Genomic DNA, 115,343 nt, shown 5'->3' with positions numbered 1-115,343 from the left:
CAAGGTCCTCCATCCGCCGGTCGGCCCAGTGCTGATACCGCCGGAAGGCAGGATCGTTGAGATCCGCGTTCGGAATCTCGCCGCCGACTTCCTTCCGATAGTCCGCCCGGCAGTGCTGGCAGTAGCAGACACCGCCATAGTGGAGGCCATCAAAGCTGAAGGCGTCGACGTCCGGGAATTTTCGCAGGATCTCCGCCAGCACCTCAATGAAGAAGTCACCGTACGGCCCGAGCAGACAGAGCATGCCGCCGTGGGGGAATTTGACCAGATCGATCACGGGGATCTCGGTGGTGTTCGTCGAAATCCGCCGCCACTCCGGATGAGTCTCCCAGACCTCCGCCTGCAGGCAGGGCGGATAGACTCCCAGGATCCGCACTCCCAGTTTCTTGTACTCCGCGATGTCCTTGGCGAGCCGTTCGGGCGGCACATGGGGACTACGGCGTTTCAGGAGCTGGCTGTCGTAGTACGCATAGAAGGGATCGACGAACCCCATCTCGCTGAGCGTCACCCCATGCGCAGCCGCGGCGGCGCGGGCTTCAGTCCCCATCACGGACAGCGTATACCCGCAGCCGATGGTCTCCTGCACCCACTCCGGAATCCGGATCTCGCGGAACGGTTCCTTGTCGAAGGGTTGCGACAGGATTTCGCGGCCCCAGATGCCGCGAACCGGTGACTGAGCAAGTACCGGCCGGATGTCGGTCAAGGCCATCGCCAGGCACACGCCGATCGAGCAGAGTCGCGACATGGTTATCTCTCGCGCGAAGAATTCCGAAGAGAAGAAACGTTACCGCGGAGACGCAGAGAAATGCAGGAGAAGAGCCCGGAGAGTGAAAAGTGAGTAGTGATGAGTGAGTAGTGCAAGACAGGATGAAACACCGATTGACCGCGAATCACTTTTCTGTCACTTTGCACTCATCACTATTCAATACTCACTTTTCACTCTCCTGATGGCTTCTCCGCGTCCTCCGCGTCTCCGCGGTGAATCCTTCTTCTCTTACTTCGCAGGCGCAACCAGCAGGCCCAGAATCGCCTGCGCATACAGCCGGTGGCCACAGTCGTTCGGGTGGTTGAGACCGTTGCCGGTCAGGTCGAGATGCAGCTTCGAATGGTCGAGCAGCATCCAGAGCGAAGTCAGGTCCGCCAGCGCCACCCCGGGGCCGGTCAGCGATTTCAGCGCGTCGCGGTACTTGGGAAACATCTCGTTCGGGACGTGAATCCACTCTCGATTCCCCGTCATCGAAGCCACCAGAATTACCTCAATCGCGGGGTCGGCTTCGCGAGCGCGTTTCAGAAACTCCGCAACCTGACTGCGGAACCATTCCGGGTCCCGCCGGCCGACGTCGTTCATCCCGTACGCCAGAATGATCAGGTGCGGCTTCTCGGCCAGCAGGTTGTCGAGATCCTTCAGTCCGTGGGCGATGCTCCAGCCAGCGATAGCCCGGTTCTTGAGCGTGATCGGCGAGCCGTACGTCGCCTGCAACTGGGCTGCCACCAGGTCGGGATAGGGCGCCATGTGAGGCTCGCCGTCCGTGAAGCCGGTGGCGTTATAGCCCTGAGTAATACTGTCTCCGCTGACGCCGATCGTCACCGGCTCCTTCGCCCGCAGGCGGGCCAGCGTCTTCGGCAGCGCCTCCGCCGCGAACTTCGGCGCCTCGATCGGCCACCCGGTCGACTTCCGCCGGTACGTGATTTCCACCTGCCGGTCATGAAACCAGTGCCCCTGCCAGAACAGCATGTTCTGCTCAGGATGCCCCACCCGGTGCTTGTAGCTGTTTGGCGCGCCGGCGGGGGGATAGAGATCGTCGCTCGTCAGAAACGGAACCTTCGACTCGGACGTGAAGACCAGCGTTTTGCCGTCCCCGGCAAGCGTGACATCCTTGCCGAGCTCGTACGTCCGCGCACCGTTGGCGTCTTTGATCGAGAGAATCTCCGTCGCCGGAAACGCCAGCCGCCCCGTGATCGGGCCGTCCTTCTCCGCCTGCATCGGCAGCGTGCTGTCGCCGTAAATGACCGGCGACGACCACCACGGTTCGAGCAGGTGCAGGCTCGGGAGGCTCCGGATCACCGCTTCGCGGGGCGGAATCGTACTCGCGTCATCGGCGACCGCCGCCCCCGCAAACGCAACCGCCGCCACCCCCCAGAACACCGCCAGCCGTTGTCGCATCGCCATCCCCGTCTCCGCCCCTGTAGTGACTCACGTTCTCAGCCAGCCGCCCCGGCCGGGAACATGCTCGCCGAAACTGGGCGGGGACGCCACCCCCGCATCGGACAGCGAGAATTGCCCGACACTCCGGCGCTTGAAATCACGGGTGGCTTGAGGGCCACCCGTGCCACCCAGACATCACCGATAGTGAGTCGGGCTGGTCGGGCGGTGGTTCCAGGATCTACAATTCTCCGGCGAGGAAACGTGTCCCGGTTCACTCACGTTTCGGAGAGCAACAGACATGCGGATCTGGCGTTTCGCGCGAAGGTTGTCTCAGATCCTGACGACCGTAGCGGCGGCCTCGTTCTGTTCGCTCGGGGTCGGCGAAGAACCACGGGCCGGCGAATCGGCTGCCGAAGTTGTCCCCGCTCCTCCCGCCGGTAAGACGGATGTCCTGACCATGAAGACCCTTGGCGGCCGGCTGTTCTGGGGAGACGTGGAGTTCTTCCGCGGGTGGCGGATTCAGCAGAACGTCTTCAGCAAACACTTCCGCCTGCTGGACGAAGCCGATCATCGGCACGCCTCCGGAACGCTCGAAGAGTGCCAGGCCCGACTGGCGGAGATCCGCAAGGAACGGAATCTCCCCCCCATGCAGGGCCGGGGGGTGATTCTGATCCACGGCATCACCCGCTCGTCGAAGTCCATGAAGGCCCTCGCGAAGGCGATCGAGGCCGAGGGCCTGACCGCTATCCCCTTCGACTACCCCAGCACGCAGGTCCCCGTCCCCGAATCGGCGGAGTACCTGCATCGAGTGATCTCCAGTCTCGAAGGCCTCGAACGGATCGACTTCGTCGTCCACAGCATGGGGGGCCTGATCGTCCGCTCGTACCTGACGGCGCATGATGATCCGCGCCTCGGTCGGCTGACGATGCTCGGCGTCCCGAATCGCGGCGCGGAGATGGCCGACCTCCTGCAACGGAACTTCCTGTTCCGCGCCGTCCTGGGGCCCGCCGGCCAGCAACTCGTCAGCCATCCGGAAGGACTGATTTCCAGTCTCCCGATTCCCCGGCTGGAGTTCGCCGTGATCGCCGGCGCCCGCGGCACCCCCGACGGTTGGAACCCCTTGATCCCGGGCGATGACGACGGAACGGTGACCGTCGCCAGCACTCGGCTCCCTGGCGCCGCCGATTTCCTGACAGTCCCGGCCCTGCACACGTTCATGCTCTCGAACCCGGCGGCCGTTGAGGCCAGCGTCCGGTTTCTGACCACCGGCCGACTCCGAGCTGACCAACCGGCTCAACCAATCGTTGCCGCCGAACCCGAGGCCGCCGCCGCGACGAAGCCGTAACTCTCCCGATCGGCGTGCATGCTTCGCACGTCTTCTGTAACCTGCTCGGAGAGTTCTTCAGGCCTCTTCGCCAGGAACAGGTGGTCGGCATGCTCGGGCTGGTGGCGTGGTTCTCGTTCTGCGCTCTGATCATCGTCGTCGCCGGTACGTTTATGGCGCGGAGCGCCGATCGCATTGCCGAAGTGACGGGCATCGGTCGTACCCTCGTCGGTCTCGTCTTGCTCGCGGCCGGAACGAGCCTCCCCGAACTGATGGTCGGCTGGACCGCGGTCCGGATGGGGTCGCCCGATCTGACGCTGGGCGATCTGCTCGGCAGCTCGCTGATGAATCTGCTCATCCTCGCCGTGCTCGACCTCTTTACGAGATCGCAGGCCCGGATGCTCTCCTCGCGCGCCGCCGTGCATGCCTTGTCCGCCGGCGGAACCATCGTCCTCAAAACGATCGTCCTGCTGGCCATCCTGCTCGGCAGTCAGTCCACGTTTCTCCGCCTGGGTCCCGGCGCCTGGGCCATCGGAATCACCTACCTCCTTTGCTTCCGCCTGATTGTTCTCGACCAGCAGGTCGGGCGGAACGAAGCCGCGGTTGCGGCCGAAGCGGAAGACACTCCCCCCGGCATGACGCTCGGACAGGCGGTGCTCGTCTATCTGGCCTGCGCCGGAGCGATCGTCTTCGCGGCGCCACAGCTCGCTCACACCGCAGATCACCTCACCGAACTGACCGGTCTGGGGAAGACGTTTTTCGGGGCGGTGTTCATCGCGGGGGTGACGTCGCTGCCGGAAGCCACGGCCACATTGGCCGCCCTCCGCCTCGGCGCTCCCGATCTCGCGATCGGCAATATCCTGGGGAGCAACTCGTTCAACATGCTGATTCTGGCGTTCATCGATTTCGCCGATCCCGGCGCATTGCTCGGCTCGGTGGGGCCAATCCACGCCATCACCGCAACGGCGGGAATTCTGGTGACGGCCGTAGTCATGCTGGGTCTGCTCAGCCGGGCCGAGAAGCGCTACTGGCTGATCGAGCCGGACGCCGTGACGGTGATCCTGCTGATCGTCGGCTCGCTGTACCTGGTCTACCTGAAGGGACTGGCCTGACGGTCAGAGTTGCGTTGCGTCCGCATCTGGCGTCTGATGGCGGCACGCTCAGGAGCCACCGCCATGCCCCCATCGCCGCTGCAGGTTCAGTCCATCGACCACGTCACGATCGTCGTCCGCGATCTCGCCGCCACCCGCCGATTCTACGTCGACCTGCTCGGGATGCGGGAAGTCCCGCGTCCCCCCTTCAGCTTTGCCGGGCAATGGTTTCAGGCCGGGGCAACGCAGATCCATACAATCCTGGAGTTCTCCGGCTCCGGTCCGGCCGGGACAGGCGCAGGCCAGAACACCCGCGGACATCACTTCGCCTTCCTGGTGCCGGACGCGGCAGAGGCTGCCCGACTGCTGGTCGAGCGCGGGGTCGAGCTGGTTTCTCTGCCAAAATTTCGCCCGGATGGTGCGGTGCAGATGTTCGTTCACGACCCCGACGGGCACCTGGTCGAACTCTCGTCCCCTCCCGGCACGTCCGTTGAATCCGGTCCGGCCTGACCGCCCGGCCAAAACTTTCCCGTTCCCCGCCGGAAGCCGACTGGCACGGGGGCGGGAACGTCCCGTATACTTCCGGACGTCAAACGGCTGTTCTGCGTCCCCTCTGTTCCGCGAGATCTTTCAGCATGGCCTCGTCGTCGCTGCCGAAAAACCTGGTCATGGGCTCGTTCGCAGTTGCCGGTCTCGTCGCTGTTGCGGCGATTCTGGATATGCTCATCCAGATTCCGTTCGCCGGGCAGATGACGTTCGACATCCTGTTCCTGGTCGCCGCCGGCATCGTCGGCTACCTGGCGTACGACGCGTACAAAGATATGGCCTGAGACATCGTTGAGCGATGAGGGTTGAGCGTCGATGAAGATGCTCCCCGATCCAGGTGGCACCGACATTCCTGTCTGTGTTCGTCGCTGAGTCCGACTACACGTCCAGGTCGTCCACCAGCGTCGCTTCGCTCATGATAATCCGGTAGCGCTCGCTGGCATCCTTCCCCAGCAACTGCTGAAACGTCTGGTCGGCTTCCACCAGACTCTCGACATCGACCCGCAGCAGCGTCCGCGTCTTCGGATCGAGCGTCGTTTCCTTGAGCTGCTCGGCGTTCATCTCGCCCAGTCCTTTGAACCGGCTGATCTCGTACTTCCGATTCGCCGCCAGTTCCGCCAGGACCTCTTCTTTCTCCGCATCGTCCTGCGCGTAGACAGTCTTCGTTCCGATCTGAATCCGGTACAGCGGCGGCTGCGCCAGGTACAGCTTGCCACCCGTGATCAGGTCGCGCATATGTCGGAAGAAGAACGTGAGCAGCAGCGTGCTGATGTGGTAACCGTCGCTGTCGGCGTCCATCAGCAGAATGATCCGGTCGTACCGCAGTCGGTGAATGTCGAAATTCGGCCCGATGCCGGTCCCGAGCGTCTCCGCCAGATCCTTGACTTCCTGGTTCTCCAGGATCTTCCCCGTCGACAGCGACTCCGTATTCAGAATCTTGCCGCGCAGCGGCAACACGGCCTGAATGCGGCTGTCGCGCCCCATCGCCGCAGTTCCGCCGGCGGAGAGCCCTTCGACGATGAACAGCTCCGACTCTGCGGGGTCGCTCGAACGGCAGTCGAGGAGCTTGCCCGGCAGGTTGTTTTTCCGCTGCGTCGGCGACTTCCGGCGGACGTCTTTAGCGGCCTCCCGACTCGCTTCCCGCGCCCGCGCCGCCAGCACGATTCGCCCGACGACGGCGTCGGCGATCGAGGGATTCGAGTTCAGCCAGGTCTCCAGAGCCGGCCGGACCAGTCCTTCGACCGCGCTGGTCATCTCCGGGTTGTTGAGCTTCTCTTTCGTCTGCCCCTGGAACATCGGATCGCTGAGGAAGATGGAGAGGATCCCGGTGACACCCTCGCGGATGTCGTCGTTCTGGATCGTCACCCCCTTGATCTTGATGTCGTGGACGTCGATGTAATTCCGCACCGCCTTGCCGATCGCCGCCCGGAAGCCTGACTCGTGAGTGCCGCCGCCGTGCGTCCGGATGCCGTTGACGTAGCTGCGAAGCTGCTCGTCAGTCGATTCGGTCCAGCGGAGCACGACTTCAATCTTGGCGGCTCCGTCGTCGCGCGAGATCGAAAACGCCTGGTCGTGAATGGGCTTTTTCTCGCCCTCCTTGATCACTTTTTCGAGGTACGCCGCAATCCCCTCCGGATGGCAATACTCGACCGTCTCCTTCCGCGCCTCATCCACAAAGCTGATCTTCAGCCCGCCGTGGATATACGAAATATCCTCCAGGTGCTGACGGATCGTGTCGGGATGAAACTGCGTCTTGCTGAAAATCTCGTCGTCGGGGCGGAAGAAGATCGTCGTTCCGTGACCGCGGAACGGTTTCACTTTCTTGAGGGGCGTCGTCGCCTTGCCGCGCTTGTACCGCTGGCTCCATTCGTGGCCGTCGCGATGAATGGTCGCTTCGAGTTCGATCGACAATGCGTTGACGACCGAGGAGCCGACGCCGTGCAGTCCGCCGCTGCGCGCGTAGACCTTGTTCGAAAACTTTCCGCCCGAGTGGAGCGTGGTGAGGATCGTCTCCAGCGCCGGCTTTTTCGACTTGGAATGGATGTCGACGGGAATGCCTCGGCCGTCGTCGCTGACCGTCATCGACTTTCCGTCGCGATGCAGGACGACTTTGATTTCCTTCGCGGCCCCGGCGAGGAACTCGTCGACGCAGTTGTCGACGATCTCCCATAGCAGGTGATGCAGCCCGCGGACATCGGTTCCGCCGATGTACATCGAAGGCCGCTTCCGGACGGCCTCCAGGCCCTCCATGATCTCAATTTCGTCGGCGGTATAACGGGCGGGAGTGGCGGTTGACATATCTGTTTGCGACCTGTTCATTCGCGAGAATCATGCGTGCATCAGCCCCTCCGGGGCTGAAGACCACTGCCGATTCCCTATTCCTTCTGCGCCTCAATCGCCGCCCAGTCCACCAGCGGAATCGGATCCCGGACGATCTCGGTCACCGCGCTGCGCGTGACCGCCCGATCCCCCTTCCCTCCCCGGCTGACCGGAGCATACTTCTGCTGACCGCAGACCAGGACTTTGTCTCCGTCGGTCTTGATCCGCAGGCAGTCGCTCGGCCGCGTGACCAGTTGCTGTCCCAGAACTTCGTCCTGAGCGTCGAGCTTGATTCCCCGCACGCCCCGGCCTGCACCGGACAGCACCGGGACTTCTTCCAGTAGGTAGTGAATCACCCGTCCCATCCGCGTCGCCAGAAAGACGCTCGTCGCCTCGCGGACCAGTTCGATCCCCACGACCCGGTCGCCGTCGCCCAGCCGACAGAACTTCCGACCGCTCTTCGTCGACGCCGTGCGATACGGCCCCAGCGGGATCTGCGTCGTCTGCCCCTGCGCCGTAACGATCGACAGGTACGGCGTGGCGGGCGCCTCGCCGGAGGCCTCTCCGTCTTCGGGCGTGAACCGCGGGTCGGTCGAAACCGCGGCGATGATGCTGACTCCGTCCGCCAGCTTGACGTGCTTCGAGAGCGGCTCGCCATAGCCCGACGAAACGGGAATCTGATCGATGCCGAGCGTGTAGGCCACCCCGTCGCTGGCGAAGAAGACGACCGAGTCCACCGTGCTGCCCGGGAGTACGTCCAGGACGGCGTCACCTTCGCGGACGCGCGTCGTCTCGACGCTCTGCAGCCGTCCCACGCGCTTGACCCACCCGTCGCGCGTCAGCACCACATTGGTGTTCTCGCGGACGATGTAGGCGGAAGCGTCGAACTCGGCAACCTCTTCCGACGACCCCAGCGAGGTCCGTCGTTTATCGCCGAACTGGGCGGCGACCTCTTCCAGTTCGGTCTGCACGACGCCCCAGAGCTTCTTCTCCGAGGCCAGAATCTTGCGGATTTTGTCCGCCTCCTTCCGCTTCTCCGCCAGCTCTTCCAGGATCGTGTTGATCTCAAGCTGCGAGATCCGGTAGAGCTGCAGTTCCAGGATCGCCATCGTCTGCTCTTCGTCGAGCGGGAAGGCCTTCATGAGCTTGTCGGCGGCGTCCCGTTTGCCGGTGCTGTTGCGGATGATCTTCAGCGCCTTGTCGAGGTCGTTGAAGATGATCGCGAAGCCTTCGAGGATGTGAATCCTCCGTTCGAGCTGCCGCAACTGAAACTCGAACCGCCGACGGACCGTCGCCAGGCGGAACGTCAGGAAGTGCTGCAGCATCTCGACCAGGTTCAGCCGGGCCGGGACCAGTTGGCCCGAGTCGCTGGGCACCAGACTCGTCGCGTTGTAATTGAAATTCAGCTCCAGCGACGTGTGCTTGAAGAGATAGGCCATCACGACTTCGGGATCGGATCCGGGCTTCAACTCCAGCACGATCCTCAAGCCATGCTTGTCGTCCGTCTCGTCGGCGACGTTCAGGAGCTGCGGCAGCTTGCGGTTGGCCACAACGGCCCCGATCTCCTGCACGAGCGGTCCCGATTCGACCGTGTAGGGGATCGAGTAGATCACCAGCCGGTCTTCCGCCGTTCCCTTGCGGTCCCGGTCCGGCTTCCATTCTCCGCGGACCTTGATCGCCCCCCGCCCTTCCTCGTAGATCCCGCGCAGTTCCTTGCGATCGGTGATGATCCGCCCGCCCAGGGGAAAGTCGGGCCCCTTGATGAACTTCAGCAAGTCCTTCGTCTCGACGCCGTCGTTGTTGATCAGGTGGACGCAGGCGGCGACGACTTCCCCCAGGTTGTGGGGCGGCATATTGGTGGCCATCCCCACCGCGATGCCGGTCGTCCCATTGACCAGCAGGTGCGGCACGCGCGTCGGCAGGACCGTCGGTTCCGTCCGGCTACCGTCATAGGTCGGGCGATAGTCGACCGTCTCCATCCGCAGCTCCTGCAGGAGCTGCTCGGAGAACGCGGTCAGTTTGGCTTCGGTATACCGATAAGCCGCCGCCGGGAGCCCCATGATCGAACCGAAGTTCCCTTGCCCGTCCACTAGCGGATAGCGGAACGTAAAGTCCTGCGCCATGCGGACGAGCGTGTCGTAGATCGCGGAATCGCCGTGCGGGTGGAACGCACCCATCGTGTCGCCCACGATCTTGGCGCACTTGCGGGGTTTCGCGTCGGCGAGAAGACGGTCCTCGTACATCGAGAACAAAATTCGCCGCTGGACGGGCTTCAGGCCGTCGCGCACGTCGGGGAGCGCCCGCGATGTGATGACCGACATCGCGTAGTTGAGATACCGCCGTCGGGTTTCCTGACTCAGCGGCACATAGTCGATGCGGTCGCCGCCGTCCGCGTTCGTCGATCCGGAATTCCCGGGAGAAGAGATCCGTCTGGCCAAAGGACTGGCTCCGGCGTCCGTGAAAAATGGGAAGAGTATTCCGACCCCGCCGACCTTTCGGACAGCGGGTGCGGAGAATTTGACGTCTGTTCACCCGGATCGACCCGCCGCGCGGCAAACCGCGTCGAGTTTGACGCCTGGCAAGGTCTTTCCGTGCGTATCAGATACACCGGTTACGGAGATTTTGCAATCGCACCTAAGCCGTTACATTCCAATTACTTGTAAAAAGCCGATCATGTGGACTGTCGGTCGTGAAATGACTCATCGGAAGCCAGCACAACAACCGAATCTCTGAGTACCAAATCGTCGGGCCAGAATCACGGCGGATCAGGCCCCGCGAACCAGCGCGATGAATCGCGGAATCCCGGCGTCAGAGAACCGGCGGACCATGGAGGGCAGGACATGTCTCGGGCATTGAATTGGACCAGGTCGTTGGCCGTGTTGCTGCCAACCATCATGCTGCACGCGGTGCACGCGCAGGACGACTACGCTTCCCAGTTCCAGGGAGGCGTCGAATCCGCTTACGCCAGCGCCCCTGCGGAACCGGATTACGGCGACTATCGCGCCATTCCGGCCCGCCGGGCTGCGATGACGGGAGCTCCCGCGGCCGCACCGGCGACGCAGGCCCCTGCAGCCGGTCCCGCGATGCCAGTCGCCCAGGACGGTTACGTCTACCTGGGAGCCCCCCTCTATCCGTCGCCCAAGCCGACGACGCCCTACTGGACCGGCGGGGCCATGATCACCAACCAGGCTTTCGCCCCGCACGAAATGCTCTATCCGCACACCTACCGGGCCATCTATCCCCCCTACTACCACCGGGTGAAGGGGAGTTGGCTCTGGACTCCATTCGGCGTCCGGTCGCACGAACGCTGGGAACTGCAGGGGACGCAGGTGCAGGTCAAGTACCGCTCCAAGCATCCCGCCTTCCCGCCGTTCTTCCCCGGCGTCAGCCACTGATCCCAGACCCCGGCCAACCGGTTGCGACCCCTGACGAATCGTTTGCTCAAACTGCATCAAACTGAAACTCCGCCGTCAGAATCGGCGACTCGCTCATAAGGACAGGAATCATGACGACCTGGGCCGGAACACTGAAGGGACTGGCGTGCGCCGCCGGGCTGACGCTGCTGGTAGTCGGTCAGTCGGCGATGGCGGACGAAGCGGAAGGCGTTGTGCGGGTGCGGAAGCCCGCGAGCAGCGCCGTGCAGCCGGCGAGTTTCGCCGACGCCGTTGAAGAAACGGTCGAAGTCGCCCGCGACCGCATGGAACAGGGGACCCGTCGCGTCGACGCCCGCCTCGCCAGCATGCACGGCGAACCCGTGCCATCCTCCGGCGAGTACGTGGTCTACGAAGACGGCTACAACTGCCGGCCCGAGTTCGGCAACGGCGGTTTCCGCGCCCATTGCGCCGACAAGTGCTACAACTTCAAGCAGTACATGCGCTGCAAGTTCGGCTACTTCTACCCGACCGGCAATGGCGGCACCGGCATTCCGATCGCCGGCCACTACGCCCGCGTCTATCCGGAAAACGTCAACTACTTCGATGGCCGCGACGGACAGGTCTACGGCGCCGAAGGCTACGGCACTCCGATCGGCGTCCCCCTGGCCCCCGTCGTCGGACACACCTACAACTACGGCTGGGGCGTCCCTTCCAGCCGCCTGACGCCGGTCTCCCGCCCGATGGCGCCGACCAGCGGACCGTACGGCTACGACGTGCCCTACCGCTACTAGGCGTCAGACATCGTCAGGCAGGCTCCATCCTCTCACGTCTCACACCCGGCCGCGACGGCCGAACCCACAAGGAAGCGGGACATGTTCCATCAACGCAATTGGCTGGGTGCGCTTTCCCTGGCCGGACTGATCTCCGCCGGCGCTCCGCTGGCGGCTCAGAGCCCGACAGAAGGCATCGCCCGGGTCTCGGACAAAGCCCCGGCCGCAACGGCTTCCACATCGAGCGACGGCGGCTACATCGAGGGAGACTGCCCGACCTGCCGGACGCACGGACGCCACGGCTGCAAACACGGGCTGTTCTGCGATCACTACTGCTCGCACTCGCCCGACCACGGATACTCGATTCCGCAGAAGTATCCCATTCACCGTCGCGGCGTGCAGTACCAGACCATGTTTCCGAACCAGTGGTACGGCATGCCCGGCTCGGGGTTCCAGGCCGCGCCGATGGTCTATATGCCGACCGACACGACGCAGTTGGGCTACTACTACCAGCACGCCCCGTCCTGGCAGCCCGATCCCAGCCGCCTGCCGGCCAAACCGATTCCCGCGCAGTGGCACTACCTCGCCGGCACGGCCTACGCCTCACAGTGGCGCGACGGCCCGGCGACCTGCCTGCACGGCCTCCGCGGCAACTGCCCGCACTGCATGTACGGCGGCGAAGTGATCACCACCCCGGCTCCGACGAACGGCGCCCCCAGCCCGACGCCGCTGCCGTCGAATGAAACCCCGCCGTCGCCGGTTCCGCCGAGCGATTCGGTCCGAAGCGACACGATCCGCCGTGCGGGTTTCTAACCCGGTCCGCCGAAGCAAAACACGCAGACGCCCGGTCGAGCAATCGCTTGACCGGGCGTCTCTTTCGTACTTGGTCAGTTGTCAGTTGGAAAAACCCCCGAGAACAATCTCTCCTTCTCTTTGCAACCCACTACCCACTACCCACTTCTTCAATCCCCATGCTTCTGTCGCAGGCGGGCGGACGTGCGGAGCATGAGCTGGATTCGCTCGAACTGATCCAGCCACTCCTGCACGACGATTCCGAAGTCTGCCTGCTCGGGCAGCACCAGCCCCGTCGGGCACGCCGCCCCCTGCTGCTCAGCGGCGATCTGCCGGTAACGGGACAGCGTCCGGTCGCCGAACCTCCCGCAGGGCGCTCCATCCTCGGCGAGAAACAGCACCGCTGGCACCCGCCGACCGCCGCACGTTTGCAGTTCGTCCGACAAATCCGGATGATCGTCCCGGTCGAAGTACCGGATCTGAATCCGGTCCGTTGCCGCCGCGAAGTGGTCCAGAATCGGGCACTGATTGATGCAGTCCCCGCACCAGGCGCCGGCCGAGACCAGCACCAGTATCTCCCGTCGGAACGACTCCAGCACCAGCCGCTGCTCGACCGTCAGTTGCACCAGGTCATGCACCAGATCCCACCGCCGATGATGCTCGGGCGAAGCATACTTGTGCAGGAAGTCGCGGTAGCCCAGGCCGTGAGGCCATTTGTCGAGGAAGATCAAAAGAGAAAGCCTTTCGTCGATGGTTGATGGTTGATCGTCGATGGTTCAAAGAATCGTTGTTCCGTTGCCTTGCCATCAACGATCAACGATCGACCATCAACAGCACTACTATTTCAACCCCTCCAGATACTTCAGCAGATCCCGAAACTCCTCCCCCGTCATCCGCTTGTGGAGCCCTTCGGGCATGACGGAGACTTTCGAGGGGAGCCGTTCTTCAATCTCGGCGCCTTTAACCAGCGTGACTTCGCCGCGGGCGTTGCCGATTTCCAGGTCGCCGTTGCCGGCTTCCTTGACGATAATTCCGTTGACCGTCTTGCCGTCCTCGGTCACGACCACCCAGGTGATGAACTGCGGCGAGATTTCCCGCGACGGCTCGAAGATCGATTCGGCGAGCTTCTTCCGATCCATAGTCCGGGCGATGACCGACAGATCCGGTCCGACGTTTCCGCCCCGACCTTCGACGGTATGACACCGCGCGCAGAGCGGGCCGTTGTGGTGGAAGAAGACCCGCCGTCCGCGCTCGGCGTCGCCCGCTTCCGCCAGGACGTCCGCCAGAACTGGCTCCTTCCCCGGCTGTCCGAGGGCGACGTCGAGAGAGGCGGCCAGTTCGCCGGACTGAGTCTTGCGAATGGCCGCCAGGGATTCGCCGATCTTCGACCCCGCCGTCCCGCGTCCGCGCAGGCCGCGAATCGCTTCTTCCTGCAAGGCCCGCACTGCGGCAGATCTGGCGGCAGCCTCGGGGACGGCCTCGTCTGAAATCGGAATATCGCCGCTCGCGTATTGCAGCAGCAGCGATTCGATGTCCGCCGGCAGCGGTTCCTCATGGGGGACGCCACAGAGGCCGCCGACGGCTTCGGCCCGCAGGTTGACGTCGGCGTTGGGATCGGCCGCGACGCGCAGCACCTCCAGCAGCAACCCCGTCCGCGGGGCAAGCTGCAGCGTCCGCACCGCTTCCCGCTTCAGGTTCGCGTCGCCGCTCTGCAGAAACTCTTTCAAGAGGCCGTCGCTCAGTTCCGGCTCCCCGGCGGGCAGCATCGCCAGCGCCCGGGCCCGCAACCCCGGCGACCGCCGGCCGTCGTTGACAATCTCCAGCATGTACTTCGTAGGAGGCGTCTTCTCGAACTCGCTCGCCGGCTTGCCGTCGAGGAGCTGCAGCGTGGCGAGGCAGGCGAGGAAGAGGTCCTTGGTCATGGGTTCAGAGGCGAGGTTCGCCTCGACAAGCCAGCGGAACTCGCTGAGCTTCTCTTCACCGACCCATTGGACGGCCGCCCGACGTAGCATCGGGGAGGGATCCGTGAGCCCCAGCCGTATCATCGTGGGACTCTGCCTGGGAGACCCAAGTCTTGCTGCCAAAAGCGATGTTACCCGCTCCACGTCCGTGTTCAGCTTTCCTCCGCTCACATGCAGATACATAGGGGACACATTACTTGCCCATGTCAATTTCAAGAACTGGGCCAGTTGGTTCCAGTCCCCGTCTTCAATTCCCGTAGCGGCGTATGTGATTCTAGCCGACATCTCAAAAGAATCGTCCTTGACGGGATCTTCCTTGGATTTTCCACTCGTCGATCGGTGGTCAAAAGCCTTAGACGCGAACCGGAAGAGAACAGTCCGAGCGTGCCGGTCTTTCTGCAGATAGCTGGCAACGTCGAACAGCCAATACGTCGAATTCGTTAGACTCTGGATCGATCCGGAGTCGATCCAGCGAGTTCTTTCTAGCTCAGTTTCATCTTTCTCTGATGTCTCCGGTGTTGGAAACTGCGGAAGTCCCAGCACAGAACACGCGGCGATAATCATCTCATCAAACTTGCCACCCAGTGGCGCAGCCGCTGGTTCCTTGACGACTCCCAGTTTGAAATCGCGAGTTTCTACTGGCGTCCTCGCAATCGCCCACAAAGTTTCTACGCGAGAGCGGGCCGACGCGTTCGCGTCCTTCAGAATGCTCTTCAGAAAATCCATCTGGTCATCGCGAGCCGCCAGCTCACTCGCCGCCTTCCGCCGATCGACGAGCCGCCGCGAACTCAATTGAGCGCGTAAATCGTCCGGCGCAACTGAGGCTGCGACCTCCCGTTTCGGCTCCTCCTTCGCACTCAATCGCCAGACCCGTCCCTTGCCGTGGAGCTTGTAGTCCCGCAGGACCCAGTCGGTGAAATACAGGGCGCCGTCCGGTCCCACGGCCAGGCCGACCGGCCGGAAGTTTTCGCCACCCACCACGACCGGTTCAAGCTGCGACGTGAACGAGGCTCCCTTCGGCTTCAGTCGGAACAGGTCGATCCGGTGGTCCCCCCAGCTTCCGACCAGCAGTGTCCCCTGGTAGTCCTCAGGAAAACCGTCCGACTCGTAGCAGACGATGCCCGACGGCGCTTCACCGGTTCCCGCGACCATCGGCAGCGTGCCGGGGATCTCGCCGTTCCAGGCGGTGAAAGGATGTGTCCCCTTGCGACCGTTGCGGAAGCGATAGCCGTAGTCCCCCCCCTGGATGATGTGCAGCAATCGGCAGGGGGGGCGGCTGTCGGGGTCGTTGTCAACGGAAAACAGTCGGCCGAAGGCGTCGAAACAGCTCGCGTGCGGATTCCAGAACCCCGTCGCCCACTGCTCCAGCTTCGTTCCATCCGGCCGGCAGCGGTAGATGTTCCCCCCTTCCCCGCCGCCCGACAGCGTCGTCCCGTCGCTGCCGATGATCTTGTAATCGGCCCCGAGGTTCTCCCCGAAGCCGAAGTACATCCAGCCCAGCGCATCGAACGCAAACCCCGCCAGCCCGTTGTGCGGGTAGTTGCCGGCCGTCTCCAGACGCACCAGCCGCGTCTGCGAATCACACTTCAGGTCGCCGTCGGTATCGGTGCAGAGGAAGATTTCCCGGCGGGTGGCGAGGAAGATCGTTGAGGGTTGAGCGTTGAGAGTCGAGAGACCGGAGGCGGAGGCGGAGGCATTCGTATCTCGCTTGCCTCCCTTCTGACTCTCAACTCTCAACTCTCCCCTCTCAACTCCCACCCACCCCGGCTTGACCGCCACGCTCATCGTGTGCGTCAAGCCGTCGAGGAACGTGGTGACCTTGTCCGCCTTGTGATCGCCGTCGGTATCTTCCAGGACGAGGACGCGGTCGGTGGAGTGGCCTTTGTAGCCCTCGGGCGGAAAGTGCGTGTTGCTCTCAATCGCCCAGACCCGCCCGGCGGCGTCGACGTCGATCCCGGTCGGCGTGACGATCTGCGGCTGCTCGGCGAACAGTTCCAGCTTGAGCCGGTCGTCGAGGACGCGCGGGGGCATCTCCTGCGCCAGCGCGACGACGCTCCAGCTTCCCATCAGTCCGCAGCACAGCATCCAGCGCATCACAGTTGGCTCCCGGAGTAGGTGAGCAGGCATTGTCGGGCGGAGCTGCCTCTGCTGCAACCGGATGAGTGATTGGAGAAGATTTCACGCCAAGGCGCAAAGCAGAGAAATGACGAATGTCGAACTGGACGCGGTTAGCCAGCAAAGTGCCTGATGCTTTCTGTCTTCTTGGCGAATTTGCGGTCCTATTTGCGACTCTGCGTGAAACCTTCTCGGCAATTCCGGTCAACTTGACCGACTCGCCTCCAGTTCCCATCCTGTGATCCGGCACATTGGGTCTCTTACAGGAATGCGAAACGATGACGGCGACGACGAATCCCCGACTGGCGGTGGCCTGGATCGGCGAACTGGACGGTTACCTGCAGCTCCTCGATCAGACGCGGCTCCCGACCGAAGTGGTCGATCTTCCCTGCCAGACCGTCGAAGTCGTCTGGGAAGCGATTCGCAAGCTGAGCGTTCGCGGCGCACCCGCGATCGGCGTCGCCGCGGCGTATGGCACGGTCGTCGGTTGCCAGACGGCGGTGAACGAATCGCGAGAAGCTTTCAATTGCCGGTTCGGTGAAGTCGTCGAATATCTCGCCGGCAGCCGGCCGACGGCGGTGAATCTGTTCTGGGCCCTGGACCGAATGAAGGGGGTCGCCGCCAGCCATCCGTCGCTCGGTTCGCAAGACATGCTGCAGCGGCTGCTCGACGAAGCCCGGCTGATCGAGACTGAAGACCGCGAAATGTGCGCCGCCATCGGCCGGCACGGTGCGCCGCTCCTGGCGAATTGCACCGGCGTCCTGACCCACTGCAACACCGGCGGTCTGGCGACGGCGGGTGACGGGACCGCGCTCGCGGTGATTTTCGCCGCGGCGGCCGCCAACCCCGAGCTGCAGGTCTACGCCGACGAAACCCGGCCTCTGCTTCAGGGAGCGCGGCTGACGGCCTGGGAGCTGCTCCAGCGTGGAGTCAACACCAGGCTGATCTGCGACTCGATGGCCGGCTGGGTGATGAAGGAAGGCCGGGTACAGGCGGTGATCGTGGGAGCCGACCGCATTGCGGCCAATGGCGACTCCGCCAACAAGATCGGAACGTATTCGCTGTCGGTGCTGGCGAAGGCGCATGGCATTCCGTTCTACATCGCCGCTCCGTCGAGCACGTTCGATTTCGCCATCCGAAGCGGGGCCGAGATCCCGATTGAGCAGCGGTCGGCGGAGGAGATCACCAACGCCTTCGGCCGTCGGACGGCTCCGGAGAACTGCCCGGTCTACAACCCCGCCTTCGACGTCGCCCCGGCGGAGAACATCACGGGACTCGTGACGGAAAAAGGGGTGATTTCGCCGGTGACGGAGGCGGAGATCCGCAGGGTGCTGGGGAAGTAAGCCACGACCAGCGCCCCTCTACGCTGTTAACCCTTTGGGAGAAATCGAAAGCAGTCTCAATGCAACTTGGAGTTTCGACCGTCTTGCGTTGAACAGACAAAACGAGGCGCATCCAACTGATGCGCGCTGACTGCCCCCCAACCACAAACGCTCTTAAACGGCCGATGGCCCTGATTTCCCGGCTTGGACGCCACGTTCCGTCCAAAACACGTCCCACAAAGTCCGTGGAAGAGGCCCCATTCAGCTCTGCGAGTCAATCTGCGACCGGGCCGTCATGCGGTATCGTCACGAGCGGCCTGATCGAGAGTCTGCAGCGCGCCTTCGCGCACTCCGAGGCCATTCGACCGAAAGTCCACAACCAGGAGATACGCGCTGACCAGCAGGACCCATACGGGGAAGAGCAGTGCAATCCACGCGAAAGTCGTGATGAACAGCAGCAGGACCAGGCCGATCGCAAAGCCGATGACGGAGACCGGGCGGGAGAGGGCCGCCGTGCGGAGGCCGATGGACGAAGTGACGAACATGAACACGGCGGCCATCCGCGTGCCATAGGTCGTCGTCAGGGAGTAGGCCAGCTCGCGTCCGATCCGAAAGGTCTCGCTCTGTCGGGGGAGGAGGGCTTCATCAGCGAACGTCGCCACCAGTCCCCGGGCGACCGCGGCGGCGACGAACAGCATGGCGACGAACAGCAGTCCGCTACCCAGAAACACGGTGGCGAAGAAGCGATCCTCGTGCTGCCCGATGCGGTTGCGGAGCGCTCCCATGAACCACAGAAACGTGATCCCGGCAAAGGGGACGAGATTCAGGGCCAGGCCGATCGAGTTCCGCATCGCGGGGTTTCTGAGCCAGTCGCCGGGGTCCGCCGGATCGACGGGAATGGCGAGCCGGATCAGAGCCAGGCTGACGAAATCGAGGACGGCGAAGAGGAGGCCGCTGATGGCGACGCCGCGCGGCGCGGCCGGGGGCTGCGAAGAATCCCTCGGCACAGTGTTCATCGCATTCTCGGAAAGCGTGTTGCTCATCGTCAGGTCAGCGTCGCCGAACGGTCGAATGGTCCTCCGCTGTCGAGGCTGTGTCAATCAGAATTGAGCCATCTTTATCCAGTGTCCTGTGCCATTCCGGTGGCGCTTCAGCCATCTGCCGAGTGGAAAGTCGCGATCCGAACACAGATGCCGATCGTGGCAAAAGTGCCACAAACTGGCCCTGAATGCTCCTTTGCCGGAATGAAGTTCGCTCGTCGGCGTCAGCGAGGTGTCTCGGCTTTGTGCGGGGACTCGAATTCGAACTCTGCGACGACTTGATCCACGGACTGCAAGCATCCGAGATGGCCGACCAATCCTTCCAGGCCCTCGGCGCGCAGCAGGTCGCGGTTTCGCGCGTGGGCCTCGACGATTCGCAACTGCACGCCGCGAGCGGCGAGATCCCGCTGCAGGGCCGACAGCAGGCGCGCGCCGACAACGTCGACGAACGGCGAATTCGACAGATCGCAGACGACGAGCCGCAACTGCGGCAAGGCGGCAATCTTGCCCCATACGACCTGACGAACGTCGTCGGTATCCCGACTGTCGGATCGCGAAGGCAAGGTCCCCGGTCTGGACTCCTTCCAGGCGGGCGCCACTGAGTCCCGGTAAAGGTTGCGGCTTTCGGCGCTTTCGGGGGCCGGAAGCAGGCCCGCCCGCAACCAGGCGGTGCCGACGGCGTTGGCTTCCTGAATCACCAGTTCCTTGCGGCTTTCAAAACGTGACGCCGCGAAGCCGAAGATGAACGCGAGCAGAAACGCCAGGAGGCCGAGCGTCGCGGCCACCACCTCGCCGACAGGCGTTTCCTTCTCGGAGTCCGAACGCCGGCGGCGAAAGACACCCAGCCGATACCCGGCTTCCAGCGACGCCAGCACGATCGCGACAGTCGCCGTCAGCAGCATCCACGAGTTGAGTCGATCGATGAAGCTGAGTTCCGGCATCAACGAATTCCTGCCGTCGTGGATGAGGATCGGAACAAACTCGGTGGAAGAGGAGATCGATACAAGCCCGGGACGGAGGCAACTCCCCGAACCGTTCCCGCCCGCCTGTTCGGATTGTGATCGTTCCGATTCGTGAGAACCTTAAAGACCCCTATTGCGGGCGCCGGCGAGGATTGGCAGGATAGCTCCCGGCGCTCGGAAATACTGGTCAATTCGTCGTCGGCTCATTGCCGATCCGGTTTTCCATTGGCGGGCCGCGGCGACGGCGTCAATCTCCGGAAAGAAGCGTCCATGTCCCCGGAAATGGGCGACAAGCGCGGGCGGCGCCGTTCTGCAGCAAGGCTGCAGACGCACGGCGGCATTGGAACGCACGCCCCGGAGCGGTTCCTCGCTGGGCCGGTCGCACGGCGCTTGCTTGCCGCGCCGCATGGGAACGTGTTCGGCGAATGCCTGAAACGCGGAAACAAAGATCTCGCTCAGTCCGCCGCGATTGGCGCGGAGGGCCTGGCGGGCTGGAGGTTCCGCGTTCGAGAGGACCGTTGGCGTCGATGCGCCGGGGGAATCCGGCAGATCACGTCGAGCGTCCCCGGAGGGAGCGTTGCAAAATGACGATGACTGCTCGAAAACGATTACTCGCATTGTTTGTCGACCATTCCACTCATCAGTGGATCGTGCAGGATCGAGAAGGACGGCTCTGGGTGGTCTCTGCCGGGAAGGATCAATGGCAGAATCGCGAGCCCTTTCAGCCGGATGAGCAGACCGATCTCGAACCAGTTCCGAAGCATTATTCGTATCTGCTCGATTTGAAAATCTGATCCGTCGAATCCGTGTGAAGTTACATCTGGAGCGTGTCATGAATTCCGAGCAGGGCCGACTCGACGAGGCGCGCGAACAGGGGATTGCCTGGAAAAAGTGGGGCCCCTACCTGAGCGAACGGCAATGGGGAACCGTCCGCGAAGACTACAGCGAGAGCGGCGACGCGTGGAGCTACTTCAGCCACGATCAGTCCCGGTCGCGCGCCTATCGCTGGGGCGAAGACGGTCTGGCGGGTTTCTCCGACGATAAGCAGCGGCTCTGCTTTGCGCTGGCGCTCTGGAACGGCCAGGATCCGATCCTCAAGGAACGGCTGTTCGGTCTGACGAACAGCGAGGGAAACCACGGCGAGGATGTCAAGGAGTACTATTTCTACCTCGATAGCACGCCAACTCATTCCTACATGAAATACCTTTACAAGTATCCGCAGCGAGAATATCCCTACGCGGATCTGATCGAAACGAGCCGCACCCGCGGACGGGAGGAGATGGAATACGAGCTGATCGATACGGGAGTCTTCGCGGAAGATCGCTACTTCGACGTCTTCGTGGAGTACGCCAAGGCGTCCCCCGAGGACGTTCTGATTCAGATCAGCGTCTGGAATCGCGGTCCGGAGCCGGCGGAGCTGCAAGTGCTGCCGACGCTCTGGTTCCGGAATCAGTGGTCGTGGAACGACACCACCGAACGACCGGAACTGTCGCAAGTGTCCGGCGGAGCGTCGACGACGACCGTCCGGGCTCTCGATGCAAAGTTGGGAGCCCGCTATCTGTATTGCGAAGAGGCCGCGCCGCTGCTGTTTACGGAGAACGAGACGAACACGCAGCGGATTTTCGGGATGCCGAACCTGAGCCCCTACGTGAAGGACAGCATCAATGATTCCGTCGTGCACGGGCAGAGCGGCGTTCTCAACCCGGAACACAAAGGGACGAAAGTCGCCGCACAGCATCGCGTGACCGTGCCGCCGGGCGAGTGCCGGGTGATCAGGCTCCGGCTGACCGATGTCAGTCCGGAGGCCTTCTCGCGGGAAAAGGCCGACGTCTCGTCGCCCTTCGGAAGCCGGTTTGCGGCGGTGCTTGAGGCCCGGCGGCAGGAGGCGGACGAGTTTTATTCGGCAGTCATTCCGAAGTCCCTGTCTGCCGACGAAGGCCTGGTCATGCGGCAGGCTTTGGCCGGGATGCTGTGGAGCAAGCAGTTTTACCATTACGACGTCGACCAGTGGCTCGACGAGCGGGGCTGCGATCCGTTCAAAGCGACGCGCAAAACGGCGCCCCGCAACGATAACTGGCATCACATGTATAACGGCGACGTGATCTCGATGCCGGATAAGTGGGAGTATCCGTGGTATGCGGCGTGGGATCTGGCGTTCCACGTGATCTCGCTGAGTCTGGTTGATCCCGACTTCGCCAAGCAGCAGCTCAAGCTGATGCTCCGCGAGCGTTACATGCACCCGAACGGCCAGATTCCGGCGTACGAGTGGAACTTCGGCGACGTCAATCCGCCGGTCCATGCCTGGGCGACCATATTCACCTACCGCCTGGAAAAGGCGCAGAAGGGCGAAGGCGACCGCGAGTGGCTCAAGAGCTGCTTCCAGAAGCTCCTGCTGAACTTCACCTGGTGGGTCAACCGCAAGGACCGGTCCGGGCGGAACGTGTTCGAAGGGGGCTTTCTGGGGCTGGACAACATCGGCGTGTTCGATCGGAGCGCTCCCCTGCCGACCGGCGGCTATCTGGAACAGGCCGACGGGACCGCCTGGATGGCGCTCTACTGCGAAAACATGCTCGAGATCGCCGCCGAGCTGGCCATGACCGATCCGGATTACGCGGATATGGCCCTGAAGTTCACGGAACACTACCTCTGGATCGCCTCTGCGATGTCGCATCTGGGCGGGCAGACCGGGATGTGGGACGAGGAGGATGGATTCTTCTATGACGTCCTCCGCCGTCCGGACGGACAGTCGGAGCGGCTGAAAGTCCGGTCGATGGTGGGGCTGCTGCCGCTGTGCGCAGCCACGGTTTTCGAGGGACAGCTCCTGGCGAAATACCCCGACCTCGCCGAGCGGCTGCAGTGGTTTCTCGAATCACGCCCCGAGCTCAGTGCAGCGATTCACGACCCGCGCAAGACCGGCGCGGGCGGGCGGCGGCTGGCTTCAATCCTGGACGAAACGAAGCTCCGCCGCGTGCTGGCGAAGATGCTCGATGAAAACGAATTCCTCAGCCCGCACGGACTCCGCTCGCTGTCCCGGTTCCATGACGAACATCCGTACGTCTTTCGAGCCGGAGGTCAGGAGTATCGCGTGGCCTACCTGCCGGCGGAGTCTGACACCGGGATGTTCGGCGGCAACTCGAACTGGCGGGGACCGATCTGGATGCCGGTCAACATCCTGATTATCCGCGCCCTGCTGAACTACCACGCCTACTATGGCGACGAGTTCCAGGTGGAGTGTCCCACCGGCTCGGGGCAGTTGATGACGCTCTTTGAGGTGGCCGAGGAACTCGGACGGCGGCTGGAAACCCTCTTCCTGCGCGGTCCGGACGGCCGGCGTCCCGTCTACGGCGGGACCGAGAAGTTTCAGACGGACGGAAACTGGAGAGATCTGATCCTGTTCTACGAGTACTTCCACGGCGACAACGGCGCCGGCCTGGGGGCCAGCCACCAGACCGGGTGGACCGGGGTCATCGCCCGCACCATGCATTTGTTTGCGACGCTCTCGCAATCGCAAGCCGGCATTCGCGGCAAGGGGGCGTATTTCGCGGCGACCGCCGAACTGACAAACGGTCATCCGACGCCAGCACCAGCCACAGCCACCACGCGGTAAACCCTCATGAGGCAGCTTGCCACCTCGGGCCACAGCAGCCCGCTTGGCACAAGTGTCGTGGACGGCGGCGTCAACTACGGCCTGTTCTCCCGCACGGCGGCGGGCGTTGAACTGTTGTTCTTGGACCGGAACGACGACGCCGGGCCGTCGCCCGGCTCGCCGCGGACATCGACTACGACAACGTCAAGAACGAAGTCGCCCGGCATCAGGGGAATGTCAGGACCAGCCTGTCCGGGGAAGTCTGGCATGTCTCGAACCGGCTGCAGACCGGCCGGGAGAACTGACGGTGAATTTCCTCAGCCCCATCCCCCTCACGACGCCACATATTTCCCGCCCTTGATCGTCCGCGTTTTCCCAATCGCCGCAAGCATCTCCAGCAGCCGGACTACGTCGTCCGTGTTCGCCCGCATGAAGACCTGACCGACGTCCGCAGGCGTGACCGGCTTCTTCGCGGCCTGCAGCGCCTGCGCCACCGCGGCGGCCTGTTCGGCGAGCTTCTTCGGCCACGGCTGCTTTTTCGCCGCGGCGGCCTTCGACGGTTTCTTCTTTGCCGGCTTGGCGGCCTCTTCGTCCTCTTCGACGTCCAGTTGCTTCTGGACGGCCCCCTTGCCGCCGGCCGGGTTCTGGAACTCCGGCCGCAGCCAGCGGATCAGCCCCCGCTCTTCTTCTTCGGCGGCCCGCTCGGCATTCAGGGCCACCAGCCGTTCCAGGATCTCTTCATCGGTCAGCGTGACCGGCCAGCCGTACGCCTCGAACACCGCGGCGTCCAGATCGTCGTGAAGCTGTTTCAGAACGGAGACCAGCCCCTGTTCATGGGTCGTCTTTTCCTTGGCGGTCAGCGGCTCGCCGCTCCGCAGCTTCTCCAGGACGTTGTACATTCCGGTCAGCGTCAGGTCGGAGTGGGCCGCCTGCTGCGTGCAGAAACGTGCGTTTCTGTTCAACGAACCGCGCTCCCAGTCAGCGGTTGCGTCGATCTCCGTCAAAGTTCCCAGAACCCTCCTTGCTTCATTCGCCGCGAACCCGATAATCTGTCCACGTCAGCCCCTTGTCGCTCTGGCCGTCCTCGGCATGGATGTTGAATCAAATGGCTCGTGTAAATCGAATGACTTCGCCATATCGCGTCGCCGAATTCTTCGCCGGCATCGGATTGGTGCGCCTGGCGCTCGATCAGTGCGGCTTCGAAACGGTGTTCGCGAACGATATTGACGAGCAGAAGCTGGAGATGTATCGGGCGAACTTCCCGATCGACGAATTTCTTCTTGGTGACATTCACCAGATTTCGGCCGATGCGATTCCGGACTGCGACCTATTTACCGCGTCGTTCCCGTGCAACGACCTTTCCATAGCAGGAGCGATGGCGGGGCTCAGCGGCGAACAGTCAAGTGCTTTTTGGGGACTGGTCCGTCTTCTTAAGGAGAAAGCGGTCGCGGGCTCGCTGCCTAAAGTCGTGCTGCTGGAGAATGTCCCCGGATTCTTGATGGCTAATGAGGGACGTGACTTTGAGGCGGCTCTGCTGGCACTCAATGCCCTTGGTTATGTCTGCGACGCAATCATCGTTGATGCCGTGCGATTCGTTCCGCAGAGCCGGGCTCGATTATTCGTGATCGCTCAACTTGGTATCGAAGCCGAAATTCCTTTTGGGGTTGGACCGTCGGACGTTCGCTCGCCCCAGTTGCTGAAATTCATTCATGGCACGCCGCACATCGCGTGGAAGATCCGCAAACTTCCGCCACTTCCGCCTGCGGGACCGCGATTGCCGTCGATCGTTGAAAGCCTTCCTCCTGATGATCCGGCGTGGTGGAGCGAGGAGCGAGCCGCATATTTCATGAACCAATTGAGTGAACGACACGCCAAAATCGCTGCAGAAATGATTTCGGGAGCAGACTACACCTACGCAACAGCATTTCGGCGTGTGCGACATGGCCGATCGATGGCTGAGCTTCGTACCGATGGCATTGCTGGATGTCTGAGGACGCCAAGAGGCGGAAGCGGCCGGCAAATCTTGTTTGAAGCTGGTCGCGGTGAGCGCCGAGTACGGCTCCTGACTGCACGGGAATGCGCTCGTCTTCAAGGCGTTCCCGACGACTACCGCATCGAAGTCCGATTGAATCAGGCGCTCTTTGGATTTGGCGACGCTGTTTGCGTTCCGGTCGTGGCGTGGATTGGAGAGAACTATTTGAAACCGGCTTGCGAGACTCTCCGTGGTTCAATTCGAACGGTGCGTACGCGACGAATCACGGTGGCCAAGCGATGAATCGCAAAACGGCCGTCTCTGCCATTGAGGCCTGGTTCTCTCGCCTCCCGATTCATACCGACGGACTGCCGGCCCGCGGTTCGGTCGCAGCAGGACTAGTCATTCTTGAACGGCTCAAGACGGAGTTCACTCTCAAGGTTGACGATCATCGAGCGAAAGGCGGCGCCCAGATTAAGGGCCTGACCGCGTCGGCAGTCCGATCAATTCTAACTCGATATGGAGAAAACCGGCCATTCGTGAAAGAAGGCGGGAGAACAAACCGCGGCACACCTTGGGTTGCTGAGTCGCTGATGGACGCGATTGCTCCTTTGCGACTTGGATCTCTCACGGAAAGGGAGCGAGTCCAAGTTCTGGACGCTTGCCAGGCCTGGTTGGCCGAAAAGGTTCAGGATTATTTCAATCGAAAGCGGGTTGAATTCGTCTTCGATCCCCGTCTGACGACGTGCGCGAATATCCGCAGAATCCTCAGGGCTGCAAAGGACGTCGGAAAACTTCCATCCGTCGCGCAGTACCTCGTCGGAGCGAAGCTCCAACTCCGTTTTCCTCACCTGGAGGTCGCAAACGAACTCGCCAGCTCTTCAGACGATTCCACCGGAAGGGAAGGGGATTTCGAAATCGGAGACACGGCATTCCATATCACGATCGCCCCCGGCATCGCGGTCGTCGAGAAGTGTCAGGTCAATCTGTCTCGCGGACTCCGAGCCTTTCTGCTTGTTCCTGAGGTTGCCGTGCTGGCCGCAAGGGACCTCGTTCTCTACGCATGCGAGGATCAAGTGGCAGTAATGTCCATCGAATCGTTTGTTTCGGCTAATATCGAAGAACTGTCGGAGTTCAGCCAGGAAAAGCGTAAATCAGAATTCCGCCAGTTGCTCGAACTCTACAACGATCGTGTAGTCGGGATCGAAACTGATCTGTCCCTTTTGATCGAGATCCCCCCCAATCTTTGACGCCGCATCCGAAGGGGCATCCCGTGACCGACGTGTTCACCCCGTCGCAGCGGTCGGCGGTCATGCGCAGCGTGCGTGGCGCGGATACAAAGCCCGAACTGGTCGTCCGTCGGGAACTGCACCGCCGCGGCTATCGCTTCCGCCTGCATCGTCTGGACCTTCCCGGTTGCCCCGATCTCGTCTTTCCCAAGCTGCACGCCATCATCTTCGTGCATGGCTGCTTCTGGCACCGGCATGCCTGCCCGGCCGGTCGCTCAATGCCGGCGTCTCGGGTTGACTATTGGAAGGCAAAATTCGAGCGAAATCAGCAGCGGGATCGTGTCGTCCGTCGAGCGCTCCACAAGGCCGGATGGAGAGTGCTAGTCGTCTGGGAATGTCAGCTTACCAAGTCTCGACGACTGCGAACGATTGATCGGATCGCGCAGTTCCTGGACTCATCGGAAGACTGACATCCCCCGGCAGCGCCCGCGCGTACTGTTCCGCCTTCCCGCGAACGCCCGCAGCAGTGGCATCGGGCACGGCGCGGCTTCCTCAGGGTGAACGGGAAACCGAGTGTGCAGGTTTGCCGCACTCACGTGTAGGGCCGGGCGCGACTGGCCGTCTTCGTGCGAGCGAAGGCCATCTGGGACAATCCCAGCAGGTCGAGGAAACCGACGATCGACCGGCGCAGTCGAGGCTGCCCGTAGCTATCGAGATAAACGCTCTGCGTTGCAGCCACAGTCTTCCTCGTCGACTCACCGAAAGCGCGGCACGATCCCGGTCGCGAGCGCTGGCGACCGGGGCTGACCTGATCGTCGACCCTGAAAGTCTATTTCGCCGGCGCTTCCGGCATCGGGTCCGGCAGTCGTACGAGCAGCCACTGCTGGGTCGTTCCGTCGGCAAAGTGCATCAGCGCGGGGGCCGAGTCCTGCGTCAGGTTCGAGATGCCGCACTCGACAATCGGCCGTTCTTTCCCGGTAATCCCCCAGGCTGCCCGCTGACTCTTGGCGTCCACCATTCCTTCCAGGGTCTGCGACTCGCCGGTGAGCGTGTTGTTGAGCGTCCCCTGGATCACCCCCTGCTTGCTGATGACCAGTTGCATGTAGAGCGTTGGCGGCGGACCGGAGGCCTGTCCATCCTGGGTCAGTGCAAATACCCCCAGCGACATCCATTCCATCTGGTCGGGGGGCGTTTCGGGCGCGCTCGCGGCGATATCCGCGGCCTGCTGCGCGTACTCTTCTTCCGTCGCGATCTGCTGGTCGCCGCTGTAGACGGCGCCGTCCTGGTAATAGACGCTGTCCCCATAGTTGTAGCTGACCGCTGCCGACTCTCCGTAGCCGCACCAGCCGCCGAGAGCGACCCAGGTGGCCCAGCGGTAGGGACGCGTGATCGCCCAGGCGCCCCACACAGGGTGGTCGTTCCAGAAGGCGCGGACGGGGTACTGATCGTGAATCTGGTCGTGAATCTGATCGACCCGGTCGCCGCGATTCTGCGTCCACTGCTCGCGGTTCTCGATTCGCCCGGCCTGATTGTCCTGCAGATTCTGTCGCCGGCTGCCATCCGCACCTGCACCCGGACGATCGGCGACTGGACGATCGGCGCCAGGGCGAACAGCACCAGGACGACCTGTGCCTGGCAAACCGGCGCCGGGTCGGGCTGCCGCAGCGGCGCCGAGAGCGCCACCCGCGCCGGCTGCCGCGCCGAGGCCCGGCAACGTTGCAGCGCCCGGACGGGCCGGCGTCTGAGCGGGACGATTCCCCTGCTGCAGAAAATCTCCGGCAGCGCCGCCGGGACGCGCCCCGCCGGCCCCTACGGCCCCGGTTGAGGCGCGCGGGACGTCGAGGAAGTTATTCAACTGTCCGGCGCTCGGCCGCCCTCCCGCGACACCTGGAGCCGCTCCACCGGGACGTGCACCGCCGACCGCGCCCGTTGCGGGACGTGCCGCGCCTCCGGCTCCACCGGCTGCCGGTCGGGCGCCGGCCGCTGGCGGTCGGGCGCCCGCGGCGCCTCCTGTCGCCGGGCGGCTGGCTCCCGGGCTGGGGCTTGGACGTGCTGCCGGGGCCGCAGGACGACTCATGGAAGGAGATCGGCCCGCGGCCGGAGCCGACGGACGAGCCATGCCACCACCGCCACCGCCGGCTCTCGCCCCTCCTCCGCCGCCACCACCACCACGGCCGCCGCCGCGGGCGAGCAAGTCGTCATTCGCCAGGAGCAGTATCGCGGCCAGGACCATCATCGACCATGCGCTACGTTTCATGTTGTCACCTGTCTGGTGTCTGAATGCAGAATCGAAAGGGACACGGGGGACACGCCGGCGTCTACTTACGCACGACTTCCACTTCGTTGATGTTGGGCAGCAGTTCGCCGCCCACCGTCCGTTCGATGGTCTGCCAGGAGAAGGAGTTGTCGTCGAGCTTCCGCATCACGTTGACCATCGACGCCTTGCGGCCGTCGCTGAGGACGCCCGTATTGCGGATGAACCACCGATCGTCCTGCTGCGTCCACGTCGCCTCTGCGAATCCGCCGTCCGAGTCGAACGTCCACGAGCGGATCTTCTTCACCGCGGGATCCCAGCCGATGACCTGCATCCCCGATGTATCGATTGCGCCTCCCGCGGAAACCGCGAACGACCGCACCAGGAAATTCTGATTCTTCGCCCAGTGGCAACTGGTTTCGATGCTGACCTGCTCGTCCTGGTCGACCCAGTCCCCGATGAGCCACTCCAGCGACTTGAGCCGCCCGTAATTCGACGGCGGCGAGTCCGTGTCGCCGTCCGTCACGCGGTCGAGCAGCCACTTGCCGTCCTGCCGGACGTAGAGGGCCGTGTAGCTGACCTCTTCCGGCTCCGTCTTCGGGGACAACAGTTTCGCGACCCCCTGTTCGACGGCGGCATTCGGCGACAACAATCGGATCGACTCGACGTTGATCTCCATCTTCAGGTCGGGGAGTTCTTTGAACTGCTTCGTGAACTGCTCGGCGATCGCCGCCCGCCCTGTGACTTCTTCACCCGTCAGCCGGTTCTCATACACGGCCTCGGGCGACCACTGCGCGGCCAGCGCCGTCGCGTCGCGGTCGTTGAAAGCCTTCACGTAGGTTTCGACTCCCTGGCGGATCAGCGTCTCCGCAGCGGGCGGCTGCGCGGACTCCTGTCCCGGAAGACTGGCGGGAGCCAGCGTCAACGTGCTCAGGCAAATCAGCAGCATGCGTCTCATGGAACGAGCCTCCTGTCAGAGGGATGGGCCGCCCCCGTCGATGCCTCAGCGATACGCCTCGCTCAGAGATCGGCCTTGGCGGATCCATGTCTTGGATGTCATGCATCAGGACAAATACGTCCCGGTGAAAGCCTGCGGCGCGATGAGGTGAGCGAGAGATCATCGCGTCCGGCAAAGAACTCAACGGCAAATCGGACCTGCCAGCCGCGGGCGGGCAAGTCGTCAGGGATGCGAGTCTGCGTCAGCCGTCGGCGCGACTGGCTGGACGCGAGGCGTGGTGAACCAGCGAATCACGTAGAAGAACACCGGCGTGAACAGCACGCCGAAAATCGTGACGCCCAGCATACCGCTGAAAACTGCAATCCCGAGCGTGCTGCGCATTTCGGCGCCGGCGCCGCTGGCGCGGACGAGCGGCACCACGCCGAGAATAAACGCGAACGACGTCATCAGAATCGGACGCAGGCGCAACTTGCAGGCGTCGACCGTGGCTTCGAACAGCGGCTTTCCCTCGTCCTGGAGCTGCTTCGCAAATTCGACGATCAGAATGGCGTTTTTGGCGGCCAGTCCCACCAGCACGACCAGGCCGATCTGCACGAAGATGTTGTTATCCAGGCGGTTCAGCAGGACGCCGACCATTGCCGCCAGGATGCACATCGGCACGATCAGAATGATCGACATCGGCAGCGTCCAGCTCTCGTACTGAGCCGCCAGGACGAGGAACACGAAGACGACCGCCAGCGGAAAGACCAGCTTGGTGAGCAGGTCCTCGCCCGCCAGAATCTGCTGGTACGTCAGTTCGGTCCATTCGAAGCCCATCGTGGACGGCAGCGACCGGCCGGCCAGTTCGTTCATGATCTGGACCGCCTGACCGGAACTGGTGCCGGGAGCCGTGTTGCCGTTGACTTCGGCGGATGGAAACAGCTTGTACCGGTTGACGATCGCCGGGCCGCTGGTCTCGCGAAGCTGGATCAGGGTCCGCAGCGGCACGCGGACGCCCGCCGCCGTCCGCACTTCGAGCTTTCCGACGTCTTCGACGCGTGTCCGGTATCGGGGATCGGCCTGCACGTTGACCTGCCAGCTCCGATTCTGGAACGTGAAGTCGTTCACATACGCCGCCCCCAGATACGACTGCAGCGCGGTGTGGATCTCCGGCAGCGCGACGCCGATCGCCTTGGCCTTTTCCCGGTCGATGTCGATATACAATTGAGGCTGCGAGACGCTGAAGGTCGAAATCAGGCCGGCGAGCCGCGGATCCTGAGCGCCTTCTTCGCGCAGATTCTGCACTGCTCCCTGCAACGCGCGAAGCCCCGCGCCCCGGCGATCTTCGATCTGGAGTTTGAAACCGCCCGTGCTTCCCAATCCGTCGACGGGGGGCGCCCCGAACACGGCGATCTGCGCTTCCCGGAACTCGCTGAAGACCTTTCGCAGCTCGCGGGCGACGGCGGGAGCGGCGAGCGCCGCCACGCCGGCCCGCTCTTCAAACGGGGCCAGAATCACGAACATCCCGCCCGCGTTGCTCAGGTTGGTGCTGAGAATTGTCGAGTAGCCCGACAGGTCGATCGTATGGGCCACACCGGGGACTGCGCGGGCTTTTTCGCTGAGTTTCCGGATCAACTGGTCGGTCCGCTCCAGGCTGGCCCCGTCGGGCAACTGCGCATTGATGACCAGATAGCCCTTGTCCTGCTCCGGGATGAATCCGATCGGGACGCTGGTCAGCGTGACGAACGTCAGCCCCATCAGTCCGCCATAGACCACCAGCAGGATTACCGCCAGCCGCAGGAACAGGCCGACGATGGCGCCGTAGCCCTTGATCGCGACGTCGAACGACCAGTTGAACGCCTTGAATCCGGCGTCCAGCACGCGATTGACGATAAAACTCAAGAACCAGCCGGCCACGAATCCGCCGACAAACAGGCTGATCCGGAGCCAGGCCGGCCCAGTCGGTCCGCCGTGGCCGCCGCCTTCGTGGTCGCCGGCGTCCAGCCCCAGCAGACCGATCGCCGGTCCGAGCAGGAACACGTAAGCCGCCAGACCGCCCAGCAGGGCGATCCCCAGCTTCGGCAGGGCTTCCTGCCGGGCGTGGCCGTGCACGTGGGGTTTCAGCAGGACGGCGCAGAGGGCCGGGCTGAGCGTGAGCGAGTTAAATGCGGAGATCACCGTCGAGGCGGCAATCGTCAGGGCGAACTGCTTATAGAATTGTCCGCTGATTCCCGCCATGAACGCGGTCGGGATGAAGACGGCGCAGAGCACGAGCGAGATAGCGATGACCGGGCCGGTGACTTCTTCCATCGCCCGCCGGCTGGCGTCTCGGGGAGACATCCCCTGCGCCATCCAGCGTTCGACGTTTTCGACAACCACGATCGCGTCGTCGACGACGATGCCGATCGCCAGCACCAGCCCGAACAGCGAGAGGTTGTTCAGGGAGAATCCGAGGCCCGACATGATCGCGAATGTTCCCACCAGCGACACGGGAACGGCGACCATCGGAATCAGGGTTGCGCGCCAGTTCTGCAGAAACACCAGCACCACGACGAACACCAGCACGAAGGCTTCGATCAGCGTGTGATAGACGCTGGTGATCGACTCCTCGACGAACACGGTCGTGTCGTACTCGATCCGGTAGTCGACTCCTGCGGGGAAGTCCTGCTTGAGGACTTCCATCCGGGTCCGGATCATGTCGGCCGTTTCCAGCGCGTTCGATCCGGGCAACTGGAAAACCGCCAGCGTCACGCTCGGCTGACCGTCGAGGTAGCTGTTGACGTCGTAATTCTTTGCCCCCAGCTCGACCCCTTTCTGCAGCGGCCGGCCCTGCGCATCGAACGTCGCATCCCGCACCACGTCGCGCAGATAGACCAGTTGACCGTTGTCGCCGGTCTTCAGGATGATCTCCGCGAACTGCGCTTCGGTCGTCAGCCGTCCCTGCGCGTTGATCGGAATCTGAAACGGCACGCTCAGGTCGGCGGGGGTCGGCGGCTGCCCCAGGCGCCCCGCGGCGACCTGCACGTTCTGCTCCTGAACCGCCCGCACCACGTCGCCGGCCGTCATCTGCCGCGCGGCGAGTTTCGTCGGGTCGAGCCAGATCCGCATGCTGTAATCGCGCGGCCCGAGAAAGGCGACGTCGCCGACACCCTTCACGCGGGCCAGATCGTCCTTGACGTTGAGCGCCGCGTAGTTGCTGAGATAGAGCTGGTTGTATCGCTGATCGGGAGAGATCAGGTTGACGCACATCAGGATGCTGGGCGACTTCTTCTTCGTCGTCACCCCGATCTTCTTCACTTCCTCCGGCAGCTTGGCCTGGGCGACGCTCACGCGGTTCTGCACCAGCACCTGCGCCATGTCGAGGTTGGTGCCCAGCTCGAACGTCACGTCCAGGTTCATCTGGCCGTCGTTGGTGCACTTCGACGCCATGTAGAGCATCCGCTCGACGCCGTTGATCTCCAGTTCGATCGGCGTCGCCACGGTCTCCGCGACGGTGACGGCGTTGGCCCCGGGATAGGTCGCCGTCACCTGCACGACGGGGGGCGCGACCTCGGGATACTGCGCAATCGGCAACTGCGTCGCCGAGACCGTGCCGACAATCACGATCACCACCGACAGCACGGTGGCGAAGATCGGCCGATCGATGAAGAAGTGGGAGATCATGGGCAATCCGTCGAGCCAGGGGCGTTGTGAAACCGGGACCAAAGACCTGGGCCGCGCTGCGGCCGACCGCTGTCGCCTGAATTCACTTTGCGGCGTCAGCCGTCGCCGTCACGGCGACAGCCTCCCCGTCCTTATCCCTGGGCTCGACCGGGTAGTTGATCCGCGCCCGCTGGAGGCCATCGACGATGACCCAGTCGTCCGCCGTCACCGGCTCCTCGTCCGCCGGCCCCGGCAGGATGACCCGCATCCCGTCCGCCATCAGCCGGCCCAGCGTGATGTTGCGGCGAATGACTTCCGACTTGTCATTCAAGCAGAGCAGATACCGCTGATCCTGGTCGCTGAGCACCGCCAGATCGGGCACGAGCGTCGCCGGGTAGGGCTTGTTCGTCAGCGGCACGCGGACACGGACGCGGCTCCCCGGCAGGATCACCTCGTCGGCGTTGTCCGCCGTTCCGCGAACGATGATCGTCCCCGTCGAGGCATCGATCTTGTTCTCCCGGAAGTCAATCTTGCCTTTGCGCGGATAACCGACGTCGGTTTCCAGGCCAAATTCGATCGGGATCTCCGGTGGCTTCTCGGGAGAACTCCCTTTGATCTCCGGATGCAACCGGCGAAACTCCAGCACTCCCCGTTCATCGACGTTGAAATAGACATAGATGGGATTCACCGACACGATGGTCGTGAGGAGCGGATCGCTTCCGCCGGCTCCCACAAGATTGCCCGCGACCAGTTTGGCCTGACCGATCTTGCCCGGCATCGGCGCCGCAATCGTCGCGTAGTCGCGATCCAGCTTCTTCCGCTCGGCTTCCGCCTTCGCCGCCGCCACGTTGGCTTCCCAGGACCTCCGCGTCGCGATGACCCTGTCCAGCTCAGACTGCGTCACGACGTTCTTTGCGAACAGCTCTTTCTGACGCTTTTCTTCCTCGATCTCAAACGCGAGCTGAGCTTCCGCGACGCCGACTTTGCTGGTCGCGACAAGATACTCGGCCTCGAACGGCTCCCGATCGAGTTCGAAGAGCTTGTCGCCGGCATTGACGAACTGGCCGTCTTTGAACAGGACTTCTTTGATATGGCCGCGGACCCGCGAGCGGACCTCCACGGTCGCCGAAGCGTCGGCCCAGCCGTTGTACTCGTTGTAGTTGAGTTCGTCGCGCTGCAGCGGGTGCTGCACCGTCACGCGCGGGGGAGGGATGGGGAGAGGTTCGGGCGGCTTTGCGCAGCCGACCAGCACGAGGCCCGCCAGCAGACACAATGCCGTCCGAGCGGGAGAGATCAGCGGAGTGACCATAGTGCGCCTGTTGCGACGAACCAGAAAATCAGCCTGCGCGAATGCCCACTGCGACTGACTCTAATGAACACACGGACTCGGCCGTCCCGATTTGCGACGCCGGAACCCTGCAGCCACAGTCGGTTGATTCGCGACAGCGACCATGCTGCCATGATTTGTGTGGAGCGTCAAAGGCCGCGAAGACAACTCGCGAAAATCCTCACAACTGCGAACGGAATGGCGTTCGTTGGCGACGTTGTGGCGCGGTTTTTCCGGATACGCGGGTCTTCCTTGAGGTCCAACGCGTCGCCGCGGCCGTGGCCGACAGGGGGCTGCGCGACCATCGCCGGCTGCGGTCCGGGACTGACGCAGGCCGGCGTCGAACAGGCCGGTCGCACTCTGCCAGAGGCCGGAAGCGCTCATGGCCCCTCCATCGTGAGGGAGCGAATGAAGGGCCGTTTGCCGGTCTCGCGGGCGGCCTGGGCCTTCCAGCGTTGGTACTGCTGCTGCAGGTCGGCGTAGCTGACCGTCTGACCGCCGAACGTGACGGTCTGGACGCCGACGTTCACACGCAGCAGCGTTTCGAGCTGGGCCACCATCTCTTCGGCGAACGTGGGCATCGCGACCTTCCTGCAGGCAGGGGACGCGATTCAGGTTCGTGCTGGTAGCGGGGGCTGGGAAGGGCTTTCTAGGGCCGGAAACGGAGGAATTAACTGGGATGCGGATATTTCAATTCACAGAGAGGCTCTGGCTACGTGTACCTTTCGGTGTAACGTGGTGGCATGGTAACTTGCGCAGAGTTGGCCTCACTCGCCGGAACTGATCTGGAACACGTTGGAATCGAGAGAGCATCGCTATGCTGCCGACGGACCTCGACGCGATCACCGAACTTGACCTCCAAAGGCTTGTCGAAGTCGCACTCCCGGAGAAGCGAACGATCGAATACAAACGCGAGTTCTATCGACTTACTCTCAAGGACCCTCACGTTCCCGCCAAAGACCAAGCCCATCAGCGTGCCCAGTGCGTGGAACTCTTGAAGGACATCTCGTCTTTCGCGAACTCGCTCGGAGGTCACTTGCTGATCGGTGTCGAAGCCACGAACGGCATCCCGAAGGAAGTCCGTGGAGTCGAACACGAGAATATCGACGGCCTACAGTTGCAGATATCGGAGCTCGCGGCCCGTTGGATTGAACCGCGGATCCAATTCAACGTGCACGCAGTGCCAGTTGCGAACACAAGGCACGTCATCATCATCCGGGTGCATCAAAGCATGGTCGCACCGCATCGCGTAATCTACGGAAAAGAGCCTGGGCAGTTCTACGCCCGGAATACAGCAGGAGTCTACTCAATGGACACTTCGGAGCTTCGCCAAGCTTTTGGTTTGTCGCAGACTATCAGCGAGACAATCCGAACTTTCCGAAGCCACCGACTTAACGAGGTCAGTAGCGGGCGAGGTCCACTCATGTTACGAGGCATCCCTTCGATGATGGTTCACATCGTGCCACTGGCTAGCTTTGTTTCAAGGATGAACTTCGACGCAGCAAAACTTCGGTCTGTGCAGCAAAAGCTAGCACCCATTTCCCCTACCGTCGGATCTTCACCACGATTCAATCTCGATGGGATATGCGTTGTAGACCCATCGCATGGTAGATCTCGCAGCTATGTTCAGATCTTCCGCAACGGAGTTATTGAAGCGACCGCTGGTGGCGTCGCAGCGGCTCGGCCTGGCGCAAACATGCCAGATGACGAGTACTTTTCAACTCAATTCGTCCGATATTTGCTCGATCGACTGCCGGGCTATTGTGAAGCCATCCGCAAACTTGAGATTCCAGGACCGGCTTGGATCCTGCTCAGTTTCTTTGGAATGCAGAAGGTGTGGATTCATGGCCATGACTCGGACTGGGGCTGCTGTAACCAAGACGAATTGATCCTGCCGGATGTTCAGATCGAAGACATAGAACTCGATTCTGCAGATGAACTGATGCGTCCAGCACTCGACATACTGTGGAACTCTGCGGGCTTCGAACGATGTTTCCGATACAATTCGAGTGGCAAATTTACTCTGTGAGTCGAAGTGAGCAAGCAAATCAGCGCCCGCATGGCGATCGGGTGGCTGAGAAAAGGTCAATTGCGGGCCGTTGCGAGACGATTCTCTCGCACCACGTCAATCCGCATCTGCCCACAACCCACACGCCGCACCCTCCGGCGGACGATGTGCGTGAACGGCTTTCCCTGCGAGTCGATGCCGCCGAAGTCCAGCTCGGTCTTGCCGAGACACGGCCCGCGCTCCATCGAACCGCAGGCGTTGCAGCGGGACGGAACGGCAACCGCGGTCTCGCGGACGTTCGGGCTCCCTCCGCCCGGAGTCGATGACGGCCGGCTCCATGACGCCCATGTGCTGCGACACGATGGCCCGGCGGGGGTGCAGCGGGCGATTCTGCGCGCTCAGCAGCGGTTGCTGAGCGAGGTGGTGGAGACGTGGGTGGGGCGGGCTGTGTGGTTTTGAAGAGGGCGCTCGTGCGTGCCGGAATGGAGATGGACGGCACAAACCGGCAGGCGGGAGCCTGCCCTACACGGAGGACGCGGAGCGTCTGGAAGAGGCATTCCCAGGCGGAGCCTGGGAACGAGGGAATCGCACAGTTCGGCCGGGCGCGCCCGGCCCTACCGGCGGACGAGGACGTCCACCGTACGTACCGCGATCGGCTCCGGCGGGTCGGCTTTCTTACGGCCGTCCCGCCGGAGTCCGTCTGGCGGTGATGTTGCGCCGGTTTCAGTCCCGGCGGTTCAAGCACGTTGATCAGGTTCGCCGGTCTTGCGGCCGGGTGAACGGGAAAAGCTCGACGTCGAGGCTGTGCGCACACGGGGTGCGCCCCTCGGATCCTCCTTGCGGAAGACCCGTCGCTGGGCCCTGATCAGGCCCGGTTTGACGGGAATCGTCCGGAACGCCGGCGGTGGCCCGCCGACGCGCATGCTCCTATGTCCCCGTCATAAATAGCGAGTTTGTTGCGCGGAATTCACATAAGAAGTGGTTGGTGGATGGTGGATGGTGGATGGGGAGGAGAGGGCGAAGAGGTGGTGGGTAAGGAGGGGAAGAAGAGGACGCGGAGCGTCCCAAGAGTGCGTTCCCAGGCGGAGCCTGGGAACGAGGGAAGGGGGGGAGAGTGCTTTCGGCGGGTTGGGTCAGGCGAGAATCTGGTGGATCACGTTTCCGGAGACGTCTGTCAGCCGGTAGTCGCGGCCCTGAAAGCGATACGTCAGCTTGAGGTGATCCACTCCCAGCAGGTGCAGCATGGTTGCGTGCAGGTCGTGGACGTGGAAGACGTTTTCGACGGCGTGATAGCCAAACTCGTCGGTCTGGCCGTAACTCGTGCCACCCTTGATCCCGCCGCCGGCCATCCAGATCGAAAAGCCTTTCTGGTGATGGTCGCGGCCGTTCCCCTGGGCCATCGGCGTCCTCCCGAATTCGCCGCCCCAGATGACCAGCGTTTCGTCGAGCATGCCCCGCTGTTTGAGGTCGCTGATGAGTGCCGCGCACGGTCCGTCGACTTCGCCCGCAATCTGCTCGATGCCTCCCTTGATGCCGCCGTGATGGTCCCAGTCGCGGTGGTAGAGCTGAATGAACCGCACGCCCCGCTCGGCAAGCCGGCGAGCCAGCAGGCAGTTTGTGCCGAACGAGCCGTCTCCCTGCTGGGCGCCGTAGAGATCGAGAATGTGCTTCGGTTCGCTGGAGAGATCCATCAGTTCGGGGACGCTCGACTGCATTTTGAAGGCGAGCTCGTACTGGTTGATTCGCGTGGCGATCTCGGGATCGTCGATGGAGGCGTCGAGCTGGCGATTGAGGGCACCGACTGCATCGAGCACGTCCCGCTGGCGGTCGGCGGTGACCCCCGCCGGGTTGCTGATGTAATGGACGGCATCCCCTTTGGAGTAGAGTCGGACCCCCTGGAACCGGCTGGGGAGGAAGCCGCTGTGCCACTGGCGGCTGGCGATCGGCTGCATCTGGCCACTTTTCCCGGTCGACGTGAGTACGACAAAGCCTGGCAGATCGTGGGTTTCGGCACCGAGGCCGTACCAGTTCCACGAGCCCATGCTCGGTCGGCCGGAAACGGAGCTGCCCGTGTTCATGAATGTGTGGGCGGGATCGTGATTGATCGCCTCGGTGACGACCGAGCGGATGATGCACAGCTCGTCGGCGACGCCGCCGATTTTCGGGAACTTGGCGCAGATTTCCTGCCCGGACTGGCCGTATTTTTCGAAGGGATGTTGCGGGGCCAGGATCTTGAGCTGCTGGCCCTGGAGCTGGGCGATGGGCTGCCCCGCGGTGACCGATTCCGGCATCGGTTGACCGTGCAGCTCCGCCAGCTTGGGCTTGTGGTCCAGCGTTTCGAGGTGGCTGGGACCGCCGGCCATGCAGAGGTGAATCACCCGCTTGGCTTTCTGCGGCAGATGCAGCGGCTGGACGACGCCTGGCCAGCGGGTGTCGTCAGTTTCTGCCCCGCGGACTGAGCCCGGTCCCAGCAGTCCCGCGAGGGCGGTCGTCCCCAATCCGCCGAGCGTGCGTCCCAGAAACGTCCGCCGGGCGAGAATTTGTGCGAATTCGTGCTGCAGGTCCATGTTGCGGGCGCTCCCGAAGTCGATCACGGTGTGACGGATGCTGAAACGCATCAAATCCCGAGCATACCAGCGCGAATGGCCGGTCGCCCAGCCCCGACCACGACCGGCGCGATCGGAGTGGGCCGGGCGGGTCTCCCCGATCGCGCCGATTTTGGCCTTGACGCGCCCTTGCGAGGGCGGGTTTCGCGTGAGACGATGCGTGCCAGTTTCCGCGGCGGGCCGGGTCCGTTCCGCATTTCGTGGTTTCGTCGTAGATCGTTCCGACGCATGACGCAGTCCCTGATCGTCGATCAGAGTGAGTTTGACGACCTCTGTCGGCATATCGCCGAGGCTCGAATCGTCGCCTTCGATACGGAGTTCGTCTCCGAGTACACGCATCGCCCGGAGCTGTGCCTGCTGCAGTTCGCCACGCGGGAGCGCTGCGTGGCGGTCGATCCGTACGCGGTGACCGATCTGAGCGCCTGGTGGGAGCTGATGGCGGACAACAAGACCGCGATCGTCGTGCATGGCGGGCGCGAGGAAGTCCGCTTTTGCCTGACGCATTGCGGGAAGCCGCCCGGCCGATTGTGGGACATCCAGATTGCCGAGGGGTTGCGGAGCCGCAGCTTTCCGCTGGGTTACGAGGCTCTGGTCCGGCGTGTCGTCGGCAAGACGGCCCACGGGCGGGAGACCCGCACCGACTGGCGCCGCCGACCGCTGACGCCGCAACAGACGGAGTATGCGCTGGACGACGTCCAGCATGTGCTGGAAATCTGGGATAAGCAGTGCAAGTCGCTGCAGAAGCTCGGCCGGCTGGGCTGGGCCGAGGCCGAGTTCGCCCGGATGATCGAAGAAACTGTCGCCGAGCGGGCGCCCGACGCGTGGCTGCGGCTGTCGAGCGTGCATCGGCTGACGCCGCGGGAGCAGGCGGTCGCCCGCGAGGTCTACTGGTGGCGCGATCGCGAAGCGAATGAAAAGAATCGCCCGGCTCGCAAGATTCTGCGTGACGATCTGATTATCGAGCTGGCCCGCCGGAAGCCGACGACCGAAGCCGATTTGTGTTCGACGCGGGACATGAACCGGACTGAATATCGCAAGGCGGCGCCGGCTCTGCTGAAGTGCATTGCGGCGGCGGTCGCTCTGCCGAACTCGGAATTGCCGCGCGTTCCGAAACCGGGCGACGACGACAAATCGCACGACGAACAGGTGCTTGGCCACTTCCTGGGGCTGGCGCTGGCGAATCGTTGTGCCGAGATGAATGTTGCACAGCCGCTCGTCGGCACGGCGTCCGACCTGCGGCATCTGGTCCGCTGGCACGTCTACAACGACCACCAGGGGGAACCGCCCCGGCTGACGCAGACGTGGCGGGCGGAAGTCTGCGGGGATCTGCTGGAAGATGTTCTGGAGGGGCGAATTTCGCTGCGAGTCGCCGATCCTCAGTCCGACCACCCGCTGGTTTTCGAGCGTCGGGAAAGCGAAACCGCCGGCCCCGCGTAATCGCAGGACCGGCGGCTTCCTGTCTCCGTCATCACGAGCCACCAGCCGCTCCCCACTTTTTCTCAATTGCATTCCGCATTGAGGGGCCCGGCGAGTTCCGTCAGATAGAAGAGGCGGCCTGGCTGCGTGGGCATGAAGGTTGACGGAATCCACGGCGTCGGTTCGTGACGCAGCGTCATCCAGAGGCTCAGCCCCTGCCACTGCATGCCGCGGCCGAATGTGCCGTCCGCGCCGCCGATGATCTTGTCGGCGTTCAGAAACAGTCCGGGGCCGATGGTGTTGGCGAAAGCGGGGACCAGCGTCGTGCGGCTCTTGAAGCTGGTGAGGGCGTTCTGCTCGACCGTCAGCGGATGCAGCTTCGCTCCGAAGCGGTGCGTCTGCTTTTTCCACTCGGCGTCCGAGGCGAATTCGCCCGCGAAGTGGGGTTCCCAGAAGGCGATGTGGCAGACCCGGCCGATACCGAAGATGACCCCCAGCTTGGCGCCATCGGCCCGCAACTGACCGATCTGGTCGGCGTAGGTCGGCAGCAGCTTCTTCGTCGCGAAGTTCCGCTGCTTCTTCGGCACCGTCAATTTGCCGAGAGGGCCGTAGAAGGCCTGCTCCATGGAATACTGGAACGACCCCGGATTGGTGGGGGGGAGCGTATTTCCTTCGGCGTCGCTCCATTCGTCCATATTGAAGCCGTGCACGTGGTCGCAGGAGACGTTCCATTGCTGGAGGAAGTAGATCGCCCAGCGATACATCCCCATCGGACCGACCGGCAGGATCAGCGCCAGCGAATCCCCGTTGTCCCGGCTCTGCTTGATCGTCCAGGCGATTTCGTGGCCGAGCATCATGTCGAAGTCGGCGAGCGTCGCGCAGGGCATGAGTTCGAAGCGTTTGTGCCACCACTTCTGACGTTCGCTGATCGCCGCCGGATCGCTGGCGACACAGGCATCGATCTTCTTCAGATCCCAGCCCGCCGGGAAGAATCCTTCCATCAACGAACCCGACAAGGTGCTCAACAGATCCATGGCCTGACCTCTCCGGAAACGGAGAACGCGTCTCCGTTCTGATTCACCACACACATCGGGACCTTACGCATTGGTCGCCGCGGGTCGCTTCTACCAGATTTCTTGCGCCGGTGAAACCGGCCCGCCACGGGCGGCAACTGCCGACGCAGAGATGGGTTAGACGTGGAGGCCCCGTTCGGCGGCGAGGGCTGAGAGTTTCCAATGGCCCGACGCAGAGTTTCCAACGCCAGAATTCTTCAACGGGTTGGTCACGAGAGCATGGCGGCTCGTTTGCACGCGAAACTGGAATGTGCCAGAGTCGAGTGCATGGCCGATCCGTTATTCTCCGCCGAACCATCCGCTCCGCGGCGTCCCGGCCGCTGGTGGCGCCGGCGGCTGGTGCTGTATCCGCTCTACATCGCCTATCTCTTGGGCCTGGTCTGGCTGGGATTCAAAATTTTTCTCCGCATCCAGTACGGCGTTTCCGTGGTGGCGCCCACGGCCGCGGTATCGCTGGAGGATTTTTATTATCCGGAGCTGAGAAAAACCGGGGCGCTTGATGTTGCTGCAACCGACGATGAGCGGCTCGATGTTCTGCTGCTGGGAGGGTCCGTGCTCGAACAAGTCGGCCCCGAACTGCAGCGAGTCCTGGAAACCCGCTGTTCGCGTCCGGTGCAGGTCTACAACGTCGCCCGCTCGGCGCATACTTCGCGCGACAGTCTGCTCAAGTGGCGGTTTCTGAAGGGCCGGCGTTTCGACGTCGTCGTCATTTACCACGGCATCAACGACATCCGCATGAACTGCGTCGCGCCGGGGCTGTTTCGGGAGGACTACACGCATTGCGCCTGGTATGCCGGATTCGAGAGTCGGAGGGCCGCCGGGACTGTCAACCTGCCGGCGATTCTGACTCAGACGGCGAGTCGGGCTGCGGAACGGATCGGTCTGGGGGAGCCGGAGGCGGCCGATCTCGCGTTCGGTTCCGAGATCCGGACACCCGGCCCGTTTCGTCAGAACCTGGCCGAGATTGTCGCCGGCGTCCGGGAGCAACAGGGCGTTGTCGTGCTCTGCAGTTTTGCGTCGTTCCTGCCGGAAAATTACACCCGCGACGCCTTCCGTTCGCACGAACTCGGCTACGGCTCCGGCGTTTACGAGCTTCCGGTGGAAGCCTGGGGGCTGCCGGACAACGTGTCGCGGACGCTGGATGCGCACAATCGGCAGATTCGCGAACTGGCGGTCGCGGCGGCGGGGCCGGATCTGCGGTTTCTCGATCTTGCCCGTGAATTTCCCGCGGACGGTGAGCACTTTTCCGATGTCTGCCACCTGACTGCCGACGGGACCCGTTTCTGGGTCCAGATGGTTCTGCCAGCGATTCCGGATTGCTTCGACGGGGCCGGGATTTCGGGTCGGGGGACGAGCGAGTAGCGAGAAGGGAATAGGGAGTCGCGAATTGCCAGAATATTCCGTGCGATGGCCTGCTCACTCGATTGAGAGCCTGAGTCATCTCAATCACGGGCCACGAATGTGAGGCGGGCCGTCCTTTCTCCGTGAATGGCACTCCGACCACTTCGAAGACCCTCACCCTGGCCCTCTCCCAACGAAGACGTCGGGAGAGGGGACAAGACGAAAAGGCGTACTGTTTCAGAGTCGATACCGGTGATTTCGCGGGGCAGAGCATACCTGAATTTGTGAAGTCTTTGGGTGGACAGACCGTTTCATTGGTTCCCCTCCGGTGCGTCTGGAGCTTCATGGGAGGTTCATCTTCGGTTTTTTGCGAGCAGAGATCAGATCGCATCTTGCGAGGCTGGAATCGTCACCGTTACGGTAGTCACCGTCGAGACTCGTCGAAGACCCTCGCAATTGAATTCCGACAGGAGACGCTCCATGCGGGCCGTATGGTGTTTTCTGGGACTGTTGGCGATTTCGCCGTGCGCTGCTCAAGAGGCCGCTCCATCGGGCGATCCGCGGATCGTTGCTCCGGGATCGAAGTGGGAAGTTCTCTGGGACGAGGGGGAGTTCACCGAGGGGGTCGCCGTTGCGCCTGGCGGCGAGGTCTATTTCAGCGACATCGCCATTGCGGGAACTCAGGCCGGCCGGATCATGAAGTTCTCGCCCAGGACTGGGAAGACCGAGGTCCACGTCGCCGACAGCGGCCAGAGCAACGGACTGTTCTTCGATCGGAGCGGGCGGTTGCTGGCGGTCTGCGGAGCCAATCGGGGACACCGGGGATTGTGCGAAGTGACTTCGCGGGGCACGCTCCGCATGCTCGTCGATCGGTTTGAGGGGAAGCGCTTCAATGCCCCGAACGACCTGGTCGTCCACCCGAAGGGGTGGGTTTACTTCAGTGATCCGCGGTATGTCGGTTTCGAACCCCTTGAACTCGACCAGATGAGCGTTTACCGGTGGATTCCTGGCGGGAAGGTCGTTCGGGCCACCGATGCGATCACCAAGCCCAACGGCGTGATCTTTTCTCCCGGCGGGAAGATTCTCTATGTTGCGGAGACCGACAACGGATCGCCGGGGCTGCCCGATTCGCCTCCGCCGGCGGCTCCCGGGCGGATGACGCTCAATGCGTTTCCGGTCGCCGCCGACGGCTCGCTGGGGGAGAAAACGGTGATCGTCGATTTCGGCAAGGAGCTGGGAATCGACGGGATGACGACGGACGTCGAAGGGCACATTTATGCGGCGGTCCGTTCTGAGAGACGGCATGGGATCGTGGTTTATTCTCCCGAGGGGAAAGAACTGGCCTTCCTGCCGACCGAGGCGTTGCCGACCAACTGCACTTTTGGAACGGGTGACGAGTCAAAAATCCTCTATGCAACGGTCGGATCGGGGCTGTATCGTATGCCGTTGCAGATCGCGGGCTATCACCCGGAGCTGGCTCCCTGATCTGCTTCCCGTGCCGGAGAGCGATTCGCCATGCCGCCCCGATCCGCTGCGTCCCGAGTCGCGGAGCCCGAACCCCGGGTTCTGAAACTGTGCGAACTTGAGCCCGGCCAGACCGGCGACTGTTTCGTGCTGCTGTCCGGCAAGGAGTCCGCGAAGACTCGCGACGGCAAGCCGTTCTATCGGGCCGCGTTCCGCGACCTGCGCCGGTCGGTCACGTCGATGATCTGGAGCGACGGAGGCTGGTTTGAGGACTGCGACCAGCGCTGGCTGGTCGGGGGGTTCTACAAAGTTCGCGGTCGGTACTTCGAGAACCAGTTCGGTCCGCAGTTCGAGCTGGAGAAGATCCGTCCGATTGAGGAGGCCGACCGGTCGGCCGGCTTCGATCCGGGAGATTTCCACCCCAGTTCCCGTTTCGATCCGGACCAGATGCTGTCGGACCTCCGGCAGCTTGCAGAAGAGCACATCAGCGAGCTCCCGCTCCGCCGGCTGGTCGCCAGAATTCTGGACGATCGCGCCGACCAGCTCCGCGAGATGGCCGCCGCGAGCCATCATCACCATGCGTTTCGGGGGGGATTTCTGGAACATGTGCTCTCGGTCACCCGGACAGCGGTTTATCTTGCCGACAAGTACCGCGACCAGTATCCGCGCCTCGAGCCGCCGCTGTCGAAGTCGCTCGTCGTCGCCGGGGCGATACTGCACGACATCGGCAAGACGATCGAACTGCAGCAGCGACCGGGGGGGGCCGAGTACACCGCCGCGGGGCGGCTGATCGGTCACATCGTGCTGGGGCGCGATCTGGTGCGGGAGGCCGCTGCGCACGACGCAGACTTTGACCCCGAGATCCTGTTGCGGCTGGAGCATATCATTCTGGCGCACCAGGCGGTTCCGGAATGGGGGAGTCCGGTCAGCCCGAGTACGCCTGAAGCGTTGCTGGTGTACTATGCCGACGATATTGACGCCAAATTTCACATGGTGGTGATGGCCCTGGAATCCGAACGGACGCCCGGGAACGAAGAGTTCACCAATCGGGACAATCCGCTCAAACGGCGTATCTTCCGCGGGTTCGTGACCACTTGAAAAAGAATTTCCAGCGCAGAAACTTTCGCTTCCAGCGTGACCGGATTCCGCTCGCCAAAGTCACGCAGGACCTTTTGCTACAGTCACTTACGATCCAGACCAGGCGGACCTGTCTCTCGCTGCCTGGCGACGATTCTCAACGCTCAACGCTCGCCCCTCAACGATTCTCTCCTCTGGACTTCCACACCCGTCGCCGATATCCTTCCCTCATCGGTTGATTCCTCACGGCCCTTGCCCCTCGTTGGCCATGCCCGTTGGATCACTGCCAGGTCCAATGGAATTTCTGTAGGGCGCACGCTGCGTTCCTCGCATTCGGTCCTGGATGCACTCTCGTCAGGACTACGAATGACGTTTCTGGAACTGGGGCTCGCTGAGCCCATCGTCCGCGCTACCACTGCAGAAGGCTACACGACCGCGACCCCCATTCAAGAACAGGCCATCCCCCACGTGCTGCGTGGGTCCGATGTGCTGGGTTGCGCTCAGACCGGCACCGGCAAGACCGCCGCGTTTGCCTTGCCGATTCTCAACAATCTCATGCTGTCGACCGCGCCGCAGACCGGCCCGGCTCACCGGCAGCCACCGCGCCGACCGCGGGCGCTGATTCTGTCGCCGACCCGCGAGCTCGCTTCGCAGATCGACGAAAGTCTGCACGCTTACGGTCGCCACACGGGACTTCGCGGCACGGTCATTTATGGCGGGGTCAGCCAGAATCCGCAGGCTCAGAGCATCCGTCGCGGGGTCGACATCATCGTCGCCACTCCGGGCCGGCTGCTGGACCTGATGAATCAGCGACTCGTGGACCTGTCGACCATTGAAATCTTCGTCCTCGACGAAGCCGACCGCATGCTGGATATGGGTTTCATGCCCGACCTGCAGCGGATCATCGCCACTCTGCCGGCGCAGCGTCAGAACCTGCTCTTCTCGGCGACGATGCCCGGCCCGATTGCAAAACTGGCCCACGACATTCTCGTGAACCCGGCTCGGATCGATATCGCTCCGGTCCAGGAAACCACCGAACTGATTGAACAGTCGGTCTGCTTTGTCCCCGGCGGTCAGAAGACGCGTCTGCTGACCCGTTATCTGGGCGAGCCGGCCACGAAGCGATCGATCGTCTTCACCCGGACCAAGCATGGCGCCGACCGCGTCGTGCGGCAGCTCGAAGAAGCGGGCGTCGTCGCTGAAGCGATCCACGGCAACAAGAGCCAGGCCGCCCGCCAGCGGACGCTGATTGCGTTCAAGGCCAATCGCGTCCAGGTACTGGTCGCGACAGACCTCGCCGCCCGCGGCATCGACGTCGACGGCGTCTCGCACGTCTTCAACTACGATCTTCCGCGCGAGCCGGAAACCTACACGCACCGGATCGGACGAACGGGCCGGGCCGGTCAGACCGGGATTGCGATTGCGTTCTGCAGTGCGGACGAGCGTTCCATGCTGCGGGCGATCGAGCGTCAGCTCGGTTACAAGCTCCGGGTTGAAGTGACGCCGTTCTCGGTTGATCCTGCGGAAGAAGTTCGCGCGCCGCGTCCGCAGCAGTCGAATTTCAAGCCGCGTCGGCCGCAGGGGCAGGGACAGCAGGGAGGGCCGCCGGCCCGTCCGCGGAAGCCACAGGGCGAGCAGCAGTCTCAGCAGCAGCCGGCCAAGCCGCGTCCGCCGCGGCCCGCAGCCGCTCAGGGCGAAGGCGGCCATCATGTGCATGGCGAACATGGGGCCGGGGGATACCGCCGTCCGACGGGTAAGCCAGCCGCCCGGAAGTTCGTGGGGGCCGGTCGCGGCCGTCCTGCCAACGGCGATCGTTAAGGCGGCCTCGGTCGAGCATCCTGATTGATAACTTTCCGCCGGCGGCGCTCTCAGAGCACCGCCGGCGGTTTTGTTTTGACCTCAGGTTCACGTCAAGCGTCTCGGGCTCGCTGCGTCGAAGCGATTGTCGTCTGTCTGCGAGACCCGAATCCCGAGGCCCGCTTTACTGGACCAGTCCCTGCGTCAGTTCCAGGAATGCGGTTTCGAGATTGACGTCTTCTTCGCGGAACAGGAGCAGCTTGAAGCCGCTCTCGAACAGCAGCGTCGGCAGCGGGCTGTAGTCGAGCGTTCCGGCGACCAGGACGGCTTCGATCACGCCTTTGCCGGTGATCGAGACGCTCTCGACCAGCGGGTGGGACTCCAGCAGGCCTGCCGCCCGTTCGGTTCCCTCCTGCACGCGAACATTCAGCACGATGTGCCGGCGGGCTTTCTTCATGACTTCGTCGACGTAATCGTCCACGAGGAGCTGCCCCTTCTCGATCATCCCGACCCGCGTACAGACGTCCGCCAGTTCGGGAAGGATGTGGCTCGATACGACGACTGTTTTGTTGAGTTCTCCCAGCCGCTTCAGGAGGTTCCGGATCTCGATGCGCGCCCGAGGGTCGAGGCCGCTGGCGGGTTCGTCCAGCAACAGGACTTGAGGCTCGTGGAGCAGCACGCGGGCGAGACCGATGCGCTGAGTCTGACCGCGGGAGAGCTGATTGACCATGGCGTCCCGTTTGAACGTCATGTCGACGAGCTCCAGTTTTTCCTCGCAGACCTTCCGGCGGGCCGGGCCGCTGATCCGGTAGGCGGCGGCGAAGAATTCCAGGTACTCGATGACTGTCATGTCGTCGTAGACGCCGAAGAAATCGGGCATGTAGCCGACGAGGCGGCGGATTTCGGCCTGGTGGGTGTAGATCGATTTGCCGCAGACGTAGGCTTCGCCGTAGTCGGGGCTGAGGAGCGTGGCGATCATTTTCATGGTCGTCGTCTTGCCCGAGCCGTTCGGACCGATGAACCCGAAGACATCCCCCTCTTTCAGATTGAGGTTGATCTCGTTCACCGCGATCAGGTGACCGTAGCGTTTTGTCAGTTGGCGAGTTTCAATCACGTCTTAAGTCTTCCGCAGTCAACTCACGACACTTCGGTAAGCCGCAGTCTTCAGAAGCAGTCTTTCCGGACTACTCGAGCTTTGGCAGAAAACGGACTTCTTCGCTGGTCCGTTCAACGGGGAGGATGACGCGCAGGAATGTGGATCTGCGGTTCGGGGCGATTTCTTCGCCATCCAGCGAGATTTCGGAGATCGGCAGCTCCACGCGAGCGAACAACACGGCGCGATGCAATTCGAGCTGCCGGGTTGCATCCCGGTCTTCGAGCAGGTTGTTGGACAGTCCGGTGAATCCGGATCCGCCGATCTCCTGGTGGAAGGTCAGCAGCCGGATCAGTTCGGTCGGATCGAGGCCCAGCGGATCGTATCGCCCCTGTTCGGTGCGAACATCTTTCATGTTTTCGCCGGAACGTCCAATGACAGTCGAAGTCGTTCGCGTCAGCAGGGTTCGAATGTTGTGCTGCACGACGTCGGGGCCGTCCAGATCCCAGACTTCGCCGGGTTCCAAGGGAAGCACATCGTCGCCGCCGCGATCCTGCAACCGTCGATACAGGCGATTGCCGTAGGCGATCATCCAGTCGTCCAGAGGCACTCCGGACGCATTCTTGAGCGTTCCGCTGAGTCGCCCGACTCCCACGAACTTCAGTTTCGCCTCGACCGGCGACGTGGCTCCGGCGGACCAGCGATTCGTCAGCGCCTGCGTCGACCACTGCAGCCAGGGGACGTCGTCCAGCCGGCCGGGGCCGGCCACGCGATAGCGCGCCGAATTCCAGTCCAAGCCTCCGGAACGATACATTCCGCCGAAGACGGTCTCCGGAAAGCCTTCCCAGGTCAGAGCTTCCGGCCAGGCGCCTGCCGATGATTCCGCGTGCAGCCACGCAACCTTCGATGGCTGAACTTCAATCGAACGTCTCTGCCCCGCCGCACTGAAAACGTCGACCCAGGTCTGGACGCGGGCGGTCGAGGTCGCTGCGTCGACGTCGATCAGTTCCAGTACGTTCGTCCGCCAGTCGGTTCCGTTCTGGCTCTGAGCGGCCCAGGCCGACAGTCCGCAGGCCACGGCGATCAGCGCCGGCAAGGTGACCCAGGTGGCCTGCGGGCGTTTCAGCACGAAATGCACGACGCCGTAGTCGGCGGCCGCCAGGACCACGATGAGGGCCAGCATCCAGCCCATCGCCGGCCAAGGGGTCGTTCGACGGACGTCGGCATGATGTTCCTGCACGGCGTAAAGTTGCGACGACAGATCGGTGATGCCCGTCGACGAAAGCTGCGTCCCCAGTCGCCGAGTCTTCCGAAATTCTTCCGCGTTCGGTTTCGGCGACTCGACGAGCTGACGACAGAAATCCGACAGCGCCAGCCAGCGGCTCAACGGCGACTTGCCGAACTCGGCTGTCGGGGACTCGGGCGGGATTTCCAGCGTCAGGACCGTCACCACACCGAAGGCGTAGGGAATTCTGACCAGGAGCAGATCATCCCGTTCGGCGGCGAGCGTGACGCCGTCGGGGGCCGTGACCTTCATCATCATCTGCCGTTGCGGCAGAGGGATTCGGACGTTCTTTCCCGAAAACGCCTCCAATCGTCCGACACCGCGCACCTGGATGGGTTCGTCTGCAACAGTGAACGGCAACCACGACGCCAGCGGCGAGGACTTCAACCGACCGGGATCGGGGGGCAAGGCCAGCACCAGTCGTCCCCCCTGGCCGACCCAGGTCCGCAGGGCCGCCGACTGAGCGTGACTCAATTCGGGCAGGCCGCTCAGGACCACGCAGGCTGCGGAGTCGTAGCCGCGCGGGTCGATTGGCAATTCGGCCGCGGAGCTCAGTGCTGCGACAAAGTGGGGCGAGAACGTTCCGGTCGTCCGATCGGCCTCCGCGAACTCAAAGCCCTTCAGAGCGCCGACGGTGAGAATCAGTTTTCCGCTTTCCGGCAGAACGGTCAGGGACTCGGAATTCGACTCCAGCGTCACATCGGAATCGGCAAGCTTCGCGGTCAGTTGCGCTTCGGGCCGGCCAAAGCGGACGTAGTGCGTGCCATCCGAGGTTGGTTCGACGCCCCATTCGACCAAGTGGCCATGCGGATCGACGGTCACCAGATCCTGGAGGGAATAGGCGCCGTCCGCCATGCGAACCGGAGTCCAGCGCCCCAGATGCACGAGCCCGTTCCAGCCGATGCGCAACGGGTTTGTCGGGGCTGCGGCAAGGGCTGGAGTTCCGCCCGCCAGGACGGCTGTCAACATGACAAGCCGGTGCCAGACCCGGCGAAAATCACCCATTGCGACGTCTCAGGAAAAAGGGAGGCGGCTCGCCAGAAATTCCGAATGGGCGACAGCACCCGATCGCCCGCTCGAACGGTCACCGATCATACGCCGCACGTCGACCGAATGTGAGCGCCCGCAGCGAGTTTCAGCCTCCCGATGAGCGGAAAATGCCCGCTGCCGAGGTCCGGGCGTCTGCGGGGCTCTGCCGAACCTTCACAATCAGGCCCTGCTCCCTGAAGGGCCGATACATTCGCCCACCTGTGACGGCAATTTGTCGGGGTTGCGAATTGCGAAAATGCTTCTAATTCGATCTCCATCCAGATCGAATACAAATACCGCGACCAGCACGTCGTCGATCCACGCCGCAAGACCTGGCTGGCCGTTGACCAGCACCGTCTGAGCGCGACCGTAAGCGGGGGTTTTGCGAACGATCCCAAGGAAGAACCGCGCCACGCGGTCGGCTCCCTCGACGGGCCGCCGCGCCGCCGTGGCCTTACCGCCGCCATCGGAAATCATGACGGCGTCGACCGTCAGCAGTTGCAGCAGGCCGTCGAGATCTCCGCTGGAACAGGCCCGCAGGAATTCGCCGCTGATCCGCGCAACGTCATCGGCGGCGGCCGCAAATCGCGGTCGACCATTTACGACCCGTTGCTCCGCCCGCGAGACGAGCTGGCGGCAGTTCGTCGCCGACTTTTGCAGGATCTCGGCGATCTCGCCGTAGTCGTAGTCAAAGATCTGCCGCAGGACGTATGCCGCCCGCTCAACGGGGGACAGCCGTTCCAGCACATACAGCATCGCCAGGGAAACGGTCTCCGCCAGCTCGACGGTACGATCTGCACCGGCCATCTGCTGCACGATCGGCTCCGGCAGCCAGGGGCCGATGTAGGTTTCCTTACGCACATCAATCTCGCGCCGTCGATCGATGCACAACCGAGTGACGATTTTCGCGAGGTACGCCCGAGGCAATTTCACGTCATCGGTGTCGGTTCGCGACCAGCGGAGAAAGGCCTCCTGCAGGACATCGTCCGCATCGCTCCGCGAGCCGAGCATCCGGTACGCCAGGCGCTCCAGGTAGTCTCGCCACTCTTCGAACTGGTTGAGATGATCGTTCATCGGTTCGCCCCCACGTGAGCAAATCGGTCATCAAGGACTTTCAGAGCTCTGCGGACCGCCGCCTGTGCACTCGCCGTCGCGGCGTCTGCCAATTGTCCCTCCGGCCCGATCCAGTCGCCGGCCAGGAAGACGCGCGGCTGATTCTCGATTATCCCCCCCGGTCGGCCCGAATTCCCGCCGGTATCCGCCCGTGGAATCCCCGCTGTGACGACCATATTGGGAAGAAACCGACGCGTGTGAACCAGCTTGCGCCAGCCCGGCTGCAGCGAGTCAAGCATGTCCTCCAGCTCCTGTTCGACCGTCTGGCTGTCTGCGGACTTCTCTGCTCCAAGGTATCGCATGACGTGCAGGACGGCGATCCCGTCCGGCCCCAGCCTTGCCGCCGCGGAGTGTACGGAAAAATATAGCGGGCGATCGAGACCCAGTGTGAATCGCTCATCGGGACGAGGCAGCGAAGTCAGCGCGACATCCAACGTCGCGACGCGCGCCGGGCGTCCCGTCTCCAGGCCTGGATCGCCGACGAGTCGCGCCGCAACTTCCGGCCCGGCTGCAATGATTGCAGTTCGACCTCTGATGGTCCGACCGTCCGCCAGCGTCACCAGGACGCTGGTGTCGTTGCTCTCAACGCGCATGGCTGAGGCTCCTCGGCGCACCTCGGCTTGCCAGGATCTGGCGACGGCTTCAAGACCGTCAATCAAGGACTGCCAGCCTTCGTCGAGGTACCAGACGTTCCCGCGCAGGCCGACCTGAACCTGTTCGAGCGCCGCCCCAGCCGACTGTTCTTCGGGGTCGTTCACGAACGTTGACAGTCGAAGGAAAGCCAGCACGGCCTCCGCCAGTCGCCCCGTCCCGGCGAACTCCCGCACCCAGTCGGCCACCGTCACAAAGTTCAGTTCTCTCGGATCGAGCGCCAGCAGGATCTGCGGCAGCCGCGCCAGGGTCCATTTTTCCCGCATTGTGAAGAGGGGAGATGTCACCAGTTCGGTGAGTTTTCCGGGCGATGAATACCGCCGCCGCCCGACCAGGAACAGCCCACGCCCCTGACTCGGAAACGCGCCGCGGAAGGGTACATCGAGATCAGTGAGAATCCGAAACGCCGCGCCCTCGCAATAGAGGGCATGCGGTCCCAGGTTGAACTTCACGCCGTCCTGGAGCGTCGTCGCGGCCCGGCCGCCGGTCTGCCGCGAACGCTCCAGCAGCACGACTCTTTTCCCGGACCGCGCCGCCAGCGCCGCGGCGGTCAGTCCAGACAGTCCGCCTCCAATGACGATGACGTCCGAAACGTCTCGGTCCTGAAACGACTCTGCACCCATCTTCAGTCCTCACGAATCAAGCTGAATCCGTCCGTTCGCAGTCATTGACGGGCGGCGGCGCCGATTTGTGACAGAGTCGTCGGAGCGCGACATTTTTTGCAGGACTTCAGTTCGCCAGTTGCCAGCCGCCGCTCTCTTCGGCCACCATGTGCCGAACTTCCCGCCCTGGTCACCCTCCCACCGGAGCCCGACATGTTCGCTCGCTTCCGCCTCCTCGTTGCCTCGCTGATTCTGATCGCAGCGACAGTCGCCCCGCTGGCCGCCGCCGAGCCCGCAACCCCTGCCGGCTTCCGTTCCATCTTCAACGGCAAAGATCTCACCGGCTGGTACGGCCTCAACCCGCACTCGGTCGTCAAACTCGAAGGCGAGAAACGCGACGCCAATCTGGAGATGCAACGCGACGAGTTTTCGAAGAGCTGGTATGTCGAAGACGGCGACCTGGTCAACGACGGCAACGGCCCCTACGCCACAACCGAGGAAGAATTCGGCGACATGGAATTCGTCATCGAGTACAAGACCGTTGCCAAGGCCGACAGCGGGATATACCTGCGCGGGACTCCTCAGGTTCAGATCTGGGACACCACGAAAGAAGGGGGCAAGTGGGACCGCAACGCCGACAAGGGGTCGGGCGGGCTTTTCAATAACTCGAAGGGCGCCCCCGGCCAGCTTCCGCTGGTTCACGCTGACAAGCCGTTCGGCGAATGGAACAATTTCCGCATCCGCCAGGTCGGCGCACGAACCTGGGTCTGGCTCAACGACAGGCTCGTCGTCGACGGGGCGGTGATGGAGAACTACTGGGACCGCGGCAAGCCCCTCCCGGCGAAGGGTCCGATCATGCTGCAGACCCACGGCGGCGAAATCCGCTGGCGAAATCTGTTCGTGCGGGAGATCCCGGCGGACGAGGCGAAGGAACTGCTGAATTCGGCGCCCGAGAAATGAGCGGTCTGTCGGGGCCCTGGGGCAAACTGGACTCTTCACGCTTGCCGACACGACAAGACGTTTGCTTCCCCGCCCCGGGGCTGGTCGCACAGAGTTGGATCAATTGCAAACGATACAGCCGTCCTTAGAATAGCGCGACGTTCGCTGCTCCGCGACCTTCAGACACTGCGTCTTCGACCTCTCAGTTGGTCTCTGTCGAAAATGCAGTAGGGGTCTTGTTTGTTGGTCGTCCCAGACTCCCCCCCAGCAGACTTCAGCAACAACATGAATCACACGCGACGGATTGCAATTGTACTCATCGGGATTACCGGAATCGCTCTGCCAGGAGCTTCATTCCCGACGGCTCTGCGCGCTGCCGAGGCCGGACCGATCGATGCCGGGCTGGTGGCGGCGGTCCGCAATGGCGATCGGCAGGCCATCCGCAAGCGTCTTGATGAAGGGGCCGACGTGAATGCCCGCGACGCCGACGGGAATACCCCGTTGATCCTCGCGTCGCTGTGTGCGGGACCGGACTGCGTCAAACTGCTCCTCGAGCGGGGCGCCGATCCTAACGCAGCCAACAAGGTTGGTGCGACGGCGCTGATCCGGGCAGCGACAAATCTCGAGTCGACCCGACATCTGCTCGATGCGGGGGCAGATGTCGACGTCCGGACGGCGGATCAGGGGAATACTCCACTGCTGCTGGCCGCCCGTCGCTTCGGCAATTCCCGGACCGTCGGCCTGCTGCTCGAACGAGGCGCCGATGCCCAGGGGGGCAACCAGTTTGGAGTGACTCCCGTGCTGGCGGCGGCGGCGAGCGGAGATGTGGAGTCTGTAACGCTGTTGCTGGATCGGGGAGCCAACCCGAGTGACTTCCCGGAACTGAAGGGACCGCTCGATGGCCTGGCGTCCGGATCGCGGACGCCGCTGATGTGGGCGGCCTATCACAACGATCTCCCCATGATGCGGTTGCTGCTTGAGCGCGGGGCCGATCCGAATCAATTAATCGTGTTCGGTACGGCGCTTTCGCATGCGGCCTGGCACGGCAGTCTCGACGCGGCTGAATTACTCATCTCGCGCGGCGCTCGCGTGGATCTCAAAGACCCGTTCGCGGGTTTTACTCCGCTGCACTGGGCGGCGGCGTCCGAGTCGCCACGATCCGACGTTGTCGCACTGCTGCTGGCGAAAGGGGCCGACCCGAACGCGACCGGCGGCGCCCACATCGGCGCATTCGGCCTGACTCCGCAGACCCCGCGAATGCTGGCGGAGCGACGGGGCCGCACGGCCATCGTCGAAGCGCTGATTGCCGCGGGGGCAAAAGAGTCGCCGCCCGAAGTGCGCATTGACGCCCCCAATCGAAAGATCCCGGACTCGCTTAGCGACGCGGTCCTGATTGCCGCGACGGAACAGGCCCTGGCGGCACTGCAGACGACCGCCGCCAAATCTCGGGAGGCATATCTCCGGCACATCAGCCATCAGGATTGTCTGTCGTGCCACCAGCAGTTTCTGCCCATGGCGGCGGTCGGCCACGCCCGCGACCGTTCCGTCCGATTCGACAAAGAGGCAGCGCGGGCCCAGGTCGATCTGTTCGATCAGGTCACACATCCGTTCTTCCAGGCGGAATTCATGGCGCAAGCCGTGTTCCATCCCGATCCGGCGTATGGAATCGGGTATGAACTCCTGGGTCTCGGAGCTGAGAACGTTCCGCCGACCGGGAGGACTGACGCTGATATCCATCAACTGGTGACGGTCCAGGCTGCCGATGGCCGGTGGTTCAACAATCTCCCTCGTCCGCCGATGCAGTCAAGTGACGTCGGTGCAACGGCGCTGGCCGTGCAGGCAATTCAGCGATACGGCTGGCCGGGCCGCCGGCAGGAGTTTGCGGCAAGCGTCGCTCGCGCCCGCCAGTGGTTGTGGCAAGTCGAGCCGGAGACGACGGACGACGCGGTTTTCCAGCTCCTCGGACTGCACTGGGGGGGCGAACCGCCTGCGAAGCTGGCCAGGCTGGCCGGAGCACTCGCGCAGCAGCAGCGCCCGGATGGAGGATGGGGCCAGCTTCCAACACTGAAGAGCGATGCCTACGCCACCGGACAGGTCCTTTACACGCTGGCAAAGGCCGCTGAGCAACCGAAGAACTCTGCGGACTGGCAACGCGGCGTGAAATTTTTGCTGAAGACCCAGGCGGACGATGGTACCTGGCGCGTCGCCCGTCGAGCGTTTCCGTTCCAGCCGACGATGAACAGCGGCTTCCCCCATCGCCGCGATTCGTGGATCTCGGCAACGGCGACGAGTTGGGCAGTCATGGCGCTGTCGCAGGCTTTGCCGGCAGGAACGGCGTCTGACTCCCCCATTGCGGCGAAGCAGACTTCCCCGGATCAGTCGCCGGCCCAAGGGAAAAAGGTCGATTTCTCGCAACAGGTCAAGCCGCTGCTGGAACGCTCATGCGTGGGCTGTCACTCTGGCGAGAAGGCGGCCGGTCTGCTGCGAGTCGACCTCCGCGAGGCCCTGCTGAAGGGGGGCGAATCCGGAACAGCCGCGGTGGTCCCCGGCCGGAGCGTGCAGAGCCTCCTGATGGAATACATCTCGGCCAGCTCTGAAGCGGAAATGCCCCCCAAGGCCGCACGCGACAGATTTCCGTCGCTGAGCCAGGCCGAAGTCACACTGTTGCGCCAGTGGATCGATGAGGGGGCTGAATGGCCGGCGGGCGTGGTGCTGGCAGAACCGAAGAGCAAGGAGTGATTCTGCTGCTGCCGAAACAACGAACGGCAAAGTAGGTAGTTGCAAGTCTTCAGCGTTGATGAGTCCACGGCGCCCGGAACGTCGATCTCAGTGGCACTCAACACGACTCGTCTGGAAGATTCGTCTCTGGACGTGACGGATCCATGTCTCGGTTTGAAGCAGTCCTGCTTCACTCCGCCCGCAAGGCCTCGATCCGTTCCCGCATGAACTTCTCCCCGTCGTTCCCCTTCCACTTCAGTTCGCCGGGCCAGAAACTTCGCATGTAGCCCCGCTTGTCGATCACGTAGACGCTGGGCCACATTGCGTTGCCCCAGGCGTTCCAGTTCTCGCTCTTGGGGTCGATCAGCACGGGGAATTCGAACTTGTCGTCGGCGGCTTTCTGCCGGACGCGGGCGATGTCCCGCTCGCCGTCCGTTTCGGGGGTGTGAATCCCCAGCAGCAGCACATTCTTGTCCTGGTACCGTTCGTACCATTCCCGGTACCAGGGGAAGTTGCGGATGCAGTTGATGCAGCCGTACGTGTAGAAGTGGACGATCACCACTTTTCCCCGCTGCTCGCTCAACTTGAGCGGGCGGCTGTTGATCCACTCCCCGGTATCGACCAGCTCCGGAACCCGGTATTCCGGCACGCCCAGCTTTGAAGGGTCAAAGGCTTTCCCGAGTGCGTCGTGCCATGCCTTCCGCTGCTCGGGTTTCAGCAGCTTCAGGATGTCCTGCTGTTCGTCGGTCTTCAGTGCGACGTACTTCTTCTCCAGTGCTTCCCGGGGCTCGCCTTCGTTGGCTTCCTTTTCCAGGGCCGTGACCGCCGCCTGTGTTTCGTCCAGGATCTCCTGCACCCGTTTCCGTTGCGCCGGCGTGTACCGCATCCGAACCGCCAGATCGTCCCGGACGAGTGCGGCTGTCCCTAGTTTCCAGAACACGATTTCGTTCAATCGTTGGGATTGAGCCGGCCGCAGGATCATCGGCAATTCCCGCCGGGCCTCAGCGACGATCGCCTCAAACCCCTTCGTCGCTTCGTCGCGCGACTTGTTCCGGAGAGGCCAGAACCGCAGATCGAGCCGGTCCCGCAGGGCCAGGAATTTCGCCTGCTGGGGGACTTCCAGCTTGAGGTCTGCGACGACCGCCGGCTCGTGCAGCAGCACCCACCAGGGATCGATTCCGGCGTACGGATCGAGTGCCTGGGCCGGACTTGCTGCGGCCAGAATCACTCCCAGCAGCACCGCCAGCCGTAGTCCGGTCATGTTGTCTGCCTCCGTCGACCCCGTTTCCTGCACTTGGACGTTATACTTTTCTCTCTGACGTCCTGCGTGTGAACTGTCTCACATTCCCCGGAAATCATGCTGCTGCTCAAAGACCACACCTCGACCGAACTTGCCGAGGCTCTCGCCGACCTTGCTCCGCCCGACCGGCTGATCCGCCAGATCCATGCCGCCGCCTGTCGCGGGGACACCGAGCTGCCGGCGAGCGTCCCCACGGTCTCGCCGAAGCTGCTGGAGAAGATCCGCCAGATCGTCCCGGACGAGTGCGGCTGTCCCTAGTTTCCAGAACACGATTTCGTTCAATCGTTGGGATTGAGCCGGCCGCAGGATCATCGGCAATTCCCGCCGGGCCTCAGCGACGATCGCCTCAAACCCCTTCGTCGCTTCGTCGCGCGACTTGTTCCGGAGAGGCCAGAACCGCAGATCGAGCCGGTCCCGCAGGGCCAGGAATTTCGCCTGCTGGGGGACTTCCAGCTTGAGGTCTGCGACGACCGCCGGCTCGTGCAGCAGCACCCACCAGGGATCGATTCCGGCGTACGGATCGAGTGCCTGGGCCGGACTTGCTGCGGCCAGAATCACTCCCAGCAGCACCGCCAGCCGTAGTCCGGTCATGTTGTCTGCCTCCGTCGACCCCGTTTCCTGCACTTGGACGTTATACTTTTCTCTCTGACGTCCTGCGTGTGAACTGTCTCACATTCCCCGGAAATCATGCTGCTGCTCAAAGACCACACCTCGACCGAACTTGCCGAGGCTCTCGCCGACCTTGCTCCGCCCGACCGGCTGATCCGCCAGATCCATGCCGCCGCCTGTCGCGGGGACACCGAGCTGCCGGCGAGCGTCCCCACGGTCTCGCCGAAGCTGCTGGAGAAGATCCGCCAGCGCGTGAGCACTCCGTCGCTGACGGTCGTCAACAAAGTCGTGTCGCCGGAGGACGGCTTCGCCAAATACCTGTTTCGCGGTGAGGGAACTGGCCAGTTTGAGGCGGTCCGGATTCCCCTGCTGCACCGCCCGGATGACAAGAAGTACGTCATCTGCGTCAGCTCGCAGGTCGGCTGCGCCTTGGGCTGCGTTTTCTGCGCCACCGGCCGGATGGGCTTTCAGCGGAACCTCGCCACCTGGGAAATCGTCGACCAGGTCGTGCAGATTCAGGCCGACTCGGAGCATCCGGTCCGCGGCGTCGTCTTCATGGGGATGGGCGAGCCGATGCTCAACTATGACCGCGTGATCCGAGCGGCGAAGATTTTCTCCGAGCCGTGCGGTCTGGCGATCAGCGGCAAGGCGATCACGATTTCCACCGTGGGTGTCGTCCCCGGCATCCGCCGGTTCACTGCCGAGCAGCACCCGTATCGGCTGATTGTCTCGCTGACGTCGGCCACCGTCGAGAAACGGCTGAGCCTGTTTCCCATTGAGCGCATCCACCCCCTGCCCGAACTGATGGAAGCGGTCCGAGAGTATCACGCCGCAACGAACAAGCGGGTGACGTTCGCCTGGACGGTCCTGGGGGGGATCAATACCAGCCGGCAGGACGCCCGCGATCTCGCCGAACTGACCCGCGGCCTGCCGATTCTGCTCGACCTGATCGACGTCAACGATCCGACGGGCCAGTTCCGCCGGCCGACGTCTGACGAAGCGAACGCCTTCCGCGACGCGTTGCGGGAAGAGCTGGCCGCCCCGGTGCAGCGGCGATACAGCGGCGGGCAGGATATTCACGGCGCGTGCGGCATGCTGGCGGCGGTGACGGCTGCGGAGGGGTGAAGGGGTTCTACTTCGGAGCGGTGGAGGCGGGGAGAGGAGTAGTAGTTGGCAATGAGTCCGAAACCGGTGAGCCCGCCCCGGAAAGTCGTCAGAATTATTTCGATCGATTGATGAGTCGACTCGCGATTGCGATTGCAGTAATGGCAAGCACTCGTATACTGACACTTGTCACTATCTTTTTGTCGGCACATCGGATCGGGCTTGCTCTGCCGCGTTGTTGGCCGTGATCCCTTGAGGCTCTCGGAAGATCTCCCAAGCGGATCGGGCATCGCCGCGTCGATGGGAATATCTCATGAACAACTCCACTATCTCGGACCAGAGACCCGACAATTTCACCAGTTCGTGGAGAACCGGCACTGCCTCGGCAGCGATCAGTGAGATTGTGAGGAGCTCAGTCGTCGCAATCGTTGTGATGCTCTGCCTCAGCTTGTTGCGGCAATGTCAGGCCCAGGAGATTGAGACGCCGCCGAAAGGACCGGCGCACCTGAACGCCGTCCTGGACGACTGGTCGAGACGTGAGGCAGCGATTCCGTCGTTGCGGATTCGCTGGACCCGTGAGGAACGCCTGCTGGCAGCTCCGATGGAGCCGGATGACGCTGTGGAAGGTGGGGGAGCAATTCCTCAGGTCGTCGAGCTGACGACGGCGTGTGAGCTGGTCGTCGACGGTGATCGATTCCGGTATTTCCGCAACGGAGACCGTTGGATCGGGAAGGCCCATCGATTGGGAGTCGCGGAGGAGGCTCGCGCCTGGGATGGAGAAATCTACTATTCGTACTACCGAGATCCCACAGAGAAATACCCTCGCGGCATCATCGAAGCGGGGCCGCCAGTGTTCGACATCTTCATGCACGATGTCCACTCCCTGGCGCCGAAACTTGCTTTTCGACCGCTCAATTCTGTGTTCCGGACCATGCTCGATCCCGAGCGGCTCAGGTTGGCAGAACGGGACGAGTTTGTCGATGATTGCCAGTGTGCAGTCCTTGAGCTGATTCAACCTGCCCACGGTCGAGGCAAGCCACCTCGAATCCGGTACGAGCTCTGGATCGATCGTGCGCGGGCGTCACTTCCGCTACGGCTGGTAGCATACCGGAGCGAAGTTCCTATGTCCGACCTGACGATCAGTTATCGCCACGATGACAAGGTTGGCTGGGTGCCGACAGGATGGTCGTTTCGACGATTCGGTCACATTCCGAGGAGGCCGCCCTGGACGACGCTGGCAGTCGTGAAGGAGTTCGAGGCAAATCCTTCGATCGCCGAGGAGCCATTCCACTTCGACTACCCGCCTGGAACCATGGTTGGAGACAAGCGGGCCGGCACGTCTCCGGCATTCCATGTCATTCGGCTCGACGGCACCCGCCGCGACGTTGCACGCGATGAAAGCAGCGCCGACTACGATCGTCTGATCCAGCCGGGCTCATAGAGGGAGCGTCCGTGCCGGGCAAAGCCGCGGCTTTTCATCGAGGCTGCTTTTTCTGCTCACACTCCTCATGGCCTCTCAGGTTGCAATGCAGGAATGGCTCTGACAATGAATGTTCTGAAGTCGGATTGCCCCAATCGCATGAGCGTCGACTTCATGCTCAGCGGCGGTTTTCATTCCGAAATCGCCCTGGCCGATAGCGGGGGGGCAGTCAGTCGATTCAGTAACTCTTTGCGAGCCGACGCCAGACTGTGTTCCTCGTTTCGACTCAGTCTCCATTGCCCGCACCCATCAGTCTGCGTTAATATCTGGCCTCGACAACCCGCCCTCCGATCATCACCACAGGCGCCGCATGCTTTCCATCCTTGGACCGCGTTCTTCGGCTTTCTGCGACCGGCAGTCGCGGCGTCAGTTTCTGAAACTTGGTGGACTGGCCCTGGGCGGACTGTCGCTTCCCCAGCTTCTGCGGGCCGAAGCGGCGACCGGGCGGTCGCTGCCGCACAAAGCCGTGATCATGATTTACCTGTCCGGCGGGCCGTCCCACCAGGACATGTACGATCTCAAAATGGAAGCTCCCGCCGAGATCCGCGGGTCATTCCGCCCCATCGACACGAATGTGCCGGGAATTCAGATCTGCGAGCACCTGCCGCGGCTGGCGCGGATCATGGACAAGGTGGCGATCATCCGCTCGCTGTACGGTTCGCCGGACCAGCATGCGTCAGACATGTGCCTGAGTGGCTATCCGATCGGGCCGCAGGGGCAGCAGGACAATCATCCGTCGCTGGGCTCGGCGGTGTCGCGGTTGCTGGGGCCGGTCGACAAGGCGGTCCCGCCCTTCGTGGGGCTGACGATCAAGACAAAGCACGCCCCCTATTCCAATCCCGGCGTGCCGGGCTTTCTGGGGACGGCGCATGCTCCGGTGCAGCCGGACGGCGAGGGGATGGCGAACATGCGGCTGAACGGCGTGACGCTGGATCAGCTCCAGCATCGCCAGTCGCTGTTGTCGAGCTTCGACCGGTTCCGCAAGCATGCGGAGATCAGCCCGGCGATGCTGGGCGCCGACGTTTTTACTCAGAAGGCGTTCGATGTGCTGACGTCGAGCAAGCTGGTCGAAGCGCTCGACGTCGAGAGGGAAGATCCGGCGGTGCGCGACCGTTACGGACGCGGCAGCGCCGATCCGGCTTTCGGGGAAGATGCGGGGCCGCACTGGATGGATCAGTTCCTGATGGCCCGGCGGCTGGTGGAGGCCGGCGTGCGCTGCGTCACGTTGTCGTTTGGAAGCTGGGACCGGCATCACTCGAACTTCGCCCGGCTGCCGGAACAGCTTTCCCGGTTTGACCAGGGAATTTCTGCGTTGATCGAAGACCTGCATGCGCGGGGGCTGGACCGGGACGTGAGCGTGGTGGCCTGGGGTGAGTTCGGACGGACGCCGCGGATCAACAAGGACGCCGGGCGCGACCACTGGCCGCAGGCGTCGTGTGCGCTGCTTGCCGGGGGCGGAATGCGGATGGGCCAGGTGATCGGTTCGACGAATCGCCTGGGCGAGGTGCCGCAGGACCGGCCGATCCATTATCAGGATGTGTTCGCCACGCTTTACCGGCAACTCGGAATCGACGCGAACACGGCGACGATTCCCGATCCGAATGGTCGACCGCAGTTTCTGCTGGACCGGCGGGATCCGATTCGCGAGCTGGTTTAGGATGTAGCCACGTCGTATTACGAAGCAGGTTTCCTCAGGCTCCTGGAGCACTTGGCGCAGCTCGAAGTAAACTGGCGCGGCCCCGTCGGCAGAATCGACTGCCAAGAGTCGCCCGGCGTCAACGAGGAGTTGCTGCGAATGGACGAGTTCGACGAACTGATGGTGGCCATGCGGCGGGCGCTGGCAGTGGCGCGACTGGGAATGGCGTCGGGGCAGACGCCGTTCGGCTCCGTCATTCTGCAGAACGGTCGGGTGCTGGCCGAGGCACACAATACGGTATGGCGGGACACCGATCCCACGGCCCACGCCGAGATCAACGCGATCCGGCTCGCGGCGAGAGTCTCTCGGAAAATCGATCTGTCGGGCGCGATCCTGCTGAGCACCTGCGAGCCGTGCCCGATGTGTCTGTCGGCGATTCACTGGGCAAGGATTGATCGAGTCGTGTTTGGAGCGACGATCGACGACGCGGCAGCAGCCGGTTTTCACGAACTGCGTGTCGGAGCGCGCGAGCTGGCTGAGTTGGGGAGGAGTCCGCTGGTCGTCCAGGGACCGGTGCTCGTCGACGAGTGCCGAACGCTGTTTGACGAGTGGCAGCGGTTGGAGTCTCGCCGGGTTTATTGAACCGCCGAGTGTCTCCGGACTTCGCCCCCCCGCTCTTCACGGCTGCGTCCTCCACCCGCGGTCAAGGCCCCTGCCGCATGGGTCTGGTCTCCACGCCGCTACACGAGATCGCTTCAGGTCCGCCGATTCCGGCGAGTCTATTGCAGTCGGCGGCTCAACAGGTCGAGCAAGTCGCGGCGCTGGACCGGCTTCGTGAGCAGGTCGTCGAAGCCGGCTTCATGACTGCGGCGTACGGCGGCCTCCTCGGCCTCGGCGGTCACTGCGATGACGGGACCTGCGAAGCCCAGTTTGCGAATTGCGCTCGCCGCGTCGTAGCCGTTCATGACAGGCATCTGCAGGTCGAGCAGAACGGCGTCATAGGGTCGTCGACCCGACAGCGCCGCGGCCACGGCAGAGACGGCGTCCTGTCCGTTGACGGCGGCTTCGGTCTCTGCACCGGCTCGGCCGACGAAGCGTTCGAGCAGTCGCACGTTGGTGGGGCTGTCGTCGACGATCAGGATCCGCCTCCCTGCGAGCATTGTTGACGGTTCAACCGACGGCAGGGGCGCCGGCCGCGGTTCGACCGACTGCTCTACGGCCGACCGCAGCGGAATTCCGAAGCGGAATGTCGAACCGCGACCGAGTTCGCTGGAGACTTCCAGCCGCCCCCCCAGCAGACCGCAGAGGCGATGGCTGATCGCCAGTCCCAGTCCGGCTCCGCCATGAGAACGGGTCAACGAGGCATCGACCAGCGAGAACGCCTTGAACAGTCTGGGGAGCTGCGACGGGGAGATGCCGATGCCGGTGTCGATGACCGCGACAGACAGCGTCGGCGTCTTTGCCGCGTGATCCACGGCGATGCGGACTGAAACGGAGCCTCCGGGGCAATTGAACCTGACGCCGTTGGCCGCCAGGTTCAGGAGCACCTGACGGAATCGACGCGGATCGGAGAGGATACGGTCGGGGACGTCCGGTCCGAGAAAGCGGTGCAGAACGACGTCATTCTGTGCAGCGAGCGGCTTCAGCAGACAAAGGACCTCGTCGATCGTCTCGCCCGGCGAGAAGGGTTCGTCGTGAAGATTCGCATTGCCGGCTTCAATGGCGGTGAAGTCCAGAATGTCGTTGATGATTCTGAGGAGATGCCGGCCATTCCGCAGGACCGTGCGGGCCAGGTCGCGGACGTCCTCCTGGTTGGATTCGTCGACAATCACTTCTGCGAAGCCCGTGATCGCCGTCAGCGGCGTGCGGAGCTCGTGACTGGTGTTGGTCAAAAACTCGGACTTGGCGCGGCTGGCGGCATCGGCCGCCTCACGGAGGACTGCGGCCTGTTCGGCGAGGAGTCGCAGCTCGTCGGCCTTCTGACTCAGTTCACGCCGGGTGGCCTCGAGCCATTCATTCGACTCGATGAGTTGCCGTTGGCGGGCCTTCCGCAGAGAGATGTCCCGGATGATGCAGGTAAAGAAATGCTCGTTGCCGAAGCGGACCTCGGTGATTGCCAGTTCTGCCGGGAAGATTGTTCCATCCAGCCGTCGCGCTTCGACCTCGCGATTGGCGCCGATGATCCGGCGTTCGCCGGTTGCGTGATATCGCTGCAGGTATCCGTCGTGCTCGTCCCGGTACGGTGCGGGCATGATGCAGGAGATATTGCGGCCCAGGAATTCCTCAGCCGGTCGATGAAAGAGGCGTTCGGCGGCGGGGTTGAAGTCGAGCACGATGCCGGCCGGCGAGATGCTGATCATCGCGTCGCTGGCGGAATAGAGAAACGCCTGAAATTTGTCCTGCTCGCTGGCGGCGGTGGGAGCGGGCGATTGCGTGGACCTTCCGACCGTCCCCTGCGGGGGATTGCTGTTGACCAATTCCATGACCTCTCAAGCCGAAGTGAGGAGTGCACTCGCTCCGGAACCTGCGACAACAACGCCAGTCGGGTGGATTCGTGAGTCGAATTCGGGGAACCGAGAGTTTCACGGTTGAACCTGGCGGCGAACACGTGTGGTATCGGAACCGGCCGTCGAACGCTGAAGCGGATCGTTTTCCCCCCCAACAATCTGGTATAAACACGGTTTCTTGTACTTCCAATGGCACTGATCGGGGCTGGCATTTCGTTCCAACGGCTTGGAAAAACCCTCACCCTGCCATGCCAGCGCCAGCCTGTATAACGGGCCAGATCCGCCGTGTGTTCAGATCCAGAAGTCGTGAAACGATGGGGCGGCGTGGCTCCGGCCGCTGACCGCACCGGCGGGGCACGTTGGCCGGCGCTTCCCCCGTCAGCCAACTGTCGCTAGGGTAACGGTCCCGCTGAAAAGGACCCGCCGTGCCGCCTGTGAAGCTGAAAAGTCAGCCTGATGATTTTCAGGTCGACGAGTTGTCCGATTTTCCGCTGGAAGGCGGCCCGTTTGCAGTCTACCGGCTGACCAAGGAGTCCCTCGGGACGCCCGAGGCGATCACCGCGATCCTGCAGCAGTGGAATCTGAGCCGGTCCCAGATCAGCTACGGCGGACTGAAAGACCGGCACGCCGTGACCCAGCAGTGGGTGACGATCCATCGCGGGCCCCGGCAGGATCTGGAGCAGAGCAAGTTCCTGCTGGCCTACCAGGGTCAGGCACAGCAGCCGTTCACCCCGCAGGATATCGCCGGCAACCGCTTCCGTATCGTTTTGCGGGACCTTTCGAAGGACCGTGCAGCTTCGATTGCCGAAGCGGCCGGGGGGGTCGTGCGGGACGGGGCGCCGAACTATTTTGACGATCAGCGTTTCGGCTCGCTGGGGGTCTCGGGGGAATTCATCGCCAGGCCGTGGTGCCAGGGGGACTACGAGCGGGCGCTGTGGCTGGCGATTGCGGAGCCGAATTCCCACGATCGACCGGACGATCGGGTCGAGAAAGAAATTCTGCGGGAATACTGGGGGAACTGGGAGACGTGCAAGGCGAAGCTGCCGCGGTCATCGCGGCGGAGCATCATCACTTACCTGGTCGACCATCCAACCCACTTTCGAAATGCATTTGCGCTGGTGCGCGTCGATCTGCGCAGCCTGTATCTTGCGGCGTACCAGAGCGACCTGTGGAACCGGATTCTGTCGGCCTGGTTGCGCGAGCATTGTCGGGCGGAGGTCCTGCATCCCGTCGAACTGGCAACGACGACGGTTCCGTTCTTTCGCGATCTCAATGATGAAGAGCGAGGCGTGCTGCATGGCAAGGAACTGCCGCTGCCGTCGGCCCGTCTGCATCTGGACGAGGGGCCGCTGCTGACGCTGTACCAGCGGATCCTGAACGAGCAGGGTCTGGACCTGCGCGAATTGCGCGTAAAGTACCCGCGGGACAGTTTCTTCTCCAAGGGAGAGCGGGCGGCGGTCGTCGTTCCGCAGGAATGGTCGTGCGTCGTCGGCGCAGACGACCGCTATCCCGGGCGGCAGCGGGTGACGTTGCAGTTTCGGCTGCCGCGGGGCGCCTATGCCACGATCATCGTCAAACGGCTGACGGAGTGCGTCGAAACGGAACAGCAGCAAGGGGGACCGTAACACGCCGCCGGTGTCAGCAGCGTCTCGATTGCGGCCCGGCCAGATTCCAGCCCTACGGAGCGGCCGGAGATGCTGTGGACGGCAGATCCTCGAGCGGCGCGCCGATATCGAGTCCGTCTGTTGCGCCGCCAACCAGCGGGTTTGCGGTCCGTTCATCGAGCCGCAAATCGTCGATCACGATCTCGGACAGTGATCTTGCGAAGTTCCGCCCGCCCCAGTCGAGCGGGAGATTCTGCGAGCTGTTCAGTTCGCCGGAGCCCCAGAATCGCTGCCATTCTTCAAATTTCATCGTGTCTGCCGCCGAGCGATCGCCGGGACCGGGAGTGATGCGCCAGAAATCGCCGAGCTGGTCATAGAAGTTACGTTCGCCGCCAAACGTGAATTGCTGTCGAACGTCATCGACGGTGTCGGCGGCGCTGCGGATTTCGAGGAGAGCATGATCTCCGCGGAGGGCGATCAGGTTGTTTCTCGCAGAAATCTGCACGGGGAGGAGGCGGGAGCCGAACTCGTCGGCCGATTCGAGCAGCGCCAGGCCATTGCCGAGCAAACAGGTGGCATGGCTGAGATCCAGTCGAACCGAGACGTTGTCGGGGGGAGAGTCCATGGGTCCGACCACATGCAGCAGCACTTCCTCAAGAGCGAACGCGGAATCGACGACATTCACGCGAAGCGGGGCGGCGTCGCTGACGTGGAGCAACTCGGCGCCGCCCCGAATCAGGCTGCGACCGATCGAGAGGTCTGCTCCGGCGGCGGCAATCCCCGTCTTCATCATGCTCATGGCCGTCAGAGCCTGGCCGGGAGGGGTTGTGGACTCGACGACGGCCGCGGTCTGACGATGAGGATTTGAGACGGTCAGGTGCACTCCGCGCAGGTCGAGCTTCTCCGCGCGCTGCAGGGAATAGACGGCCCAGCGGTCGGCCGGGAGATATTCCGCCAGATTCAGATGAAAGGCGACGTTGTGAACTTCCAGCGCCCCGCCGGTGATTGTGATCATCCGGGAGTCGGCGGGATCAGAGGGGAGAGTCTGAGGCGCGAACTCCACGATCGGTCGAAAACCATTGCCGTTGCGAACGCTGCCGGCGCGAATCGTCAGACGCTTGTTGGTGAGTCGGATCGGACGTTCGACCGCGCCCCAGCGTCCGTTATAGCGAAGTTCGACTATCGCACCGTCTTTTGCATCGGTGCATGCCGCCTCCAGCGAGGGGTAACTGCGGGCAGCGGTCTTACCGCCAGCCGAATCGAGAACCACGATCGACGGACGAATGTCTTCGGCGGTCAGCGCCGGCGACAACGGAGTCGGGGTCACGGCCGGTGCGACGCCGCCCTGAAGCAGCGGCCCGGGGGAATTCCCGGGGGCCAGGCGATCCGGAAACGCGACCGAGCCCGCCGATGACGTTGCAGTTTCGGCGATTCCCGATCTCGCGGCAGGCAGGTCGACGACGCCTCCGGTTGCCGCCCCTTTGAGGATCTTGATCGCGGGATCCCCGAACGGAGCGACGGTCTGGGGATCGACGGATTCCGGGCGAGGCGGAAAGGGCGGATTCGACGGGCCGGGCGACTTTGCCCCCTCGACGATCGCCAGTTCATTGGCGGGCGTCATTTCCCGTCCCGGTTCGCCGCCTGGATTCGGAATCACTCCTGTGCTGGAATCAGCCGGAACTCCGGCGGTCGGAATGAGATTTTCCACCCCGGCGCCGACCAGAGGCTTCTGATCCGTGCTCGCGATCGCCGCAGGCGGCTGGCCATTTTGCGGGACACTGACAGGGGCAATCGATGTTGGCGATTGGGCCAGCGGCTGGGTCAGCCCGGGAAAATACTGAACAGCCAGGACCAGCAGCATGAGTGCCAGCGCTGTTGCTACCCAGCCGGCGTTCTGCCGCCAGAATTCGTCCGTCCGGGGTTCGGCGCGATAGACGACGCCCTCGCGCGACGTCGCCCGGAGGCCGAGCTGCCGCGCGACCACGAGCAGATCGCGGATCAACTCATCGGGGGTGGAATACCGCCGGCGGGGATCGCTGGCCATCATTTTACGAACGACGGCGCTCAGCGCAGGTGGCACGCGACGATTCTTCCGGGCCGGATCGGGGGGATCGTTGGCCTGGTGCTCGAGCAGCTTCTGCAGAACGGTCCCTTCCGGATAGGGAGGTTCCCCCGTGAGGCTGTGGTAGAGGGTGCAGCCGAGCGAGTAGATATCGCTGCGGACGTCGACGTTCCGTGGATCGCGGGCCTGCTCCGGAGAAATATAGTCGAACGTGCCGAGCGTCGTGCCGGCGACGGTCAATTCCTGAGACGCAGGGAGGCTCTCCTGTCGGGCCAGCCCCAGATCGACCAGTTTGGCCCGGCCATTGGGAGTGAGGATGATGTTCGACGGTTTGATATCGCGATGCACGACGCCAACGGTCGAGGTGTGATTGAGGGCGCCGGCGAGCTGAATGGTGAGATTGACGGCGTCGGCCGGTTCCAGTCGACCGCGTGCGTGGATGATATCGCGAAGATTCTGTCCGGTGACGAACTCGTAGGCGATGTAGTGGAGCCCCTGCTCCTCGCCGTAGTAGAAGACGCGGGCGATGTTTTCGTGATCGAGCTGCGCGGCCGCACGGGCCTCGTTCTGAAACCGCTGCACGGCGGTGGCTTCGCCGGCCTGCGACGGAGACAGAACTTTCACGGCCACGCGTCGGTGCAGCCGGTCGTCCCAGGCGAGGAACACCGAACCCATGCCCCCGAACCCGATGCGACGCTCCAGCGTGAAGTGTCCGATTTTGACGCCGGCAATATTCTCGGAGTCTTCACCCTGGCGAGCGACTTCGGCGGACAGAGGAAAGAGGCGGACCAGCAGGTCGTTATTGACCGGGGTGAGGGATGTGGAATCGTCAACGACGTCGCGTCGAGGGACGTTGATGACGGTTTCGCTTCCCGCCGAGATCGGACCGCGCCAGGGCAGCACGACCCCCGACAGTGGAGGATTTCCACCGTTTTCGCCGGGTCGCTGACTGAGACTGCTGGCCATGCTGAGAGTCGAATCCTGAGAAACCCGATCACAGAAGGGACGCACTGCGCTCGCCAAAGTTCCGCGGAATCGACTTCCAGTCGCTGCTTGCGATCTGAATTCTCAACCTGGAGCGAATGACTGCAGGGACGTATTCTCTTCCGGACGCCTCACGAGGCCAAGGCTGGCAGCGAGACAATCCGCAAGACAGTTCGACTGTGAAGGCAAACGGTTAATCGGCCGCAGGGACAGGTCGAGTCAGAAGTTGGAAGATCTGCGCATCGCGCGGCCATGAAGGGTCGTGCAATCCTTGTCCCCGGACCAGAATCTGTCAAGGGGACTCACTGCCGAATCCCGGCAGAAATCGACTCATCTGTTTTCGAAATAAGAAGTTACGACAATCCCACTGAAACGGCTACTGGGTTTCGACCGCAGGCGCTTTGCCACTGGCAATCTCTTCGACCTCAACCACAATTGCCGCGTAGAGATCTTCCGCCTGATCGTCGAGTCCCGCCGTAAACCGATCACTTTGAATGACTTGCGAGCATTGCGACCGGATCGTTACGTCGGCGAAGTGCTCTGCATCCGGCCTGTTGTCGGGCGAACGACACATCTTCTTCAACTCGTGGGACTTCGGGGAGAAATTCAACTCCAGGTGCTCGCGAAGTTCACGCGTGACCCGTTCGGCTTCGCGAATCTTCTCGCGAAGGGTGCGCTGTATCGTCGGCTCGGGCATCGCCCCCTCCCCAGAATCCCGGTTGGTATCGGCACTGACGATCTGATATGAGACTGGGTTCTGGCAGGCGCCACAAGAGGATCTTCGCGGCCAGCCCGTGTTTTCGCCGATCACAGACACGCAAACACACGTTTGCTTCCACCGACTCCCGGGACCGGCACGCATGAAAATCCTGGTGCTGGCGGATATTCACGCCAATTGGCCCGCGCTTTCCGCCGTGGCCGCTGTGGAATCGTTCGACGAATGTCTGGTGCTCGGAGATCTGGTCGAGTATGGCGGCCAGCCCGGCCCCTGCATCGACTGGGTTCGCGAACATGCAACATTGACGATCCGCGGCAACCACGACCATGCCCTGGTTCAGCAGGTGCCCTCTCCCGGTGGCAGCCCGTTCCGCCGGCTGTCCGGCGAAACGCGACTGCTCAATTACCGGCAACTGAGGCCGTCGCAGTTGAAATTCCTGGCCCGCCTGCCGGTGACCGCCACGATCCACCTGGATCAGCGAGTCTTCTATCTGGTGCACGCAACGCCGCGCGATCCGATGGACGAGTACCTGCCGGCTGAACCGGCACTCTGGAATCTGCGACTGGCGAACATTGACGCCGACTTCGTCTGCGTCGGCCACACACACCTGCCGATGTACCTGCCGCTCGAACGGCTCCAACTCCTCAATCCCGGCAGCGTGGGTCAACCGCGGGACGGTGATCCGCGGGCCGCCTACGCGGTGATTGAAGATGGGGTCGTATCGCTGCGTCGGGTCGCATACGACATCGACGCCGCGATCGCCGGGCTCAACGAGTGCGGTCTATCGGGCGAGCTGCTGGAACTGGGGAGCGCCATTCTGCAACGGGGGGGCAAGCCGCCCGCTGCGGGAACTGGCGGATAACAGGCCGCCGAGGAGACGCTACTCCTCGTCGTCGTCCTCGAATTCTTCCAGCGAATCGAGATCGCCGACGATGCTGATCGTTGCGAGGTCGGCCAGACGGTAAACCTGCCCCTGGAGCTCGATCTGGATGTCTTCGATCCCCGGCGTCTCCTCTTCGTCATCGCAGGTTTCGAGCAGATCGTGATAGTCGTCGATCGCGATTTCGAGCTGGGCGTCGAACTCTTCCGGAGTGACTCCCAGTCCCGCCAGCTTTTCGTCGTCGGGTTCGATGCGGATCTCGACTTCGGGGATGTCGTCTTCGGGGATCTGTTCGTCGGACATTGCGGCAATTCCTGAATCGTGATCGAGAGGCGGCCAGGCGACGGCTCGATCGAAACGCAAAACCCGTCTGGCAACGGAGATCCCACTAACATGGGAAATGGAGACCGGCGGCCTCCCTCGAATCGCTCGGGAGGAAGCCACTGCAGGCGTCCCGGATTTTCAGCAGAAGTATAACCGGGAACCGGGACGCCGTCGCGGGTCGATTCCGGAAAGTCCGGGCCGACGCCATCACACAAGTGTCTGGTTATCCGACGGAGGGAGGAACGCCGAGCGACTTGCCGCCGTCGATGGCGATGCAAGTGCCGGTCACCATCAGCGCCGCATCGCTGACCAGGTAGAAAATCGACTCGGCCACTTCTTCCGGAGCGATCATCCGGCCCCACGCCTGGGCCAGGGGGCTGGCTGCGATATACTTCCGCGCGGCAGCGTCGCGGTCGACGGCCTGGTCCAGGTCCGCATTGACCATGCCGGTCTCGCCAACCGGTCCCGGGCAGACGGCATTGATCCGGATGCGATCCATCGAGTGACAGAGCGCCAGGCTCTTCGTCAGTCCGACCAGCGCCTGCTTGCTGATGGAATAGACCGGGTCGTGAGCCCGCGGCAGCAGCCCCGCATTGCTCGCCGTGTTGACGATGGATCCGCCCCCGAGCCGCCGCATGTGCTTGACGGCGTGCTTGCAGCCGAAGAACGCCGACTTGACGTTCGTGTCCATGCAGGCATCCCAATCGGATTCGCTCACTTCGATGATGGGCTTGACCATCGCGATGCCGGCGTTGTTCACGAGGATGTCGAGGCGACCAGTGGCTGCGACGGCGTCATCAATGAGCTGCCGGATCGGTTCTTCGGTGCGGACGTCGCAGAAGCGGGAGGCGATGCCGAGCTGCTGGTACTCGTCCCGATTCTCCGGCAGCAACTGCACGTCTCCGACGAAAACCCGCACGCCCGCCCGGGCCAGCAGCCGGGCCGTAGCCCGGCCGATCCCGCTTTCGCCGCCAGTTACGACTGCGGTCCGTCCTGCAAGCTGCATGGCGAGTTCCTCGGGGCGGGTCTCGGGATTCGGGTATCGAGTATCGCAGAGAAAACAGTCCGGCGGGCCGACAGGTCGCGGGCGGAGGTTTCGACGGCGAGCGATTGAACGATTATTGGCCCGTGGAAGGATCTGACGACGACCGTTCGAACGTCGCTGGCAATTCCACAGTCATCGAGCGTTCTCGAGTTTTCTTCTCGGGGACAAAGTTCAGCAGATTCAGTTCCAGAACCTCGTACTTGTCAAGGTCTACGTGGGCGCGGGCCAGTTCGACGACTTTGCGGAGTGCGGCCTGGGCCTGATCATCATCGGCATTCGGATCAAAGAGGACCGTCATTGCAATTCGCAGCGACGGGGGGCCTCCCTTATTGCGGCCACCTTCCACAAGTGGACGGGACTTTTCAAAAGTGCGACCGATGGCCACCCTCAGCGGACGAAACGGTCGGGTGTGCTGATCCCAGTAGAGGAAAATGGCCACCGTCGACAGGACGCCGGCCAGCAGCATCACAATCACCGTCAGACGGCCGGAGAACTCCTGTCCGGTTTGCAGCCCGGTCCCCGAGGGGACGGAAGCGTCACTCATTGCTGAACTTTCTCTGACGTTAATCGTTTCAGGACAACGGCAAGTTCGCCCTCGGGCCGAGGGACGTCGCCTGACCAGGCGGCGTCCCCTTTTCGATCCACCAGAAATGTCGCCGTATCGACGAGACTGTTGACTCCCCAGCGCGCGGCGATTTCGCTTCGCAGATCGGTCAGGACTGGAACGGCGCCCATTCCGAGCCCCTCCAGCCATTCGCGATGCTGCTGCGGCAGCGCCGGCGAAAGGACCGCAATCTTCACATCCTGACGCTCCAGACCATCCAAGTGCTGCTGTAACAGTCGAATTGCGGATTCAACCTCATCCCGTCTCCCCGGAACGAAGATTACCAGCACACGATGCCGGCCCAGGTAGCGTTCGAGGCGAAACATCTGATTGTTTGCATCGAGCGTTTCAAACCTGGGCGCCGGCCGCCAGACCTGCGGAGACTGGACTGCCGCATTATAGCCCGCCGGGCGATTTGCCGAGACGCGCCAGACGCAGAGGGTCGCAATGACGCATCCGGCCAGGAGCACGGGAATCAGTCGGCGGTCGATTCTGGCGGCCTCCATCGGTGCAAGTCTCGGCAGTTTCTAGGTTGCGCCTTCCAGCAATTCCCAGCGAGCATAGACCTGCTGCAGTTCTTCGTGCAGTGTGGCCAGTTGCTGTGTGACGCGGGCGATCTCCTCGCCCGGCTGCTGGTAGAAGGCGGGGTCGGCCATCTTCGCTTCCAGTTCCGCCTGCTGCGTTTCAAGCGTCTCAATGCGGGTCGGCAATGTTTCCAGCTCGCGCTGCTCCTTGAAGCTCAGTTTTCGCGGCTTCTGTCCTCCCACGACAAAGTCGGTTCGACCGGTTTTCGTCGTCGTCGGTGCGGCCGCCGCTTCATTGGCCGCCTTCTGGCGGATCCAGTCGGTGTAGCCGCCGGCGTATTCCTTGACCCGCCCTCCCCCTTCAAAGACCAGCGTGCCAGTTACGACGCGGTCGAGAAATTCGCGATCGTGGCTGACGACCAGGAGCGTGCCGGCATAGTCGACCAGCAGTTCTTCGAGGAGCTCCAGCGTCTCGGCGTCGAGATCGTTGGTCGGTTCGTCCAGGACCAGCAGGTTGGCCGGCTTCGTGAAGAGTTTTGCCAGGAGCAGCCGGTTGCGTTCGCCTCCCGAGAGGTATCGCACCAGGCTGCGGGCGCGCTCGCCAGAGAACAGAAAGTCCTGGAGGTATCCCAAGATATGCCGGGATTTCCCGTTAATCAGGACCGTGTCGTTCCCTTCTCCCACGTTCTCCGCCGCGGACTTGTCTTCATCGAGCTGGGCGCGCAACTGATCGAAATAGGCAATCTGAAGCCGGGTGCCGAAGCGAACCGTTCCGGAGTCGGGCGTCAGCTCGCCCAGCAGAATTCGCAGGAGCGTCGTCTTGCCGGCGCCGTTTGGTCCGACGATTCCGATCTTGTCTCCTCGATCGATCACCGCCGACACATCGTCGAGGATCCGACTTTCTCCAAACGCCTGCGAAACGTGGCGGGCTTCGATCGCGATGTGTCCCGAGCGTTCCGTATCCTGAAGCTGCATCCGCACGTTGCCGGCCTGCGACCGGCGATTGCGGCGATCTTCCCGCATCTGCTCCAGGCGGCGGACGCGACCTTCGTTGCGGGTCCGCCGCGCCTTGACCCCCTGACGGATCCAGACCTCTTCTTCTGCGAGGCGTTTGTCGAACAATTCGTCCTGGCGGGCTTCGGCGTCCAGGGCGGCCGCCTTGCGGGCCAGGAAAGTCGCGTAGTCGCAGGTCCAGTCGAACAGCCGGCCCCGCTCGACTTCGACGATCCGTGTGGCGAGCCGCTGCAGAAACATGCGGTCGTGGGTCACGAAAATCAACGTCAGCCCGGATTTGAGCAGGTATTCTTCGAGCCAGCGGATGGAGTCGATGTCGAGATGGTTGGTCGGTTCGTCGAGGAGGAGGACTTCGGGCTCGACGACGAGCGCCCGCGCCAGCAGGACGCGCCGTTTCATCCCCGACGAGAGGTCTTCGAACCGGGCCGCGGAATCCAGCCCCATCTTCTCCAGCACGTTCTCGACCTGATGCTGGACCTTCCAGGCGTTTTCCAGGTCGACCTGTTCCTGGAGTCGGGACAGCTCCCGTTCGATTTCCGGGTCGGCGCCGGCGTGAAGTTGCTCTGTCAACTTATGAATCCGGGCGGCAAGCTCGCCGGGCGCACCGAGGCCGCCGGCCACTTCGTCAAAAATCGTCTGGTCGGCCCCGCGGGGCACTTCCTGGGCCAGACGTGCGATCTTGAGTCCCGGCGGACGCTCGATGACGCCGTTGTCGGGCTGCAGTTCGCCGTCGATGAGCTTCATCAGCGTCGACTTGCCGGCGCCGTTGCGTCCCATCAGGCCGATACGCTGGCCGGGCTCAATCTGCAGATTGATCCTGTCGAGCAGATTGGCGCCGCCGTAACTGAAACTGAGATCCGTCACCCTGAGCCATACCATGCCGAATCGGAACTCCTGCCGTAGACGCAAAAAAACGCAGTGCAATACCCCACTGTGACAGAAGGAGGGACGGAGAGAAAGTCGACCCGCGAAACTGGCCGAGAGTGATGGCCGCGGAACTCGTCAACGGATTTTCTACCGTTTGAAGTCCGCCGACCATAGACTGGAGATTCGACCATCAACCGATGGCAGAAAATCACTCCGGAAGCATCACAGAAGTTGAAAACCATGAACCGAGTCGCGGCCGTTTTGAGCGGGATCGTTCTGGGATTGACGGTCGCCGGGAGCGAACTGCCCGCGGCTGAGTCGACGCCGACGGAAGTTCGCCGATCGCTGATCCGGGCGGCCGAATTCTACACGCGGCATGTCGCGACTCACGGCGGATATGTCTACCGCTACAGCGCGGACCTGCAGAAGAGCGAGGGAGAGGGCAAAACCACACGCGACACGGTGTGGGTGCAGCCGCCCGGTACGCCCACCGTCGGTCTGGCTCTACTGGAAGCCTGGGAGCGGACCGGCGAGCCTGTTCTGCTGGAAGGGGCGACGGCGGCCGGCGAATGTCTGATCCAGGGTCAGCTCCGCAGCGGAGGCTGGACGGACCGGATCGAGTTTGCGGACAGCGATCGCCGGAAGTTCGCCTATCGTGTCGATCCGCCTGCGAAGAAACGGCAGTTCAATGTCAGCACGTTCGACGACGATAAAACGCAGTCGGCCCTGAGGTTTCTGATCCGACTCGACGCGGCTCGCAAGTTCCAGGACGCTCCGTTGCACGAAGCAGTCACGTTCGCCCTGGAGGCGATTCTCAAAAATCAGTTTCCGAACGGCGGGTGGGGCCAGGGCTTCGAGACGCCTCCCGATCCCGCCAAGTTTCCCGTCCAGCCCGCCAGTTATCCCGAGAGCTGGCCGCGAAAGTATCCGGGGGGGGATTACTGGTGGTTTTACACGTTTAACGACAACGCCATCGCCGACACGATCGAAATGCTGCTGCTGGCGGGTGAGGTCTACCGGGAGGACCGGTATCAGGCCGCGGCGCTGAAGGCGGCAGACTTCATCCTGCTGGCGCAGATGCCGGAACCGCAGCCGGCCTGGGCGCAGCAGTACGATTTTCAGATGCACCCGGTCTGGGCGCGAAAGTTTGAGCCCGCCGCCATTTCGGGCGGGGAGTCGCAGGGGCTGATCCGGACGCTGCTGGACGTTTACGTCGAAACCGGGGACCGCAAGTATCTTGAACCGATCCCGCGGGCGCTGGCGTATCTGAAGCGCTCCGAATTGCCTGACGGCAGACTTTCGCGATTTTACGAACTGCAGACGAACAAGCCGCTGTATCTGACGAAGACGTACGAGCTGACCTACGACGACGGCGACCTGCCAACGCACTATGGTTTCCAGGTGCCGAGCCGCGTGAACGAACTTCAAAAGCAATACGATCGCATCGCAGGACTTTCCGCCGACAAACTCGTCCGCCAGCGTCGGTCGCGAGCAGCTCCGAAGAGCTCGCAGCCCTCGGCTGATGAAGTGGCGCGAGTGGTCGAGGCTCTCGACGACCGCGGTGCATGGGTGGAGCCGGGACGACTCAAGTATCACGGCAAGGCCGATCCCACCGACCGGATCATCGACAGTGCGACGTTCGCCAGGAATCTGGATGTCTTGAGTCGGGCCGTGGCTGCAAAACCGTAGGGTCCGCTGCGCGGACCATTCCCGTTGACGATTCAGAAGATCCGGTCCGCGGATTGGTTCCTACTGCGAACCCTGGGCGGAGCTGACGCCGATGGCTTTGAAAACTCGCTCAGAAGGAATGATCATGTATTCCTGGCTGAAGACGTTGGTGCTGCCTTCGCGGCGGACCGCGACCTGACCGGTTCCGAGCGATTTGAGAATGTACTGATCTTTGGACTGATCGTAGGTGACCAGGTCGGATTTCGCCAGAAAGCTGTAGCCTTCCAGATCGACGTTACCGCGACCGGTAAGATACAGAAACCCTTTGTCGGCCAACTGGTTGCTGCCAGCGGACTTCCTGGGCGTAACGTATTCCATGTCAAGTTGTCGGCAACGGAGCCAGCCGGATTCTTCCGTCAGGTGATTCTCGTCGAGAACGTCGAGCGGGCGGGCGACCGGACCGTAGATCACGCGGACGCCGTCGCGGAAGCTGCTGACCTGCTGCTCGAGATTGCCCTGCATGCGGTTGTCGAAGTCGATCCGCAAGTAGGACCAGGAGGTTGGATTGGCGCGGAGGGGCCGATTGGCGCGGACGCGATTGGGCTCGACGGTCGCCACATTCGGCGTCTGGGTCCGGCTCCAGCGTTTGACCCAGCCCGGCCCCTGAGCCGTCGTGGAGTTTTCCAGACGGTCAACGCTCAAATTCCACATATGGGCCTGGTACAGCTCCTGCAGGACTCCGGCGATGTCGTAGGTCTTGCTTTCGAAGTCGACTCCTTCCTGGCAGACGATCCCTCCCAGAGATACCAGTTTGGCAGCTTCCGGATCGAACTCCGAGAAGGAGATGCGCTGGTCGAGTGTGACGTTCATCTTCTGGCACTTCATCGACGTGCGATCGAGGATGGCGCGAACGTCTCCTTGAAACACCGCCTGCCGGCCGTCGAAGTCCATTTCCCGTTCCCACCAGACGTCGAGATGCGTCGGTTCCGGGAGGAGCTTGCCTTCGAAGTCGCGATCGACGGGAACGCGGAACAGGCCCGCCCCTTCCACCCAGGCGCGATTGGTCGCACGCGACAGATGGAGCGCCCGTCCTTCGAGATGGACGCGATCGTCGTCGATGATTGCGGGTTCGCCATAGACGTGCAGGATCTGCTGGTCTGCCCCTTCATTCGTGACCTGGACGCGGTCGCCCGTCAGAGTCAAAGGTGGGAGTCCCGGTTCGGAGAGCTGCGATATGACGACCTGCCCGTCGGTATGGATCTCCGCCACGTGCGGCGGCGTCTTGGAGTCCTCTTCGGGTGGAGACATCCGCACGCGGATGACGTCCGCACGAATCTGCAGCGGCTCCTGCAAGTCCGGAGTCTCCTCGCTTCCGACGGCAGGAGCACCACCCGCCTCGTTTTGAAGTCCGACGCGCTGAATCGGAGCAGGACGCGACTGCCGCCCCAACTTCAACGGTCCCGCGGAGCCGGGAGGCGCATCGAACGACACTTCCAGCCGGCGGCCTTCTCCTTCCAGCATCGGCGAGACGATCGCCACGTTTCCAAGAGCGGTGAACCGGCGGGGCTCGGGGAGCGGAAACTCCGCCGAGCCGGGGACTGCAGACGACGATTCCGTTCCGGTTGATGTAATGCCAAACGGGTTCGCCAGTTCCATCGGCGTCAGCCACATGCGAATCTCATCGGCTCCCAGCGCGAATCCCCGACCGGGCTGCAGAACGGAGGCTTCTTCGTCGAGCTGAATCAAATCCCAGCCCGTCTCCGGATCGGTAGACTTGGTGAGCTGTTTTTTCCAGTCCGCAGTGAAAGCGTCTTCGCCATCGGGACTGTGCGCCAGCAGCCGGCCCGCTCCGCGACAGACAATGGAGGAGACGCCCCCGGCTTCGGAGATCAGAACGGTGATCGCGGGAACGTTGAGCTCGTTGTTCTTCTGAGTGACTCGCACATCCTTGTCATCCGTTAGCGAGAGCACCTGATTGCTGTCGTCGTAGACCAGGGTCGACAGAACGGCTTTGAGCTGCTGTCCGTCCGAACGCAGAGTCAGCGGCTCCCCTTCCGCCTTCAATCGAGCGAACTTGAGATCGGTTTCGATCTGCTGGTGCTCCCGGGCAGGCGCCGCGGGGGCTTCCGGAGGCGCGGGCTGTCGACTTGCGAACCAGACGGTCAGCTTGTCGCATTCCATGAGGTCGACCGCCGTTCCCGTCTTACGATAGACGCGGACGCCGGTGTCGTAAGTGGCGGTCATCGCCTCGACGTCATATTCGCAGCCGCCCGAGCAGTTGATGGAGAGCGGGAACGGTTTGCCGCCCTGCCGGAATTCCAGATCCATCGCCACATTCCGCGACATTCGGACAGTCCGAAGTCCCCAGACGTTGGGCCGGTCGGTCGGGGCCACTTCGTTGGGGATCAGGTCCATCTGCACGCGGCCCGCACGGCCGCGATTGTTGCCGATCCGGAATTCCAGCGGGGCGTCGCTGTAAATCCGCTGGGCGGCTTCCTCGAAGTAAAATGTCCGTCCCGCCATGAACAGGCCGTCGGATCCGTTAATCCGGGTTTCGCCTTCCATAGCGGCACGTACGACGCGCCCGGGATTCTTCCCCACCAGGTCCCCGGAGAACTGCAGCAGGGCCGTTTCACTGACAAGCGTCATCCATTTCAGCGCGCCTTTGGCGTCGTGGCGCTGGGTGACCATGGCAAACGGGCGAACGCGAATCTGATTGCGATTGGATTCGTCGCCCGGTTTCCATTCGTTGGCAAAAATGAAGGCATTGCTGTCGATCAGTTCGATCCGATAACGAGCGGTGGCCAGCCAGGCCTCGTCCGGCAGAAACTCGGCCGCCACCTGCACTGCTTTGGCGGCTTGGGCGGGGCCTTCCAGGTTCTTCACCATCTGCGGGATCGAGCGTTCGGCGGGGATCGGCAATCGCGGACGCATCACGACGACGTAGACCCAGAACAGCCCGGTCAGGCTGAAGGCGGTCCACAACGTCAACGTCATCCGGCTCGACACGTCCCCGATTCCCTTCGGCTGGCCGTCCTGTCCGATTCTCGCCGCAGAACTGCCGCTCAGACTCCCGCCCGCGGTGCAAATTCCTCGGGGGGCAGGAGCCCGATGATGTCGGTAATGTCGATCAACCCGACCGGTCGACCGGCGGAGTCAATCACCGGCAGCTCGCTCACCCGCCGGCCTCCCAGAACCTGCAGGACTTCTTCGAGAATCGCATCAGGTGAAATCGTCAACGGACGCTCGGTCATGACTTCCCGGATTGGACGATCGAGCTGCTCGTCACGGCGACGTTCCAGGAGTCGGGCCAGATCGCTGTCGGTAAACAACCCGGTCAGCAGGCCATCGGCGTCGACGAGCATCACCGCCCCGGTGCGACGGCCGGGCCGGCTGTGCTCGACCAGGACTTCGCGGATCGATTCTTCGTCGCAGGCCACCCGCAGCTCGTCCCCCCGCCGCATGATGTCGCGGACGGACGTCAGGCGGCGACCCAGGCTGCCTCCCGGATGAAGCGTTGCGAACTGTTGCGGAGTAAAGCCGCGAGCCTGACTGGCAACGAGGGCCAGCGCGTCCCCGATGGCCAGCATCGCCGTCGTGCTGGTCGACGGGGCCAGGCCGTGCAGGCCGGCTTCCGCCAGACGTCCAAGTTCCAGCGCGACGTCGGCGCCGCGGCCAAGCGTACTTAAGCGACTGGCCGTGATGGCGATCACCGGCGCCTGCCGACCGCGGACCAGGGGGAGCAATCCGCAGATTTCGGCAGTCTCGCCGCTGTTGGACAGGGCCAGAAGCAGGTCGTCGCCGCCGATGCAGCCGAGGTCGCCGTGCAGCGCTTCTGTCGGATGAACGAAATAGCTTTTGGTTCCGGTTGATGCGAGCGTCGCGGCGATCTTGCGGCCGATCAGTCCGGCCTTGCCGACGCCGGTGACGATGATGCCGCCCCGGACGTGCTGGAGCAGATCGACCGCGGCGACGAACGAGGCATCGAGCCGGCGGGCGAGGTCGATGAGCGCCTGCCCTTCCTGGGTGAGAATGGCGCGCGCTTCCCGCAACTGGTCGAAGTGCGCGAAGGGAATGACCTGTGATTCAGCCGCGGCACCCATGACAGCGCTCCGTCCCCCGCCTGCCCGATCCGGGAGGTCACAAGGGGGCGGGAGTATAGCTGCGGTCGAGCGAAAGAGTCAACGTCAGTCTGCGCCGGAGACAACGCGTTAACTTGCTTACCAGAAAGTGTTTACGAATTGGCGAGAATTGACCGCTCGATGCGGAACGGGCAGGTGCTCCAAGGCCGTGGAACGGCGACGATGCCGTTTGTGAAACGGCAAGCCATGCGCATAGACAGAAGGTCTGTGCCACCCGATGAGGATGCCCTGCCGGCAATTACCAGCGGAAGAGGCAGGTGCCCCAGGTGAGACCGGCTCCGAAGCCGCTCATCAGCAGCGTATCGCCGCGCTGGACTCGACCGGCCTGCAACGCCTCGTCCAAGGCGATCGGAATCGAGCCCCCCGAGGTGTTGCCGTACTTCTGGAGGTTGTTGAAGACCCGGTCGCCCGGCACGTTGAGCTGTTCCATCGCATAATCGATAATGCGGATGTTCGCCTGATGCAGGACAAACAGCGACACGTCATCCGCGGTCAGGCCCGTCTTGCGGAACATCAGGTCGGCCGTCTCGGTCACCGCGCGAACGGCCCACTTGAAGACATTGCGACCGTCCATGTGCAGATATTGTCGGCCCTGTTCGAGGTCGGCGGCCGTCGCGGGGTGCTTCGAGCCCCCGACCGGTCGGTCGAGCAGGCTGGCGCCGGTTCCGTCGGAACCGAGCTGGTAACAGAGCAGCCCCTGATGAGCATCGCCCCGTGCCAGCAGCACGGCTCCGGCTCCATCGCCGAAAAGCGGGGCGACCTTCAGCTCGGCGGGATTGACGATCCGGCTGTTGCAGTCGCCGCCGATGACCAGCGCAAGCCGACTGTTGCCGGAGGCCACGAACTGGGCTGCGGTCACCAGCGCATAGACGAATCCCGAACACGCCGCCTGGACGTCCAGCGCGGGACAGTCGAGACCCAGTGCGGCCTGAACCAGGTTGGCGGTGGTCGGGCACTGGTAATCGGGGGTGAACGTGCCGACGACGACGAGGTCGATGTCGCGGGTGTCGACGTGGGCCGAGCGAATCGCGTTTTTCGCCGCTTCGATGCACAGATCGCTGGTGGCTTGTTCGGGGAGCGCGTGCCGACGTTCGAGAATTCCGGTCCGCTGTTCGATCCACGCAGGGTCGAAGCCGTAGCGCGCCTGCAGATCGGCGTTCGTAACCACGTTGTCTGGGACGTAGGAGCCGGTGCCGACAACCTGCACGCCCAGCAGCGAACGAGTCCGCTGGCTCCAGCCGCTGGAAGCGGCTGTCTGAGTCTGCGGGACGGAACTGGGCAACGGCAACGTGGGGGCGAATGACCCGCCGGTCATGCCACTCATCTCGACAACCCTTGCGGGGGACATGCTATCGTACATCTGAATCGCATCCTGTCCGGATTCAGCGAAGCCCGCGGCGGGACGGAAACCGTTCACCGAGCGGGAGCCGGGGAGTTGAAGCATCACGAGACAGTCGAATTACGGCCGAAGAGTCCAGACCCGGGACCCTTCAAACAACGACCGGCACAACGTCATCAACCCTTCCTGTGGAAGACCTGTCGGCAGCAGACACACACGGACCCCGAACCGGCCGATCGGCCGAGTTCGGCATCCAGACACTCCCCAGCGTCGCCACAAGTATAACCCTCGCGAGAGATTCGAACCAGCTTGGATTTTCGTTGGCAACCTGCTTCCTGTCCCCTCAGACTCTGACTGACGAATATGCCGACTGGCGAAGATGTCGCTTTACTAGAGTTTCTACCCATCGGGTGGGTGAATTTTCTGGTTGCGGCGTCAATGGCCACCCCCGATTCCAGCGCTCGCAGAGGCAACATGACGCACCAGATTCAACTTCGCGGCCCGTGGGAATTTGAGTGGCTGACGCCGCCGCCCGACGGTCAAGCTGCCGCCGGTCGATTCACGCTGCCGCTGGACTGGCAGGCTCGCTGGGGTGAGGTTTCGGGAATCTTGGCCTGCCATCGATGGTTTCACCGCCCGACAAATCTGGATGAGAATGAAGAGGTCTGGGTGGTCGCCGAAGGGCTCGGCGGGGGCCGACGGGTTCTGCTCAATGGCGAAACTCTGGCGGACGTAGCGGACGACCAGTCGTCAGTCCGGTTGAACGTGACCGCCGGACTTCGCATCCGCAATCGACTGACGCTGGAACTGGCGGTTGATGCCAGTACGCCTGCGCCTGCGGGAATTACCGGCCCGGTTTGGCTGGAGATCGGCCCGAAATCCGCTGATGCTGCCGATCAGGCTGCTTCGGCCGAGGGCTCGCAGACCGCCGAGTAGCCGATTCTTCCCGCAACCGCATCTCCGACCGGTCCCCGGCGGCGGATCGTCACGCGGCCTCCCCAGGCCAGGGCCGTCGCCACGCGAACGTCCCAGCCCTGGCAGTCCAGTTCCTCGGTCGTCAATTGCGGGGCCTGCGGAAGGGGCGGGCAGAACGCCAGGTGGACGACGGTCTCGCGAACGCCGGGGGGAAATTCGACCAGAACTCCTCCCGAAACCACGACGCCGTGCTCCCGGCGGGAGCGAGTCTGCCACTGGTCGATGTCTTCCCCGAAGGGCCATTCCGACTCGGATTCCTCGTCGGCCTCGTCGGCTGAATCGAGGCCGGTTGCATCGAGAATCGTTGAATCCGATACGACCGGCCCCGCCGGAGATCGGACGGAATCGACGCGAGGTTCAACACGCGCCGGCAGTGCTTGCGCCCCAGTACCCGGATCGGAGGATTGCCACTGCGCGGCACACAGAACGCTCGCCGCGTGAATCAGCCACAGCGAAAACACTCCGCCGATCGCGAAGGGGCCGCCGATCGCCAGCAGCGGAACGCCCCAGAGAATCGGAGTGGCGATGGCCAGGGCTTCGGGCCAGTCGGGAGTCCGGCGGGGACCGGACGACCAGCGAACCGCCCCCTGCAATCCGAGCGACGCCAAGCTGACGCCTGCCACGAGAAAAAGGATCAGTCCTTCGGGTAGCGGCTGTTTCAGATCGCTGCCGAGGCCGCGGGCCAACAGCAGACCGCCGGAGACGCCGAGGACGGTCCAGCCCGCGGCGGCGCCAAACGCCACGCATCTCCGCAACTGGTCTCGATCCTCAGACACGATCTTACCCTCCGTCAGTCAGGCGGAGTGTCGGCGGACTTGCGGAACGGGTCAAGAGGGGAAAAAGGGGCGTGGAAGGTCCTCGCATCGCCCGATCCGAGCTGGAATGGAAAATCCGAAATCCGAATCAGAGTCCGCGACAGGTCGTTCGGCCCAGGTTGATTTTCGACATTTCCATTTCGTGCTTGTTTCGGATTTCGAGTTTCGGATTTGATGCTTTTCTCCCCCCAAGGCTGGTAGGGTGGCGTGACCCCGTTGTTCCGGAGAGAGTCATGGCCTACGAATTTCCCCGCTGCCAGTGCATTCCGCTGCCGAATCAGCAGGTTTCGTTCACAATCGACGGCGTCGAACGGTTGAGATGGCATTCCGGGCTCGACGCCCCCCGGCCCTACTTCTATCCCCTGCTCGGCCCATCGGGGACGCCACTGACGCGGATGGGGCATCCCGGCGCGCCAAACCACGACCACCACCGGTCGATCTGGTTCGCCCACAACAAGGTGCTCGGGATCGACTTCTGGGGCGATGCGTCGCCAGCCCGAATCCGGCAATCCGAATGGCTGGCTTATCACGACGGGAACGACGAAGCTGTAATGGGGGTCAGCTTGCAATGGCTGGACGGACACGATCCGCAGCCACTGATGGACCAGGTACTGATCGCCGCGGTGCGGCCCGGCCCGCAGCCCGGCGAGACCCTCCTGGAGCTGCAGAGCCAGTTCACGCCCCGGGCGGAGTCGCTGGAACTGGCCAAAACCAACTTCGGCTTCCTGGCCGTCCGCGTGGCGAAGTCGATTTCCGCCCACTTCGGCGGCGGCCAATTGACCGACAGCGAAGGGCGGGTTGGCGAGCCCGCCATCTTCGGCCAGGCAGCCCGCTGGATGGACTACAGCGGTCCGGTGCCAGGGGGGCTGACGGAAGGAATGACATTCTTCGACCATCCGTCGAATCCGCGACACCCGACGCACTGGCACGTCCGCGAGGACGGCTGGATGGGAGCGTCACACTGCCTGACCGACGCCTGGCTACTGAAGAAAGAGGAACCGCTCGTGTTGCGCTACCTGCTGCAGGCCCACTCGGGCGGTGCGGACTCGGAACGGGCGGAGCGAGTCTTTCTGGATTTCGCTCGCCGGTCGGCACTCCAGGTCAGCAAGTCGAAGCGGAAGCATGAGTTCTGGGCGATCGAACGGGGGGCGTGACGCCCCCCAATCAACTCCGACGCTGAAGGCCAATCCCGTGCATTCATACATTCTCGCGATTCTGCTGCTGTTGAGCCCGAGCATTGCCGCGGCCGAAGACGCCGATAACAATCGCGCCGTCCGCAATCCGATTCCGGATCGGCTCGTCGTCCTCACATTCGATGACTCGGCCCGTTCGCATTACACCGTCGTCCGGCCGCTCCTCAAGGAGTACGGATTCGGAGCCACGTTCTTCATCACCGAAGGCTTTGATTTCAAGACCAACAAGAAGGACTACATGACCTGGGAGCAGATCCGGGAACTGCACGAGGATGGTTTTGAAATCGGCAACCATACCCGCGACCATCTCGGAATCACCGAGAAGACTGTCGGCCAGCTCCCCGAACAGCTCGATGGAATTGCCGAGCAGTGCAAAGCGCACGGAATCCCGGCGCCGGTCACGTTCGCCTGGCCGGGGAATGCTCTCACGAACGCTGCCTTTGAAACGCTCAAGCAGCGCGGCATCCAGTTTGCCCGCCGGGGCGGCGCCCCGGAGTATCCGTACGAAGAGGGGCGCGGCTTTGCGTACCAGCCCGGGCTCGACCACCCGCTGGTGATTCCATCCGCCGGCGACGCCCGGCCGAAGTGGACGCTGGCGGACTTTGTCCGCGCCGTCCAGCAGGCCCGTGACGGCCGGATCGCCGTGCTCCAGTTCCACGGAGCGCCCGATACGGCCCACGACTGGGTCAGCAGCAGCGAGCAGAACTTCGCCGCCTATTTGAAGTATCTCAAGCTGGAAGGCTACCGCGCGATCGCGCTGCGAGATCTGCAGGAGTACGTCGCCCCCGACGTGACTCCTGCAGACTATCGCACAGTGATCGAGGCTCGACGGAAAACGCTTGAAGCGCAGCCGAAAACTGCGTCTGAGTAGTCCGTGACCATTTTGACATCAACGACTCGGAAGCTGATAGCCTTCGCGGTTCAGCCGGATCCGGTAGAGCGAACTCCCTGCGGTGATGTAGAGCAGATTGCTGTCCTTGCCGCGACCAAACCCGACGTTGGTCGGAATCTCTGTCGGAATATAGGCCAGCTCCTTCCCGTCCGGCGCATAGACGCAGATCCCCGGCCGGTTCTCCGCGCGGACGGCTGCATAGACGTTGCCGTCTTTGTCGCAGATCAGTCCGTCCGGACCGTCGAACGGACTGTAGTCGACCAGCGTCTTGCGGAACTTGGCGCTGCCGTCGGCCGCCAGGTCGTAGGCCATCAGCGCCATGTTCCCCTTCCGCAGGGGAATCTCAACTTTATCCGCCTGAGCGGCCACGACGGTTGCGAGCCGGTCGATACTCGTTGCGCCGTTGTCGTTGCTGACGACGTACAGCGTCTTCTGATCAGGCGAGACGCAGACGCCGTTCGGCTTCCCAGCGTCGGTGATGATCCGGTGCAGCGAGCCGTCCGTATCGAGGCGATAGACCGCCTGGACCGGCTGGTCGAGACCTTCGTAGCCGAGATACCGAGGATCGCTGAAGTAAATCCGCCCTTGCTGATCGATCGTGATGTCGTTGGGCGAATTGAGCGGTCGCCCCTCGAACATCGCGGCAATGATGTGCGTCTTGCCGCTCGTCATGTCGGTCCGCGTGACCCGGCGTCCGCCGTAGTCGGCCCCTTCCGCCACGACCATCCGGCCTTGTGCGTCGAACTTGATCCCGTTCGACATCCCGCTCGGCGAGCGGAAGATCGTCGTCTTGCCGGTGGCCGGATCGTACTTCCAGATGTGCCCCGCTTCGATGGCCCCTTGCTCGTCCCGAGCGATGTGCGAGAAGGTGATCTCGCTGAAGTAGACCATCCCGTCTGGCGCGACCGACACCCCTTCGGTCAGCACGCGAGATTCGAACAGTTTTTCAAGCTTTGCATCGGCCGGCACAATCGGCTCAGCGGCCTGCACCAGGACTAACGCATTTGCGCCAAGCATCAACAGAGTGATACAGAACAGGGGCAGTATCCGCGGCATCGGCTCATCCTTACTTCACGGGGGTACGGCAGAGTTGAGCAGGTTGAGAACTTTGATCGGACCGCCGGCTATGCGAGGCGCAGCCGGTTCCACTTTTCCTGAAATCCCGGGCGGTCGAAGACCTCGGGATTGACAATACCGTGCGGCCGCCGGCCCTGCGCCAGGTCGACCAGACTCTGACAGGCGGTCCGGCCGATCTCCCGGAACAGCTCGTTCGTCCAGGCGATCGAATGCGGGGCGAGCAAGACGTTCTCCAGCTCGGAAAACCTCGGCGGCGCCGGCGGCGGCTCTTCCGCAAAGCAATCAAGGGCCGCCCCGGCAATTCGCCGCTCCGCCAGGGCTTCGTAAAGCGCCGTCTCGTCGACGATGCCGCCCCGGGCGGTATTCAGCAGGTAGGCAGTCGGCTGCATCAGTGCCAGTTCCCGCGCTCCAATCAGTCTGCGGGTCTGATCGTTGAGCGGACAATGGAGCGAGACGAAATCGGACTGTGAAAGAAGCTCGTCCAGCGGCACCGACCGACAACCATTCTCGGCGACTGCTTCCGCAGAAACAAACGGATCGAAGACCAGCGGTGGCTGCATCCGGAACCCCGACAGCAGCCGGACGACGGCTCGGCCGATGCCGCCAAAGCCGACCAGACCCAGCGTCCGGCCGCGCAGCTCGCTCCCCATGTAGCGGCTGCGATCGTTCCACCGCGACTCGCGCACAAGCCGGTCCTTCGTCCGCACGTGGTGCGTCAGCGCCAGCATCCAGCCGACCGTGGCCTCGGCGACCGAGTGATCGACCGCGCCGGCCGTGATGCAGAGCACGACATCCGCCGCCGTGCAGGCGGCCACGTCGACACTGTCATAGCCGACGCCAAACCGCGCGACGGCCAGGAGATTCTGAGCCGATGAAAGACTGCGCGCGGTCACCCGCGGCGTCAGGACCAGCACGCCCTGCACGCCCTCCAGTTGCTCCGGGGCGATCTCCGGATGATGTTCGGCGAACTGGCCGACTTCGATCCCCGCCGTTGCCGTGAGCCGGTCCAGGCCGACGTCGGCGTATTTGAGTGCACCGTCGGCATCGTAGAAGTCAGCGGTCAAATTCACGCGAAAGCTGGGGTTCGTCATCGCCAGGGGTTTCCTTCCGCGGTGGCGCAGCGTTCCTGAACAATAATCCGCTCGGGCATCGGCCCGGCGTAGACCCAGAGCATCTCCATCGTGGAGCTCGTCTCGTTGATGAAGTAGTGCACCCGGCCGCGCGGCTGCAGTGCCGTCGCGCCGTCGCTCATCAGGTAGCGCCGCCCCTCGACGATGCAGGTTGCTTCGCCGGAAATGATGCAGATCGATTCGTCGAAATCATGGACATGCGCCGGCAACCGGCCGCCCGGTGCGAACAGTCCGTAGCCGCCGCTCATCTCGATCCCCGGCACCAGGGTTTCGTTAAAGAAGTCGATGAACTCCGTGTTCGGACCGGCCGCAAATCGCTTCGCCGTCGCGAAGCGATTGACCCGCTCGGCTCCAGGGAGACCGGTGGAGTCGTCCGGCATCGTCCGCCGCGAGAAAAATTTTTCCACGAGGGTGCGAGCCGGAGTGTCGGTCGCCAGCGACACCTGAAATACAGCGGGCTCCGTGGCCGAGAGATTGCGGGCGGAGTGCGCCAGTCCGGCAGGGATGACGACGTTGTCCATCCGCTTGAGGACATACTTCCGGCCCTCAATCTCGACGCTGGCCGATCCCTGCAGCAGCGTGATCGACTCAGTGAACGTGTGCGTGTGGTACGGCAGGGCGGCGTCGCGGGCGAACGTCACCCAGCCCGTCGTCAGGTTGTGCGCCTGATTGTGTTTGCCGACGAGGCACTCGAAGCTGACGCCGGGGCTCAACTCGACGCGTTGACCGGAGCCGACCGCATTCATCACTTCCGGGCGATCCGGACGCATGGACTCGGGCGGCCGTTCCAGGGGAGCCGGCGGACCGGGATCGGACTCCAGAGACGCGATCATCCGCGGCGATCGCTGGACCGTCTGCAGGGCCGAACGCAGCGAACGGATCAGCAGCCCTGCATCGAGCCCGAGGCCGATCATCCGGAAGCCCTGCTCCTTCCGCGCGACGATGTCCGCTTCGCTGGACGCGATCAGTCCGCAGTGCTGGCCGGCCTGGCGGATCGTGTCCTTCATGGCCAGAATCTGCTCGGCGACGCCCGGCCCCTCCCACTGGCCGCGGAAGCCGGCCGTGGCGGAGAAATCGGCCGGGCCGAAGAAGAAAACTTCGGCTCCGTCGACCTTCGTCATCAGCGGCACTTGCCGGATCGTTTTGACGGTCTCGATGATCGGCACCACCAGCACGTTCTCGTTCGCCTCGGCCGTGTGTTCGACGAAGCATTGCCCCCAGCAGGTCGCCCGCTCGGCCCCGATCCCGCGGACCCCTTCCGGGGAATAGCGAGCATACGAGACCGCCTGCCGAAACTGCTCGGCGGATTCCACCCAGGGAATCACGACGCCATCCGCCCCGATATCGAGCGCCCGTTTAATCAGACCGGCGTCGAGACTCGCTACGCGAACCAGCGCGACGGTGTCGCTCCGCACGGTGGCTCTCAGGTGCTCGACGATTTCCTTCCAGTCGAGGTGACCGTGCTCGGCGTCGATCACGACCCAGTCGAGCCCCAGCGCCACAGCGATTTCGGTGACGCTCGGCGACTCCAGCGTGACCCAGAGACCGTAGACCGGGCTGTTGGCGGCCAGCTTGCGACGCAGCGCCCGCAGTGCAGAAGTTTTCATGGACATCCTTGACAAGGCGGCTCATCTCAGATTATCAGTGAGATGATCAGTGAATTTATCAGACCGTCCGGAGAATGCAAGTGTCCGTCGCCACACCGGTTGCGAAGACTCAAACCGACGACTTTCCCCGGATCCTGGAGGTCATCGGAGCGATTGTTACCGAACGCGGCCTCTCGCCGGGAGACCAGTTGCCCAGCATTCGGGAACTCGCCGACCGGCTGGGCCTGAAACCGACCACCGTTCGCGACGCCCTCCTCAAGGCCGAGTCGCAGGGACTGGTGAAGGTTCTTCCCCGCGCAGGCGTCTTCCTGCGGGCCGGCGGACTGACCACCCCGGTGCTGACGGGCCAACCGCTGGAGACCGCTCCTTCGCATCTGTTGGCGGGCGAGCCCAACGTGTTGCATCTGCTGGATGCCCGTCGGCTGATCGAGATCGAGCTGGCCGGTCGCGCCGCGCGTCATCGCCGGCTCGAAGAAGTTCTTCCCGTCCGCCGGGCGCTCGACGCCATCCTGCAGCTTCCGGCGGATGCCTCGCGGGCGGAAGACGTCCGGCTGGATGTGCGGTTCCATATCGAAATCGCCCGGCTGGGAGGCAATGCGGTGCTCTGCGGCCTGCAGCAGACGCTGCTCGAACAGCTCGTGCCCCACTTGAACGAGGTGCCTCCCTCGCTCGAACGCCGCGGCATTACGAACCGTTCGCACGTCGCCATCTACGAAGCCCTCGTGGCCGGCGACGTCGACCGCATCCGCCAGGAAATGCGCGAGCACCTGAGCCTCGCCTACGATAGCCTGCTGGAGAGCCTCCAACGGCCGCCGAATCTGTTTGCTTCTGATTCTGATACTGCCGCCGTCTGATCCCCGCCCGACCGGCCCGTGAGGTGCCCGATGCGACCTGCCGCCTGCCTTGGTCTCGCCTGCCTGCTGGTTCCGCTTTCGGCTCATGCTGCCGACGACGCCGGACTGGAGCTCTTCGAGAAGAAGATCCGCCCCGTTCTCGTCCAGCATTGCTACGAGTGTCACGCGGCGGACGCGAAGAAACTCGGCGGCGGGCTGCTGCTCGACAGTCGACAGGGACTGCGGACGGGAGGCGATTCCGGCCCCGCAATTCCTGCGAACGTCGCCGACCAGAGCCTCCTGCTGCAGGCCCTGCGCTACGATGGCGAGATTCAGATGCCTCCCAAGGGAAAACTTCCCGCGGAGGTGATCGCCGACTTTGAAACCTGGCTTAAGCTGGGTGCGCCCGATCCCCGCGACGGCGAGCCGTCGACGCGTCTCGTCGAGGACTGGTCGGAGACCTTCCGCAACCGAGCCGACTGGTGGAGCCTGAAGCCGGTTCGCGAACCTGTCGTTCCCGAGCCGAAACTTGCCGACTGGTCGGCGCACCCCGTCGATCATTTTGTTCTGTCCCGACTGGAGGCGGATCAACTTGCCCCTGCTGACGCTGCAACCCCGCGGACGCTGGCCCGTCGTCTGGGTCTCGTCCTGACCGGACTGCCCCCCGCTGGCGAACTGGTCGACGCCTTCGTGCATGACTGCGAACATGCCGGCGTCGCCCCCGGCGAGCGACTGCCGCCGGCCGCCGTCGAAAAACTGGTCGATGCGCTGCTGGCTTCGCCCCACTTCGGCGAACGCTGGGCCCGGCACTGGATGGACGTTGTTCGCTTCACGGAGACCCACGGCAACGAATGGAACTACGAAGTCCATCACGCCTGGCGCTACCGCGACTACCTGATTCGCGCGTTTAACGCAGATGTGCCGTATGACCAGTTCGTTCTCGAACACATCGCCGGCGACCTGCTGCCGGAACCCCGCTGGAACGCCGCGGGCCGGTTTCAGGAATCGGTCATCGGCACTGGCTTCTACCGGTTTGGCGAAGTCAATCACGACGATTGCATCAGCCTCCTGGAACTCGGTTACGACGTCGTCGACAATCAGATCGATACGCTGACCAAGGCCTTTCAGGCCACGACCGTCGCCTGCGCCCGTTGTCACGACCACAAGCTGGACGCCGTCTCCACCCGCGATTACTACGCTCTGCTCGGCATCCTCCGCAGCTCGCGCCTCGTCGCACAGACCATCGACGCCCCCGAGGTTAACATCCCGGCGAAAGAACGGCTGCGGGCTCTGAAGTCCGAACTTCGCCGCGAACTTGCCGCCGTCTGGCAGCGCGACGCGGGCGGCATCGCCAGTTATCTGCAGGCCGCTGCCGCCCGCCACGCCAAAGCGGCCGATGCCGAGTCGCTCGCCGCCGGCCTCGACGCCGCCCGGCTCGACAAATGGGTCGCCGCATTGACCGCTGAAAAAACGCCGCTGGAAGATCCACTCGAACCCTGGCGCCGCCTCGTGCGATCTCCGACCGCCGATGCGGAGAGCTTTGCCAAAGCCTGGGCTGCCATCGCCGACGAATATGCCCGCGAAGATCAGACTCGCACTGACTTCAACCAGGCCAACTACACATCCTGGGCCGACTTCCGCACGGGCGAACCGACGGGATGGCAGGTTGGCGGACAGGGACTCCGCGATGCCCGGCCGCACAGCGGCGACTTTGCCGTCGGTGTCGAAGGCGAGTCGCTTGTCAAAGGTCTGCTGCCCGCCGGGACGTTTACCAACTCGCTGTCCGACACGCTCAACGGAACGCTTCGTTCCCCGGTCCTGCCTCTGGGTAAGGCGCACATCAGCCTGCAGGTTCTCGGCCAGCGGAGCAGCGCCGTCCGGCTCGTCTCCAACAACTGCCAGCTCAACTACAAGAACTACCGGGCGCTCACGAGTCCCGATCTGCAGTGGGTCACGTTCTCGCCCCCTCCCGACCGCGAAGCCCTTCGCACTTATGCCGAGCTGATGACGATGTTCGACAATCCCAAGTTCCCCGACCAGCTCAGCGCGCTGGGGGGCGACACGGCGAACTACAAAGTCCCCTGGGAACAGGCGGCCGCGAATCCCCGCTCGTACTTCGGCGTGACGCGCGTCGTCCTGCATGATGTCGCCGAGCCGCCGAAACCAGAACTGACGCACCTCCGTCCGCTGTTCGCCAGCGAAGTCCCTGCCACGACCGCCGAGGTTGCGGCGCGTTATGCCGCCGTCGTTGATGCCGCCCTGAAACGCTGGTCCGACGATGCCGCGACCGATGACGACGTCCGCTGGCTCAACTCGCTGCTCACGCGCGAACTGCTCGGCAATCGCCCTGGCCTCTCGTCGAAGCTCGATGAACTGGTCAGGCAATACCGCGAGACCGAAGCGACTCTGTCGCTGCCCACCGTGGTGGCCGGCGTCAGCGATGGCAACGGCAGCTATGACCAGCCCGTGTTCGTTCGCGGCAACTGCCGCCAGCCGGGCGAGATCGTGCCACGCGGCTATCTGGAAGTCCTGCGGCCACGCCTGATCGAGGCGAGTCTGACTCCGTCCGCCACGCCTGCTGAGCGTCGGCCGCTCCAGGGCAGCGGCCGGCTGGAGCTGGCCCGTCAGATCGCCTCCGCCGACAACCCGCTGACCGCTCGCGTGATGGTCAACCGCATCTGGCATCATCTGTTCGGCACGGGACTGGTCCGCACGGTCGACGACTTCGGCCACGCTGGCGAGCTGCCGTCCCACCCGGAACTGCTCGACTTTCTCGCCGCCCAGTACGTCGCCGACGGCTGGTCGACCAAACGGCTGATCCGCTCGATCGTCCTGAGCCGCACGTTTCAGCTCTCCAGCCGGCCGACGCCCCTTGCCGCCGAACGCGGGCCCGCCAACCGGCTGCTGCACCACTACCCCTCTCGCCGGCTCGAAGCCGAAGCCATTCGCGATTCGATCCTGGCCGCCTCCGGCCGGCTCGACGACAGGCTGTTTGGGCAGAGCGTGCAGCCGTTCCGCGACAAGGAATACGCCGACCGCCGGCTGTTTCCGGGACCGCTTGATGGAGACGGCCGTCGGAGCATCTATATCAAGAACACGCTGATGGAGCCCCCCCGCTTTCTGGCGGCGTTCAACTTCCCCGGCGGCAAGGTCGCCCAGGGTCGCCGGGATGTCACCAACGTCCCGGCCCAGGCGCTCGCATTGCTCAACGATCCCTTCGTCGTTCAGCAGGCCGACGTCTGGGCGCAACGGCTGATCACTCGAACCGACGACACCGTCGCCAGCCGCATCGACCACATGCTGGCGACGGCGCTCGGCCGACCCGCCACCGCCGACGAGCGTCAGCGGTTTGAGCAGACCGCTCTGCAGTTGGCCGAGCTCCACCAGATCGCTCCAGGAGACGTGCTGCAGAGTCAAGTCGTCTGGAAAGACCTCGCCCATGCGGTCTTCAATCTCAAAGAATTCATTTACATCCCATAGCTGCCTGCAGCCGCCCGGCCTGTGATTCCCGCTTCGGAGACGACGCCATGCCCGCCACCCGCTGCCCCGGCTTCCGATCACCGGCCCTGTCCCGTCGTGAGCTGCTCGCCACCACGGCCAATGGCTTCGGCAGTATCGCCCTCGCCGGTCTGCTCGCGGAACAGAATGTCGCCGCCGCCGAAATGACTCGCCAGCCCCATCGCTCGTCGCGCGTCAAGAACGTCATCTTCTGCTTCATGGACGGCGGCGTCTCGCACGTCGACAGCTTCGATCCCAAGCCGCAGCTCGACGCCCTCGACGGCAAACCCTTCACCGAATCGAAGAATCCCACCGCCAACGGCAACCGTCAGTGGCTGAAGAGTCCCTGGACGTTCCACCAGCACGGCGAATCGGGCATCCCGGTCAGCAGCCTCTTCCCGCACATCGCCCGCTGCGTCGATGACCTCGCCGTCATCCGCTCGATGAAAGCCGATCTGCCGATCCACTCGACCGGCGTCCTGTTTCTGCACACCGGCTCCAACAACGCCGGCCGACCCAGCCTAGGCTCGTGGGTCAACTACGGGCTCGGCAGCGAGAACCGCAACCTCCCCGGCTTCGTCGTCCTCAGCTTCGGCGTCGTCCCCTGCGGCGGCCTCGAAAATTTCTCGAACGGCTTTCTCCCCGCCAGTCACCAGGCCACGATGTTTCAGGCCGACGGACTGCCAATCGACAACATCCACCCCGCCGACAACATCGCCCGCATCCAGCAGACCAAGCTGGCCCTGCTGCAGAGCGAAGACGCCGCTTTCTCGCGATCGCTGGCGGGGAACGACGCCGTCGAATCGGCGATCCGCAACTATGAGATGGCGTACCGGATGCAATCGCTGGTGCCGGACGTCCTGGACCTCAGCCGCGAAACCGAAGCCACTCAGCAGCTCTATGGCATCGATTCGAAAGTCCCCTCGCAGCGGCTCTACGGCATTCAGTGTCTCCGCGCCCGACGACTCGTGGAGTCTGGCGTCCGCTTTATCGAGATCACGTGCCCCCCCGGCGCCTCCAACGGCACCTGGGACCAGCACGGCGATCTGAAGAACGGGCATCAGAAAAACGCCCTCGACACCGATCAGGCCATCGCCGGGCTGATCTGCGACCTCAAGGCCCGCGGCCTGTTCGACGAAACGCTGATCGTCTGGGCGGGAGAATTCGGCCGCACGCCCCACTCCGCCGGCCGGGACGGACGCGATCACCATCCCGAAGGTTTCACCGTCTGGCTGGCGGGAGGGGGCGTCCGTGGCGGCACCATCTATGGGGCGACCGACGAGCTCGGCATGCAGGCCGTCGATCATGTGACCACGATGCACGACCTGCACGCCACAATCCTCCACCTGCTGGGACTCGACCACGAACGGCTGACGTACCGCTTCGCCGGCCGCGACTTCCGCCTGACCGACGTCCACGGCCATGTGATTCACGATGTTCTCATGTAGTAGTCTGCGGCGGTTGGGTGGCCGGGGCTGGACCGAAGGGAAGCCCCGGTGGGCGTGACTTGAAAGAAGGACCGGGGCATCGCGAAGACGCTCCTGCCCCGGCCACCCGATTCATCGAATCCTGGGAATTGAGGCAATGCTTCAGTTCAGCCGCGCATCATCACCTGCGCCGGGTTGATCGCCTGGTGGAGCCCCTTGTTGGCGGTGATCTCGAACGATTTCGGAACAGACTCAATCCCCTGCAGCACGTGCGTGATCGTCGGCTGGAGCCGGACACGCCCCGTCGCCACCAGCCGGACCGTGTGCTCCAGGTGCGCCTGCGTGCTGATGTCCGGAAACAGGTACCGCAAACTCCGTTCGCGCAACAGGTCCACGTTGAGTTCCAGCGGGCCGCCGAACCACGAGACTCCGATCACCTTGCCCCCCGATCGGGCGGCGTCGATTGCCTGCCGGAGCGTTTCGGTCCCGGCCAGTCCCTGCTTGGGACTGCCGCCGGCGCATTCGAAGACCACATCAGCCCCGTTCCCGCCAGTCAGTTCGCGAATCACGGCCACCGGATCGCACGTCCGGGCATTGAGGGCATGATCGGCCCCGAGTTCCAGCGACATCCGGCACGATTCGTCCCTGACATCCACACTGATAATCAACCCCGCTCCGGAAATCCTCGCAATCTGCAGGCACTCCAGCCCCATGCTCCCCTGGCCGAAGATCACCACGCTGTCCCCCATCTGCAGACTGGCCGTCTCGACCGACGCCACGCTGTCACTGAGAGACTGCAGGCAAGCCGCCTCGCTGTCCGAAATCCGGTCATCCACCCGCACCAGGGCGATCTCAGGCAACAAAGCCAGTTCGCTGAAACAGCCGGGCTGATCGAAACCGATCACCGGCCCCCGCCGGCACAGATTGCTCCGTTCCGACCGGCACAGCGAACAATTGCCGCACGGCAGCTTCGCCCGCGCAGCGATCCGGTCCCCGACATGAAACCGCGTCACCCCCGGCCCCGTCTCGACGATCCGCGCGCAAAACTCGTGCCCGAAGAGCTGGATCGGCGCTTCCGTCTCCAGCCGCCGCTTCACCCGGTCATACGCCAAGGTTGGAATTCCCAGCGCCAGTTGCGCCTCGGTCACGCTCGGCTGTACGCAAAGCGGTTCGACGAGAACCCAACCGGGTCGGACCTGCGGCACCGGGATGTCGTCCAGCCGCATGTCGCCGAATCCATAAAACCGCCAGGCTTTCATGAATCCCATTCCTCAGGAAATGTGGACGAACTTCTGCAACGAATGACACGTCGACGGCACCAGGCCCCGGTTGCCTCCGGCCGACATCACGACTTCCGCCACATAAACATTGCCGCGGGAATCGAGGCAGATGTCGTGCGGCGCAAAGAAATCGCCGGGCGCGGTGGGGTGGTCTCCGCCCCCCCACTGAGCCAGCAGCGAACCGTGCGGATCGAACACCGAAACGCGTCCGCCGGTGGCATCGGGCGTCGGGGCCGTCGTACCGGGCCACATCCCCGCCCGATACCCCAGTTCCGCGACGAACAGATTGCCGTCGGCGTCGAAAGCCACCTGGCATGGCCGGGCAATTTCGGTCCACTGACCGCGAAACTCGCCGCCGGACGAAAAACACTGAATCCGGCTGTTCTCACGGTCTGCCACCCACACCATCCCGTGCCGATCGACGGCAATCCCGTGCGGCACATGAAACTGCCCCGGCTTGTCCCCCGGCTCGCCCCACGAGCAACGCAATCGCCCCTCGGGCGAAAACTTGTGAACTCGCGCATTGCCGTAGCCGTCGGTCACATACAATTCCCCCGCCGGCCCAAAGGCAACGTTCGTCGGGAAGTAGAACGGCGGCCCCGCGTGCCGGATTGTCCGGTAGTCGATGCTCGTGGCTCCGGTGTCCGACGGCCGGCCGCTGGTCCCCAGCACCTGCAGCAGCTCCCCTCGCGGCGAGAATTTTTTCACTGTGTGGTCCAGGTCGTCGGTGCAGTAGACCGATCCATCCGGCCCGATCGAGATCCCGTGCGGCCGGGCAAATGCCCCGGCGCCCCACGAGTGCAGAAACGCGCCGTCCTGTCCGAACACCATCACCGGCTGGTGGCCGCGATTGAAGACATACACCAGGTCTTCCGCATCGACCGCCACAGCAGTCGCTTCCGGCCATGCATACCCATTCGGCTGCTGCTCCCAGTCGACGAGGGCTTCATACTGGAAGGCGCCCTGTCCGACCTGGACCGTGTTCTTGTTCTGCGGAGTGTGGCTCATGGTGCATCATTCAAAGAGAGTTCAGGCCAGCAGTTCCTCGACCACGTGTCCATGCACGTCGGTCAGCCGGAAATCCCGGCCCGCATAGCGATACGTCAGCTTCTCGTGATCGAAACCCATCAGCCGCAGAATCGTCGCATGGAGGTCGTGGACATGGACCCGGTTCTCGACGGCATTCCAGCCGAATTCGTCCGTGGCCCCGTGGACGTAGCCCCCCTTCACGCCCCCGCCCGCCAGCCACATCGAGAACCCGTAGTGGTTGTGATCGCGCCCGGTGCTCGTGGTCGACACGCCCGGCGTCGGCAGCTCCAAGGTCGGCGTCCGGCCGAACTCCCCACCCCAGATCACCAGCGTGCTGTCGAGCATCCCCCGCTGCTTGAGATCGCGCAACAGCGCGCCGATCGGCTGGTCGCATTCCGCCGCCAGCCCCCGATGATTCTGTTCGAGCTGGTCGTGGGCGTCCCACGGCTGTCCCGCCCGCTGCCACACCTGCAGGAACCGTACTCCGCGCTCCAGCAGCCGGCGGGCGATCAGCAACTGGCGACCGTACGTGGTTTCCCCGTACATGGCCCGGATCGACTCCGGCTCCCGGCTGACGTCGAACGCGTCGGTCGCTTCGCTCTGCATCCGCCAGGCCAGCTCGAACGACTGAATTCTCGCTTCGAGTTGGGAATCCCCCTCCCTCCGCTCCAGGTGCCGCCGATTCAGTTCCCGCAACAGATCGAGCTGACGCATCTGCCGACCCGGCGCAACGAAATCGTTCCGCAGATTCGCGATCAGCTTTTCGGGCGCCGTGTGCTGCGTATCGATGTAGGTTCCCTGGTATGCTCCCGGCAGAAACGCCGCCCGCCAGTTCTGCCCGGCGACCGTCGGATAGCCGCCCGGACACATCGCAATGAAGCCCGGGAGATTCTGATTCTCCGTCCCCAAGCCGTACGTGACCCACGAGCCCAGGCTCGGCCGCGACTGCCGCCCTTCCCCGCAGTTCATCAGCAGGAACGATGGTTCGTGATTCGGCACATCGGCATACATCGAGCGAATGACGCTGATGTCGTCGATACACCCCGCCACGTGGGGAAAGAGTTCGCTGACCTCAATGCCGCTCGCCCCGTGCCGGTCGAAGCGGAACGGCGACCGGAACGCCGCTCCCGTCTTCCGCTCAGTCCGTTGCGTGGTCGGCAGCGGCTGACCGTGGTACTTGCCGAGCAGCGGCTTCGGATCAAACGTATCGACGTGCGACGGCCCGCCGTTCATGAAGAGATGAATCACCCGCTGCGCAGTCGCGGGAAACTGAGGCCCGCGCGGCGCCAGCGGATTGGACTCGCTTCCCGCAGCCCGACGCTCGGTCAGCAGGTCGGCCAGCCCCGCGAGACCAAGCCCGACGCCCGATCGCGCCAGCATCTCCCGCCGGGTCGGCATTCCGCTCGTGTCGCGCAGTCCATCCAGCACGCGTCTCACCCTCAGTCCACAAACCAGAATTCATTCGCCAGCAGCAGCACCTGGGCATATTCTTCCCACGAGTCAAACCAGGTTCCCGAATCGCTCTCCGGCTGCGGTGCAGAAATGTACTCCAGCCCGGCGGCCACCTCGACCGGTTCCGCCTCCCGCCCGTAGAGCAGTCGATACAGCGTCGCAATCCTGGCCTTTGCTTCGACGTGTGGCGGCAGATCGCTCCGTTGCGCCAGCCGCCGGGCCTGTTCCTTCAGGAACGGACTGTTGAGAAAGAAGAGCGCCTGCTGGGGCACGGTCGTCTGATGCCGTTGCGGACTGCTGACATCGGGCGGGGCAAAATCAAACGTGCGGAACTCTCCCGGCAGATTCTGGCGGTCCACCAGTCCGTAGACGGTCCGCCGCGTCGAAAACGGCTGCGTCGTCAGCGGAACTGACGGCCCGCCCGGCGTCAGGTCCAGGCTCCCGGCCGCCTGCAAGAGTGAATCCCGCAATGCTTCCCAGTCCAGCCGTTGACGGTTCATCCGCCAGAGCAGCCGATTCTCCGGATCGAGCCGCATACCCTCCGGCCGATCCTCGCTGCTCTGCTGATACGTCGACGACTGCAGGATCATCCGATGCAGCGTCTTGATCGACCAGCCCTCCGACATGAACCGGGCCGCCAGGAAATCCAGCAGGTCCGGATGCGTCGGCGGTTCGCCCCGCAAGCCAAAGTCACTCGGCGTCCGTACCAGTCCGGTTCCGAAATGATGCTGCCAGACCCGGTTGACCAGCACCCGCGCCGTCAGAGGGTTCTGAGGATCGGCGATCGCCCGCGCCAGTTCCAGTCGACCGCTCCCCCGCTGGAAAGGCCGCCGTTCCACAGGGCTCAGGACCTCCAGAAACTGCCGCGGCACGGCCTCACCAGGATTGCTCGAATTCCCCCGCAGAAACACGCGGGGCGTCACCGGAACCACCGCGTCCTGCAGCGCCGGCGCATGCGGTGCAGCGCCGGGTGAAGCGACCCAGTCATCAACCAGCCGCTGCTGATCGTGCAGCCTGTTCTGCAGCGTAGCGTCCACAAAGAGGAACTCTTCCAGGTCATCCAGCGGCGCCCGCAATGGCGACTCCGGCCCCTCCGAAACCTGCCGCAGGGCTTCCCAGTCAGGATCTTCCAAGGCACTGGCCTGCGGGTCGCCGGTCCGCAGCTTCTGCCATTTCGCCTCGGCCTCAACCAGCAACCCCGCATAAGCCACTGCCACATCGGCCAGACTCTGTGGTTGTCGAGCCGCCAGCGCAGCCACGACGACAGTGTTGACGGGAGGACCATCGGCCGACTTCGACTGCCACGCCTCGATCAGCTTCGCGGATGCCTGCGCGAACTCGTCTTCTGGCAGGTGTGCCAGCGCATGCCACGGCGCAAAGACCGGATCGTGGGTCTTCCGCGTCCGTTCCAGCAGCCGGCCCCAGCGCTGAGTCGCCACCGGGTTCAGGTCCTTGCTGGCGTCGATCAGAAACATCGTCGCCAGGTAATTTGCCTGAACGGCTTCCCGCTGCGCCGTCAGCAGATACTCCGCGGCCCGCGTTCGAAACGACTCTTCGAGCTGCCGCTGCTGGTCCAACAGAAACTGATTCAGTTTGCCCGACCGCTCGCGCAGTTCTTTCAAGTACGCCTCGTACTTCGCCTCTTCGCCCGGCCGCAGCAGCAGCGGCGGCACGCGCGGTTCGAGCGAACTGGCGAATACGCCGTGCAGCGAGTAGTAGTCTTTCGTCGGAATCGGATCGAACTTGTGGTCGTGGCAGCGGGCGCAGCTCGCCGTCAGTCCCAGCAGGCCGCGCGTGACGACGTCGATCCGGTCGTCGATGATGTCGTGCTGGCTGTTGATAAATCGCTGCCCCAGCGTCAGAAACCCCAGCGCCGCCAGCGGCCGGGGATCATCCCCCAGATCGAGCTGGTCGGCGGCGAGCTGCTGCACGACGAACTCGTCGTACGGCAGATCCTCGTTGAAGGCCCGAATGACGTAGTCGCGGTACGTCCAGGCCGTCGGATAGTTGGGATTGTCCTTTAACCGGACATAGCCGCGCGTATCTGCGTAACGGGCCACATCCAGCCAGTACCGACCCCAGCGTTCTCCATACCGCGGCGAATCCAGCAGCCGGTTCACCAGACGGTCGAACGCTTCGGGTGCTTCGTCCGCGACGAAGTCGGCCACTTCGGCGGGTGTCGGCGGCAGTCCATGCAGATCGAACGTCACCCGGCGAATCAGCGTCCGGCGGTCCGCACGAGGGCTCGCCTTCAGTCCTCCCTGTTCCAGCTGGGCAAGGACAAATACGTCAATCGGCGAGGAGGGCCAACTGGAATTCTGCACGGTGGGCGGCGCCGGTTCGCGCACGGGCTGAAAGGCCCAGTGGCTCCTGGCCAGTTCGCGCGGCGACGGTTTGTGTAGAGTCGCCGGCCCCGTCGCGTCCGCTGGCCACGGGGCGCCCCGTTTCACCCATTCCGCGAGCGCTGCAATCGCCTGATCCGGCAGCTTCCCCCTGGGAGGCATCTTCGTGTCGCCCGTATAGCGGATCGCCTCAATCAGCAGACTCTCGTCCGGTTTGCCGGCGGCCAGGATCGGTCCGCTGTCGCTGCCGCGCTGGAACCCCGCGGCGGAGTCCAGCCGTAATCCCGCTTCCTGTTTCTTCGGACCGTGACAGGCCACGCAATTCTCGACGAGCACCGGCCGAATCTGTTTCTCGAAGAATTCCACATCTGTCTGCGCTAGGGCGGGCGCTGCCGGCGCGTTCGCGCACAGCATGGTCGCCGACATCAGCAGTCGCGAACTCCACGTCATCGTGGCCCGATCCCGCACATCTTGAGAAGTTGATCGTCAGTCGGATCGCCATCAGTCATTCGATAGCCTATCCGCCCCGCCGACAGCCGCCATGTCGAATCGGACCGATTCCTTGCCGGATCGGACTTTCGATTTACACAAGCTCTCAAGCGATCTGACACATCGCCGATCCCGCCACGCTGGACCCTGTGGGACATCCCCTCGATACTGTCATTCGGAGACCGTGATGCGCAAACCATCCGCCAACCCTGCACGTTCGCGTTCCGGTCAGTCGGCCGCGACGGCCGAGACATTTCCGGATCAGAGCTATCTCGCATTCCTGCGTCCGGTCCCGCGTCCGTTTTTGCGATTCACCAGCGGCCACTTTCCGACCGGCACGCGCACAACGCCCCACAGCCATCCCTGCCTGGCGCTGCACGGCTGCCTGCAGGGACCGCTCACGCTGGTGACGCCCGAAGCGGAGCACGCACTCGACAGCGGAGTTTTCTATCTGATCCCGCCCGGCGTCCGACATCACTGGGTCAGCACCGGCCGGCAGACCGCCGCCACCCTCGGCCTGCTGATTGATGCCGACCAACCCGGCCAATGGCCCCAGCCCTCGGGAGTTGCAACCGGCTGCAGGAGGCTACAACAACTGGCCGTCGGGCTCCGCCGGTTCAGCGTCGTCGGCGATCGCGACCTGCAGCACAGTTTCTGGCTCGCCGCCGATCACCTGACCGCGGAACAGGCCCGCGAACCGCTCGTCACCACGGGCGTCCTGCTGACGCTGCTCGGCCAGATCATCGAGCGGCTGGAGAGCGCCCCCGCCGCGCGGCCTCCCCGGGAGGACATCGCTCAGCAGATCCGCCGGTTGCTCCTGCTGCACGTCCACGAGCAGCTCAGCATCGACGAGATCGCCCGGCAGATTAGCGTCAGCCCGACCCGCGCCAAGCAGGCCTTTCGCCAGGCCTTCGGCTGCGGGATCATCGCCTATTTCAATCAGCTCAAAATCTGGCAGGCCAAACGCCTGTTGTGCGATGCGTCGCTCTCAATCCAGCAGGTCAGCGACCATCTCGGCTTCGCCAGCCCCGCCTACTTCTGCCGCGTCTTCGTCCAGCAGGCCGGCGAAACTCCCTCCGATTTTCGCCGGTCTGCGATCGACGACCTCGCTGCAGCGGACGGCGCGCCCCCGCCTTCGTAGTCCGGAGACCATCTTTCCATCAACCCGAACCTGACGTGCCGAACTTGCGTCGGAACTGCCGGGCGTTCGCAAGTCAAACGGCCGATCCTCGGAATCTCCTCCATCGCCTGGCCACAGTGCCGAATTTCGCAGAATTGCGGCCGGGCGTTTCGGCCTTCAGTTTCTTCGGATGTCCGACGTTGCTATCCTTGGGGTGTCGGGAACCGAGAGCTGGATCGGTTCATGCGGCGCGACAACTTGCCGCGTCGCCTGGCGGGTGAACAGATTTGTCGCAACCCGTTCCCAGACAAGACTTTGCACCCGTAGCTCAATTGGATAGAGCAACGGTCTTCGGAACCGTAGGTTGTAGGTTCGAGCCCTACCGGGTGTACTGAGAGCCCCCTGATTCTTCGGGGGGCTCTTTGCGTTCCTGCGCCGGTATGCCGCACGCGGCTAGGACGCTTCCGGTCCCCGCTCAGCCTGCGAGAAGAATGCCGGTGTCACGTTGTCGCAAAAGCCTGTCCCTCAGCGCGAACTGGCAATCCGTACTGGCGGCACCTCGATTGTCCCGCGCCAGGCGTGGCCGTCCCCTTGCGGCATCCCTTTGTTTACCGGATGACCGAAACTGGCGAACCACGGAATCGACGGAAGTTGACGAACAAAGTCCGCCGCTGGCGAAGAGAATTTGGAGCCTTCACTCAACATCAACCTCTCCAGTAGCTACAGAGCCGTCAATGCCGACCGCGAACCGCAAGGAAGCTCCTGAAGACTATTGTGCGAACGGTCCCAACACCCCTCCCTTCGCGCCCCAATGCATGCGCGCCAGACCACGAACCACGCGAATCTCTCGCGTGTTAGATGCTGATACAAACCCTTTTTCATGTTCACGTCCCCGCGTACGGAGGCGTGCAATGATGTCGCGAAAAACTGATACGCTGGACTCAGAGTTTCTACTGCCGGCGACCTCGCCCTGCCGGCCGACGACCCACCGAGAACGAAGGCAACTGCGGCGACGAGAGGGTCGCGAGGCAGTTTACCAAAACGATCCAGTTCCTTGACCATGATCCGGCCTACGCTTGCCGTTCCGAACTCCGGACGGACACGTCGATCTGCTATCATCCCCGCACGACTTCGCACTTTCTGACGACTATCGTTCTCCCAAGAGACGCCCCATGCTCACCCCCGAGTTCCAGGAACGATTCCGCTGGCGGGACTGGCTGCCGTGGCTCATGCTGCTCCGGACGTGGGAATTCGCCCTCCGCGGAACGCCGCTCGCCTGCGCCCTGCTCGCGACCCTTCTTTGCTGGGGTGCTCAAGATCTCGCCCGCCGTGTCGAGGGAACTTCCAAACCCGAAGTCTCCCTGGAACTGACGCCGATGCTCTCCGAGGGAATCTCGTTTCCGGTCAAACCGTTGCCTCACGAGGCATGGATTGCCGGCCTGCAGACCGGCCCCGCGCCTGCGGATCCCTTCTGGCCGTGGCGCGCCGTGGCGGAACCGCTGCAGCAGGTCTTGAGAGTTTCCTCCTGGCGCGGAAGCATCGGCGTCGCGCTGGCGGCCGGGCTGCAGTTCATCGTCTGGGCCTGGCTGGGAGCGGTCATCAGCCGCCAGGCGGTCGGTTGCCTGACCGAGACTCGCGACTCGTTTCCGGCAGCACTCACTTTCGGCTTCCGTCGCTGGCCGAACGCCATCGGCGGACCATGCCTGCCGCTGGCCGCTTCGGCGCTGCTGGCAACCCTGCTGGTAGTGCTGACATTTCCGGGCCGGCTCCCCTGGCTGCTGGGGCCGGCATGGTTGATCGCGATCTCGCCAGTGCTGGTGCTGATCGGGCTGATGGCCGCATTCCTGGTCGGCGTGCTGCTGCTGAGCTGGCCGCTGATCCAGTCGGCTGTCGCTGTCGACCGGGACTGCGATGGCTTCAACGCCCTGAGCCGCGTTTACAACTACGTCACCATGCGCCCCTGGCATCTGGCCTGGTACGTGCTGGTGATCCTGGTGACCGGCCCGCTGGTGCTGTTCGCCGCGGAGTGGCTCGTCGGGAGCACGGTCAGCCTTTTAACTCGCATGGCGACGATCGGAGCCGGAGCGACCGGCCACGGTCCCGCGTTTGAATCGACGCTCGTGTGGTGGGCAAAACTGGGCCTGACGGCCTTCGCCGCCAGCTACTTCTGGTCGGCTACCGGACTGACTTACGTTCTGCTCCGACGGTCAGTCGACGGGATACCGTGCGACCAGTTCGTGCCGATCGGACGAGTGGAACGAAATCGCGAGCCATATCCCGTGGTCGGAATGGCGGCCGCGGCGCCAGTCGTCGAGGCGTCGAACCCGGAGTGAACGCCTCGCCCCATCAATTGGCCTGGGCAGTCTGGCTCTGACGAGCCTGAGCTTCCTGCAGCCGCTGCAAAACGGCCTGCACGGCGGCGGCCCGATCAGCGGCGGCCTTCGCGGCAGCTTCCGCATCGGCAAGCTGCTTCTGCTGCTCGGGAGTCACCTGGGCCGCTTGAACCGCTTTGTCCGCATTCGCCTTCGCGACCGCCGCGGCGTCAGTGACCGTCTTCAAGGCCACAGCAGCATCGGCCGCAGCCTTCTCAGCCGCAGCTTTGGCGGCGATCGCCTGATCCTTCGCAACCTGAGCGGCGGTCTGGGCAGCAGTCGCACCGGCAACCAGAGTGCTCTTCTGGGTGAGCTGCAGCAACGCATCCGACTTGAGCTTGGCCGCATTCTGCACGGTCGCCAGCGCATCGTTGGCCAGCTTTGCCGCGGCGGCGGCCGCGGCCTTCAATGCAGCGTCTTCAGGCTTTGCTTCAGCCGCTTGGAGTGCGGGTCCAACGGCGGCCTCCGCCTTGGCAGCGGCATCAGCCGCGGCCTGAGCCTGAGCAGTCAGATCGGCCAATGCCTTCGTCCACGTCTCTTTCTCTCCGACCGCTTTATTGCGGGCCGCGACAGCTCCCGCCAGTCCCTGTTCGGCCCCCTGCACCGCCTGGACCTTGGCCGCCACGTCCGCATCTGCAGCCGCCTTGGCCTTCGTCGCCGGATCAACCGCCGCTTGAGCCTCCCCGGCCTGCTTCGTGGCGAGATCGGCAGCCGCCTTGCGATCGGCAATCGCTTTCTGCAGAACGGCGGCGGCGGCCTGAGTCTGCGTCGCGACAGCCTGTGCAGCGGCCACTTCCTGCTGGGTCGCCTGCAGACGCGCCGCCAGCGGCGGCGGATTGGTCGAAATCTTACCCACCACCGCGCCATCCGCCGCATTCCAGACGTGCAGCGCCCCAGTCAAATCGCCGGCGATCACTCGTCCGGTTTCCACGTCCAGCACGACGTCGGTTCCAAGATCGGCCAGGCCGCCGAACGTCCGCTGAGCAGCGCCAGCGCCGTCCCACATCTTGGCGGAGTTGTCGCGACCAGCGGTGACAATCCGACCATCGCGACCATACTCAACGGCCAAGGTCCCGCCGCCGTGCGCGCCCCAGTTCTTAATCTGGCCGCCGTTCTGCATCTCCCACAGCCGGACCGTGGCGTCTTCGCTGCTGGAAGCCACCACATTCGAATCCGGCGACCAGGAGATATCGGTAATGGCAGCGGTATGCCCGGTCAGGTTGTGAAACTCGCGACCATTCGCGGCTTCCCAGACAAATAGCCCGTTGCTGCGGTCGCCAGTCGCCAGCAGCACGCCGTCCGGGCTGAACTCGATCGCCTGAATCCAGTCGGTGTGCTTGTTCTTCTCGTAGGCCAGTTCGCCCGTGGCGACATCGTAGACCCGGACGATTTTCTTCGGGCCGCCCAAAGCAATCAGCGACTGATCCGGGCTGAGATCGGCGGCGAGAACCACATCGTACTCGCTCCCGACTTCGATCACCCGCTTTCCGGTTTTCACTTCGAAAACGACAACCTTGCCGAGCTGCGAACCATGACCTCCGCCGACCATCAAAAGTTGCCCGTTCCGGCTGAACTTGAGGATATGCGGCTGCCCTTCGGGAAAGGGGAGCACGCCCGCCAGCTCCAGCGTCCGGGTATCGTACAGCAAGACCTGCTTATGTCCGGAAGCGGCGATCAAAGGCGCCCAGGGGCTGACCGCCAGAGCCGTTACGCCGTTAGGGCGGGCCGACACCAGCACCGGATCGAGCGACAGGCTTTCGGGCATCGCCGGCGGACCTGCGGGACGCTCGGTCGAGATCTCCGCCTTGGCGACCATCACGTTTTTCTTGGGCTTGGCCTTGCTGCCGGCGTTCTCCAGCGCCCCCCCTTCGATCCATTTGCGGATGATCGTAAGCTGGGCTTCCGGCAGTTTGGGCTGGCCGGGTGGCATGATCGGCTCAGACTGATGGGTGATCACCAGATAAAGCTGGCTCTGCGAGGCGTCTCCATCCGTCCGGACGACTTCGCCCGAAGCGCCGCCGGTGATCGTCGCCGCGTAACTGTCGAGGACCAGATCCCCCTTCTTGTCATTCGAGTTATGACAGGACCCGCACTTCTCGCGCAGGATCGGCAGCACGTGCTGCTCGTAGGTGATCTTCTCTTCCTTCTCCGCCGGCTTTGCATCCTGAGCAAGCCCGGGAGCAGCAACGACCAGCAGAGCAGCAGTCAACGCGAAACGCAGCATGGCAAACAATCCGCAGGCGGGTATCGGAATTCGGGATTCGGGTCTCGCAGAGCAATTCGCCCCGCAATACCACTTCGACGTGGCCAGCCTCTCTCTTCACTGGCCGCCAACCACGAGCCACTCACCACTTCTTCTAATGATTGAACAGAAACTCCCGGCTGTTGAGCACGGCCCAGAAGATGTCTTCCAGCGACTTGCGCTGGTCGTTGCCTTCCGCAATCAGCGGTTTGAGGGCCGCCAGTTCCTCCGGCAGCGGCTTGCGGGACAGGCACCGCACGTAGAGACGGTCGAGAATCTCTTCAGGCGGGACTTTGTCCTTCAGCCACTGGGCGATCAGCCCCCCCTGCTGGATCTTGTTGTTCGACGTGTCCCCGTTGAGCAGATGCAAAGCCTGCGACAGCGTCGGCTCCATCTTCACTTCGCACGAGCAGGGCGTCTCGCGCGTCGCTCGCCCGAACGTCGTCAGGAAGTACGTCGACGTTCCGCCATCAGCGATCTGCACGGCCCGGGCTCCTAGCGGCAGCCCCGGAAACTTGTCCTTGGTCCCAGTCACCTGGCTCAGGATGTCCAGCACCGATTCCGCCTTGATCCGCCGTAGCGTCTGCCGCGCGAAATTCCGCTCGTCCAGCTCATTCGACGGATTCGTGTCGGTCGAACGCTGGTAAGCCTCCGAACGACAGATATCCCGGACCAGTCCTTTGAAGTCGTACTTCGATTCCGTGAACCGCCTGGCCAGTTCCAGCAGCAGCGGCTCGTTCGAAGCCGGGTTGCTGATCCGAACGTCATCCACCGGCTCCACGATGCCGATGTTGAAGAAGTGATGCCAGACCCGATTCGTGAAGTTCTGAGCGAAGTACGGATTCTTCGGCGACGCCAGCCAGTCGGCGAGCACCTGTCGACGATCCTTGCCGGCGACATCCGCCGGGCCGCCGCCAAGGAAGACCGGGGCCATCACGCGTCCGCCGACGGGGTGCTTGACCTCGCCTCCGCCGCCGTTGAAAACGATGATCTCGCGATAGTCTTCGCCCTGTTTGCGACCGATCTGCGCGAAGAACGCGGCAAAATTGTAGTAATCGTCCTGGGTCCAGCGGTCGAACGGGTGATTGTGGCATTGAGCGCACTGGGTCCGCATTCCCATGAAGACCTGCGCGACGTTTTCCGAAACCTTCAACGTGTCCCGTTCGAGCTGATAGAAGTTCGTCGGAGGGTTCTTGAACGTGCCGCCGTTGGCCCCCAGGATGCTGCGAACCATCTGATCCAGCGGCACATTCTGCCCGATCTGGTCGGCGAGCCAGTTGTAGTAGAGATGAATCGACTTGGCCGAGACCTGGTTGCTCGATCGCATCATCAGCCACTCGGCCCACTTCGAGACCCAGACTTCGGTGAACTCTTTCCGCTCCAGCAGCGCGTCGATCAGCTTGTCGCGCTTGTCCGCGTCCGGACTCGCCAGAAACTGGCTGTATTCCTCCTCGGTCGGAAGCTGGCCGACAAGGTCGATAAACACCCGGCGGACGAAGACCTCGTCGCTGCATCGCGGGGCCGGATCCATCCGCAGTTTCTTCAGCTTGGCGAGCACGAGCTCGTCGACGTAGTTGCGTTGCGGCGAAGGCTGCTCCTGCCACTGCAGTCCCTTCGGCAGAACGACGAACGGCGAGCCGACCGTGTAGGTCGAAAACCGCGCCATGACGAACGCTTCGCCGCGACTCCCCCCGGTAATGACGCCTTCCGGAGAAATCGTGGCGGAGGTGTCGTTGTTCGACAGAAACAATGCCAGCGAAGTCACGTCGCGGTCGGTGCCGTCGGAGTACGTGGCCCGCGCCGTCACCTGCTGCGTCGAACCTTCGCCGTCGAGCACTCCGCCCGGCGGATACAAGACCAGTCCCGTGCAGGTCGCGACGTCTTTCGCGTCCTGCGGGCAGGCCGCGGCGATCCATTCGACGAGCGTCTTGTTGAGTTCCGAGTCCGCCTCGAAGCGTTTGCCGCCCGTGTGCGGCACAGTCCCGATCGATTTCTCGATGAACAGGCTCGCTTCTGGGACGGCCAGGTCGATTCGGCGGCCCGGTTGTTCCCGAGTGATGCGCAGGTAGTCGCCGTCCGGATCGTACCCGAACAACGACAGGCGGAATCCATCTTTGCCGCGCGCGGCGCCGTGGCAGCTTCCGGTGTTACAGCCGGCCTTCATAAAGACAGGCTCGACGTCGAGCTTGAAGCTGATCGGCCGCGACTCGGCGGCTCGCTCAACCTTGACCGGAACCACCAGCGACTTGCCTTCAAACTCGACTTTCAGTTCGGTCTGTCCGTTAGCAAGCGGGTAGTACGTCCGGCCGTCCTGCCGGGCGAGAGCCGGATTCGCCAGCGTACAGACCGCCTGCGGACTGACGTCGCGCGTCAGCCCGTCGCTGTAAGTCGCCTGCACCACGATCAATTGCCGATCGCGATTCGTCGTCAGATTGATATTCGGCGGATAGACCTGCAGATCGGTCAGCGTGGCCTGCTGAGCCATTGCCACGCCGGAAGCAGACAGACTGCCCGCCAGAACGACCATCGACAGGAACGGAAAAGGACGCATGTGCGGGATCCTTGCACAGGATTCGAACGGGATGACTTCGGGCAGGATGACTGGCAGTGTTTCGCGTGTCCGGAATTCCCCGGCAGTTACATTCCGCCGCCGGCGGCGGCGGCCTTCTGCGCTTCCAGCTTCTGCTTCTGTTCGAGGCGGAGCTGCTCGAGACGGGTCAGGCGCTTCGCGGGCTGGTCGGCAGGCGGCGCCGGCTGGGCAACGGCCGCGGCCGGGGGGGCGTTCGGCTTCGGCGGCAACGGTTTGTCGACGCGAATCTGGCCCGAGCCGATGTTGTGGGTGATCGGCTCGCCATTCTCAGTCACGATGACCTGGCAGAACAGATTCTTGGTCAGCCCTGCCGCCGCTTCCGCATCGGCCTTGACCTTGAAGATCAGCTCCTTCAGGTCCTTGTTGATCTCGGTCGGAGCCGTCGTCACTTTGTTCGGCAGGCCCACGAGCTGCACCTGGGCGTTGCCGTCGAAGGGATGAGCGTTCTCAATTTTCACGACCAGTTCCGTTTCCTGCCCCAGTTCCACGGCCGCCTGCTCGTAGGTGAACTTGAGATACGGTTCGGCGACCCGCACGTTGACGAACGGCGAGCAGACCATGACCGGACCGTTTCCGACGGTCGCTTCGCCACGAACCGCAATCTTTGACTCGCCCACCGCGGCGTTTCCGGCGGCGTTGATCAGGATCGTTGTTTCCGTCTGGCCTTCCGGAATCGATGCCTCGCGGCTCGAATTCACGCCGGTCGGATTGAGCATCAGCTCCACCTTGATCGGCGCCTTAAAGTCCCCTTCCCGCACGGCGACGATCTTGAGCTGCATCTGTCCGCTCTGCACCAGCGGCACCTTCGGCTCGACGATCTGCAGCGTAAACGGAATCTTCTGCGTCACGGCGACCGGCAGCCCCTGCACCGCCTCGGTCCAGAACGGAATGTTGTTCCGACCGCGCACGAGGACCACGTCTTGCTCCACCCGGCCGGCTGGCGGCAACGGGTTGTTCGCGTCGACAATCTTGCCGACAAGATTCGCCAGCTTGCCGGCGACCGGCGCGTCGGGAGCCGCCGCCAGAATCACCTGAGCCACATTCTGGTTGGCGGCCATTCCGAAGGACTCGACCGTTACACCCGCCGGCAGATTCTCGCCGAGAAACTCGATGGCCCCGCCGACGTCGCGTCGAGTTGCCGAGATCAGCAGCGGAATGCGGTTCCCCTGCGGAATCGCCATCTTGGGTTCGACGTACTGCACGAACTCGTTGACGCCCAGCGAGAGATTCGCCGTCACCGGAGTGGCCTCAATCCGATAATGGAACGCGTGACCGCCGCGCCCCAGATGATCGCGGACCTGCAGGAAGTATTCGCCGTCGGCAGGAACGGTGAACCGAAGCGCGCTGTCGGGCGAACCGTTCGCATCGTCATTGCTGGCGACTGCCCCGCCGCCGGCGTTGAAAACGACCAGCACAGGATCGAGCTCCGCGCGCAGACGACGGGCATACACGGCGATATCCCAGACTTGCCCCTTCGTCGCCGTGAAACCGAAGAAATCCTGATCTTCGGCCGAGGCGATCACGCCATTGAAGGCGGCGGGGAACGGCCCTTTCGTCGCCTGCGCAATGGCTTCGTTCGGTTCCTGCTCGATGATGTTGTCCAGCGGGCTGATGCGGAACAGATTGCCGGAAGGAGCAATCCCCCGTTCGTCCTGGGCGAAGACGCCAAATCGCGGCGTCTCCTCGGACGGGAGCTGGATTTCCTGTGTCTTTTCGCCATCCACATCACCCAGAAAGCGAACCGCCAGCTTCTCCCCGGGCTTGCCCCCCGCCGGGACGACACCCGTCGGACGTGGAAAGTTGCCGACGTGCAGGCGGTAGTGGCTGTTTCCCGGACCGCGATAGCTGCTGTCCCGGATCTGAATGATGTACTTGCCGTCCGTTGGAACCTTGACCGATGCAATCCCGTCCTGGTAACCCAGCGCGGCATCGTCACTCGCGGCCAGTTCGAAGCGGGCTTCGTTCAGGATCGCCACGTAGCCATCGAACAGTGCGTCGCCGAGACGGATCCCTTCGAGTTCCGCCGTCAGGCGCTCGCCCTGCTTGGCTTCTACGATGAAGTAATCGACGTCTTCGCCGGGCACGGTGCCGTCGACCGTGACATTCATCGCGATCGGCTGCGGCGCTTTGAACTCGTTGTTGGGCTCCGTGTCGGCGGCAGTCGGCAGGGCGCCGACGCTGAACGTCCGCAGGCCCGACATGCCCGTTGCGCATCGCACGCGCATGTGCTTGGTGCCGAGCGTGCATTCCGGCGAAATCTTGAGCGTGGCCTTCACCTGCTTGTCATTGACGACGGTAAAAGCAGCGACTTCAATCCCCGGTTCGTAAATCAGCAGCTCCTGGGCATCGTCGAGACGTTCCCCGTTGAAGGTGATCTCGATCTCGCCTCCCCGCTGCGCCCCGCGCGGCAGGATGCTCGCCAGATTAGGACTGGCGGCGACGGCGAATTGAGCCCAGAGACCGGCGGCCATCAACGCCGCGCCGAAGGCGTTTAAACCATGATTCCGAAGCATTGGCATGTCCCAGTCCGCGGGGAGCGGATTTCTCTCGTCCGGCAAAGCCGGGCTGCATCCTGCAACCCCCTTGCACACAATGGCGGAGCATCCCTACTCGCGCGGGCCGGACGAGCCCGACTCGTCCTCCGAGCCGAACTCGGCAGCCAGATCTTCCGGCAGAACGTCATCATCCGGCGACGCCGTTCCCGCCTGAGCTTCCCAATCGACGATCAGTTCGCGGGCCGCGGCTTCATCGTCTGCGTCTACCAGAATTCGCGGTATCGACCAGCCGAGCGGCAAGTCGCCCAGCCCGCCCTGGCGTAACTCGCCTACGATCTGCGAACGGATTCCCGCGTCGATCAAGGTCGCCTGCAGCAGATGGGCCTGCAGAGCGTTCGCGGCTCGATAAACCTCCACGGTCTGCATCGCCGCCTCCTCTCTCACCAGGCCCCGACCGCGACAGCGGAAGAAGCTCGCGCCCCGACCAGGGATGCGAGCTTCCCGCAATCAATGCGCAATCTAGGCCAGGATCTCTTTGACCACGCTGCCGCCGTCGACGATCTCGATCGGACGGTCGCCCGGCGCCATCAGTTCCTTGTCGGCGACGATCCCCAGGCAGTGGTAAGCCGTCGTAAAGAGGTCTTCCGGCCCCATCGCCTTCTCTTCGGGTTCGGACGCCGTCGAGTTCGAACTGCCGTGGATATAGCCGGCCTTCACTCCGCCCCCCGCCAGAACGACGCTGAAGACCTTCGGATAGTGGTCGCGGCCGGCATTGCCGTTGATCTTCGGGGTTCGGCCGAATTCGGACGAAACCATGACCAGCGTCTCCTTGAGCAGACCGGTCTGCTCAAGATCCTTGATCAGCATCGCGAACGCCTGATCGAACGCAGGCATCTGGTTCTTGAACCCGCCGACGATCTGATTATGCATGTCCCAGCCGCCGTAGGTCAGATTGACCAGGCGGACTCCGGACTGCACCAGCCGCCGAGCCAGCAGCATGCGGGCGCCGGCCGTATTGCGACCGTAAGCGTCGCGGATCTCGGCCGGTTCCTTTTCCAGATCGAACGCTTCGCGCGCCGGCTGCGAGCTGATCAACGAATACGCCCGATCGTAGAACGTATCCATCGCCTTCAGGTCGTCCGACTTCTCCTTC

86 protein-coding genes, 1 tRNA gene and 1 pseudogene (2 of these 88 running past the window's edge) are annotated in these 115,343 nt (G+C 63.4%); 40 read left to right on the top strand and 48 right to left on the bottom strand.

Annotated features, from left to right (window positions below):
- Both SH412_RS00890 and SH412_RS00885 read right to left on the bottom strand, forming a co-directional pair.
- Window positions 1-745 carry the 5' end (the start) of a beta-galactosidase trimerization domain-containing protein gene (locus SH412_RS00890; RefSeq protein ID WP_336521617.1) on the bottom strand. The gene continues 1,586 nt to the left of window position 1, outside the view, so only the first 745 of its 2,331 coding nucleotides appear in the window; it begins with the start codon at window positions 743-745; its stop codon lies beyond the left edge, outside the window.
- Between the two features lie 249 nt (window positions 746-994).
- The gene (locus SH412_RS00885; protein ID WP_336521616.1) at window positions 995-2,170 is read right to left on the bottom strand and encodes an SGNH/GDSL hydrolase family protein; all 1,176 of its coding nucleotides are present in this window, start codon (window positions 2,168-2,170) and stop codon (window positions 995-997) included.
- 274 nt (window positions 2,171-2,444) lie between these two features.
- Here SH412_RS00885 and SH412_RS00880 point away from each other — a divergent pair, with 274 nt between their 5' ends.
- The 4 genes from SH412_RS00880 (at window position 2,445) to SH412_RS00865 (ending at window position 5,391) form a co-directional block, all read left to right on the top strand.
- Window positions 2,445-3,491 (top strand): alpha/beta hydrolase, encoded by a 1,047-nt coding sequence (locus SH412_RS00880; protein WP_336521615.1) that lies wholly within the window; start codon window positions 2,445-2,447, stop codon window positions 3,489-3,491.
- A 14-nt stretch (window positions 3,492-3,505) separates the two neighbouring features.
- Complete coding sequence (locus tag SH412_RS00875; protein WP_336521614.1) at window positions 3,506-4,582, top strand: sodium:calcium antiporter; 1,077 nt, start codon at window positions 3,506-3,508, stop codon at window positions 4,580-4,582.
- A 63-nt stretch (window positions 4,583-4,645) separates the two neighbouring features.
- Complete coding sequence (locus tag SH412_RS00870) at window positions 4,646-5,071, top strand: VOC family protein (RefSeq protein WP_336521613.1); 426 nt, start codon at window positions 4,646-4,648, stop codon at window positions 5,069-5,071.
- A gap of 125 nt (window positions 5,072-5,196) precedes the next feature.
- The gene (locus SH412_RS00865) at window positions 5,197-5,391 is read left to right on the top strand and encodes a hypothetical protein (RefSeq protein WP_336521612.1); all 195 of its coding nucleotides are present in this window, start codon (window positions 5,197-5,199) and stop codon (window positions 5,389-5,391) included.
- Window positions 5,392-5,485: 94 nt separating this feature from the next.
- Here SH412_RS00865 and SH412_RS00860 read toward each other — a convergent pair whose 3' ends face one another.
- Together SH412_RS00860 and SH412_RS00855 are read right to left on the bottom strand one after the other, a co-directional pair.
- Window positions 5,486-7,405, bottom strand: a complete 1,920-nt coding sequence (locus SH412_RS00860) for a DNA gyrase/topoisomerase IV subunit B (RefSeq protein ID WP_336521611.1) — start codon at window positions 7,403-7,405, stop codon at window positions 5,486-5,488.
- Window positions 7,406-7,482: 77 nt separating this feature from the next.
- A complete protein-coding gene (locus SH412_RS00855) occupies window positions 7,483-9,864 on the bottom strand; it encodes a DNA topoisomerase IV subunit A (protein WP_336521610.1) in 2,382 nt (793 codons plus the stop codon).
- Window positions 9,865-10,302: 438 nt separating this feature from the next.
- Here SH412_RS00855 and SH412_RS00850 point away from each other — a divergent pair, with 438 nt between their 5' ends.
- The 3 genes from SH412_RS00850 (at window position 10,303) to SH412_RS00840 (ending at window position 12,383) form a co-directional block, all read left to right on the top strand.
- Window positions 10,303-10,821 (top strand): hypothetical protein, encoded by a 519-nt coding sequence (locus SH412_RS00850; RefSeq protein ID WP_336521609.1) that lies wholly within the window; start codon window positions 10,303-10,305, stop codon window positions 10,819-10,821.
- Between the two features lie 110 nt (window positions 10,822-10,931).
- Complete coding sequence (locus tag SH412_RS00845; protein ID WP_336521608.1) at window positions 10,932-11,591, top strand: hypothetical protein; 660 nt, start codon at window positions 10,932-10,934, stop codon at window positions 11,589-11,591.
- Between the two features lie 81 nt (window positions 11,592-11,672).
- Window positions 11,673-12,383 carry a hypothetical protein gene (locus SH412_RS00840; RefSeq protein WP_336521607.1) on the top strand — a complete coding sequence of 237 codons (711 nt, stop codon included), beginning with the start codon at window positions 11,673-11,675 and terminating at the stop codon, window positions 12,381-12,383.
- 149 nt (window positions 12,384-12,532) lie between these two features.
- On the opposite strand, the gene SH412_RS00835 is transcribed toward SH412_RS00840, so the two are convergent.
- On the bottom strand, window positions 12,533-13,093 hold the full coding sequence (locus SH412_RS00835) for a thioredoxin family protein (protein ID WP_336521606.1): 561 nt from the start codon (window positions 13,091-13,093) through the stop codon (window positions 12,533-12,535).
- A 108-nt stretch (window positions 13,094-13,201) separates the two neighbouring features.
- The gene (locus SH412_RS00830; protein ID WP_336521605.1) at window positions 13,202-16,417 is read right to left on the bottom strand and encodes a PVC-type heme-binding CxxCH protein; all 3,216 of its coding nucleotides are present in this window, start codon (window positions 16,415-16,417) and stop codon (window positions 13,202-13,204) included.
- A 299-nt stretch (window positions 16,418-16,716) separates the two neighbouring features.
- On the opposite strand from SH412_RS00830, the gene mtnA reads away from it, so the two are divergent.
- Complete coding sequence (gene mtnA, locus SH412_RS00825; RefSeq protein ID WP_336521604.1) at window positions 16,717-17,781, top strand: S-methyl-5-thioribose-1-phosphate isomerase; 1,065 nt, start codon at window positions 16,717-16,719, stop codon at window positions 17,779-17,781.
- Between the two features lie 272 nt (window positions 17,782-18,053).
- Here the strand turns inward: mtnA and SH412_RS00820 are convergent, their stop codons facing one another.
- Window positions 18,054-18,776: a hypothetical protein gene (locus SH412_RS00820; RefSeq protein WP_336521603.1), complete on the bottom strand. Its 723-nt coding sequence runs from the start codon at window positions 18,774-18,776 to the stop codon at window positions 18,054-18,056.
- Between the two features lie 248 nt (window positions 18,777-19,024).
- The gene (locus tag SH412_RS00815; protein WP_336521602.1) at window positions 19,025-19,741 is read right to left on the bottom strand and encodes a sodium-independent anion transporter; all 717 of its coding nucleotides are present in this window, start codon (window positions 19,739-19,741) and stop codon (window positions 19,025-19,027) included.
- Between the two features lie 605 nt (window positions 19,742-20,346).
- Here SH412_RS00815 and SH412_RS00810 point away from each other — a divergent pair.
- Window positions 20,347-20,556, top strand: a complete 210-nt coding sequence (locus SH412_RS00810) for a hypothetical protein (protein ID WP_336521601.1) — start codon at window positions 20,347-20,349, stop codon at window positions 20,554-20,556.
- Between the two features lie 38 nt (window positions 20,557-20,594).
- Complete coding sequence (locus SH412_RS00805; RefSeq protein WP_336521600.1) at window positions 20,595-23,369, top strand: MGH1-like glycoside hydrolase domain-containing protein; 2,775 nt, start codon at window positions 20,595-20,597, stop codon at window positions 23,367-23,369.
- A gap of 311 nt (window positions 23,370-23,680) precedes the next feature.
- Here SH412_RS00805 and SH412_RS00800 read toward each other — a convergent pair whose 3' ends face one another.
- Window positions 23,681-24,310, bottom strand: coding sequence for a hypothetical protein (locus tag SH412_RS00800; protein WP_336521599.1), 630 nt, complete (start codon window positions 24,308-24,310; stop codon window positions 23,681-23,683).
- Between the two features lie 143 nt (window positions 24,311-24,453).
- Here SH412_RS00800 and SH412_RS00795 point away from each other — a divergent pair, with 143 nt between their 5' ends.
- The 3 genes from SH412_RS00795 to SH412_RS00785 are packed head-to-tail and all read left to right on the top strand — an operon-like array spanning window position 24,454 to window position 27,019.
- Window positions 24,454-25,623: a DNA cytosine methyltransferase gene (locus tag SH412_RS00795; RefSeq protein ID WP_336521598.1), complete on the top strand. Its 1,170-nt coding sequence runs from the start codon at window positions 24,454-24,456 to the stop codon at window positions 25,621-25,623.
- On the top strand, window positions 25,620-26,570 hold the full coding sequence (locus SH412_RS00790; protein ID WP_336521597.1) for a DUF4928 family protein: 951 nt from the start codon (window positions 25,620-25,622) through the stop codon (window positions 26,568-26,570). Before SH412_RS00795 ends, SH412_RS00790 begins: the two co-directional genes overlap by 4 nt.
- Window positions 26,571-26,593: 23 nt before the next feature.
- A complete protein-coding gene (locus SH412_RS00785; RefSeq protein ID WP_336521596.1) occupies window positions 26,594-27,019 on the top strand; it encodes a very short patch repair endonuclease in 426 nt (141 codons plus the stop codon).
- A 122-nt stretch (window positions 27,020-27,141) separates the two neighbouring features.
- On the opposite strand, the gene SH412_RS00780 is transcribed toward SH412_RS00785, so the two are convergent.
- Together SH412_RS00780 and SH412_RS00775 are read right to left on the bottom strand one after the other, a co-directional pair.
- Entirely contained in the window at window positions 27,142-27,288 is a 147-nt protein-coding gene (locus SH412_RS00780; RefSeq protein ID WP_336521595.1) for a hypothetical protein, read from the bottom strand.
- Window positions 27,289-27,378: 90 nt separating this feature from the next.
- Window positions 27,379-27,957 carry a hypothetical protein gene (locus SH412_RS00775; protein ID WP_336521594.1) on the bottom strand — a complete coding sequence of 193 codons (579 nt, stop codon included), beginning with the start codon at window positions 27,955-27,957 and terminating at the stop codon, window positions 27,379-27,381.
- 39 nt (window positions 27,958-27,996) lie between these two features.
- Between SH412_RS00775 and SH412_RS00770 the strand changes: the two genes are divergently transcribed.
- On the top strand, window positions 27,997-28,374 hold the full coding sequence (locus SH412_RS00770) for a hypothetical protein (RefSeq protein ID WP_336521593.1): 378 nt from the start codon (window positions 27,997-27,999) through the stop codon (window positions 28,372-28,374).
- A gap of 248 nt (window positions 28,375-28,622) precedes the next feature.
- On the opposite strand, the gene SH412_RS00765 is transcribed toward SH412_RS00770, so the two are convergent.
- The 5 genes from SH412_RS00765 to SH412_RS00745 all read right to left on the bottom strand — a co-directional run bounded on the left by SH412_RS00765 (window position 28,623) and on the right by SH412_RS00745 (window position 35,290).
- The gene (locus SH412_RS00765) at window positions 28,623-28,751 is read right to left on the bottom strand and encodes a hypothetical protein (RefSeq protein ID WP_336521592.1); all 129 of its coding nucleotides are present in this window, start codon (window positions 28,749-28,751) and stop codon (window positions 28,623-28,625) included.
- A gap of 116 nt (window positions 28,752-28,867) precedes the next feature.
- Window positions 28,868-29,761: a YybH family protein gene (locus SH412_RS00760; RefSeq protein ID WP_336521591.1), complete on the bottom strand. Its 894-nt coding sequence runs from the start codon at window positions 29,759-29,761 to the stop codon at window positions 28,868-28,870.
- 222 nt (window positions 29,762-29,983) lie between these two features.
- The gene (locus SH412_RS00755; protein ID WP_336521590.1) at window positions 29,984-33,403 is read right to left on the bottom strand and encodes an efflux RND transporter permease subunit; all 3,420 of its coding nucleotides are present in this window, start codon (window positions 33,401-33,403) and stop codon (window positions 29,984-29,986) included.
- An 82-nt stretch (window positions 33,404-33,485) separates the two neighbouring features.
- Entirely contained in the window at window positions 33,486-34,691 is a 1,206-nt protein-coding gene (locus SH412_RS00750; RefSeq protein WP_336521589.1) for an efflux RND transporter periplasmic adaptor subunit, read from the bottom strand.
- Window positions 34,692-35,089: 398 nt separating this feature from the next.
- Entirely contained in the window at window positions 35,090-35,290 is a 201-nt protein-coding gene (locus SH412_RS00745) for a hypothetical protein (protein WP_336521588.1), read from the bottom strand.
- Between the two features lie 236 nt (window positions 35,291-35,526).
- On the opposite strand from SH412_RS00745, the gene SH412_RS00740 reads away from it, so the two are divergent.
- A complete protein-coding gene (locus SH412_RS00740; RefSeq protein WP_336521587.1) occupies window positions 35,527-36,738 on the top strand; it encodes an AlbA family DNA-binding domain-containing protein in 1,212 nt (403 codons plus the stop codon).
- A gap of 150 nt (window positions 36,739-36,888) precedes the next feature.
- Window positions 36,889-37,176 carry a hypothetical protein gene (locus tag SH412_RS00735; RefSeq protein ID WP_336521586.1) on the top strand — a complete coding sequence of 96 codons (288 nt, stop codon included), beginning with the start codon at window positions 36,889-36,891 and terminating at the stop codon, window positions 37,174-37,176.
- Window positions 37,177-37,850: 674 nt separating this feature from the next.
- On the opposite strand, the gene SH412_RS00730 is transcribed toward SH412_RS00735, so the two are convergent.
- The gene (locus tag SH412_RS00730) at window positions 37,851-39,284 is read right to left on the bottom strand and encodes a DUF1501 domain-containing protein (RefSeq protein ID WP_419555837.1); all 1,434 of its coding nucleotides are present in this window, start codon (window positions 39,282-39,284) and stop codon (window positions 37,851-37,853) included.
- 267 nt (window positions 39,285-39,551) lie between these two features.
- On the opposite strand from SH412_RS00730, the gene SH412_RS00725 reads away from it, so the two are divergent.
- A complete protein-coding gene (locus SH412_RS00725) occupies window positions 39,552-40,760 on the top strand; it encodes a ribonuclease D (RefSeq protein WP_336521584.1) in 1,209 nt (402 codons plus the stop codon).
- A gap of 62 nt (window positions 40,761-40,822) precedes the next feature.
- On the opposite strand, the gene SH412_RS00720 is transcribed toward SH412_RS00725, so the two are convergent.
- On the bottom strand, window positions 40,823-41,773 hold the full coding sequence (locus SH412_RS00720) for a sugar phosphate isomerase family (protein ID WP_336521583.1): 951 nt from the start codon (window positions 41,771-41,773) through the stop codon (window positions 40,823-40,825).
- A 306-nt stretch (window positions 41,774-42,079) separates the two neighbouring features.
- Here SH412_RS00720 and SH412_RS00715 point away from each other — a divergent pair, with 306 nt between their 5' ends.
- From SH412_RS00715 to SH412_RS00700, 4 genes are all read left to right on the top strand, one after another.
- Window positions 42,080-43,174, top strand: coding sequence for an SGNH/GDSL hydrolase family protein (locus SH412_RS00715; protein WP_336521582.1), 1,095 nt, complete (start codon window positions 42,080-42,082; stop codon window positions 43,172-43,174).
- A gap of 459 nt (window positions 43,175-43,633) precedes the next feature.
- Window positions 43,634-44,638, top strand: a complete 1,005-nt coding sequence (locus SH412_RS00710; RefSeq protein ID WP_336521581.1) for an SMP-30/gluconolactonase/LRE family protein — start codon at window positions 43,634-43,636, stop codon at window positions 44,636-44,638.
- A gap of 30 nt (window positions 44,639-44,668) precedes the next feature.
- Window positions 44,669-45,715 (top strand): 3'-5' exoribonuclease YhaM family protein, encoded by a 1,047-nt coding sequence (locus SH412_RS00705; RefSeq protein WP_336521580.1) that lies wholly within the window; start codon window positions 44,669-44,671, stop codon window positions 45,713-45,715.
- A 345-nt stretch (window positions 45,716-46,060) separates the two neighbouring features.
- A complete protein-coding gene (locus SH412_RS00700) occupies window positions 46,061-47,512 on the top strand; it encodes a DEAD/DEAH box helicase (protein WP_336521579.1) in 1,452 nt (483 codons plus the stop codon).
- Between the two features lie 163 nt (window positions 47,513-47,675).
- Here SH412_RS00700 and SH412_RS00695 read toward each other — a convergent pair whose 3' ends face one another.
- From SH412_RS00695 to SH412_RS00680, 4 genes are all read right to left on the bottom strand, one after another.
- On the bottom strand, window positions 47,676-48,605 hold the full coding sequence (locus SH412_RS00695) for an ABC transporter ATP-binding protein (RefSeq protein ID WP_336521578.1): 930 nt from the start codon (window positions 48,603-48,605) through the stop codon (window positions 47,676-47,678).
- A gap of 70 nt (window positions 48,606-48,675) precedes the next feature.
- On the bottom strand, window positions 48,676-50,838 hold the full coding sequence (locus tag SH412_RS00690; protein WP_336521577.1) for a hypothetical protein: 2,163 nt from the start codon (window positions 50,836-50,838) through the stop codon (window positions 48,676-48,678).
- 240 nt (window positions 50,839-51,078) lie between these two features.
- Complete coding sequence (locus SH412_RS00685; RefSeq protein WP_336521576.1) at window positions 51,079-51,972, bottom strand: RNA polymerase sigma-70 factor; 894 nt, start codon at window positions 51,970-51,972, stop codon at window positions 51,079-51,081.
- Window positions 51,969-53,285 carry a phytoene desaturase family protein gene (locus tag SH412_RS00680; RefSeq protein WP_336521575.1) on the bottom strand — a complete coding sequence of 439 codons (1,317 nt, stop codon included), beginning with the start codon at window positions 53,283-53,285 and terminating at the stop codon, window positions 51,969-51,971. The genes SH412_RS00685 and SH412_RS00680 overlap by 4 nt, the downstream gene beginning before the upstream one ends.
- 192 nt (window positions 53,286-53,477) lie before the next feature.
- Here SH412_RS00680 and SH412_RS00675 point away from each other — a divergent pair, with 192 nt between their 5' ends.
- The 3 genes and pseudogenes from SH412_RS00675 to SH412_RS28510 all read left to right on the top strand — a co-directional run bounded on the left by SH412_RS00675 (window position 53,478) and on the right by SH412_RS28510 (window position 56,942).
- Entirely contained in the window at window positions 53,478-54,224 is a 747-nt protein-coding gene (locus SH412_RS00675; protein ID WP_336521574.1) for a 3-keto-disaccharide hydrolase, read from the top strand.
- Window positions 54,225-54,488: 264 nt separating this feature from the next.
- A pseudogene (locus SH412_RS28515) lies at window positions 54,489-55,400 on the top strand (ankyrin repeat domain-containing protein); the annotation flags it as partial.
- 1,038 nt (window positions 55,401-56,438) lie between these two features.
- Window positions 56,439-56,942 (top strand): c-type cytochrome domain-containing protein, encoded by a 504-nt coding sequence (locus SH412_RS28510; RefSeq protein ID WP_419555836.1) that lies wholly within the window; start codon window positions 56,439-56,441, stop codon window positions 56,940-56,942.
- A gap of 169 nt (window positions 56,943-57,111) precedes the next feature.
- Here SH412_RS28510 and SH412_RS00665 read toward each other — a convergent pair whose 3' ends face one another.
- The gene (locus tag SH412_RS00665; RefSeq protein WP_336521572.1) at window positions 57,112-58,182 is read right to left on the bottom strand and encodes a redoxin domain-containing protein; all 1,071 of its coding nucleotides are present in this window, start codon (window positions 58,180-58,182) and stop codon (window positions 57,112-57,114) included.
- 78 nt (window positions 58,183-58,260) lie between these two features.
- Window positions 58,261-58,812, bottom strand: a complete 552-nt coding sequence (locus SH412_RS00660; RefSeq protein ID WP_336521571.1) for a hypothetical protein — start codon at window positions 58,810-58,812, stop codon at window positions 58,261-58,263.
- Between the two features lie 96 nt (window positions 58,813-58,908).
- On the opposite strand from SH412_RS00660, the gene rlmN reads away from it, so the two are divergent.
- From rlmN to SH412_RS00640, 4 genes are all read left to right on the top strand, one after another.
- On the top strand, window positions 58,909-59,955 hold the full coding sequence (rlmN, locus tag SH412_RS00655; RefSeq protein WP_336521570.1) for a 23S rRNA (adenine(2503)-C(2))-methyltransferase RlmN: 1,047 nt from the start codon (window positions 58,909-58,911) through the stop codon (window positions 59,953-59,955).
- Between the two features lie 412 nt (window positions 59,956-60,367).
- Complete coding sequence (locus SH412_RS00650) at window positions 60,368-61,375, top strand: hypothetical protein (protein WP_336521569.1); 1,008 nt, start codon at window positions 60,368-60,370, stop codon at window positions 61,373-61,375.
- Window positions 61,376-61,724: 349 nt separating this feature from the next.
- Entirely contained in the window at window positions 61,725-63,071 is a 1,347-nt protein-coding gene (locus SH412_RS00645; protein WP_336521568.1) for a DUF1501 domain-containing protein, read from the top strand.
- 138 nt (window positions 63,072-63,209) lie between these two features.
- Window positions 63,210-63,692 carry a nucleoside deaminase gene (locus SH412_RS00640; protein WP_336521567.1) on the top strand — a complete coding sequence of 161 codons (483 nt, stop codon included), beginning with the start codon at window positions 63,210-63,212 and terminating at the stop codon, window positions 63,690-63,692.
- A gap of 137 nt (window positions 63,693-63,829) precedes the next feature.
- Here SH412_RS00640 and SH412_RS00635 read toward each other — a convergent pair whose 3' ends face one another.
- Window positions 63,830-65,533, bottom strand: coding sequence for a PAS domain-containing hybrid sensor histidine kinase/response regulator (locus SH412_RS00635; RefSeq protein ID WP_336521566.1), 1,704 nt, complete (start codon window positions 65,531-65,533; stop codon window positions 63,830-63,832).
- A gap of 449 nt (window positions 65,534-65,982) precedes the next feature.
- Between SH412_RS00635 and truD the strand changes: the two genes are divergently transcribed.
- Window positions 65,983-67,182 carry a tRNA pseudouridine(13) synthase TruD gene (gene truD / locus SH412_RS00630; protein ID WP_336521565.1) on the top strand — a complete coding sequence of 400 codons (1,200 nt, stop codon included), beginning with the start codon at window positions 65,983-65,985 and terminating at the stop codon, window positions 67,180-67,182.
- A gap of 52 nt (window positions 67,183-67,234) precedes the next feature.
- On the opposite strand, the gene SH412_RS00625 is transcribed toward truD, so the two are convergent.
- Both SH412_RS00625 and SH412_RS00620 read right to left on the bottom strand, forming a co-directional pair.
- Window positions 67,235-70,189, bottom strand: coding sequence for a serine/threonine-protein kinase (locus SH412_RS00625; protein ID WP_336521564.1), 2,955 nt, complete (start codon window positions 70,187-70,189; stop codon window positions 67,235-67,237).
- A gap of 394 nt (window positions 70,190-70,583) precedes the next feature.
- Entirely contained in the window at window positions 70,584-70,904 is a 321-nt protein-coding gene (locus tag SH412_RS00620; protein WP_336521563.1) for a hypothetical protein, read from the bottom strand.
- A gap of 163 nt (window positions 70,905-71,067) precedes the next feature.
- On the opposite strand from SH412_RS00620, the gene SH412_RS00615 reads away from it, so the two are divergent.
- A complete protein-coding gene (locus SH412_RS00615; protein WP_336521562.1) occupies window positions 71,068-71,787 on the top strand; it encodes a metallophosphoesterase family protein in 720 nt (239 codons plus the stop codon).
- A gap of 18 nt (window positions 71,788-71,805) precedes the next feature.
- Here the strand turns inward: SH412_RS00615 and SH412_RS00610 are convergent, their stop codons facing one another.
- From SH412_RS00610 to SH412_RS00590, 5 genes are all read right to left on the bottom strand, one after another.
- The gene (locus tag SH412_RS00610; RefSeq protein ID WP_336521561.1) at window positions 71,806-72,108 is read right to left on the bottom strand and encodes a hypothetical protein; all 303 of its coding nucleotides are present in this window, start codon (window positions 72,106-72,108) and stop codon (window positions 71,806-71,808) included.
- Between the two features lie 244 nt (window positions 72,109-72,352).
- Complete coding sequence (locus SH412_RS00605; protein ID WP_336521560.1) at window positions 72,353-73,135, bottom strand: SDR family NAD(P)-dependent oxidoreductase; 783 nt, start codon at window positions 73,133-73,135, stop codon at window positions 72,353-72,355.
- A 112-nt stretch (window positions 73,136-73,247) separates the two neighbouring features.
- On the bottom strand, window positions 73,248-73,718 hold the full coding sequence (locus SH412_RS00600; RefSeq protein WP_336521559.1) for a hypothetical protein: 471 nt from the start codon (window positions 73,716-73,718) through the stop codon (window positions 73,248-73,250).
- On the bottom strand, window positions 73,715-74,284 hold the full coding sequence (locus SH412_RS00595; RefSeq protein WP_336521558.1) for a peroxiredoxin family protein: 570 nt from the start codon (window positions 74,282-74,284) through the stop codon (window positions 73,715-73,717). The genes SH412_RS00600 and SH412_RS00595 overlap by 4 nt, the downstream gene beginning before the upstream one ends.
- 21 nt (window positions 74,285-74,305) lie before the next feature.
- Window positions 74,306-76,195 (bottom strand): ATP-binding cassette domain-containing protein, encoded by a 1,890-nt coding sequence (locus SH412_RS00590; protein ID WP_336521557.1) that lies wholly within the window; start codon window positions 76,193-76,195, stop codon window positions 74,306-74,308.
- 228 nt (window positions 76,196-76,423) lie between these two features.
- Here SH412_RS00590 and SH412_RS00585 point away from each other — a divergent pair, with 228 nt between their 5' ends.
- On the top strand, window positions 76,424-77,872 hold the full coding sequence (locus SH412_RS00585) for a pectate lyase (protein WP_336521556.1): 1,449 nt from the start codon (window positions 76,424-76,426) through the stop codon (window positions 77,870-77,872).
- A 60-nt stretch (window positions 77,873-77,932) separates the two neighbouring features.
- On the opposite strand, the gene SH412_RS00580 is transcribed toward SH412_RS00585, so the two are convergent.
- The 3 genes from SH412_RS00580 to SH412_RS00570 all read right to left on the bottom strand — a co-directional run bounded on the left by SH412_RS00580 (window position 77,933) and on the right by SH412_RS00570 (window position 83,353).
- The gene (locus SH412_RS00580) at window positions 77,933-80,860 is read right to left on the bottom strand and encodes a hypothetical protein (protein ID WP_336521555.1); all 2,928 of its coding nucleotides are present in this window, start codon (window positions 80,858-80,860) and stop codon (window positions 77,933-77,935) included.
- Window positions 80,861-80,916: 56 nt separating this feature from the next.
- Window positions 80,917-81,954, bottom strand: coding sequence for a KpsF/GutQ family sugar-phosphate isomerase (locus SH412_RS00575; protein WP_336521554.1), 1,038 nt, complete (start codon window positions 81,952-81,954; stop codon window positions 80,917-80,919).
- Window positions 81,955-82,231: 277 nt separating this feature from the next.
- Window positions 82,232-83,353 (bottom strand): 3-oxoacyl-ACP synthase III family protein, encoded by a 1,122-nt coding sequence (locus SH412_RS00570; RefSeq protein WP_336521553.1) that lies wholly within the window; start codon window positions 83,351-83,353, stop codon window positions 82,232-82,234.
- A gap of 453 nt (window positions 83,354-83,806) precedes the next feature.
- Between SH412_RS00570 and SH412_RS00565 the strand changes: the two genes are divergently transcribed.
- A complete protein-coding gene (locus tag SH412_RS00565) occupies window positions 83,807-84,268 on the top strand; it encodes a hypothetical protein (RefSeq protein ID WP_336521552.1) in 462 nt (153 codons plus the stop codon).
- Here SH412_RS00565 and SH412_RS00560 read toward each other — a convergent pair.
- The gene (locus SH412_RS00560) at window positions 84,229-85,083 is read right to left on the bottom strand and encodes a hypothetical protein (protein WP_336521551.1); all 855 of its coding nucleotides are present in this window, start codon (window positions 85,081-85,083) and stop codon (window positions 84,229-84,231) included. The genes SH412_RS00565 and SH412_RS00560 overlap by 40 nt on opposite strands.
- A 272-nt stretch (window positions 85,084-85,355) precedes the next feature.
- Here SH412_RS00560 and SH412_RS00555 point away from each other — a divergent pair, with 272 nt between their 5' ends.
- Both SH412_RS00555 and SH412_RS00550 read left to right on the top strand, forming a co-directional pair.
- Complete coding sequence (locus SH412_RS00555; protein ID WP_336521550.1) at window positions 85,356-86,276, top strand: DUF6807 domain-containing protein; 921 nt, start codon at window positions 85,356-85,358, stop codon at window positions 86,274-86,276.
- A 37-nt stretch (window positions 86,277-86,313) separates the two neighbouring features.
- The gene (locus SH412_RS00550; RefSeq protein WP_336521549.1) at window positions 86,314-87,186 is read left to right on the top strand and encodes a polysaccharide deacetylase family protein; all 873 of its coding nucleotides are present in this window, start codon (window positions 86,314-86,316) and stop codon (window positions 87,184-87,186) included.
- 18 nt (window positions 87,187-87,204) lie between these two features.
- On the opposite strand, the gene SH412_RS00545 is transcribed toward SH412_RS00550, so the two are convergent.
- From SH412_RS00545 to SH412_RS00535, 3 genes are all read right to left on the bottom strand, one after another.
- Entirely contained in the window at window positions 87,205-88,263 is a 1,059-nt protein-coding gene (locus tag SH412_RS00545) for an SMP-30/gluconolactonase/LRE family protein (RefSeq protein ID WP_336521548.1), read from the bottom strand.
- 68 nt (window positions 88,264-88,331) lie between these two features.
- The gene (locus tag SH412_RS00540; protein WP_336521547.1) at window positions 88,332-89,375 is read right to left on the bottom strand and encodes an NAD(P)-dependent oxidoreductase; all 1,044 of its coding nucleotides are present in this window, start codon (window positions 89,373-89,375) and stop codon (window positions 88,332-88,334) included.
- Window positions 89,372-91,021: an aldolase/citrate lyase family protein gene (locus tag SH412_RS00535; RefSeq protein WP_336521546.1), complete on the bottom strand. Its 1,650-nt coding sequence runs from the start codon at window positions 91,019-91,021 to the stop codon at window positions 89,372-89,374. Before SH412_RS00535 ends, SH412_RS00540 begins: the two co-directional genes overlap by 4 nt.
- A gap of 80 nt (window positions 91,022-91,101) precedes the next feature.
- Between SH412_RS00535 and SH412_RS00530 the strand changes: the two genes are divergently transcribed.
- The 3 genes from SH412_RS00530 to SH412_RS00520 are packed head-to-tail and all read left to right on the top strand — an operon-like array spanning window position 91,102 to window position 96,800.
- Complete coding sequence (locus tag SH412_RS00530; protein WP_336521545.1) at window positions 91,102-91,875, top strand: FadR/GntR family transcriptional regulator; 774 nt, start codon at window positions 91,102-91,104, stop codon at window positions 91,873-91,875.
- A gap of 30 nt (window positions 91,876-91,905) precedes the next feature.
- Window positions 91,906-95,334, top strand: coding sequence for a PSD1 and planctomycete cytochrome C domain-containing protein (locus SH412_RS00525; RefSeq protein ID WP_336521544.1), 3,429 nt, complete (start codon window positions 91,906-91,908; stop codon window positions 95,332-95,334).
- 47 nt (window positions 95,335-95,381) lie between these two features.
- Window positions 95,382-96,800: a DUF1501 domain-containing protein gene (locus SH412_RS00520; protein WP_336521543.1), complete on the top strand. Its 1,419-nt coding sequence runs from the start codon at window positions 95,382-95,384 to the stop codon at window positions 96,798-96,800.
- Between the two features lie 146 nt (window positions 96,801-96,946).
- Here SH412_RS00520 and SH412_RS00515 read toward each other — a convergent pair whose 3' ends face one another.
- From SH412_RS00515 to SH412_RS00500, 4 genes are read right to left on the bottom strand one after another with little or no spacing between them, the layout of a single operon-like run.
- Entirely contained in the window at window positions 96,947-98,038 is a 1,092-nt protein-coding gene (locus SH412_RS00515; RefSeq protein WP_336521542.1) for a zinc-dependent alcohol dehydrogenase, read from the bottom strand.
- 12 nt (window positions 98,039-98,050) lie between these two features.
- The gene (locus tag SH412_RS00510) at window positions 98,051-99,067 is read right to left on the bottom strand and encodes a peptidyl-alpha-hydroxyglycine alpha-amidating lyase family protein (protein ID WP_336521541.1); all 1,017 of its coding nucleotides are present in this window, start codon (window positions 99,065-99,067) and stop codon (window positions 98,051-98,053) included.
- A 21-nt stretch (window positions 99,068-99,088) separates the two neighbouring features.
- Window positions 99,089-100,486 carry a DUF1501 domain-containing protein gene (locus SH412_RS00505; protein WP_336524183.1) on the bottom strand — a complete coding sequence of 466 codons (1,398 nt, stop codon included), beginning with the start codon at window positions 100,484-100,486 and terminating at the stop codon, window positions 99,089-99,091.
- A gap of 41 nt (window positions 100,487-100,527) precedes the next feature.
- Window positions 100,528-103,332 carry a PSD1 and planctomycete cytochrome C domain-containing protein gene (locus SH412_RS00500; protein WP_336521540.1) on the bottom strand — a complete coding sequence of 935 codons (2,805 nt, stop codon included), beginning with the start codon at window positions 103,330-103,332 and terminating at the stop codon, window positions 100,528-100,530.
- 226 nt (window positions 103,333-103,558) lie between these two features.
- Here SH412_RS00500 and SH412_RS00495 point away from each other — a divergent pair, with 226 nt between their 5' ends.
- The 3 genes from SH412_RS00495 to SH412_RS00485 all read left to right on the top strand — a co-directional run bounded on the left by SH412_RS00495 (window position 103,559) and on the right by SH412_RS00485 (window position 106,824).
- Complete coding sequence (locus tag SH412_RS00495; protein WP_336521539.1) at window positions 103,559-104,512, top strand: AraC family transcriptional regulator; 954 nt, start codon at window positions 103,559-103,561, stop codon at window positions 104,510-104,512.
- Window positions 104,513-104,808: 296 nt separating this feature from the next.
- A tRNA-Arg gene (locus SH412_RS00490) sits at window positions 104,809-104,882 on the top strand.
- Window positions 104,883-105,663: 781 nt separating this feature from the next.
- On the top strand, window positions 105,664-106,824 hold the full coding sequence (locus SH412_RS00485) for a hypothetical protein (protein WP_336521538.1): 1,161 nt from the start codon (window positions 105,664-105,666) through the stop codon (window positions 106,822-106,824).
- A 13-nt stretch (window positions 106,825-106,837) separates the two neighbouring features.
- Here the strand turns inward: SH412_RS00485 and SH412_RS00480 are convergent, their stop codons facing one another.
- From SH412_RS00480 to SH412_RS00460, 5 genes are all read right to left on the bottom strand, one after another.
- Window positions 106,838-109,087 (bottom strand): c-type cytochrome domain-containing protein, encoded by a 2,250-nt coding sequence (locus SH412_RS00480; protein ID WP_336521537.1) that lies wholly within the window; start codon window positions 109,085-109,087, stop codon window positions 106,838-106,840.
- Window positions 109,088-109,220: 133 nt separating this feature from the next.
- Window positions 109,221-111,656 carry a DUF1549 and DUF1553 domain-containing protein gene (locus tag SH412_RS00475; RefSeq protein WP_336521536.1) on the bottom strand — a complete coding sequence of 812 codons (2,436 nt, stop codon included), beginning with the start codon at window positions 111,654-111,656 and terminating at the stop codon, window positions 109,221-109,223.
- A gap of 86 nt (window positions 111,657-111,742) precedes the next feature.
- On the bottom strand, window positions 111,743-114,214 hold the full coding sequence (locus SH412_RS00470; protein WP_336521535.1) for a PPC domain-containing protein: 2,472 nt from the start codon (window positions 114,212-114,214) through the stop codon (window positions 111,743-111,745).
- 87 nt (window positions 114,215-114,301) lie between these two features.
- Window positions 114,302-114,616, bottom strand: a complete 315-nt coding sequence (locus tag SH412_RS00465) for a putative signal transducing protein (RefSeq protein ID WP_336521534.1) — start codon at window positions 114,614-114,616, stop codon at window positions 114,302-114,304.
- Window positions 114,617-114,709: 93 nt separating this feature from the next.
- Window positions 114,710-115,343: the final stretch of a DUF1501 domain-containing protein gene (locus tag SH412_RS00460; protein WP_336521533.1), read on the bottom strand. 689 nt of this gene lie beyond the right edge of the window; the window shows 634 of its 1,323 coding nt (coding positions 690-1,323); its start codon lies beyond the right edge, outside the window; the stop codon is at window positions 114,710-114,712.

The organism is Planctellipticum variicoloris (assembly GCF_030622045.1).
Taxonomy (GTDB): Bacteria; Planctomycetota; Planctomycetia; order Planctomycetales; family Planctomycetaceae; genus Planctellipticum; species Planctellipticum variicoloris.
Note: the sequence above shows the minus strand (reverse complement) of the source record. Positions and strands in the feature narration are given on the sequence as shown.

Excerpts from the sequence above, each read along its gene's own strand:
- SH412_RS00885 (WP_336521616.1), bottom strand. The coding sequence starts at position 2,170 with ATGGCGATGCGACAACGGCTGGCGGTGTTCTGGGGGGTGGCGGCGGTT.
- SH412_RS00880 (WP_336521615.1), top strand. The coding sequence starts at position 2,445 with ATGCGGATCTGGCGTTTCGCGCGAAGGTTGTCTCAGATCCTGACGACC.
- SH412_RS00870 (WP_336521613.1), top strand. The coding sequence starts at position 4,646 with ATGCCCCCATCGCCGCTGCAGGTTCAGTCCATCGACCACGTCACGATC.
- SH412_RS00865 (WP_336521612.1), top strand. The coding sequence starts at position 5,197 with ATGGCCTCGTCGTCGCTGCCGAAAAACCTGGTCATGGGCTCGTTCGCA.
- SH412_RS00860 (WP_336521611.1), bottom strand. The coding sequence starts at position 7,405 with ATGTCAACCGCCACTCCCGCCCGTTATACCGCCGACGAAATTGAGATC.
- SH412_RS00845 (WP_336521608.1), top strand. The coding sequence starts at position 10,932 with ATGACGACCTGGGCCGGAACACTGAAGGGACTGGCGTGCGCCGCCGGG.
- SH412_RS00840 (WP_336521607.1), top strand. The coding sequence starts at position 11,673 with ATGTTCCATCAACGCAATTGGCTGGGTGCGCTTTCCCTGGCCGGACTG.
- SH412_RS00830 (WP_336521605.1), bottom strand. The coding sequence starts at position 16,417 with ATGCGCTGGATGCTGTGCTGCGGACTGATGGGAAGCTGGAGCGTCGTC.
- mtnA (WP_336521604.1), top strand. The coding sequence starts at position 16,717 with ATGACGGCGACGACGAATCCCCGACTGGCGGTGGCCTGGATCGGCGAA.
- SH412_RS00820 (WP_336521603.1), bottom strand. The coding sequence starts at position 18,776 with ATGAACACTGTGCCGAGGGATTCTTCGCAGCCCCCGGCCGCGCCGCGC.
- SH412_RS00815 (WP_336521602.1), bottom strand. The coding sequence starts at position 19,741 with ATGCCGGAACTCAGCTTCATCGATCGACTCAACTCGTGGATGCTGCTG.
- SH412_RS00810 (WP_336521601.1), top strand. The coding sequence starts at position 20,347 with ATGACGATGACTGCTCGAAAACGATTACTCGCATTGTTTGTCGACCAT.
- SH412_RS00805 (WP_336521600.1), top strand. The coding sequence starts at position 20,595 with ATGAATTCCGAGCAGGGCCGACTCGACGAGGCGCGCGAACAGGGGATT.
- SH412_RS00795 (WP_336521598.1), top strand. The coding sequence starts at position 24,454 with ATGGCTCGTGTAAATCGAATGACTTCGCCATATCGCGTCGCCGAATTC.
- SH412_RS00790 (WP_336521597.1), top strand. The coding sequence starts at position 25,620 with ATGAATCGCAAAACGGCCGTCTCTGCCATTGAGGCCTGGTTCTCTCGC.
- SH412_RS00765 (WP_336521592.1), bottom strand. The coding sequence starts at position 28,751 with ATGACGACTTGCTCGCCCGCGGCGGCGGCCGTGGTGGTGGTGGCGGCG.
- SH412_RS00760 (WP_336521591.1), bottom strand. The coding sequence starts at position 29,761 with ATGAGACGCATGCTGCTGATTTGCCTGAGCACGTTGACGCTGGCTCCC.
- SH412_RS00755 (WP_336521590.1), bottom strand. The coding sequence starts at position 33,403 with ATGATCTCCCACTTCTTCATCGATCGGCCGATCTTCGCCACCGTGCTG.
- SH412_RS00750 (WP_336521589.1), bottom strand. The coding sequence starts at position 34,691 with ATGGTCACTCCGCTGATCTCTCCCGCTCGGACGGCATTGTGTCTGCTG.
- SH412_RS00745 (WP_336521588.1), bottom strand. The coding sequence starts at position 35,290 with ATGCCCACGTTCGCCGAAGAGATGGTGGCCCAGCTCGAAACGCTGCTG.
- SH412_RS00740 (WP_336521587.1), top strand. The coding sequence starts at position 35,527 with ATGCTGCCGACGGACCTCGACGCGATCACCGAACTTGACCTCCAAAGG.
- SH412_RS00730 (WP_419555837.1), bottom strand. The coding sequence starts at position 39,284 with ATGGACCTGCAGCACGAATTCGCACAAATTCTCGCCCGGCGGACGTTT.
- SH412_RS00725 (WP_336521584.1), top strand. The coding sequence starts at position 39,552 with ATGACGCAGTCCCTGATCGTCGATCAGAGTGAGTTTGACGACCTCTGT.
- SH412_RS00720 (WP_336521583.1), bottom strand. The coding sequence starts at position 41,773 with ATGGATCTGTTGAGCACCTTGTCGGGTTCGTTGATGGAAGGATTCTTC.
- SH412_RS00715 (WP_336521582.1), top strand. The coding sequence starts at position 42,080 with ATGGCCGATCCGTTATTCTCCGCCGAACCATCCGCTCCGCGGCGTCCC.
- SH412_RS00710 (WP_336521581.1), top strand. The coding sequence starts at position 43,634 with ATGCGGGCCGTATGGTGTTTTCTGGGACTGTTGGCGATTTCGCCGTGC.
- SH412_RS00705 (WP_336521580.1), top strand. The coding sequence starts at position 44,669 with ATGCCGCCCCGATCCGCTGCGTCCCGAGTCGCGGAGCCCGAACCCCGG.
- SH412_RS00700 (WP_336521579.1), top strand. The coding sequence starts at position 46,061 with ATGACGTTTCTGGAACTGGGGCTCGCTGAGCCCATCGTCCGCGCTACC.
- SH412_RS00690 (WP_336521577.1), bottom strand. The coding sequence starts at position 50,838 with ATGTTGACAGCCGTCCTGGCGGGCGGAACTCCAGCCCTTGCCGCAGCC.
- SH412_RS00685 (WP_336521576.1), bottom strand. The coding sequence starts at position 51,972 with ATGAACGATCATCTCAACCAGTTCGAAGAGTGGCGAGACTACCTGGAG.
- SH412_RS00680 (WP_336521575.1), bottom strand. The coding sequence starts at position 53,285 with ATGGGTGCAGAGTCGTTTCAGGACCGAGACGTTTCGGACGTCATCGTC.
- SH412_RS00675 (WP_336521574.1), top strand. The coding sequence starts at position 53,478 with ATGTTCGCTCGCTTCCGCCTCCTCGTTGCCTCGCTGATTCTGATCGCA.
- SH412_RS28510 (WP_419555836.1), top strand. The coding sequence starts at position 56,439 with ATGAACAGCGGCTTCCCCCATCGCCGCGATTCGTGGATCTCGGCAACG.
- SH412_RS00665 (WP_336521572.1), bottom strand. The coding sequence starts at position 58,182 with ATGACCGGACTACGGCTGGCGGTGCTGCTGGGAGTGATTCTGGCCGCA.
- SH412_RS00660 (WP_336521571.1), bottom strand. The coding sequence starts at position 58,812 with ATGACCGGACTACGGCTGGCGGTGCTGCTGGGAGTGATTCTGGCCGCA.
- rlmN (WP_336521570.1), top strand. The coding sequence starts at position 58,909 with ATGCTGCTGCTCAAAGACCACACCTCGACCGAACTTGCCGAGGCTCTC.
- SH412_RS00650 (WP_336521569.1), top strand. The coding sequence starts at position 60,368 with ATGCTCTGCCTCAGCTTGTTGCGGCAATGTCAGGCCCAGGAGATTGAG.
- SH412_RS00645 (WP_336521568.1), top strand. The coding sequence starts at position 61,725 with ATGCTTTCCATCCTTGGACCGCGTTCTTCGGCTTTCTGCGACCGGCAG.
- SH412_RS00640 (WP_336521567.1), top strand. The coding sequence starts at position 63,210 with ATGGACGAGTTCGACGAACTGATGGTGGCCATGCGGCGGGCGCTGGCA.
- SH412_RS00635 (WP_336521566.1), bottom strand. The coding sequence starts at position 65,533 with ATGGAATTGGTCAACAGCAATCCCCCGCAGGGGACGGTCGGAAGGTCC.
- SH412_RS00625 (WP_336521564.1), bottom strand. The coding sequence starts at position 70,189 with ATGGCCAGCAGTCTCAGTCAGCGACCCGGCGAAAACGGTGGAAATCCT.
- SH412_RS00620 (WP_336521563.1), bottom strand. The coding sequence starts at position 70,904 with ATGCCCGAGCCGACGATACAGCGCACCCTTCGCGAGAAGATTCGCGAA.
- SH412_RS00615 (WP_336521562.1), top strand. The coding sequence starts at position 71,068 with ATGAAAATCCTGGTGCTGGCGGATATTCACGCCAATTGGCCCGCGCTT.
- SH412_RS00610 (WP_336521561.1), bottom strand. The coding sequence starts at position 72,108 with ATGTCCGACGAACAGATCCCCGAAGACGACATCCCCGAAGTCGAGATC.
- SH412_RS00605 (WP_336521560.1), bottom strand. The coding sequence starts at position 73,135 with ATGCAGCTTGCAGGACGGACCGCAGTCGTAACTGGCGGCGAAAGCGGG.
- SH412_RS00600 (WP_336521559.1), bottom strand. The coding sequence starts at position 73,718 with ATGAGTGACGCTTCCGTCCCCTCGGGGACCGGGCTGCAAACCGGACAG.
- SH412_RS00595 (WP_336521558.1), bottom strand. The coding sequence starts at position 74,284 with ATGGAGGCCGCCAGAATCGACCGCCGACTGATTCCCGTGCTCCTGGCC.
- SH412_RS00590 (WP_336521557.1), bottom strand. The coding sequence starts at position 76,195 with ATGGTATGGCTCAGGGTGACGGATCTCAGTTTCAGTTACGGCGGCGCC.
- SH412_RS00585 (WP_336521556.1), top strand. The coding sequence starts at position 76,424 with ATGAACCGAGTCGCGGCCGTTTTGAGCGGGATCGTTCTGGGATTGACG.
- SH412_RS00575 (WP_336521554.1), bottom strand. The coding sequence starts at position 81,954 with ATGGGTGCCGCGGCTGAATCACAGGTCATTCCCTTCGCGCACTTCGAC.
- SH412_RS00570 (WP_336521553.1), bottom strand. The coding sequence starts at position 83,353 with ATGTACGATAGCATGTCCCCCGCAAGGGTTGTCGAGATGAGTGGCATG.
- SH412_RS00565 (WP_336521552.1), top strand. The coding sequence starts at position 83,807 with ATGACGCACCAGATTCAACTTCGCGGCCCGTGGGAATTTGAGTGGCTG.
- SH412_RS00555 (WP_336521550.1), top strand. The coding sequence starts at position 85,356 with ATGGCCTACGAATTTCCCCGCTGCCAGTGCATTCCGCTGCCGAATCAG.
- SH412_RS00545 (WP_336521548.1), bottom strand. The coding sequence starts at position 88,263 with ATGCCGCGGATACTGCCCCTGTTCTGTATCACTCTGTTGATGCTTGGC.
- SH412_RS00540 (WP_336521547.1), bottom strand. The coding sequence starts at position 89,375 with ATGACGAACCCCAGCTTTCGCGTGAATTTGACCGCTGACTTCTACGAT.
- SH412_RS00535 (WP_336521546.1), bottom strand. The coding sequence starts at position 91,021 with ATGAAAACTTCTGCACTGCGGGCGCTGCGTCGCAAGCTGGCCGCCAAC.
- SH412_RS00525 (WP_336521544.1), top strand. The coding sequence starts at position 91,906 with ATGCGACCTGCCGCCTGCCTTGGTCTCGCCTGCCTGCTGGTTCCGCTT.
- SH412_RS00520 (WP_336521543.1), top strand. The coding sequence starts at position 95,382 with ATGCCCGCCACCCGCTGCCCCGGCTTCCGATCACCGGCCCTGTCCCGT.
- SH412_RS00515 (WP_336521542.1), bottom strand. The coding sequence starts at position 98,038 with ATGAAAGCCTGGCGGTTTTATGGATTCGGCGACATGCGGCTGGACGAC.
- SH412_RS00510 (WP_336521541.1), bottom strand. The coding sequence starts at position 99,067 with ATGAGCCACACTCCGCAGAACAAGAACACGGTCCAGGTCGGACAGGGC.
- SH412_RS00505 (WP_336524183.1), bottom strand. The coding sequence starts at position 100,486 with ATGCCGACCCGGCGGGAGATGCTGGCGCGATCGGGCGTCGGGCTTGGT.
- SH412_RS00500 (WP_336521540.1), bottom strand. The coding sequence starts at position 103,332 with ATGACGTGGAGTTCGCGACTGCTGATGTCGGCGACCATGCTGTGCGCG.
- SH412_RS00495 (WP_336521539.1), top strand. The coding sequence starts at position 103,559 with ATGCGCAAACCATCCGCCAACCCTGCACGTTCGCGTTCCGGTCAGTCG.
- SH412_RS00485 (WP_336521538.1), top strand. The coding sequence starts at position 105,664 with ATGCTCACCCCCGAGTTCCAGGAACGATTCCGCTGGCGGGACTGGCTG.
- SH412_RS00480 (WP_336521537.1), bottom strand. The coding sequence starts at position 109,087 with ATGCTGCGTTTCGCGTTGACTGCTGCTCTGCTGGTCGTTGCTGCTCCC.
- SH412_RS00475 (WP_336521536.1), bottom strand. The coding sequence starts at position 111,656 with ATGCGTCCTTTTCCGTTCCTGTCGATGGTCGTTCTGGCGGGCAGTCTG.
- SH412_RS00470 (WP_336521535.1), bottom strand. The coding sequence starts at position 114,214 with ATGCCAATGCTTCGGAATCATGGTTTAAACGCCTTCGGCGCGGCGTTG.
- SH412_RS00465 (WP_336521534.1), bottom strand. The coding sequence starts at position 114,616 with ATGCAGACCGTGGAGGTTTATCGAGCCGCGAACGCTCTGCAGGCCCAT.